The sequence below is a fragment of the Pseudomonas sp. AMR01 genome (assembly GCF_041946035.1).
Classification (GTDB): Bacteria; Pseudomonadota; Gammaproteobacteria; order Pseudomonadales; family Pseudomonadaceae; genus Aquipseudomonas; species Aquipseudomonas antarctica_B.
This window is the reverse complement of record NZ_JAUTYR010000005.1, coordinates 112,263-227,605: the sequence shown is the minus strand read 5'-3', so window position 1 is coordinate 227,605 and position 115,343 is coordinate 112,263. Positions and strand designations below refer to the sequence as shown.

The 115,343-nt window shown below is 60.6% G+C and carries 102 protein-coding genes and 1 tRNA gene (2 of these 103 cut by a window edge); 60 read left to right on the top strand and 43 right to left on the bottom strand.

Features of this window, described 5'->3' with window-relative positions:
• The 9 genes from pdxA to Q7C20_RS07540 form a co-directional block, all read left to right on the top strand.
• A protein-coding gene (gene pdxA / locus Q7C20_RS07580) for a 4-hydroxythreonine-4-phosphate dehydrogenase PdxA (protein ID WP_375066606.1) crosses the window boundary here: on the top strand, positions 1 to 605 show its 3' portion. The gene continues 385 nt to the left of window position 1, outside the view; 605 of the gene's 990 nt are visible here — the last part of the coding sequence; its start codon lies beyond the left edge, outside the window; its stop codon occupies positions 603 to 605.
• Positions 602 to 1,414: a 16S rRNA (adenine(1518)-N(6)/adenine(1519)-N(6))-dimethyltransferase RsmA gene (gene rsmA / locus Q7C20_RS07575; protein WP_375066605.1), complete on the top strand. Its 813-nt coding sequence runs from the start codon at positions 602 to 604 to the stop codon at positions 1,412 to 1,414. Before pdxA ends, rsmA begins: the two co-directional genes overlap by 4 nt.
• Before the next feature lie 238 nt (positions 1,415 to 1,652).
• A complete protein-coding gene (gene apaG / locus Q7C20_RS07570; protein WP_348056527.1) occupies positions 1,653 to 2,033 on the top strand; it encodes a Co2+/Mg2+ efflux protein ApaG in 381 nt (126 codons plus the stop codon).
• Complete coding sequence (locus Q7C20_RS07565) at positions 2,033 to 2,884, top strand: symmetrical bis(5'-nucleosyl)-tetraphosphatase (RefSeq protein WP_375066604.1); 852 nt, start codon at positions 2,033 to 2,035, stop codon at positions 2,882 to 2,884. The genes apaG and Q7C20_RS07565 overlap by 1 nt, the downstream gene beginning before the upstream one ends.
• Before the next feature lie 9 nt (positions 2,885 to 2,893).
• Positions 2,894 to 3,223, top strand: a complete 330-nt coding sequence (glpE, locus tag Q7C20_RS07560; RefSeq protein WP_375066603.1) for a thiosulfate sulfurtransferase GlpE — start codon at positions 2,894 to 2,896, stop codon at positions 3,221 to 3,223.
• A 282-nt stretch (positions 3,224 to 3,505) separates the two neighbouring features.
• Positions 3,506 to 5,428: a PrkA family serine protein kinase gene (locus Q7C20_RS07555; protein WP_348056533.1), complete on the top strand. Its 1,923-nt coding sequence runs from the start codon at positions 3,506 to 3,508 to the stop codon at positions 5,426 to 5,428.
• 113 nt (positions 5,429 to 5,541) lie between these two features.
• Positions 5,542 to 6,813, top strand: a complete 1,272-nt coding sequence (locus Q7C20_RS07550; RefSeq protein WP_078739413.1) for a YeaH/YhbH family protein — start codon at positions 5,542 to 5,544, stop codon at positions 6,811 to 6,813.
• A complete protein-coding gene (locus tag Q7C20_RS07545; RefSeq protein ID WP_348056537.1) occupies positions 6,810 to 8,375 on the top strand; it encodes a SpoVR family protein in 1,566 nt (521 codons plus the stop codon). The genes Q7C20_RS07550 and Q7C20_RS07545 overlap by 4 nt, the downstream gene beginning before the upstream one ends.
• Positions 8,376 to 8,438: 63 nt before the next feature.
• Complete coding sequence (locus Q7C20_RS07540) at positions 8,439 to 9,674, top strand: multifunctional CCA addition/repair protein (RefSeq protein ID WP_375066602.1); 1,236 nt, start codon at positions 8,439 to 8,441, stop codon at positions 9,672 to 9,674.
• 142 nt (positions 9,675 to 9,816) lie between these two features.
• Here Q7C20_RS07540 and folK read toward each other — a convergent pair whose 3' ends face one another.
• Together folK and folB are read right to left on the bottom strand one after the other, a co-directional pair.
• A complete protein-coding gene (folK, locus tag Q7C20_RS07535; protein WP_348056541.1) occupies positions 9,817 to 10,335 on the bottom strand; it encodes a 2-amino-4-hydroxy-6-hydroxymethyldihydropteridine diphosphokinase in 519 nt (172 codons plus the stop codon).
• Positions 10,326 to 10,679 (bottom strand): dihydroneopterin aldolase, encoded by a 354-nt coding sequence (gene folB, locus Q7C20_RS07530; protein WP_348056543.1) that lies wholly within the window; start codon positions 10,677 to 10,679, stop codon positions 10,326 to 10,328. Before folB ends, folK begins: the two co-directional genes overlap by 10 nt.
• Positions 10,680 to 10,753: 74 nt before the next feature.
• Between folB and plsY the strand changes: the two genes are divergently transcribed.
• Positions 10,754 to 11,323 carry a glycerol-3-phosphate 1-O-acyltransferase PlsY gene (plsY, locus tag Q7C20_RS07525; protein WP_375066601.1) on the top strand — a complete coding sequence of 190 codons (570 nt, stop codon included), beginning with the start codon at positions 10,754 to 10,756 and terminating at the stop codon, positions 11,321 to 11,323.
• A 32-nt stretch (positions 11,324 to 11,355) separates the two neighbouring features.
• Here plsY and tsaD read toward each other — a convergent pair whose 3' ends face one another.
• Complete coding sequence (gene tsaD, locus Q7C20_RS07520) at positions 11,356 to 12,381, bottom strand: tRNA (adenosine(37)-N6)-threonylcarbamoyltransferase complex transferase subunit TsaD (RefSeq protein ID WP_375066600.1); 1,026 nt, start codon at positions 12,379 to 12,381, stop codon at positions 11,356 to 11,358.
• 202 nt (positions 12,382 to 12,583) lie between these two features.
• Between tsaD and rpsU the strand changes: the two genes are divergently transcribed.
• From rpsU to pqqE, 14 genes are all read left to right on the top strand, one after another.
• On the top strand, positions 12,584 to 12,799 hold the full coding sequence (gene rpsU, locus Q7C20_RS07515; RefSeq protein WP_002551877.1) for a 30S ribosomal protein S21: 216 nt from the start codon (positions 12,584 to 12,586) through the stop codon (positions 12,797 to 12,799).
• A gap of 443 nt (positions 12,800 to 13,242) precedes the next feature.
• A complete protein-coding gene (dnaG, locus tag Q7C20_RS07510) occupies positions 13,243 to 15,213 on the top strand; it encodes a DNA primase (RefSeq protein WP_375066599.1) in 1,971 nt (656 codons plus the stop codon).
• A 67-nt stretch (positions 15,214 to 15,280) separates the two neighbouring features.
• Positions 15,281 to 17,131: an RNA polymerase sigma factor RpoD gene (rpoD, locus tag Q7C20_RS07505; protein WP_375066598.1), complete on the top strand. Its 1,851-nt coding sequence runs from the start codon at positions 15,281 to 15,283 to the stop codon at positions 17,129 to 17,131.
• A gap of 121 nt (positions 17,132 to 17,252) precedes the next feature.
• The gene (locus tag Q7C20_RS07500) at positions 17,253 to 20,996 is read left to right on the top strand and encodes an EAL domain-containing protein (RefSeq protein WP_375066597.1); all 3,744 of its coding nucleotides are present in this window, start codon (positions 17,253 to 17,255) and stop codon (positions 20,994 to 20,996) included.
• 17 nt (positions 20,997 to 21,013) lie between these two features.
• Positions 21,014 to 21,090, top strand: a tRNA-Ile gene (locus Q7C20_RS07495).
• A gap of 87 nt (positions 21,091 to 21,177) precedes the next feature.
• Positions 21,178 to 21,624 (top strand): Lrp/AsnC family transcriptional regulator, encoded by a 447-nt coding sequence (locus Q7C20_RS07490; RefSeq protein WP_375066596.1) that lies wholly within the window; start codon positions 21,178 to 21,180, stop codon positions 21,622 to 21,624.
• Positions 21,625 to 21,791: 167 nt separating this feature from the next.
• Positions 21,792 to 23,474 carry a flavin monoamine oxidase family protein gene (locus Q7C20_RS07485; protein ID WP_375066634.1) on the top strand — a complete coding sequence of 561 codons (1,683 nt, stop codon included), beginning with the start codon at positions 21,792 to 21,794 and terminating at the stop codon, positions 23,472 to 23,474.
• A 10-nt stretch (positions 23,475 to 23,484) separates the two neighbouring features.
• Entirely contained in the window at positions 23,485 to 24,279 is a 795-nt protein-coding gene (locus Q7C20_RS07480; RefSeq protein WP_375066595.1) for a carbon-nitrogen hydrolase family protein, read from the top strand.
• 48 nt (positions 24,280 to 24,327) lie between these two features.
• Positions 24,328 to 26,673: a pyrroloquinoline quinone biosynthesis protein PqqF gene (gene pqqF / locus Q7C20_RS07475; RefSeq protein WP_375066633.1), complete on the top strand. Its 2,346-nt coding sequence runs from the start codon at positions 24,328 to 24,330 to the stop codon at positions 26,671 to 26,673.
• Positions 26,674 to 26,846: 173 nt separating this feature from the next.
• Complete coding sequence (pqqA, locus tag Q7C20_RS07470; protein WP_003194766.1) at positions 26,847 to 26,921, top strand: pyrroloquinoline quinone precursor peptide PqqA; 75 nt, start codon at positions 26,847 to 26,849, stop codon at positions 26,919 to 26,921.
• 71 nt (positions 26,922 to 26,992) lie between these two features.
• Positions 26,993 to 27,904, top strand: coding sequence for a pyrroloquinoline quinone biosynthesis protein PqqB (gene pqqB / locus Q7C20_RS07465; protein ID WP_375066594.1), 912 nt, complete (start codon positions 26,993 to 26,995; stop codon positions 27,902 to 27,904).
• 11 nt (positions 27,905 to 27,915) lie between these two features.
• The gene (pqqC, locus tag Q7C20_RS07460; RefSeq protein ID WP_348059722.1) at positions 27,916 to 28,668 is read left to right on the top strand and encodes a pyrroloquinoline-quinone synthase PqqC; all 753 of its coding nucleotides are present in this window, start codon (positions 27,916 to 27,918) and stop codon (positions 28,666 to 28,668) included.
• Positions 28,665 to 28,940: a pyrroloquinoline quinone biosynthesis peptide chaperone PqqD gene (gene pqqD, locus Q7C20_RS07455; RefSeq protein WP_375066593.1), complete on the top strand. Its 276-nt coding sequence runs from the start codon at positions 28,665 to 28,667 to the stop codon at positions 28,938 to 28,940. Before pqqC ends, pqqD begins: the two co-directional genes overlap by 4 nt.
• Positions 28,933 to 30,063 (top strand): pyrroloquinoline quinone biosynthesis protein PqqE, encoded by a 1,131-nt coding sequence (gene pqqE / locus Q7C20_RS07450; RefSeq protein ID WP_375066592.1) that lies wholly within the window; start codon positions 28,933 to 28,935, stop codon positions 30,061 to 30,063. The genes pqqD and pqqE overlap by 8 nt, the downstream gene beginning before the upstream one ends.
• Positions 30,064 to 30,068: 5 nt before the next feature.
• Here the strand turns inward: pqqE and Q7C20_RS07445 are convergent, their stop codons facing one another.
• From Q7C20_RS07445 to Q7C20_RS07430, 4 genes are all read right to left on the bottom strand, one after another.
• Positions 30,069 to 30,227 (bottom strand): YqaE/Pmp3 family membrane protein, encoded by a 159-nt coding sequence (locus Q7C20_RS07445; RefSeq protein WP_010207008.1) that lies wholly within the window; start codon positions 30,225 to 30,227, stop codon positions 30,069 to 30,071.
• 94 nt (positions 30,228 to 30,321) lie between these two features.
• Positions 30,322 to 30,642 (bottom strand): helix-turn-helix domain-containing protein, encoded by a 321-nt coding sequence (locus tag Q7C20_RS07440; protein WP_375066591.1) that lies wholly within the window; start codon positions 30,640 to 30,642, stop codon positions 30,322 to 30,324.
• Positions 30,626 to 30,991, bottom strand: a complete 366-nt coding sequence (locus tag Q7C20_RS07435) for a type II toxin-antitoxin system RelE/ParE family toxin (protein ID WP_375066632.1) — start codon at positions 30,989 to 30,991, stop codon at positions 30,626 to 30,628. Before Q7C20_RS07435 ends, Q7C20_RS07440 begins: the two co-directional genes overlap by 17 nt.
• Before the next feature lie 231 nt (positions 30,992 to 31,222).
• Complete coding sequence (locus Q7C20_RS07430; protein ID WP_375066590.1) at positions 31,223 to 32,485, bottom strand: aspartate aminotransferase family protein; 1,263 nt, start codon at positions 32,483 to 32,485, stop codon at positions 31,223 to 31,225.
• A gap of 209 nt (positions 32,486 to 32,694) precedes the next feature.
• Between Q7C20_RS07430 and Q7C20_RS07425 the strand changes: the two genes are divergently transcribed.
• Positions 32,695 to 33,594 (top strand): LysR family transcriptional regulator, encoded by a 900-nt coding sequence (locus tag Q7C20_RS07425; protein ID WP_348059730.1) that lies wholly within the window; start codon positions 32,695 to 32,697, stop codon positions 33,592 to 33,594.
• A 226-nt stretch (positions 33,595 to 33,820) separates the two neighbouring features.
• Here Q7C20_RS07425 and Q7C20_RS07420 read toward each other — a convergent pair whose 3' ends face one another.
• The 10 genes from Q7C20_RS07420 to bioB all read right to left on the bottom strand — a co-directional run bounded on the left by Q7C20_RS07420 (position 33,821) and on the right by bioB (position 46,339).
• Positions 33,821 to 35,599: an acyl-CoA dehydrogenase C-terminal domain-containing protein gene (locus Q7C20_RS07420; RefSeq protein ID WP_375066589.1), complete on the bottom strand. Its 1,779-nt coding sequence runs from the start codon at positions 35,597 to 35,599 to the stop codon at positions 33,821 to 33,823.
• 247 nt (positions 35,600 to 35,846) lie between these two features.
• Entirely contained in the window at positions 35,847 to 37,616 is a 1,770-nt protein-coding gene (locus tag Q7C20_RS07415; RefSeq protein WP_375066588.1) for an acyl-CoA dehydrogenase C-terminal domain-containing protein, read from the bottom strand.
• A 90-nt stretch (positions 37,617 to 37,706) separates the two neighbouring features.
• Positions 37,707 to 38,996 (bottom strand): GGDEF domain-containing protein, encoded by a 1,290-nt coding sequence (locus Q7C20_RS07410; protein WP_348057414.1) that lies wholly within the window; start codon positions 38,994 to 38,996, stop codon positions 37,707 to 37,709.
• A gap of 201 nt (positions 38,997 to 39,197) precedes the next feature.
• Complete coding sequence (locus tag Q7C20_RS07405; protein WP_375066587.1) at positions 39,198 to 41,003, bottom strand: phenylacyl-CoA dehydrogenase; 1,806 nt, start codon at positions 41,001 to 41,003, stop codon at positions 39,198 to 39,200.
• A 334-nt stretch (positions 41,004 to 41,337) separates the two neighbouring features.
• Positions 41,338 to 41,619 (bottom strand): pyrroloquinoline quinone biosynthesis protein PqqE, encoded by a 282-nt coding sequence (locus Q7C20_RS07400; protein WP_375066586.1) that lies wholly within the window; start codon positions 41,617 to 41,619, stop codon positions 41,338 to 41,340.
• Positions 41,620 to 41,725: 106 nt separating this feature from the next.
• Complete coding sequence (bioD, locus tag Q7C20_RS07395; RefSeq protein WP_375066585.1) at positions 41,726 to 42,406, bottom strand: dethiobiotin synthase; 681 nt, start codon at positions 42,404 to 42,406, stop codon at positions 41,726 to 41,728.
• Positions 42,403 to 43,215, bottom strand: coding sequence for a malonyl-ACP O-methyltransferase BioC (gene bioC / locus Q7C20_RS07390; protein ID WP_375066584.1), 813 nt, complete (start codon positions 43,213 to 43,215; stop codon positions 42,403 to 42,405). Before bioC ends, bioD begins: the two co-directional genes overlap by 4 nt.
• Positions 43,208 to 43,939 carry an alpha/beta fold hydrolase gene (locus Q7C20_RS07385; protein ID WP_375066583.1) on the bottom strand — a complete coding sequence of 244 codons (732 nt, stop codon included), beginning with the start codon at positions 43,937 to 43,939 and terminating at the stop codon, positions 43,208 to 43,210. Before Q7C20_RS07385 ends, bioC begins: the two co-directional genes overlap by 8 nt.
• The gene (bioF, locus tag Q7C20_RS07380; protein ID WP_375066582.1) at positions 43,932 to 45,113 is read right to left on the bottom strand and encodes an 8-amino-7-oxononanoate synthase; all 1,182 of its coding nucleotides are present in this window, start codon (positions 45,111 to 45,113) and stop codon (positions 43,932 to 43,934) included. Before bioF ends, Q7C20_RS07385 begins: the two co-directional genes overlap by 8 nt.
• 170 nt (positions 45,114 to 45,283) lie before the next feature.
• Positions 45,284 to 46,339 carry a biotin synthase BioB gene (gene bioB / locus Q7C20_RS07375; RefSeq protein WP_065871819.1) on the bottom strand — a complete coding sequence of 352 codons (1,056 nt, stop codon included), beginning with the start codon at positions 46,337 to 46,339 and terminating at the stop codon, positions 45,284 to 45,286.
• Between the two features lie 92 nt (positions 46,340 to 46,431).
• Here bioB and Q7C20_RS07370 point away from each other — a divergent pair, with 92 nt between their 5' ends.
• From Q7C20_RS07370 to rarD, 5 genes are all read left to right on the top strand, one after another.
• On the top strand, positions 46,432 to 47,169 hold the full coding sequence (locus Q7C20_RS07370; protein ID WP_375066581.1) for a ComF family protein: 738 nt from the start codon (positions 46,432 to 46,434) through the stop codon (positions 47,167 to 47,169).
• A gap of 57 nt (positions 47,170 to 47,226) precedes the next feature.
• Positions 47,227 to 47,991, top strand: a complete 765-nt coding sequence (locus Q7C20_RS07365; protein ID WP_375066580.1) for a TOBE domain-containing protein — start codon at positions 47,227 to 47,229, stop codon at positions 47,989 to 47,991.
• A gap of 78 nt (positions 47,992 to 48,069) precedes the next feature.
• Positions 48,070 to 49,968 carry a PhoX family phosphatase gene (locus tag Q7C20_RS07360; RefSeq protein ID WP_375066579.1) on the top strand — a complete coding sequence of 633 codons (1,899 nt, stop codon included), beginning with the start codon at positions 48,070 to 48,072 and terminating at the stop codon, positions 49,966 to 49,968.
• Positions 49,969 to 50,136: 168 nt separating this feature from the next.
• On the top strand, positions 50,137 to 51,111 hold the full coding sequence (locus Q7C20_RS07355) for a serine/threonine protein kinase (RefSeq protein WP_179448354.1): 975 nt from the start codon (positions 50,137 to 50,139) through the stop codon (positions 51,109 to 51,111).
• 112 nt (positions 51,112 to 51,223) lie between these two features.
• Complete coding sequence (gene rarD, locus Q7C20_RS07350) at positions 51,224 to 52,108, top strand: EamA family transporter RarD (RefSeq protein WP_348057436.1); 885 nt, start codon at positions 51,224 to 51,226, stop codon at positions 52,106 to 52,108.
• 222 nt (positions 52,109 to 52,330) lie between these two features.
• On the opposite strand, the gene Q7C20_RS07345 is transcribed toward rarD, so the two are convergent.
• Complete coding sequence (locus Q7C20_RS07345; RefSeq protein WP_375066578.1) at positions 52,331 to 52,843, bottom strand: glycine cleavage system protein R; 513 nt, start codon at positions 52,841 to 52,843, stop codon at positions 52,331 to 52,333.
• 386 nt (positions 52,844 to 53,229) lie between these two features.
• Here Q7C20_RS07345 and Q7C20_RS07340 point away from each other — a divergent pair, with 386 nt between their 5' ends.
• Entirely contained in the window at positions 53,230 to 55,407 is a 2,178-nt protein-coding gene (locus Q7C20_RS07340; RefSeq protein WP_348057440.1) for a malate synthase G, read from the top strand.
• Positions 55,408 to 55,492: 85 nt separating this feature from the next.
• Here Q7C20_RS07340 and Q7C20_RS07335 read toward each other — a convergent pair whose 3' ends face one another.
• Positions 55,493 to 55,945 (bottom strand): response regulator, encoded by a 453-nt coding sequence (locus Q7C20_RS07335; RefSeq protein WP_375066577.1) that lies wholly within the window; start codon positions 55,943 to 55,945, stop codon positions 55,493 to 55,495.
• A gap of 246 nt (positions 55,946 to 56,191) precedes the next feature.
• Here Q7C20_RS07335 and Q7C20_RS07330 point away from each other — a divergent pair, with 246 nt between their 5' ends.
• The 8 genes from Q7C20_RS07330 to Q7C20_RS07295 all read left to right on the top strand — a co-directional run bounded on the left by Q7C20_RS07330 (position 56,192) and on the right by Q7C20_RS07295 (position 65,468).
• Entirely contained in the window at positions 56,192 to 58,126 is a 1,935-nt protein-coding gene (locus tag Q7C20_RS07330) for a putative nucleotidyltransferase substrate binding domain-containing protein (protein ID WP_375066576.1), read from the top strand.
• Positions 58,123 to 58,830 (top strand): PolC-type DNA polymerase III, encoded by a 708-nt coding sequence (locus tag Q7C20_RS07325; RefSeq protein ID WP_375066575.1) that lies wholly within the window; start codon positions 58,123 to 58,125, stop codon positions 58,828 to 58,830. Before Q7C20_RS07330 ends, Q7C20_RS07325 begins: the two co-directional genes overlap by 4 nt.
• Positions 58,831 to 59,190: 360 nt before the next feature.
• A complete protein-coding gene (locus tag Q7C20_RS07320) occupies positions 59,191 to 59,709 on the top strand; it encodes an RNA polymerase sigma factor (RefSeq protein WP_375066574.1) in 519 nt (172 codons plus the stop codon).
• Positions 59,706 to 60,668: a FecR domain-containing protein gene (locus Q7C20_RS07315; RefSeq protein ID WP_375066573.1), complete on the top strand. Its 963-nt coding sequence runs from the start codon at positions 59,706 to 59,708 to the stop codon at positions 60,666 to 60,668. The genes Q7C20_RS07320 and Q7C20_RS07315 overlap by 4 nt, the downstream gene beginning before the upstream one ends.
• A gap of 230 nt (positions 60,669 to 60,898) precedes the next feature.
• Positions 60,899 to 63,328, top strand: a complete 2,430-nt coding sequence (locus tag Q7C20_RS07310) for a TonB-dependent siderophore receptor (RefSeq protein ID WP_375066572.1) — start codon at positions 60,899 to 60,901, stop codon at positions 63,326 to 63,328.
• A 62-nt stretch (positions 63,329 to 63,390) separates the two neighbouring features.
• The gene (locus Q7C20_RS07305; RefSeq protein ID WP_375066571.1) at positions 63,391 to 64,494 is read left to right on the top strand and encodes a PepSY-associated TM helix domain-containing protein; all 1,104 of its coding nucleotides are present in this window, start codon (positions 63,391 to 63,393) and stop codon (positions 64,492 to 64,494) included.
• Complete coding sequence (locus tag Q7C20_RS07300; RefSeq protein WP_348057456.1) at positions 64,491 to 64,673, top strand: hypothetical protein; 183 nt, start codon at positions 64,491 to 64,493, stop codon at positions 64,671 to 64,673. The genes Q7C20_RS07305 and Q7C20_RS07300 overlap by 4 nt, the downstream gene beginning before the upstream one ends.
• A 165-nt stretch (positions 64,674 to 64,838) precedes the next feature.
• Positions 64,839 to 65,468 (top strand): glutathione S-transferase, encoded by a 630-nt coding sequence (locus Q7C20_RS07295; protein ID WP_375066570.1) that lies wholly within the window; start codon positions 64,839 to 64,841, stop codon positions 65,466 to 65,468.
• Between the two features lie 178 nt (positions 65,469 to 65,646).
• On the opposite strand, the gene creD is transcribed toward Q7C20_RS07295, so the two are convergent.
• From creD to Q7C20_RS07275, 4 genes are read right to left on the bottom strand one after another with little or no spacing between them, the layout of a single operon-like run.
• The gene (gene creD / locus Q7C20_RS07290) at positions 65,647 to 67,020 is read right to left on the bottom strand and encodes a cell envelope integrity protein CreD (protein ID WP_375066569.1); all 1,374 of its coding nucleotides are present in this window, start codon (positions 67,018 to 67,020) and stop codon (positions 65,647 to 65,649) included.
• 51 nt (positions 67,021 to 67,071) lie between these two features.
• A complete protein-coding gene (gene creC, locus Q7C20_RS07285) occupies positions 67,072 to 68,511 on the bottom strand; it encodes a two-component system sensor histidine kinase CreC (RefSeq protein WP_375066568.1) in 1,440 nt (479 codons plus the stop codon).
• Positions 68,511 to 69,179, bottom strand: a complete 669-nt coding sequence (creB, locus tag Q7C20_RS07280; RefSeq protein ID WP_375066567.1) for a two-component system response regulator CreB — start codon at positions 69,177 to 69,179, stop codon at positions 68,511 to 68,513. The genes creC and creB overlap by 1 nt, the downstream gene beginning before the upstream one ends.
• A gap of 8 nt (positions 69,180 to 69,187) precedes the next feature.
• On the bottom strand, positions 69,188 to 69,688 hold the full coding sequence (locus tag Q7C20_RS07275; protein ID WP_375066566.1) for an ATP-dependent zinc protease: 501 nt from the start codon (positions 69,686 to 69,688) through the stop codon (positions 69,188 to 69,190).
• A 169-nt stretch (positions 69,689 to 69,857) separates the two neighbouring features.
• On the opposite strand from Q7C20_RS07275, the gene Q7C20_RS07270 reads away from it, so the two are divergent.
• On the top strand, positions 69,858 to 70,745 hold the full coding sequence (locus tag Q7C20_RS07270) for an acyltransferase (RefSeq protein WP_375066565.1): 888 nt from the start codon (positions 69,858 to 69,860) through the stop codon (positions 70,743 to 70,745).
• On the opposite strand, the gene Q7C20_RS07265 is transcribed toward Q7C20_RS07270, so the two are convergent.
• Positions 70,742 to 71,314 carry a DUF2780 domain-containing protein gene (locus Q7C20_RS07265; protein WP_348057469.1) on the bottom strand — a complete coding sequence of 191 codons (573 nt, stop codon included), beginning with the start codon at positions 71,312 to 71,314 and terminating at the stop codon, positions 70,742 to 70,744. The genes Q7C20_RS07270 and Q7C20_RS07265 overlap by 4 nt on opposite strands.
• Positions 71,315 to 71,465: 151 nt before the next feature.
• On the opposite strand from Q7C20_RS07265, the gene Q7C20_RS07260 reads away from it, so the two are divergent.
• The 4 genes from Q7C20_RS07260 to Q7C20_RS07245 all read left to right on the top strand — a co-directional run bounded on the left by Q7C20_RS07260 (position 71,466) and on the right by Q7C20_RS07245 (position 74,141).
• Positions 71,466 to 72,092: a sigma-70 family RNA polymerase sigma factor gene (locus tag Q7C20_RS07260; protein ID WP_375066564.1), complete on the top strand. Its 627-nt coding sequence runs from the start codon at positions 71,466 to 71,468 to the stop codon at positions 72,090 to 72,092.
• Positions 72,089 to 72,766, top strand: a complete 678-nt coding sequence (locus Q7C20_RS07255) for an anti-sigma factor domain-containing protein (RefSeq protein WP_375066563.1) — start codon at positions 72,089 to 72,091, stop codon at positions 72,764 to 72,766. The genes Q7C20_RS07260 and Q7C20_RS07255 overlap by 4 nt, the downstream gene beginning before the upstream one ends.
• 321 nt (positions 72,767 to 73,087) lie before the next feature.
• Positions 73,088 to 73,486 (top strand): hypothetical protein, encoded by a 399-nt coding sequence (locus tag Q7C20_RS07250; RefSeq protein WP_375066562.1) that lies wholly within the window; start codon positions 73,088 to 73,090, stop codon positions 73,484 to 73,486.
• 196 nt (positions 73,487 to 73,682) lie between these two features.
• Positions 73,683 to 74,141 carry an anti-sigma factor domain-containing protein gene (locus Q7C20_RS07245; protein ID WP_375066561.1) on the top strand — a complete coding sequence of 153 codons (459 nt, stop codon included), beginning with the start codon at positions 73,683 to 73,685 and terminating at the stop codon, positions 74,139 to 74,141.
• Between the two features lie 468 nt (positions 74,142 to 74,609).
• Here Q7C20_RS07245 and fdhA read toward each other — a convergent pair whose 3' ends face one another.
• The 8 genes from fdhA to Q7C20_RS07205 form a co-directional block, all read right to left on the bottom strand.
• Positions 74,610 to 75,809, bottom strand: coding sequence for a formaldehyde dehydrogenase, glutathione-independent (gene fdhA / locus Q7C20_RS07240; protein ID WP_078739470.1), 1,200 nt, complete (start codon positions 75,807 to 75,809; stop codon positions 74,610 to 74,612).
• Positions 75,810 to 75,994: 185 nt separating this feature from the next.
• The gene (gene purU, locus Q7C20_RS07235; protein ID WP_375066560.1) at positions 75,995 to 76,852 is read right to left on the bottom strand and encodes a formyltetrahydrofolate deformylase; all 858 of its coding nucleotides are present in this window, start codon (positions 76,850 to 76,852) and stop codon (positions 75,995 to 75,997) included.
• A 107-nt stretch (positions 76,853 to 76,959) separates the two neighbouring features.
• Complete coding sequence (locus tag Q7C20_RS07230) at positions 76,960 to 77,592, bottom strand: sarcosine oxidase subunit gamma (protein ID WP_375066559.1); 633 nt, start codon at positions 77,590 to 77,592, stop codon at positions 76,960 to 76,962.
• Positions 77,593 to 77,715: 123 nt separating this feature from the next.
• Positions 77,716 to 80,733: a sarcosine oxidase subunit alpha gene (locus Q7C20_RS07225; protein WP_375066558.1), complete on the bottom strand. Its 3,018-nt coding sequence runs from the start codon at positions 80,731 to 80,733 to the stop codon at positions 77,716 to 77,718.
• The gene (locus Q7C20_RS07220; protein ID WP_010207083.1) at positions 80,730 to 81,032 is read right to left on the bottom strand and encodes a sarcosine oxidase subunit delta; all 303 of its coding nucleotides are present in this window, start codon (positions 81,030 to 81,032) and stop codon (positions 80,730 to 80,732) included. The genes Q7C20_RS07225 and Q7C20_RS07220 overlap by 4 nt, the downstream gene beginning before the upstream one ends.
• 15 nt (positions 81,033 to 81,047) lie before the next feature.
• On the bottom strand, positions 81,048 to 82,298 hold the full coding sequence (locus Q7C20_RS07215) for a sarcosine oxidase subunit beta (RefSeq protein WP_010207084.1): 1,251 nt from the start codon (positions 82,296 to 82,298) through the stop codon (positions 81,048 to 81,050).
• A gap of 22 nt (positions 82,299 to 82,320) precedes the next feature.
• Positions 82,321 to 83,574, bottom strand: a complete 1,254-nt coding sequence (gene glyA / locus Q7C20_RS07210; protein ID WP_375066557.1) for a serine hydroxymethyltransferase — start codon at positions 83,572 to 83,574, stop codon at positions 82,321 to 82,323.
• Positions 83,575 to 83,827: 253 nt separating this feature from the next.
• Entirely contained in the window at positions 83,828 to 84,556 is a 729-nt protein-coding gene (locus Q7C20_RS07205) for a TraX family protein (protein ID WP_375066556.1), read from the bottom strand.
• 90 nt (positions 84,557 to 84,646) lie between these two features.
• Here Q7C20_RS07205 and Q7C20_RS07200 point away from each other — a divergent pair, with 90 nt between their 5' ends.
• Entirely contained in the window at positions 84,647 to 85,687 is a 1,041-nt protein-coding gene (locus Q7C20_RS07200) for a threonine aldolase family protein (RefSeq protein WP_375066555.1), read from the top strand.
• Positions 85,688 to 85,870: 183 nt separating this feature from the next.
• Entirely contained in the window at positions 85,871 to 86,071 is a 201-nt protein-coding gene (locus Q7C20_RS07195; RefSeq protein ID WP_375066554.1) for a hypothetical protein, read from the top strand.
• Positions 86,072 to 86,325: 254 nt separating this feature from the next.
• Here Q7C20_RS07195 and gbcB read toward each other — a convergent pair whose 3' ends face one another.
• On the bottom strand, positions 86,326 to 87,426 hold the full coding sequence (gene gbcB / locus Q7C20_RS07190; RefSeq protein ID WP_375066553.1) for a glycine-betaine demethylase subunit GbcB: 1,101 nt from the start codon (positions 87,424 to 87,426) through the stop codon (positions 86,326 to 86,328).
• A 284-nt stretch (positions 87,427 to 87,710) separates the two neighbouring features.
• On the opposite strand from gbcB, the gene gbcA reads away from it, so the two are divergent.
• Complete coding sequence (gbcA, locus tag Q7C20_RS07185) at positions 87,711 to 89,006, top strand: glycine-betaine demethylase subunit GbcA (RefSeq protein WP_375066552.1); 1,296 nt, start codon at positions 87,711 to 87,713, stop codon at positions 89,004 to 89,006.
• Positions 89,007 to 89,851: 845 nt separating this feature from the next.
• On the opposite strand, the gene Q7C20_RS07180 is transcribed toward gbcA, so the two are convergent.
• The 6 genes from Q7C20_RS07180 to Q7C20_RS07155 form a co-directional block, all read right to left on the bottom strand.
• Positions 89,852 to 90,622, bottom strand: a complete 771-nt coding sequence (locus tag Q7C20_RS07180; protein WP_375066551.1) for an electron transfer flavoprotein subunit beta — start codon at positions 90,620 to 90,622, stop codon at positions 89,852 to 89,854.
• A 10-nt stretch (positions 90,623 to 90,632) separates the two neighbouring features.
• Positions 90,633 to 91,853: an electron transfer flavoprotein subunit alpha/FixB family protein gene (locus Q7C20_RS07175; RefSeq protein ID WP_375066550.1), complete on the bottom strand. Its 1,221-nt coding sequence runs from the start codon at positions 91,851 to 91,853 to the stop codon at positions 90,633 to 90,635.
• Positions 91,853 to 93,796 (bottom strand): dimethylglycine demethylation protein DgcB, encoded by a 1,944-nt coding sequence (gene dgcB / locus Q7C20_RS07170; protein WP_375066549.1) that lies wholly within the window; start codon positions 93,794 to 93,796, stop codon positions 91,853 to 91,855. The genes Q7C20_RS07175 and dgcB overlap by 1 nt, the downstream gene beginning before the upstream one ends.
• Positions 93,797 to 93,964: 168 nt before the next feature.
• Positions 93,965 to 96,025: a dimethylglycine demethylation protein DgcA gene (dgcA, locus tag Q7C20_RS07165; protein WP_375066548.1), complete on the bottom strand. Its 2,061-nt coding sequence runs from the start codon at positions 96,023 to 96,025 to the stop codon at positions 93,965 to 93,967.
• Positions 96,026 to 96,040: 15 nt separating this feature from the next.
• On the bottom strand, positions 96,041 to 96,571 hold the full coding sequence (locus Q7C20_RS07160) for a DUF5943 domain-containing protein (protein ID WP_201125557.1): 531 nt from the start codon (positions 96,569 to 96,571) through the stop codon (positions 96,041 to 96,043).
• A gap of 213 nt (positions 96,572 to 96,784) precedes the next feature.
• Positions 96,785 to 97,762 (bottom strand): dipeptidase, encoded by a 978-nt coding sequence (locus Q7C20_RS07155; protein ID WP_375066547.1) that lies wholly within the window; start codon positions 97,760 to 97,762, stop codon positions 96,785 to 96,787.
• Between the two features lie 220 nt (positions 97,763 to 97,982).
• Between Q7C20_RS07155 and Q7C20_RS07150 the strand changes: the two genes are divergently transcribed.
• Genes Q7C20_RS07150 through Q7C20_RS07140 form a run of 3 tightly spaced genes read left to right on the top strand, consistent with a single transcriptional unit; the run spans position 97,983 to position 99,366 of the window.
• A complete protein-coding gene (locus tag Q7C20_RS07150) occupies positions 97,983 to 98,384 on the top strand; it encodes a lysozyme inhibitor LprI family protein (protein ID WP_348062000.1) in 402 nt (133 codons plus the stop codon).
• Between the two features lie 40 nt (positions 98,385 to 98,424).
• Complete coding sequence (locus Q7C20_RS07145; RefSeq protein ID WP_375066546.1) at positions 98,425 to 98,907, top strand: hypothetical protein; 483 nt, start codon at positions 98,425 to 98,427, stop codon at positions 98,905 to 98,907.
• A gap of 42 nt (positions 98,908 to 98,949) precedes the next feature.
• Positions 98,950 to 99,366 (top strand): DUF3010 family protein, encoded by a 417-nt coding sequence (locus Q7C20_RS07140; protein ID WP_375066545.1) that lies wholly within the window; start codon positions 98,950 to 98,952, stop codon positions 99,364 to 99,366.
• A gap of 229 nt (positions 99,367 to 99,595) precedes the next feature.
• Here Q7C20_RS07140 and Q7C20_RS07135 read toward each other — a convergent pair whose 3' ends face one another.
• Positions 99,596 to 100,540 (bottom strand): GlxA family transcriptional regulator, encoded by a 945-nt coding sequence (locus tag Q7C20_RS07135; protein WP_375066544.1) that lies wholly within the window; start codon positions 100,538 to 100,540, stop codon positions 99,596 to 99,598.
• Between the two features lie 193 nt (positions 100,541 to 100,733).
• Between Q7C20_RS07135 and Q7C20_RS07130 the strand changes: the two genes are divergently transcribed.
• The 5 genes from Q7C20_RS07130 (at position 100,734) to Q7C20_RS07110 (ending at position 104,958) form a co-directional block, all read left to right on the top strand.
• Positions 100,734 to 101,678, top strand: a complete 945-nt coding sequence (locus Q7C20_RS07130; protein ID WP_375066543.1) for a choline ABC transporter substrate-binding protein — start codon at positions 100,734 to 100,736, stop codon at positions 101,676 to 101,678.
• Positions 101,679 to 101,756: 78 nt separating this feature from the next.
• Positions 101,757 to 102,644, top strand: a complete 888-nt coding sequence (locus Q7C20_RS07125) for a 3-keto-5-aminohexanoate cleavage protein (protein WP_375066542.1) — start codon at positions 101,757 to 101,759, stop codon at positions 102,642 to 102,644.
• Between the two features lie 180 nt (positions 102,645 to 102,824).
• Positions 102,825 to 103,790 (top strand): L-carnitine dehydrogenase, encoded by a 966-nt coding sequence (locus tag Q7C20_RS07120; RefSeq protein WP_375066541.1) that lies wholly within the window; start codon positions 102,825 to 102,827, stop codon positions 103,788 to 103,790.
• 118 nt (positions 103,791 to 103,908) lie between these two features.
• Complete coding sequence (locus tag Q7C20_RS07115; RefSeq protein ID WP_348061993.1) at positions 103,909 to 104,385, top strand: thioesterase family protein; 477 nt, start codon at positions 103,909 to 103,911, stop codon at positions 104,383 to 104,385.
• 309 nt (positions 104,386 to 104,694) lie between these two features.
• The gene (locus tag Q7C20_RS07110) at positions 104,695 to 104,958 is read left to right on the top strand and encodes a hypothetical protein (RefSeq protein WP_348061992.1); all 264 of its coding nucleotides are present in this window, start codon (positions 104,695 to 104,697) and stop codon (positions 104,956 to 104,958) included.
• Between the two features lie 106 nt (positions 104,959 to 105,064).
• Here Q7C20_RS07110 and Q7C20_RS07105 read toward each other — a convergent pair whose 3' ends face one another.
• Both Q7C20_RS07105 and Q7C20_RS07100 read right to left on the bottom strand, forming a co-directional pair.
• Positions 105,065 to 106,168 carry a GlxA family transcriptional regulator gene (locus Q7C20_RS07105; protein WP_003216915.1) on the bottom strand — a complete coding sequence of 368 codons (1,104 nt, stop codon included), beginning with the start codon at positions 106,166 to 106,168 and terminating at the stop codon, positions 105,065 to 105,067.
• A 521-nt stretch (positions 106,169 to 106,689) separates the two neighbouring features.
• Positions 106,690 to 108,066, bottom strand: coding sequence for an L-serine ammonia-lyase (locus tag Q7C20_RS07100; protein ID WP_375066540.1), 1,377 nt, complete (start codon positions 108,064 to 108,066; stop codon positions 106,690 to 106,692).
• Between the two features lie 408 nt (positions 108,067 to 108,474).
• Between Q7C20_RS07100 and Q7C20_RS07095 the strand changes: the two genes are divergently transcribed.
• The 3 genes from Q7C20_RS07095 to choV all read left to right on the top strand — a co-directional run bounded on the left by Q7C20_RS07095 (position 108,475) and on the right by choV (position 111,512).
• Positions 108,475 to 109,422, top strand: a complete 948-nt coding sequence (locus Q7C20_RS07095) for a choline ABC transporter substrate-binding protein (RefSeq protein ID WP_348061878.1) — start codon at positions 108,475 to 108,477, stop codon at positions 109,420 to 109,422.
• 69 nt (positions 109,423 to 109,491) lie between these two features.
• Positions 109,492 to 110,337 (top strand): choline ABC transporter permease subunit, encoded by an 846-nt coding sequence (gene choW / locus Q7C20_RS07090; protein ID WP_348061879.1) that lies wholly within the window; start codon positions 109,492 to 109,494, stop codon positions 110,335 to 110,337.
• Complete coding sequence (gene choV / locus Q7C20_RS07085; protein ID WP_348061880.1) at positions 110,334 to 111,512, top strand: choline ABC transporter ATP-binding protein; 1,179 nt, start codon at positions 110,334 to 110,336, stop codon at positions 111,510 to 111,512. Before choW ends, choV begins: the two co-directional genes overlap by 4 nt.
• A gap of 173 nt (positions 111,513 to 111,685) precedes the next feature.
• Here choV and Q7C20_RS07080 read toward each other — a convergent pair whose 3' ends face one another.
• Positions 111,686 to 113,620, bottom strand: coding sequence for a BCCT family transporter (locus Q7C20_RS07080; RefSeq protein ID WP_375066631.1), 1,935 nt, complete (start codon positions 113,618 to 113,620; stop codon positions 111,686 to 111,688).
• A 390-nt stretch (positions 113,621 to 114,010) separates the two neighbouring features.
• Between Q7C20_RS07080 and betI the strand changes: the two genes are divergently transcribed.
• Both betI and betB read left to right on the top strand, forming a co-directional pair.
• Positions 114,011 to 114,604: a transcriptional regulator BetI gene (gene betI / locus Q7C20_RS07075; protein WP_375066539.1), complete on the top strand. Its 594-nt coding sequence runs from the start codon at positions 114,011 to 114,013 to the stop codon at positions 114,602 to 114,604.
• Between the two features lie 110 nt (positions 114,605 to 114,714).
• A protein-coding gene (gene betB / locus Q7C20_RS07070; protein ID WP_375066538.1) for a betaine-aldehyde dehydrogenase crosses the window boundary here: on the top strand, positions 114,715 to 115,343 show its beginning. It continues 844 nt past the right edge of the window; only the first 629 of its 1,473 coding nucleotides appear in the window; the start codon lies at positions 114,715 to 114,717; its stop codon lies off the right edge, out of view.

The window sequence follows — 115,343 nt, the reverse complement described above, 5'->3', positions numbered from 1 at the left end:
CCGGGATCGCCTTTTCCGGCCACACCGAATTCCTTGCCGATCTGACCCACACACCCCAAGTTGTGATGATGCTGGCCACTCGCGGCTTGCGCGTCGCGCTAGTGACGACGCACCTGCCGCTGCGCGATGTCGCCGATGCCATCACCGCCGAGCGCGTTGAGCGTGTCACGCGCATTCTGTACGCCGACCTGCAACAAAAATTCGGCATCGCCCAACCGCGCATCCTGGTCTGTGGGCTCAACCCGCACGCCGGCGAAGGCGGCCACTTGGGCCATGAAGAAATCGACATCATTGAACCGACATTAGAGCGTCTGCGCCAAGAAGGCATGGACCTGCGTGGCCCACTGCCTGCGGACACTCTGTTTACCCCCAAATATCTGGAGCACTGCGACGCAGTGCTGGCGATGTACCATGACCAGGGGCTGCCTGTGCTGAAATACAAAGGCTTCGGCGCCGCAGTCAACGTCACACTGGGCCTGCCGATCATCCGCACTTCCGTCGACCATGGCACTGCCCTGGACCTCGCGGGCAGTGGCAAGATCGATACCGGCAGCCTGCACGTGGCCCTGGAAACCGCCTATCAGATGGCCGAGACCCGTATATGACTGAGCATTACCAACACCGGGCGCGCAAGCGTTTCGGGCAAAACTTCCTGCACGACGCTGGCGTGATTGATCGTATCCTGCGCTCCATCCATGCCAAACCCGAAGACCGTCTGCTGGAAATCGGCCCTGGCCAGGGCGCGCTGACCAAGGGCCTGCTTAACAGCGGCGGCCAACTGGACGTGGTTGAGTTGGACAAGGACCTGATCCCGATCCTCAACCAGCAGTTCGCCGGCCAACCCAACTTCAACCTGCACCAGGGCGATGCGCTGAAGTTCGACTTCAACAGCCTGAATGCCGCGCCGAACAGCCTGCGGGTTGTCGGCAACTTGCCTTACAACATCTCCACGCCGCTGATTTTTCACCTGCTGAACAACGCCGGGATCATCCGCGACATGCACTTCATGCTGCAAAAAGAAGTGGTTGAGCGTTTGGCGGCAGGCCCTGGCGGTGGCGACTGGGGTCGTCTGTCGATCATGGTTCAGTACCACTGCCGTGTGGAACACCTGTTCAACGTTGGTCCTGGTGCGTTCAACCCGCCGCCGAAGGTCGACTCGGCGATCGTGCGTCTGGTGCCCCACGCTGTGCTGCCGCACCCGGCCAAGGATCACAAGTTGCTGGAACGCGTGGTACGCGAGGCGTTCAACCAGCGCCGCAAGACCCTGCGCAACACGCTCAAGGCGCTGCTGAGCAACGCTGAAATCGAAGCCGCCGGCGTCGATGGCAGCCTGCGCCCCGAGCAACTGGACCTGGCCGCGTTTGTGCGCCTGGCCGACCAGTTGGCCATCCAGCCTGCGCCAACAGCGGAATAACCTGTAGGAGCTAGGCGCGATCTAATGTGGGAGCGGGCTTGCCCGCGAAGGCAGTGTGTCAGTCGCTAGATGTATAGCTGGTCCACCGCTTTCGCGAGCAAGCCCGCTCCCACACTTGCTCCGCGTTATACCGATAGCGCTAGCCAACTGGCCGACACATGTCTGGCTTAGTGCCTGCCTCATGGCCTAGACTGATCCGCATCTGCTGTCCTCCGCTTTTGCTTTTAAGGCCTCTTGCATGTCCGATCCTCGCTATCAGATCGACGTCAGCGTCGTCACCCGCTTCCTCGCGGACCAATCGCAACCTGAACATAACCGTTTCGCCTTTGCCTACACCGTCACGGTGAAGAACAACGGGCTGGTGCCGGCCAAGCTGCTGTCGCGCCATTGGGTAATCACCGACGGTGACGGTCAGGTCGAGGAAGTACGCGGCGCAGGCGTGGTGGGACAGCAACCGTTGATCGACATTGGCGCCAGCCACACCTATAGCAGCGGCACGGTCATGACCTCCAAGGTCGGCACCATGCAAGGCTCGTATCAAATGAAGGCCACCGACGGAAAACTGTTCGACGCCATCATTGCGCCCTTCCGCCTTGCCGTGCCCGGAGCCCTGCACTGATGGCGACGTACGCGGTCGGCGACCTGCAAGGCTGCCTGGAACCCCTCAAGTGTTTGTTGGAACGCGTCGCCTTCGACCCGGTAGCAGATCGCCTGTGGTTGGTCGGCGATCTGGTCAACCGTGGCCCCGCGTCCCTCGAGACCCTGCGCTACTTATATAGCCTGCGTGATTCCCTGGTGTGTGTACTGGGCAACCATGACCTTCATTTGCTGGCAGCCGGCAATAACATCGAGCGCCTGAAAAAGGGCGACACCCTGCGCGAAATTCTTGAGGCGCCCGACCGCGCCCAACTGCTCGACTGGTTGCGTCGGCAAAAACTCATGCATTACGACGAAGGCCGCAACCTGGCCATGGTCCACGCCGGCATCCCGCCGCAGTGGACACTCAAGAAAGCCCTCAAGTGCGCCGCTGAAGTAGAAACCGCACTGGCCGACGACAACCTGTACACCGCCTACCTGGATGGCATGTACGGCAACGAGCCGGTGAAGTGGGACAACGACCTCACTGGCGTGACCCGTTTGCGCGTAATCACCAACTACTTCACGCGCATGCGCTTTTGCACCGCCGAAGGCAAGCTGGACCTCAAGAGCAAGGAAGGCGCCGACAGTGCGATGCCCGGCTACAAGCCGTGGTTCGCCCATAAGGAACGCAAGACCCGTGAGACGAAGATCATCTTCGGCCACTGGGCCGCCCTGGAAGGCAAATGCGAAGAACCTGGCGTGTTCGCCCTCGACACCGGATGCGTGTGGGGCGGTAGCATGACCCTGATGAACATCGACACCGGCGAGCGCTTGAGCTGCCAGTGTGAAGCACCCCTTTCTGTCACACCGCCGGCTGCCGCCAAGCCATAGGAGCACCCCATGAGCGAATTCAAACGTATCCCTCCTGAACAAGCCCAAGCCCTGCGCAAAAAAGGCGCAGTGGTGGTGGATATCCGCGATCAGCCAACCTACGCAGCCGCCCATATCAGCGGCGCGCAGCACTTGGACAACCTCAACATCGCCGACTTCATTCGCGCCGCAGACCTCGACGCGCCGGTGATCGTGGCCTGCTACCACGGCAATTCCAGCCAGAGCGCCGCGGCCTATCTGATCAGCCAGGGCTTCTCCGACGTCTATAGCCTGGACGGTGGCTTTGAGCTGTGGCGTACGACCTATCCTGCGGAAATTACTTCCGGCGAGCCGCAATAATTTTTTTCACATGCCGCTACCCCGCGTGACGCTTGGGCTCGCGACGATTCTGACGAACGGCGCCGCCAACTAATTTCGTATACCGCCTTTACCTCCTCGATTCCGAACTATCCTTAAGCGCAGGCCATCCGAATCAGGGGAGAGCCGGTACACCGGCGCACGGGTCATCGGTAGCGTTTGAGGATGTTTGGGGGGAAACAGCCAGGGATAATCACCCATGGCTGCCAGCATCGACTGATTGATCCGGCGTCGGCTCCACGTATCGAGCGAGGTGACGACGTCATGAGTATCTTTAGCCACTTCCAAAACCGCTTCGAGTCCACACAGCAAGAAGAGCTCACGCTGCAAGAGTATCTCGACCTGTGCAAAAAGGACCGCAGCACCTACGCGTCTGCCGCCGAACGCCTGCTACTGGCCATTGGTGAGCCGCAGCTGGTGGAAACCGCCAATATCTCGCGCCTGTCGCGAATATTCTCCAACAAGGTGATCCGCCGCTACCCGGCCTTTGAAGACTTCCATGGCATGGAAGAATGCATTGATCAGATCGTCTCCTACTTTCGCCACGCCGCCCAAGGCCTGGAAGAGAAGAAACAGATTCTCTACCTGCTTGGCCCGGTCGGCGGCGGCAAGTCGTCCCTGGCTGAAAAGCTCAAACAACTGATCGAGAAGGTGCCCTTCTACGCCATCAAGGGCTCACCGGTTTTCGAGTCGCCTTTGGGCCTGTTCAACGCCACGGAAGATGGCGCGATTCTCGAAGAAGACTTCGGTATCCCACGGCGCTACCTCAACACCATCATGTCGCCCTGGGCCACCAAGCGCCTCGCCGAGTTCGGCGGTGATATCAGCCAGTTCCGGGTGGTGAAACTTTACCCGTCGATACTCAACCAGATCGGCGTGGCCAAGACCGAGCCCGGGGATGAGAACAACCAGGACATTTCAGCGCTGGTCGGCAAGGTCGATATCCGCAAACTCGAAGAATTCCCGCAGAACGACGCCGACGCCTACAGCTACTCGGGCGCACTGTGCCGCGCCAACCAGGGCCTGATGGAGTTCGTGGAAATGTTCAAGGCGCCGATCAAGGTGCTGCACCCACTGCTCACCGCCACCCAGGAAGGCAACTACAACAGTACCGAAGGCCTGGGCGCGATTCCGTTCACCGGTATTCTGCTGGCCCACTCCAACGAATCGGAATGGCACACCTTCCGCAACAACAAGAACAACGAAGCGTTCATCGACCGTATTTACATCGTCAAGGTGCCGTACTGCCTGCGGGTCAGTGATGAAATCAAGATTTACGACAAGCTGCTGTTCAACAGCTCCCTGGCCAAGGCGCATTGCGCGCCTGACACCCTGAAGATGCTCGCGCAGTTCACCGTGCTGTCGCGCCTCAAGGAGCCGGAAAACTCAAACATCTACTCGAAGATGCGCGTGTACGACGGCGAAAACCTCAAGGACACCGACCCCAAGGCTAAGTCGATCCAGGAATACCGCGACACGGCGGGCGTGGACGAAGGCATGAACGGCCTGTCGACTCGGTTTGCGTTCAAGATCCTCTCCAAAGTCTTCAACTTTGACCCGCACGAGATTGCCGCCAACCCGGTGCACCTGCTTTACGTGCTGGAACAGCAGATCGAACAGGAACAATTCCAGGCGGAAACCCGCGAGCGCTACCTGCGCTTCCTCAAGGAATACCTGGCGCCGCGCTACATCGAGTTTATCGGCAAGGAAATCCAGACCGCGTACCTGGAGTCCTACAGCGAGTACGGCCAGAACATCTTCGACCGCTACGTGCTGTACGCCGACTTCTGGATTCAGGACCAGGAATACCGCGACCCGGAAACCGGCGAAATTCTCAACCGCGTCGCCCTCAACGAGGAGCTGGAAAAGATCGAGAAACCGGCCGGCATCAGCAATCCGAAGGATTTCCGCAACGAAATCGTCAACTTCGTGCTGCGCGCCAGGGCCAACAACAACGGCAAAAACCCCACCTGGCTCAGCTACGAGAAGCTGCGGGTGGTCATCGAGAAGAAAATGTTCTCCAACACCGAGGATCTGCTGCCGGTCATCAGCTTCAACGCCAAGGCCAGCAAGGAGGATCAGCAAAAACATAACGACTTCGTCACACGAATGGTCGAGCGCGGTTACACCGACAAACAGGTACGGCTGCTGTCCGAGTGGTACCTGCGGGTTCGTAAATCACAGTAAGGCAGCGACAGGCGTGTGCTGCCGGGCCGCTGGCCTGGCAGTTCACCGCTTGTCTCTAAGCTTCCAGCTCGCGGCTTGAAGCTTGTAACGTGAAGCTGCCCGGAGGGCTCCCCATGAGCTATGTGATAGACCGACGCCTCAATGGCAAGAACAAGAGCACGGTAAACCGTCAGCGTTTCCTGCGGCGTTACCGTGACCACATCAAAAAGGCCGTTGAAGAGGCCGTCAGCCGCCGCTCCATTACCGACATGGAGCATGGCGAGCAAATCAGCATTCCCGGACGCGACATCGACGAACCGGTGCTGCACCACGGTCGGGGCGGCAAGCAAACCGTCGTGCACCCCGGCAACAAGGAGTTCACCACCGGCGAACATATCCAGCGCCCCCAGGGCGGCGGCGGTGGTAAAGGCCCGGGCAAGGCAGGGAATTCCGGCGAAGGCATGGACGAATTCGTTTTCCAGATCACCCAGGAAGAATTCCTCGAATTCATGTTCGAAGACCTGGAACTGCCCAACCTGGTCAAACGCAACCTCACCGGCACCGACACCTTCAAGACCGTGCGCGCCGGGATCAGCAACGAAGGCAACCCTTCGCGCATCAACATCATCCGCACCCTGCGTTCAGCCCATGCTCGGCGTATCGCCTTGTCAGGGAGCAGCCGCGCCAAACTCAGAGATGCCAAGGAAGAACTCGCGCGTTTGAAACGCGAAGAGCCAGACAACTTCGGCGATATCCAGGAAATCGAAGCCGAAATTGAGAAGCTCAGCGCGCGCATTCACCGCGTGCCGTTCCTTGACACCTTCGACTTGAAATACAACTTGCTGGTCAAGCAGCCCAACCCCAGTTCCAAGGCGGTGATGTTCTGCCTGATGGACGTGTCCGGCTCCATGACTCAGGCCACAAAGGACATCGCCAAGCGCTTCTTCATCCTGCTGTATCTGTTCCTGAAGCGGAACTACGACAAAATCGACGTGGTGTTCATCCGCCATCACACCAGCGCACGGGAAGTCGACGAGGAAGAGTTTTTCTACTCCCGGGAAACCGGCGGCACCATCGTCTCCAGCGCCCTGAAGCTGATGCAAGAGATCATGGCCGAGCGCTACCCGGCCAACGAGTGGAACATCTATGCCGCCCAGGCCTCCGACGGCGACAACTGGAATGACGACTCGCCAATCTGCCGCGACATCCTGATCAACCAGATCATGCCGTTTGTGCAGTACTACACCTATGTCGAAATTACCCCCCGTGAGCACCAGGCCCTGTGGTTTGAATACGAGCGTATCGGCGAAGCCTTTGCCGACACTTTCGCCCAGCAGCAACTGGTCTCGGCCGGCGATATCTACCCGGTCTTCCGTGAACTCTTCCAGCGCAGGTTAGTGTCATGACCGCCAAAAAAGAGCATAAGCGCCAACCGCTTTCCACCGGGTCCGAATGGACCTTCGAACTGATCCAGGCCTATGACCGGGAAATCAGCCGCATTGCGGCGGGTTACGCCCTGGACACCTACCCCAACCAGATCGAAGTGATCACTGCCGAACAAATGATGGATGCCTACGCTTCAGTCGGCATGCCCTTGGGCTACCACCATTGGTCCTACGGCAAACACTTCCTCAGTACCGAGAAGTCCTACACCCGTGGCCAGATGGGCCTGGCCTACGAAATCGTCATCAACTCCGACCCGTGCATCGCCTACCTGATGGAAGAAAACACCATCTGCATGCAGGCACTGGTGGTGGCGCACGCGTGCTACGGGCACAACAGCTTCTTCAAGGGCAATTACCTGTTCCGCACCTGGACAGACGCCAGTTCAATCATCGATTACCTGGTGTTCGCCAAGCAGTACATCATGCAGTGCGAGGAGCGCCACGGCATCGACGCGGTGGAGGATTTGCTCGACTCCTGCCACGCCCTGATGAACTACGGCGTCGACCGCTATAAACGCCCTTATCCGATTTCCGCCGAGGAAGAACGCCTGCGCCAGAAGGAACGCGAGGAGCACCTGCAGAAGCAGATCAACGACCTGTGGCGCACCATTCCAAAACGCGCCGGCAAGAACAGCGACAAGGACAATGCGCGCTTCCCCGTCGAACCTCAGGAAAACATTCTGTATTTCCTGGAAAAGCACGCGCCATTGCTGGAGCCGTGGCAGCGCGAAATCGTGCGCATCGTGCGCAAGATCGCCCAGTATTTTTACCCACAGCGCCAGACTCAGGTGATGAACGAAGGCTGGGCGACGTTCTGGCACTACACCCTGATGAACGACCTGTACGACGAGGGCCTGGTCACTGACGGTTTCATGATGGAGTTCCTCACGTCTCACACCAGCGTGGTGTACCAGCCAGGCTTTGACAGCCCCTACTACAGCGGCATCAACCCCTACGCACTGGGCTTTGCCATGTACCGCGACATCCGGCGCATGTGCGAACACCCAACGGATGAGGACCGTCACTGGTTCCCGGAAATCGCAGGCAGCGACTGGCTGTCGACCATCAAATTCGCCATGAGCAGCTTCAAGGACGAGAGCTTCATCCTGCAGTACCTGTCACCCCAAGTGATTCGCGACCTGAAGCTGTTCAGCATCATGGATGACGATCTCAAGGACGATTTGTTGGTGCCGGCGATCCACGACGAACCGGGTTACCGCACCATCCGCGAGACCCTGGCGGCGCAGTACAACCTGGGCAACCGCGAGCCTAACGTGCAGATATACAGCATCGATGTGCGCGGCGACCGCTCGCTGACCCTGCGTCACCAGCAGCACGACCGCAAACCCTTGGGCGAATCCACCGACGAGGTCCTCAAGCACCTGCATCGGCTGTGGGGCTTCGACATCCACTTGGAAACGCTGCAGGGCGATCAGGTCATGAAGACCCATCACGTGCCGCCACGCACCGATCACAATGACAACGACTACGGCCGCCTGGACCTGGCCGTCGTACATCTCTGATACAGCAAAGCCTCCATCGGCCCTGCGCAGGCGGTATCCTGTGCCGCTAATGGAGGCTTTTTCATGAAAATCTACAAAGTCGGCGGTGCGGTGCGTGACCGCTTGCTGGGCATCAAGGTGACCGACATTGATCGCGTCGTCGTCGGTGCCAGTGCTGAAGAAATGCTCGCCAAGGGCTACAAGCCGGTCGGCGCTGACTTCCCGGTATTCCTGGACCCGAAAAACGGCGACGAATACGCCCTCGCCCGTACTGAACGCAAGACTGGCCGGGGTTATGGCGGCTTTGTGTTTCACGCCAGCCCTGAAGTCACGCTGGAAGAAGACCTGATTCGCCGCGACCTGACTATCAATGCGATGGCGGAGGACGATGACGGCAATCTGACCGACCCTTACCTGGGCAGGCGCGATCTTGAAGCGCGCATTCTGCGCCACGTTTCGCCCGCGTTCGCCGAAGATCCGCTCCGTGTTCTGCGCGTTGCTCGGTTCGCTGCGCGTTACGCTCACCTGGGTTTTACCGTCGCGCCAGAAACGCTGGAGCTGATGCGTCAATTGAGTGAATCCGGCGAACTGGAAGCCCTGACGCCAGAGCGCAGCTGGAAAGAAATCTCCCGAGCGTTGATGGAAGATCAGCCCCAGGTGTTTATCCAGGTACTGCGCGACTGCGACGCTCTGAAAACCTTGATGCCGGAAGTGGACGCGCTGTTCGGCGTGCCACAACCCGAAACCCATCACCCTGAAATCGACACCGGCGTGCATACCCTCAGCGTGCTGAAACAGGCGGCCCTGCACCAGCAACCGCTGACCGTGCGCTGGGCCTGCCTGCTGCATGACTTGGGCAAGGGGCTGACGCCTGTGGCCAAGTGGCCGCAGCATATTGCCCATGAACATACGGGCCTCAAATTGATCAAGGCGGTCAATGAGCGTTTCAAAGTGCCGAAGGACTGTCAGGAATTGGCGCTGCTGGTTGGCCAATATCACACCCACGGCCATCGTGCGCTGGAGCTGAAAGCCTCGACGTTGCTTGAGTTGCTGCAGAGTTTTGACGTGTACCGTCGGCCTCAGCGCTTTGAGGAATTTGTGGTGGCGTGCGAGATGGATGCCCGGGGCCGCAAGGGTTTTGAACAGCGAAGTTATCCACAGGCGAATTATTTGCGTGGCGCGGCAACGGTGGCGCGCGAAGTGGCGGTGGCGCCACTCCTGGAGAAGGGTTTCAAAGGCCCGGAGCTGGGCGAAGCGCTCAAGCGCGAACGGCTCAAGGCGCTGAAGACCTACAAGGAAAACAGCTCACACAAGAAATAACCGTGCGAGCACAGTACCTGTGGCGAGCGGGCTTGCCCCGCGTTGGGCTGCGCAGCGGCCCTGAAACAGGCACTGCGATTTTTGGGGCTGCTGCGCAGCCCAACGCGGGGCAAGCCCGCTCGCCACAGGAGGCTCTTGGCGCCTAGAGGAATGCGTCGGGTGTCAGTTGCTGGCCCTGCCATTCAAAGCCGACCGGCGCCAGCACTTGATCGATCTGCGCGTCGCGCCACAACTCAGCCAGGGTTTTACCCGCTTCAGGGTGCACACGGTCCGGTGCCATCAGCGACAGCGGCCACAGCACAAATGCGTTTTTCAGGATTTCTGCTCGCGGCAGGATCAAACCGTCGAAATTACCCACCAGCTCGCCATACAGCAGCACGTCGATATCCAGTGGCAACCCTTTACGGTCCGGCGCATAACGGCCGTTATCGGCCTCAATGAATTTCAGGCGGCGATCCAGTTCCATCAACGGCAACTCGGTCCAGGCCGACACCACCAGGTTGAAGAACGGCCCGCTCTTGATGCCTACCGGCTGGCTTTCAAATACCGCCGAGCAGCGCATTTCGGTCAAAAAGCTCGCCAACGCATCCAGGCCCGCACGCAAGTGGGTCTCGCGCTCGATGTTACTGCCAAGGCCCAGGTAAACCTGTGTTAGCGACATCCGCGCTCGATCTCCACGCCCACGCCCCTGGCGGCCGGCACGGCACCTGGCTTGGTCAACTTGAGGTGCAGCCAGGGAATCTGGAATTCACTCATCAGCACTTCGGCCAGGCGCTCGGCAAAGGTTTCCACCAGTTGGTACTGGGACTGCTCGGCAAATGCCTGGATACGCGTGGACACGCTGGCGTAATCCAGCGCCAGGGTGAGGTCGTCACCGGCCGCAGCCGGGCGGTTGTCCCAGGCGAAGCTCAGGTCCAGGCGCAGGCATTGCTTGATGCCGCGCTCCCAGTCGTAGGCCCCGATCACGGTGTCGACTTCCAGGCCTTCGATAAACACTCTGTCCAAGCACTCTTCTCCGCAGCACGACAAGGGCGCGATGCCCCGTTAGAATCAGGGCGTCCTCGCCCGGAATAGTTAGCATGTTTTGGTTACTGGCGATTCTCGCCTACCTGCTCGGCTCGCTGTCCTTCGCCATTTTGCTCAGCCGCCTGACGGGAAATCCCGACCCGCGAATGAGTGGCTCAGGCAATGCCGGCGCCACCAATATGTTGCGCCTGGCCGGCAAGAAACTCGCCGTACTGACGCTGCTGGGCGACATCTGCAAGGGCCTGTTGCCCGTGCTGATCGCCAGCTTCGCCGGCCTTACCTTGCAACAGCAGGCCTGGGTAGGCGTGTGCGCCGTCCTCGGCCATCTCTTTCCGCTGTACTTTCGATTTCGGGGTGGTAAAGGCGTCGCCACGGCAGCCGGCATGTTGCTGGGGATCTACCCGCCTGCAGCGTTACTGGCCGTGCTTGCCTGGCTACTGACGTTCTACCTGACCCGCACCAGCTCATTGGCCGCGCTGATCGCCACACCCTTGACCCTGCCATTACTGGCCTGGCAAGAGCCGACCGCGCTATTGCCGATGAGCGCGCTGACGCTGTTGATCGTCTGGCGCCACCGCGGCAATTTACGCGACCTGTTTGCCGGGCGCGAACGGCATTTTTAAATACGCCGGATGCCCCCGACTCACCATGAACCTCACAACGGTGAAAGCTGCTCCATCGGCCAGCGTGCCTGCACGCTGATCGCCAGGCTTTCGTGCTGCCCGGCCCGCAGGCGCTGGCAACCGGCGTAAGCGATCATGGCGCCGTTGTCAGTGCAGAACTCAGGGCGCGCATAGAACACATCGCCCTTCATGTCGCCGAGCATTTTTTCCAGCGAAGTGCGCAGGGCCTTGTTGGCGCTGACGCCGCCTGCTATCACCAGACGCTTCATGCCGGCCTGTTTCAGGGCGCGCTTGCACTTGATCGTCAAAGTCTCCACCACAGCCTGCTGGAACGCCAGCGCGATGTCGCAACGGGCTTGATCACTGTCGTCCCCGGCGCTGACGCTGTGTTGCCAGGTATTCAACGCCGAGGTTTTCAAGCCGCTGAAGCTGAACATCAAGCCAGGGCGATCGCACATCGGGCGCGGGAAGGTGTAACGGCCGGCAACGCCCTTTTCAGCGAGACGGGCGATTTCCGGGCCGCCTGGATAATTCAGACCCATCATCTTCGCGGTCTTGTCGAATGCTTCACCGGCAGCGTCGTCCAGGGACTCGCCCAACAGGGTGTATTGGCCGATGCCATCGACCTGAACCAGCTGCGTATGGCCGCCTGAAACCAACAAAGCGACGAACGGGAACTCTGGCGGTGTTTTTTCCAGCATGGGCGCCAGTAAATGGCCTTCCATGTGGTGCACACCGAGGGCTGGAATACCCCAGGCAAATGCCAGCGCCTGGGCGCAAGAAGCCCCAACCAGCAGGGCTCCGACCAATCCTGGGCCGGCGGTGTAGGCGATGGCGTCGATCTCGGTCGGCACGCAACCGGCCTCGTCCAGCACCTGGCGAATCAAAGGCAGCATGCGTTTGACGTGATCACGGCTGGCCAGCTCCGGCACGACGCCGCCGTAGGCGCGGTGCAGGTCGATCTGACTGAACAGTGCATCGGCCAAAAGCCCGCGTTCACTGTCGTAAAGTGCGACACCGGTTTCGTCGCAGGAGGTTTCAAGTCCCAGTACTAGCATGGGTTTGCGCCTTGTAGAGGCTGAATACGAAGGCGCGCATAATAGTCGCCACTCCCCCTCCCGACTAGCGGTTTTCGATCAGAGGCTTTGCATTCCGGGCAATGAGGGGTTAACATCCGCAACCCTTAAAAACCGACGACCTCAGCCGCGAATTTTTTGCGACGAGAACGTTGATCCCGGTAATGAAAGAAGGTAGCTCTGGATGCCAGCCGTCAAAGTTAAAGAGAACGAACCCTTCGACGTAGCTCTGCGTCGTTTCAAGCGCTCCTGCGAAAAAGCCGGTGTACTGGCTGAAGTTCGTAGCCGCGAATTTTACGAGAAGCCAACTTCTGAGCGTAAGCGCAAAGCAGCAGCCGCTGTTAAGCGTCACGCCAAGAAAGTTCAGCGCGAGCAGCGCCGCGCCGTTCGTCTGTACTAATACACAGACGTTCGTAGCAAGCTTCTGCCAAGCCCGGCCCTCAGCCGGGCTATTGGCATTTGCGCAAATCGTTTGATGCTTCATCGTCGACGCCGCACACGCGACCGAGACAACTGCTTCACACGTCAGGACTGGCTCTTTTGCCAGCGGTGCACGTCTCTTCTGACGAGCCTAACAAGGCTACTGACGAGCACACTTATTTTTTATCAGGCGATCAACAGGTCGACTGCGCCCACCGATGAGCTTCCGAGGCCACTACTGGTCAAGACCGGACGCCTGGGGCAACATTTCCACGTCGAAAACTGACCTGAAATTAACGTCAGTGAACGTACGGCAGATACACTTCCTGTCAACCCATGCAGACGCTAGATGTTCGAGCACTCGGTACGCGCGCTTGAACACTTCACGGGCCCTCATTTACACGCAGTGATGACGAGAACGCCATGGCCGGGCTAATTCCCCAGAGCTTTATTGACGACCTTCTGAACCGCACCGACATCGTCGATGTTGTCAGCTCGCGCGTGCAATTGAAAAAAGCCGGCAAGAATTACACCGCCTGCTGCCCGTTCCACAAAGAAAAAACCCCGTCGTTCAGCGTCAGCCCCGACAAGCAGTTCTACTACTGCTTTGGCTGCGGCGCAGGCGGCAACGCCCTCGGCTTTCTCATGGACCACGACAACCTGGACTTCCCCCAGGCGATCGAGGACCTCGCGAAAGCCGCAGGCATGGAAATCCCCCGCGAAGAAAGTGGTCGCCCGCACAAACCCCGGCAGCCCACCGATTCGCCGCTGTACCCGCTGCTGACGGCCGCTGCTGACTTCTATCGTCAAGCGCTTAAAAGCCATCCGCAGCGCAAGGCAGCCGTCGACTACTTGAAGGGCCGCGGCCTGACCGGGGAAATCGCCCGCGACTTCGGTCTCGGCTTCGCACCGCCTGGCTGGGACAACCTGTACAAGCATTTGAGCAGCGACACGCTCCAGCAAAAAGCCATGATCGACGCCGGCCTGCTGGTGGAAAACGCCGAATCCGGCAAACGCTACGACCGCTTCCGCGACCGCGTGATGTTTCCGATCCGTGACAGCCGTGGCCGCATCATCGCGTTCGGCGGCCGGGTGCTGGGGGATGACAAGCCCAAGTACCTGAACTCCCCGGAAACGGCGGTGTTTCACAAGGGCCAGGAACTCTACGGCCTGTTTGAAGCGCGCAAGAATAATCGCAACCTTGATGAAATCATCGTGGTTGAAGGCTATATGGACGTGATCGCACTCGCCCAGCAAGGCTTGCGCAATGCGGTAGCGACCCTCGGTACGGCCACCAGCGAAGAGCATTTGAAGCGCCTGTTTCGCGTCGTGCCCAGCGTGCTGTTCTGTTTTGACGGCGACCAGGCGGGCCGCAACGCTGCCTGGCGCGCGCTCGAAGCGACGCTGTCGAGCCTGCAGGACGGGCGTCGCGCACGCTTCCTGTTTTTGCCCGAAGGCGAAGACCCCGACACCCTGGTACGCTCCGAAGGCACCGACGCGTTCCGTGCGCGCATCAACCAACATGCGCAGCCGCTGGCGGATTATTTTTTCCAGCAACTGACCGAAGAAGCCGACCCGCGCTCACTCGAAGGCAAGGCCCATATGGCCACCCTCGCGGCGCCGCTGATCGACAAGGTCCCGGGCGCGAACCTGCGCACACTGATGCGTCAGCGCTTGCTGGAAATCACCGGCTTGAGCGGCGAAGCGGTCAGCCAGCTGGTGCACAGCGCGCCGCAACACGCGCCGCCCGCCTACGACCCAGGCATGGATTACGACGCCATGCCGGATTACTCCGACTTTCACCAACCGCAGGACGCCTACGCGCCCCAGCAGGAGTGGACGCCGAAGAAACCGGGTGCCGGCGGCAAGAAATGGGACAAGAAACCCTGGAGCAAGAATGGCAAGCGCGGTGATCGCGATGAGGCTTACGCCCCGCGAACTCCTGTCGCCGTAGAAGCTCCAACGCTCATTGCCCTGCGCACGCTCATCCACCACCCGCAACTGGCGGGCAAGGTTGAGAGTGCCGACCATTTTGCCAACGCCAGCAACACGTATGCTCAGGTGCTGATCGCCTTGATCGAGGCGGTCCAGAAAAATCCTAAGCTAAACTCGATTCAGTTAATGGCGCGCTGGCACGGCACCGAACAAGGCCGGCTATTGAAAGCACTCGCGGAAAAGGAGTGGCTAATTGACGGCGACAACCTTGAACAACAGTTTTTAGACACCATAACTAGGTTATCCGCGGGTCAGCATACGCAGACCCTCGACGAGCTCATTAAAAGAGCAAGGCAGCCGGGATTGTCGGCTGAAGAGCAAATTCAGATAGCAAAACAGATGCGCGACCTCTTAAAACAGAATGTTTCCGCATCAAACCCGACCTCAGCTGGCGTGTGAGGTCATAGCTCGGGTATAATCCTCGGCTTGTTTTTTGCCCGCCAAGACCTTCAGTGGATAGGGTGTTATGTCCGGAAAAGCGCAACAGCAGTCTCGTATCAAAGAGTTGATCGTTCTCGGTCGTGAGCAGGGTTACCTGACTTACGCGGAGGTCAACGACCACCTGCCTGAGGATATTTCAGATCCAGAGCAGGTGGAAGACATCATCCGCATGATTAACGACATGGGGATCAACGTATTCGAAGCTGCGCCAGATAAGGATTCTCTTATGCTGGCGGACGCCGATACCGACGAGGCTGCCGCTGAAGAAGCGGCTGCCGCGCTGGCTGCTGTGGAGACCGATATCGGTCGTACCACCGACCCTGTGCGCATGTATATGCGTGAAATGGGTACCGTCGAGCTGCTGACACGCGAAGGCGAAATCGAAATCGCCAAGCGTATCGAAGAGGGTATTCGTGAAGTGATGGGCGCAATTGCGCACTTCCCTGGCACGGTTGACCATATTCTCTCCGAGTACACCCGCGTTACCACCGAAGGTGGTCGCCTGTCCGACGTTCTCAGTGGTTACATCGACCCGGACGACGGCATTGCGCCGCCTGCCGCCGAAGTACCGCCGCCTGTCGACCCGAAGGCCGTTAAAGCCGACGACGATTCTGAAGAAGACGATGCTGAAGCCAGCAGCGACGACGAAGATGAAGTTGAAAGCGGTCCGGACCCGGTCATTGCTGCCCAGCGTTTCGGTGCGGTTTCCGATCAAATGGAAATCACCCGCAAAGCCCTGAAAAAGCACGGTCGCGCCAACAAGTTGGTGATTGCCGAGCTGGTTGCGCTGGCTGAGCTGTTCATGCCGATCAAGCTGGTGCCGAAGCAATTCGAAGGCCTGGTTGAGCGTGTTCGCAGTGCCCTCGAGCGTCTGCGTGCACAAGAACGCGCAATCATGCAGCTGTGTGTGCGTGATGCACGCATGCCGCGCGCCGACTTCCTGCGCCAGTTCCCGGGCAATGAAGTAGACGAAAGCTGGTCCGATGGCCTCGCCAAGGGCAAAGGCAAATACGCCGAAGCCATTGGCCGCCTGCAACCGGACATCATTCGTTGCCAGCAAAAGCTGATCGCGCTGCAAACCGAAACCGGTTTGACGATTGCCGAGATCAAGGACATCAACCGTCGCATGTCGATCGGTGAGGCCAAGGCCCGCCGCGCGAAGAAAGAGATGGTTGAAGCGAACTTGCGTCTGGTGATCTCCATCGCCAAGAAGTACACCAACCGTGGCCTGCAATTCCTCGATCTGATCCAGGAAGGCAACATCGGCTTGATGAAGGCTGTGGACAAGTTCGAATACCGTCGTGGTTACAAGTTCTCGACTTATGCCACCTGGTGGATCCGTCAGGCGATCACTCGCTCAATCGCCGACCAGGCCCGCACCATCCGTATTCCGGTGCACATGATCGAGACAATCAACAAGCTCAACCGTATTTCCCGGCAGATGTTGCAGGAAATGGGTCGCGAACCGACCCCGGAAGAGTTGGGCGAACGCATGGAAATGCCTGAGGATAAAATCCGTAAGGTATTGAAGATCGCTAAAGAGCCGATCTCCATGGAAACCCCGATTGGTGATGACGAAGACTCCCACCTGGGTGACTTCATCGAAGACTCGACCATGCAGTCGCCAATCGATGTCGCCACTGTTGAGAGCCTTAAAGAAGCGACTCGCGACGTACTGTCCGGCCTCACTGCCCGTGAAGCCAAGGTACTGCGCATGCGCTTCGGCATCGACATGAATACCGACCACACCCTTGAGGAAGTCGGTAAACAGTTTGACGTGACCCGCGAGCGGATCCGTCAGATCGAAGCCAAGGCGCTGCGCAAGTTGCGCCACCCGACGCGAAGCGAGCATCTGCGCTCCTTCCTCGACGAGTGATACCAGAACCCCCGGCCCAGGCCGGGGGTTTTGCTTTTTGCAGATTAAATTCTTCGCAGCCCCCCTCCTCCGCAATGCCCGTCTACACTCGAAACATTCCCCGTGCCATAACGAGACCGTTATGCCCAGACTGCCGACCGTGTTACTGCTGTCGCTGCTGACCTGGACCGCAACGGCTGGCGCGTTGACTCTCACTGATGATGAGCGTGTCTGGCTGTCGGACCATCAGGAGCTACGCCTTGGAGTGGAAACTTCCTGGCCGCCTTTTGAATACCGTGACGAAAATGGCCGTTATCAAGGCCTGGCTGCCGATTATGTGCGCCTGATCCAGGATCGCCTGGGCGTACGGATCAAGCTGATCGAGCCGCCGAATTGGACCGCTGTGCTTGAACAGGCGAAAAACAACCAGGTCGACCTGCTGCCCGGCATCATGTCCACCCCGGAGCGCCAAAGCTTCCTGGCCTTCACGCGCCCGTATCTCGACTTCCCGATTGTTATCCTCGCCCATGAGGGCGGCGCGAAACCGCGCAATCTCAAGGACCTGTACGGACTGAAGATTGCCGTGGTGGAAAACTACGCGCCCCACGAATTGCTGCGCACGCACCACCCCGACCTCAACCTGGTCGCCATGCCCAACGTCAGTTCAACCCTGCAAGCCTTGGCCACGGATGAAGTGGACGCAGTGGTCGGCGACCTGGCCTCCAGCGTCTGGAGCCTGCGCCAGCTCAAACTCGATGGCTTGTACGTCAGTGGTGAAACGCCCTATCGCTATCAACTGGCGATGGGCGTACCACGCGATGAAAAAACGCTGATGGGCATTTTGGACAAGGTGCTCGCCGACCTCAGTTCAGACGAAACTGACGCCATTCAACAACGCTGGGTGGGCAGTTTCACCGACCACCGCACCTTTTGGGCCGACCTGTTGATGTACGGCCTGCCGGCCGTGCTGCTATTGAGCATCGTGCTCGCCATCGTCATTCGGATTAATCGTCGGCTCAGCTCAGAAATTTCCCGCCGGGTCGCCCTTGAGCAAGAACTGCGCAGCAGCGAATACCATTATCGCGGCCTGGTCGAGAGCCTGTCCGCCATCGCCTGGGAAGCCAACGTCACCGACTTCACCTACAGCTACGTGTCGCCCCATGCAGAGGATTTGCTCGGCTACCCCCGCGCCCATTGGCTGATCCCGGGTTTCTGGCGCAACATCATCCACCCGGCCGATCTGGCCCGCGTCGAGGCCTATTGCTACCGCGAAACCCGCGCCAACCGCGACCACAGCGTTGACTATCGAGTGATCACCGCCGACAGCCGCTGTTTATGGGTACGCGATATTGTCAGCCTGATCGAGCATGGGCACGAACCCGTGCTGCGCGGCTTGATGATCGACATCAGCGAAGCCAAGCGCACTGAGGAAGCGCTGCAACTGTCCGAGCAAAAATTTGCTTCGGTGTTCCAGCAATGCCCGGACATTCTGGTGATCGCGCGGCTGTCCGACGGCTGCTTGCTGGAGGTCAACAAAGCCTTTGAAGACCAGATAGGCCTGACCGCCGAGGATGTGGTGGGCAAAACCGCCACCGAGCTGAATATCTGGGGCACTCAGGGCGTCGGCCCGGACCTGCTGCGACGCGTGCAGACCACCCGCATCCGCAACCTGGAGATGCCGTTTCGACGCAGCAACGGCCAAGCCTTCACCGGGCTGATGTCGGCCCAGGCCTTCCAACTCGACACCACCGAAGCCCTGGTGGTGGTAGTGCGGGATATCACCCAGCTCAAGGAAACCCGGCAACAGTTGCAAACCTCTGAAGAGAAGTTTGCCAAGGCCTTCCATGCGTCACCGGACGGCCTGCTGTTGAGCCGACAGCGCGATGGGCTGTTGATTGAAGTGAACGAAGGCTTCAGTCGTCTCACCGGTTTCACCAGCGCTGCATCGCTTGATCAGTCGGCCTTCGAGTTGGGCATCTGGGTCGACCTCAACGAACGCAAACAGATGCTGCAACTGATGCAGCGCGATGGTTTCGTGCAGGATTTCGTTTGCCAGATCCGCCGCGCCGACGGCCAGATTCGCCTGTGCGAGCTGTCCAGCCGCCCACTGCCCATTGGCGATGACAACTGCATGCTGACCATTGCCAGGGACATCACCGAGCGCCAACTCATGCAGGAAAAGCTGCAACAGGCCGCAACGGTATTCGAGAGCACCGCCGAAGGCGTATTGATCACCGACACCGGTCAGAACATTAGCGCGGTGAACCGCGCGTTCAGTGAAATCACCGGCTACAGCGAAGCCGAAGCACTGGGTCAAACGCCTCGCCTGCTAGCCTCCGGCCTGCACGACAGCGCGTTCTACGCGGCCATGTGGCACCAGTTAGCCGCCAAGGGCCACTGGCAGGGCGAGATCTCCAACCGCCGCAAAAATGGCGAGCTGTACCCCAGTTGGCTGACCATCAGCGCCGTGCGCAACCGCGACCAATTGATCACCCACTTTGTCGCCGTATTTGCCGATATCTCCAGCCTCAAGCTGGCCCAGGCCCGCCTCGATTACCAGGCGCACCACGACCCCCTGACCGGCCTGCCCAACCGCACGCTGTTCGAAAGCCGGTTGCAAGCGGCCCTCAATGGCCATCAGGAAACCGGAAAAAAGGGCGCAGTGCTGTTTCTCGACTTGGACCGCTTCAAACACATCAACGACAGCCTCGGCCACCCGGTCGGCGACCTGCTGCTCAAAGACATCGCCGTGCGGCTCAAGGAGCAACTGCGCGACATCGACACCGTGGCGCGCCTGGGCGGGGACGAATTCATCATCCTGCTGCCAGGCCTGCAACAGGCCAGCGACGCGCAGCACCTGGCGAACAAACTACTCGCCTGCTTCACTCCACCGTTCCAGGCCGGCGAGCACGAGTTCTTTATCAGCGCCAGCATCGGCACCAGCCTCTACCCCGAGGACGGCACCGACGTCGCCACCCTGGTCAAAAACGCCGACGCCGCGATGTACCGCTCCAAGGCCAAAGGCCGTAACCGCGTCGAATGCTACACCCGCGACCTCACCGCCCAGGCCAACGAACGCGTGGCCCTGGAACACGAACTGCGCCGCGCCATCGAGCGAGATGAGCTGACCCTCTACTACCAACCCAAACTCAGTTTGCTGACCCAGGAACTGATCGGCGCCGAAGCCCTGATTCGCTGGCACCACCCCACCTTTGGCGAAGTGCCGCCAGAGCATTTCATCGCCCTGGCCGAAGAAAACGGCACAATCCTGCAAATTGGCGACTGGGTCCTGGAGCAGGCTTGCCAACAAATGCACGTGTGGAAGGAGGCCTTTGAGGATTTCGGCCCGCTGTCGGTAAACCTTGCCGGCGCGCAGTTACGTAACCCCAACTTGCTGGCACGCATCGAACAGCTCCTGCGGGACTACAAGCTCGAGCCCGGTTGCCTGCAATTGGAAATCACCGAAAACTTCATCATGAGCCAGGCCGAAGAAGCACTGGAAGTGCTGCACCAACTCAAACACCTCGGCGTACAACTGGCCATCGACGACTTCGGCACCGGCTACTCATCCCTCAGCTACCTCAAGCGCCTGCCGCTGGACTTCCTGAAGATCGACCAATCCTTCGTACGCGGCCTGCCCGACGACCCCCACGACGCCGCCATCGTGCGCGCCATCATTGCCCTCGGCCAAAGCATGCAATTCACCATCATCGCCGAAGGCGTGGAAAACCCCGCGCAACAGGCTTTCCTGGCCGCCGAAGGCTGTGAACAGATGCAAGGCTACATCGTCAGCCTCCCCCTGCCGCCGGAGCTTTTTGCCGAGGGTTTTCTTCATATGCGGGTTTCAGACTTTTCGGATGGCACAGTGGAGAAACCGTCGTTATAATCCGCGACCTGTTACAAGGGCCTATAGCTCAGTTGGTCAGAGCAGAGGACTCATAATCCTTTGGTCCACGGTTCAAGTCCGTGTGGGCCCACCAAACAAGAAAGCCGCGCATTGCGCGGCTTTTGCGTGTCTGGAAGCCTGTAACATATAGCCCTCTGCCGCCCGCACTGGAGCTCTACCCTTGCCCGTCCTCGATGAAATCGACCGCCAACTGATCGCCGCCCTGCAGATCAACGCCCGCGAAAGCGTGGCCATGCTCGCTCGTCAGTTGGGTATCGCGCGCACCACGGTAACGTCGCGCCTGGCGCGACTGGAGAAAACCCAGGTGATCACCGGTTACGGCGTGCGTCTCGGGCAGCGAGTGGTCGACGGGGGTTTGCAGGCTTATGTCGGGATCACGGTGCAAGCGCGCTCGGGCAAGGAGGTGCTGCGCCGGCTAAGTGCCATGGCGCAGGTTCAACAGCTATGTGCGGTGAGTGGCGAGTTTGATTACGTGGCGTGGCTGCGCACCGATTCCCCGGAGCAGTTGGATCAGTTGCTGGACCAGATCGGCAGCGTCGAAGGTGTGGAGAAAACCACCACGTCGATCATCCTCAGTAACAAATTGGATCGCGGACAGCCACTCTGATCAATAACATCGTCACTTTGACTAAAATCAATTCAATCCGACGACACATTGCGTCTTAATAACGAGCGCAACGCTCCCTAAACTGGCTGCAATCTTTTCCTATACTCCACGGGCCGAATCCCGCCGAGTCGCCAGTAAGGTCAGCCATGAGCATTCCGTCCAGCAGCATCAGCAAGCCCCAGCGCCACCCTGGCGACGGTAAAAAACCTATCACCATCTTTGGCCCGGATTTCCCATTTGCCTTTGATGACTGGATCGAACATCCGGCCGGCCTGGGCAGCATTCCGGTCGCCAACCATGGCGCCGAAGTGGCGATCGTTGGCGCAGGGATCGCGGGGCTGGTGGCCGCTTACGAGCTGATGAAGCTGGGCCTCAAGCCGGTGGTGTATGAAGCCTCGAAGATGGGCGGCCGCTTGCGCTCCCAGGCATTTGAAGGTGCGGAAGGCATCATCGCCGAGTTGGGCGGCATGCGTTTCCCGGTGTCGTCCACCGCGTTCTATCACTACGTGGACAAGCTCGGGCTGGAAACCAAGCCCTTCCCTAACCCGCTGACGCCGGCTTCCGGCAGCACCGTCATCGACCTCGAAGGCCAAACCCACTACGCGCAAAAACTCTCGGATTTGCCGGTGCTGTTCCAGGAAGTCGCCGATGCCTGGGCCGATGCCTTGGAAGCCGGCTCGCAGTTCGGCGATATCCAGCAAGCCATACGCGACCGTGATGTGCCGCGCCTCAAGGAACTGTGGAACAAGCTGGTGCCGCTGTGGGATGACCGCACGTTTTACGATTTTGTCGCCACCTCCAAAGCCTTCGCAAAGCTGTCGTTCCTGCACCGTGAAGTGTTCGGCCAAGTGGGCTTCGGCACCGGCGGCTGGGATTCGGACTTCCCCAACTCGATGCTGGAAATCTTCCGCGTGGTGATGACCAATTGCGACGATCACCAGCACTTGGTGGTCGGCGGCGTGGCGCAAGTGCCCATGGGCATTTGGCGCCATGTGCCGGAGCGCTGCGCGCATTGGCCGCAAGGCACCAGCCTCAGCTCGCTGCACCGGGGCGCGCCACGGGCGGGCGTGAAGCGCATTGCCCACGCTGCCGATGGCCGCTTCGCGGTGACCGACAACTACGGCGACACGCGTGAATACGCCGCCGTGCTGACCACCTGTCAGAGCTGGCTGCTGACCACCCAGATCGAATGCGACGAAACCCTGTTCTCGCAAAAGATGTGGATGGCCCTGGACCGCACGCGCTACATGCAGTCGTCGAAGACCTTTGTGATGGTCGACCGCCCGTTCTGGAAAGACAAAGACCCGGAAACCGGCCGCGACCTGATGAGCATGACCCTCACCGATCGCCTGACCCGTGGCACCTACCTGTTCGACAACGGTGACGACAAGCCCGGCGTGATTTGCCTGTCGTACTCGTGGATGAGCGACGCGTTGAAGATGCTGCCCCAGCCTATCGACAAACGCGTGAAGCTGGCCCTTGATGCACTGAAAAAGATCTACCCGAAAGTCGACATCAAGGCGCGCATCATCGGCGACCCGATCACTGTTTCGTGGGAAGCCGACCCGCACTTCCTGGGGGCCTTCAAAGGCGCATTGCCCGGCCACTATCGCTACAACCAGCGCATGTATGCGCACTTTATGCAGAAGGACATGCCTGCCGAGGAACGCGGGATTTTCATCGCCGGTGACGACGTATCCTGGACCCCGGCGTGGGTCGAAGGCGCGGTGCAAACATCGCTTAACGCGGTATGGGGCATCATGACTCACTTCGGTGGCAGCACCCACGCAGAAAACCCGGGCCCGGGTGATGTATTCGACGATATCGGGCCGATCGCCCTCGCCGATTAAGGAGCTGACCATGCGCGTCGCCTTGTACCAATGCCCTCCGCTGCCGCTGGATGTAGCGGGCAACCTCGCGCGCTTGCATACGCTGGCGCACGAGGCGTCCGATGCTGATGTACTGGTGTTGCCGGAGATGTTTCTTACTGGCTACAACATTGGGGCCGAAGCGGTCGGTGCCTTGGCCGAGGCGCCGGACGGCCCCAGCGCGCAGGTGATTGCCGAGCTGGCGAAAAGCGCCGGGCTGGCCATTCTGTACGGTTACCCGGAGCGGGCCGAGGACGGGCAGATTTACAACGCCGTGCAGTTGATCGACGCCCACGGCGAGCGCCTGTGCAACTACCGCAAGACTCATCTGTTTGGCGATCTGGATCACTCGATGTTCAGCGCCGGGGAAGATGACTTCCCATTGGTGGAACTCAACGGCTGGAAGCTGGGTTTCCTGATCTGTTACGACCTGGAGTTCCCGGAGAACGCCCGCCGCCTGGCCCTGGCCGGTGCCGAAGTAATTCTGGTGCCCACGGCCAATATGGTGCCGTTCGACTTTGTCGCCGACGTCACCGTGCGAGCAAGGGCGTTCGAAAACCAGTGCTACGTGGCCTACGCCAATTACTGCGGGCACGAAGGCGAGATTCAGTACTGCGGGCAAAGCAGTATTGCCGCGCCAAACGGCCAGCGGATTGCACAGGCGGGGCTGGATGAATCGTTGATTGTCGGCACGCTGGATCGCCAATCGATCATCGACGCTCGCGCCGCCAATCACTACCTGCAAGACCGGCGGCCCGAGCTGTACGGCGCGCTGCACAAGCCCTGATCCAGCCGGTTTGTTAACATGGCCGCATTCTACGTTTCGGAAGTGTCCATGCTTGCGCCGGCCCACCCTCACCACCTCCACCTGACCTTGGCCAATGGCCTGAGGGTTTCCCTGCGCCATGCGCCGCGCTTGAAGCGCTGCGCGGCGGTTTTGCGGGTGGCGGCCGGCAGCCATGATGTGCCCTTGGCGTGGCCGGGGCTGGCACACTTTCTGGAGCATCTGCTGTTTCTGGGTACTGAGCGGTTTCCTACCGGCGAAGGGTTGATGGCTTACGTTCAGCGCCACGGTGGACAGGTCAACGCCAGCACCCGTGAACGCACCACGGAGTTTTTCTTTGAACTGCCGGTGGCGACGTTTACCGGTGGCCTGGAGCGGCTGGCAGACATGCTGACCCATCCTCGCTTGGCGATCGACGATCAACTGCGTGAGCGCGAAGTGCTGCAGGCGGAGTATGTCGCCTGGTCCCAGGACGCTGGGGCGCAGCAGCAGGTTTCTTTGCTGGAAGGCCTGGCGTCGGACCATCCCTTGCGGGGCTTTCATGCGGGTAACCGGGACAGTCTGCCGGTGGAGCGTGAGACATTTCAGCAGGCACTGCGGGAATTCCACGCGCACTTCTACCAGAGCGGGCAGATGACCTTAAGCCTTGCCGGTCCCCAGCCATTGGATGAGCTGGAAGCGTTGGCTCAAGCGTTCAGCGAGCAGCTGACCTCGGGGCCGTCGCGCCTTCAGGCGAGCCCGCCCGCGTTGATGCCCACTCAAGCACCGAGCTATCAATACACCGCCAACAATCACCTGCACCACGTCATCACCGGTGACGCGCCGCGCGAGGCCCTGGACTTTCTCTGCACTTGGCTGAATGCCTCAGCGCCCGGCGGCTTGCTCGCAGAACTGAAAGCACAACAACTGGCCACCGCGTTGCAGGCGTCGGTGCTGTATCACTTCGCTGGGCAGGCAGTGCTGGATATTGATTTCACCCTCGGTACTGAAGGTGATTCGGCGATACGAATTGAGGCGCTTCTGCACGACTGGTTGAGCTTTTTCGCACAGAGCGATTGGGCATCACTGCGCGAAGAGTTCGCGCGGGTAAACGCTCGTCAGCAGCAGGTCTTGGGGCCGCTAGCCTTGGCTCGGCATGACCGGGATGTCCTTTCAGAACACGGCGTCGTCGCCCTCAACGGCCTGCTTGAGTCACTGCGCTTGCAACCCGCCCAGCGCACGTGGCAGTTACCTGCGAACAACCCATTTCTGCGCCCACCGGTAAAGGGTGATCGCGCGGGCTTGATTCGCGGCCAAACCAGCGCCCACCGTGGTTTGCGCACCTTTGCGCAGGACCGTTCACGGGGGCGGCGGGACGTTTCTGCAATCACATTCAGCAAGGCACTGGCGAATGACAGCGAGGAAGGCGCGCTGTATCTGCGCTGGCGGTTCGACGCCATCGCCCCTGCCGGTTTGGAAAGCACGTTGCAGCCGTTGCTCGAAAATGCCCGTCAGGCAGGCGTCGACATGGCGTTCGAACGCATTGGCAACGATTGGCTAGTGAAACTGGTGGGCCTGCATGAACCCATGCCGGCTGTGCTGGAAGCGTTGGCACAGAGCCTGAGTCAGCCACTGGAAGTACCGGCCGCCGCGACACCCATGATTGCCATTCGGGAATTGCTCAAGGCATTACCGGGTTGCTGTGCAGCTCATTCCGAGCAAAGTGAGACACCCGCTTCATGGGCCACCGCACACTGGCAAGGCCTTGGCGTGGGTTTACCTCCTGCCTGCGAAGCGGCGATCAAAACTGCTGCGGCGCGCTTGCCTGGGCTGCCAGCAGACAGTGAATACACAGCCCCCGCCATCGACGGCCAGCACATTTGGCACGAAGTGAACACCGACACCAGCGAAGCCGCATTGCTGCTGTTCTGCCCGACCCCGACCCACTCTGTGGCCGATGAAGCGGCCTGGCGCCTGCTTGGGCATTTGCTCCAGGGGCCGTTCTACCAACGCCTGCGTGTGGAACTGCAAATCGGCTACGCGGTATTCAGCGGCATCCGCCAGATCAACGGGCAAACCGGGTTGCTGTTTGGCGTGCAATCGCCCAGCGCTTCTCTGGAGGGAATCCTCGACTACCTGCAAAACTTCCTGAAGCAACTGCCGTCGTTGATCGAAAGCAGCATCGACTTGGGCAACAGCAACTTGGCGCAACAATTCAACGAGTTGCCCCTCGCCCAGGCCGCCGACCTGCTCTGGCACGCCCACTTGGCGGGCCATCCGTCGGGGTATCTGGATCAGCTTCAGCAACTGATCCAAACCTGTACCCGCGAAGCGTTAACCCACGCCGCCAGGCAACTCAACGACACCACAGGCGGCTGGCGCTGCGTGGCAAATGGCCCGCGCCCGTCGTTTTTTTGACAAACTGGCGGCTGATCATTGCCAGCCGTGCAACAGGCTTTTGCCATCAAGACAGCGCTAACTTGAAAAGAATTGAGTAATATTCCCACGCACCATCTGAACATCTCCGACTGGAGGTGGACTATATGTATTGCTTGGTAGTGAAAGTCCCATCCCTTGATAGGAGTATGAATATGACCTGGTCCAAACCTGCTTATACCGATCTGCGCATCGGCTTCGAAGTCACCATGTACTTCGCCAGCCGTTGATCGGCTGAGTACTACAACGCCTCGGTTCGCCCGGGGCGTTTTTGTTTTGAGCTTTGCGTGATGGAGCAATCATGTTTGTCCAGATTCTAGGTTCCGCCGCTGGCGGTGGCTTCCCGCAGTGGAACTGCAACTGCGTGAACTGCGCGGGTTTTCGCGACGGCAGCCTGCGGGCTCATGCGCGCACACAGTCATCCATCGCCATCTCCGACGACGGCGTGAACTGGGTACTGTGCAATGCCTCGCCGGATATTCGTGCGCAACTGCAAGGCTTTGCGCCAATGCAACCCGGCCGCGCGCTGCGTGACACCGGGATCAGCGCGATCATTCTGATGGACAGCCAGATCGACCACACCACCGGCCTGTTGAGCCTGCGCGAAGGCTGCCCGCACCAGGTGTGGTGCACCGACATGGTCCATGAGGACCTCAGCACCGGCTTTCCGCTGTTCACCATGCTCACCCACTGGAACGGCGGCCTGGCCTGGAACCGCATCGAGCTGGACGCCAGTTTCACCATCCCGGCGTGCCCGAACTTGCGTTTCACTCCGCTGCCCCTGCGCAGCGCCGCGCCGCCTTACTCGCCACATCGCTTCGACCCGCACCCGGGCGACAACATCGGCCTGATCGTCGAAGACCTGCGCACCGGCGGCAAATTGTTTTACGCCCCTGGCCTGGGCAAAGTCGACGCGCCACTGCTCGATATCATGGCCGGCAGCGACTGCCTGCTGGTGGACGGCACGATGTGGGACGACGATGAAATGCAGCGCCGTGGCGTCGGCACCCGCACCGGGCGCGAGATGGGCCACCTGGCACAGAACGGCCCCGGCGGCATGCTCGAAGTGCTAGAGCAACTGCCCGAGCAGCGCAAAGTGCTTATCCACATCAACAACACCAACCCGATCCTTGATGAAGATTCCCCCGAGCGAGCGGAACTGGTGCGGCGCAATGTCGAAGTGGCTTACGACGGCATGAGCATTGAATTGTAGGAGCGAACCACATGACTGACACGCCATTAACCCCTGTTGAGTTCGAAGCCGCCTTGCGGGCCAAAGGCGCCTTCTACCATATCCATCACCCGTACCACGTGGCGATGTATGAAGGCCGCGCCACCCGCGAGCAAATCCAGGGTTGGGTCGCGAACCGTTTTTACTATCAGGTGAACATCCCGCTGAAAGACGCGGCGATTCTGGCCAACTGCCCGGACCGCGAGATCCGTCGCGAATGGATTCAGCGCCTGCTGGACCACGACGGTGCGCCCGGTGAAGACGGCGGCATCGAAGCCTGGTTGCGTCTGGGCCAGGCGGTCGGCCTCGACCCCGACCAGTTGCGTTCCCAGGAACTGGTGCTGCCTGGCGTGCGTTTCGCCGTGGATGCCTACGTCAACTTCGCCCGCCGCGCCAGCTGGCAGGAAGCCGCCAGCAGCTCGCTGACCGAGTTGTTCGCCCCGCAGATCCACCAGTCGCGCCTCGACAGTTGGCCGCAGCATTACCCGTGGATCGACCCTACCGGCTACGAGTATTTCCGCACTCGCCTGGGCCAGGCCCGACGCGATGTGGAACACGGTTTGGCTATCACTCTGCAGCACTACACCACCCGCGAAGGCCAGGAGCGCATGCTGGAGATTCTCCAGTTCAAACTCGACATCCTGTGGAGCATGCTCGACGCCATGAGCATGGCCTATGAACTCAAACGCCCGCCGTATCACAGCGTGACCGAGCAGCGGGTCTGGCATAAAGGGATCACCCTATGAGCTTTGATCGCAGCCGAAAACCGACCTGGCGTCAGGGCTATCGCTATCAGTACGAACCGGCGCAAAAAGGCCATGTGTTGCTCTACCCCGAAGGCATGATCAAGCTCAACGACAGTGCCGCGCTGATCGGCGGCCTGATCGACGGCGAGCGTGACGTGGCTGCCATTATCGCTGAGCTGGATAAGCAGTTCCCCGGCGTGCCTGAACTCGGTGAAGACATCGAGCAATTCATGGAGGTCGCCTGTGTTGAGCACTGGATCACTCTTGCCTGAAAAACCGCCCATCGGCCTGCCGCTGTGGCTGCTCGCCGAGCTGACATACCGCTGCCCGCTGCAATGCCCGTACTGCTCGAATCCGCTGGATTTCGCCGAGCAGGGTAAAGAGCTGAGTACCGAACAGTGGATCAAGGTATTTCGCGAAGCGCGGGAGATGGGCGCCGCGCAGCTGGGCTTTTCCGGCGGTGAGCCGTTGGTGCGCCAGGACTTGGCTGAGCTGATCGCCGAGGCACGCAAGCTTGGGTTTTATACCAACTTGATTACGTCCGGTATTGGCCTGACCGAGCAGAAAATCAGCGACTTCAAAAAGGCTGGCCTGGACCATATCCAGATCAGCTTTCAGGCTAGCGATGAACAGGTGAATAATCTGCTGGCCGGCTCGAAAAAAGCCTTCGCGCAAAAGCTCGAAATGGCCCGCGCAGTGAAGGCTCACGGCTACCCGATGGTGCTGAACTTTGTGACCCATCGGCACAATATCGACAAAATCGACCGCATCATTGAGCTGTGCATCGCGCTGGAAGCAGACTTCGTCGAACTCGCCACGTGCCAGTTCTACGGTTGGGCGCAGCTCAATCGTGTGGGGTTGTTGCCGACTCAGGACCAACTGGTGCGCGCCGAACGGATCACCAACGAATACCGCGCCAAACTCGAAGCCGAAGGCCATCCGTGTAAGCTGATTTTTGTCACACCGGATTACTACGAAGAACGCCCAAAGGCCTGTATGAATGGCTGGGGCAGCATCTTTCTAACCGTCACACCGGACGGAACCGCCCTGCCCTGTCACGGCGCCCGACAAATGCCGGTGCAATTTCCCAATGTGCGCGATCACAGCATGCAGCACATCTGGTACGACTCGTTTGGCTTCAACCGCTTTCGCGGCTACGACTGGATGCCCGAGCCCTGTCGCTCATGCGACGAGAAGGAAAAGGACTTCGGCGGCTGTCGCTGCCAGGCGTTCATGCTCACCGGCGACGCCAGCAACGCCGACCCGGTGTGCAGCAAATCCGAGCAGCACGGCATCATCCTGCAAGCACGGGAAGAAGCCGAACACGCCACCCAGACCATCGAGCAGTTGGCCTTTCGCAACGAGCGCAACTCACGGCTCATCGCAAAAGGCTGACAGCCTCAGCGCTTGGCGATGATGTACACCGCGTGGATGATGCCTGGGAAATAACCGCACAAGGTCAGCAGAATATTCAACCAGAACGCGCCGGCAAAACCCACTTGCAGGAACACACCCAATGGCGGCAGCAGAATGGCGATGATGATACGAATAATATCCATGGGTCAGCTCCAAAAAGTCGGCTCGTGTGAGCCGTGTAGCTAATCGACCTTGGCGGTTCGTGAGGGTTCAGTGGGATCTGGCGTTGGGCCATCTTCAGGCCAGAATTTCCAGACCATGCTTCTGAACGATACTCAGCAACTTGAGCGCCATGCCGCTGGGTTGTTTTTCACCGGACTCCCACTTTTTTACGGTAGAGGCACTGGTGTTGAGGTAACGGGCGAATACCGGCTGGCTGACGTGGCTGTTTTCGCGAAGCTGCTTGATCTGTTCGGCCGGGATTTGTTCCGGAACGGTAGACAAGCATGCTTCGTCATATTCACGAAGCGTGGTTTTGCTGATAGCGCCAATTGAATAAAGTGCTACGGCAGATTTGTGGATCGACTCCAGCGCTCCACTTTCATATTTTTTGATCATGATGGATCTCCACAAACTCCCTTAAATCCAGTAGTTGCTGGACTTGTGTTTCGTTTAAGCATTCATAGGTTTTTGCCATCGTTCGAAACCAGATCAAATCCTTTTCACTGATATTGCTTTGATCCTGCTTGGCAAATAGATGCTGATAAACCCAGTAATGCCTGCCCTTGGCTAACACAATAGAACGATGTCGATTCTGGTTGAGGCGCTTTTTCCATACACCACCTCCCAGGTTATCCGCTTGGCCCTTGAGCATTTCGCCAAATGCCTCTCTCAACTCCGAATCACAAATCCAGGCCCGACTGGCCGCATTAGCAAAATAGCCAGTTTTGAACAACCTCAGCTTCATGGATATCCCTTCCCACAAACATACCACCCAGTGGTATAGATTAGAAATGGAGCACGATAAAATCTTCGCGCCCAACCGGCAGTCCTTGCCGACGCCCGCTACAAGGCCATTGTTTTCAGTGCCGCTCAATCAACATTTTCAATCCAAAAATTTCATCCAAAAAAACGCCCCCAGCCAAAAGAATCAGGCTGAGGGCGCCGCGTAGGTCGCGAGACGGTTCAGGAAACAGGTTTAAACCGCGATGCCCTTGCGGCATTGCAGTTGAGCGGTGCGTACACGCGCAAAGGCTCGCCCCAGGCGCTGGAGCATTTCGTCGATGTGGCTTTTGCTGACGTTCAGGGCGGGGGTAAAACGCACACAGTTGGGCTGCGGTGCGGTGAGGATCAAACCTTCGTGCAGCGCAGCCTTTACCACAGCATCCGCAGAATCGTCTGACAGGGTCAGGCCCCACATCAGCCCGTTGCCGCGCAATTGCCCATGGTCGTAACGATAGGCCACCCGCGAGAGGCCTTCGCCCATGTAGAGGCCGGATTCGCGGACGTGCTCAAGAAAGCCGCTTTCCAGCACCGCGTCGAGGACTGCGATGCCGGCGGCCGCCATCAGCGCGTTGCCGTGATGCGTACCTTCCAGCTCTCCCACTTCAAAGCAACAGGCCTTGCCTCGCGCCAAAAGTGCCGCCAACGGCACGCCACCGCCCAGGCCTTTGCCGAGGGTGATGATGTCGGCGCGTACGCCGTACTGTTCCTCCACGAGCAGGGAGCCACAGCGGCCAATGCCCGTTTGCACTTCATCGAGGATCAGCAAAATACCCAGTTCGCGGCACAGCCGTTCAACGCCTTTGAGGTACTGTTCGGTCGCGGGGATTACACCGGCTGCGCCCTGAATCGGCTCCAGCAGGATGGCGACTGTTTGTGCATCGACCGCAGCGTGCAAGGCCGTCAGGTCGTTGAAGGGAACGTGGCTGAACCCCGGCAGTTGCGGTTCGAAACGATTGTCGCGCGAGCCTGCCGACGCCGCCATCGCGGCAAGGCTGCGGCCATGGCAGCCGCCGCTGGCGGTAATGATGTGGTGAGCGCCGCCGCGATGCAGCTGGCCCCATTTGCGCGCCAGCTTGATCGCGGCTTCACAGGCCTCCGCGCCGCTATTGAGCAGGTACGCCTGGTCGCTGCCGGTGTGATGGCACAGGCGGTCGACGAGGTTGAGTTGCGCTCGGTTGTAAACGCCAATCCCGGGGTTGATCAACACGTGCATCTGCTCGGCCAAGGCGCTGAGTACTTCGGGCGAGCTGTGGCCGAGGCTATTGGCGGCGCCGCCCTGACTGAAATCCAGGTAGGCACGGTCATCGCTGTCCGACAGCCACGACCCTTCACCGCTGACGAACACGTGCGGCGGGCGCGCCACAGTGGGCATCAAGCATTCGCTGGAAAGGTCATCGCGCGGGGCATCAAGGATCAGATCGTCGAGGCTCGGCGTGGGGCGGCGAAACAGGTTCACAGTTCACCTCTTTCGGCAACCGGACCTTCGTCGTTAACCCCTGCCAACCCTGCCTGGAGGTTTGTTGCCTTGCCTATGTAAATGCCGTCAACATAAACGCTATTCATTGCCCGATCCGGCCCTGTAAGCCCTGCGAATTGGCGCTAGACTAGGCGTCCAGGGGGCCAACGGCCATTTCGATTTTCCAGCTTTTTCGATAAGTAAGTCTTATGGATTTCAAGCAACTGCGTTATTTCGTCGCGGTGTATGAGGAAGGCCACGTAGGCCGTGCCGCAGAGCGCCTTTCGATCTCTCAGCCGGCCCTGTCGCAGCAAATTCGCCAGCTGGAACAGAACCTAGATGTCGGCCTGTTTGAGCGCAGCAGCAAGCGCCTGCTGCCAACGCTGGCCGCGCATACGCTGTACAACCACGCGCTGCCGCTGATCGATGGCATGCAACAGGCCGTCGAAGCCTTGCGCAACTTCAAGGGCCAGGCGATGCGCACGCTGGCCATCGGCGTGCTGCAAACCGTGCACACCAGCCTGGTCCCGCAAATGCTGGAGCGCGTGCGCAAGGCACAGCCCCATCTGGTGGTGCAGATTTACGAATTGACCGGGCTTGAGATTGAACGGCGCCTGCTCAATGGCTCGCTGGATATCGGCATCAGCTATTTGCCGCCACGCCAGCCGGGCTTAACGGGTGTGCTGTTGTATGAGGATGAGCTGAAGGTGGTGATCCCTGAAGACCATCCGTTGCGGGCGTTCAAGAAAGTATCACTGAAACAGGCGGCCGAGTTGCCGATGCTGCTGTTGGGGGAGGAGTTTCAGGTCCGGCAAATCTGGCAAGGCCAGCTTGCAAACCTGGGGCGCCGCCCGCAAGTGCAGGCGGAGCTGAATACGATGGTGGGGATTCTCGACAGCCTGCCCCATACCAAGCTGGCAACGGTGCTGCCGGGGCGCTCCCAAGACATACACAACAGCAAGGCATTGCTGTGGAAGCCCTTGAGTGAGCCAAGGGTGCCGCTGAAGGTAGGTTTGGTGTGCCGCGATGTGCAGCGCCAGCAGGCGACGGTGGCGTTGCTGCGCACTTTGCTGGAAGACGTGATGAATGCCCCGCAGGCAACCGCCTGACTTTTTCGCAGGCAAAAGAAAACCCCGCCGAAGCGGGGCTTTGCAGACTGTTTCCCTGACATCCATTTCACTCCGCCATCCTGGCAGAATCCTACGTGTCCCTGTTGTTTCTTTGCGCTTCCTGCGCGACGTCCATGTGAAGTAGATTATCCGTGGATCCAATTTGGCGATAGAGGACGAATAGCAGCACGTCGTGTAAGAGATTGCTTACACGACCTTCACGCCCTTAAAACAGGGCCTCGTCCATCAGGAACAGCGATTCACTGCCGGCTTTTACCGACGCGCTCAGCGAATGAATACGTGGCAGCAGGCGAGCGAAGTAAAACCGCGCGGTGCCCAGCTTGCTGGCGTAGAAGTCTTCCTCGGCTTCTTTGCCAAACGCCGCCGCTGCCATGCGTGCCCACATGTAGGCGTACGCCATGTAGCCAAAGGCGTGCAGGTACTCCACCGAAGCAGCGCCAATTTCATTCGGGTTGTTTTGGGCGCGGTCCAGCACCCAGGCGGTCAACTCATCGAGGTTATCCACCGCCGCGCTCAGCGGCCGGGTGAACTCGCCCAGCTCAGCGCCTGCCGTGGCGATGAACTGGCGGATCTCGTCGGCAAACAAGGTGTAGAACTTGCCGTTACTGCCAACGATTTTGCGCCCCATCAAGTCCAGGGCCTGAATACCGTTGGTGCCTTCGTAGATCTGCGTGATGCGCACATCCCGAACAAGCTGCTCCTGGCCCCATTCGCGGATGTAGCCGTGGCCGCCAAATACTTGCTGGCCCAACAGGGTGGTTTCCAGGCCGAGGTCGCTGAGAAACGCCTTGGCGACTGGGGTCAGCAACGCCACCAGGTTGTCGGCGCGCTCGCGGGCAGCGGCATCTTCGCTGAACTTGGCGATGTCCAGTTGCGTCGCCACATAGGTGGAGAACGCCCGGCCGCCTTCGTTGGCGGCCTTCATGGTCAGCAGCATGCGCCGCACGTCCGGGTGCACGATGATCGGGTCGGCGGCTTTGTCCAAGGCCTTGGCACCGGTCGGCGAACGGCTCTGCAGGCGGTCGCGCGCGTATTCAATGGCATTCTGGTAAGAGCGCTCGCCCGACGCCAGGCCCTGAATGCCCACACCCAAACGCTCGTAGTTCATCATGGTGAACATCGCCGCCAAACCACGGTTTGGCTCGCCAACCAGATAACCCACGGCTGCGTCGAAATTCATCACGCAGGTCGCGGATGCCTGAATGCCCATCTTGTGTTCGATGGAGCCGCAGGTCACCGGGTTACGCGCGCCCAGGCTGCCGTCGGCATTGACCATGAACTTCGGCACCAGGAACAACGAAATGCCCCTGGGCCCGGCCGGTGCGTCCGGCAGCTTGGCCAGCACCAGATGGATGATGTTTTCGGTGAGGTCGTGTTCGCCGCCGGTGATGAAGATCTTGGTGCCGCTGATGGTGTAGGAACCGTCCGCCTGAGGCTCGGCCTTGGTGCGAATAATCCCCAGGTCAGTACCGGCATGCGCTTCGGTCAGGCACATGGAGCCGGCCCATTCACCGGAGTACATCTTCGGCAGGTAGGTGGCTTTGAGTTCCTCGCTGGCGTGGGTGTTAATGGACACGCAGGCGCCGGACGTCAGCATCGGGTACAGTCCGAACGCCAGGCTCGACGAGTTGATCATCTCTTCAACCTGCGCCGATACAGCCTTGGGCATGCCCATGCCGCCAAACATTGGATCACCGCCTACCCCAACCCAGCCGCCGTCGGCGTAGGTTTTGTAGGCCTGTGGATAACCATCCGGCGTGCTGACCACGCCGTCTGCCCAACGGCAACCTTGCTCATCGCCTACACGACTGATCGGCGCGATGGATTTGGCGGTGACTTTGCCGGCTTCTTCGAGGATCGCCTCAACCGTTTCGGCATCAACGGTATCTGCCAATGCCGGCAATTGGGCCCAGGTGTTGGCGACCTCAAAAACTTCGTTGAGGACGAAGCGCATATCACGCAGCGGCGCTTTGTAATCAGCCATGGCAAACCTCGTGAGAACGTAAAAATAATTCGGCAGGATCGGTTTTACAGGCTCCGAGTGTACCCGAACAACTTTTCAGACACATAGGGTCCTTTTGTGACTGCTCAGTATTTACAAGTCACGCAAGTAAAAAATGTGGGAGCGGGCTTGCTCGCGAATGCAATGAGTCAGTCACCCAATATATTGACTGACCCACCGCATTCGCGAGCAAGCCCGCTCCCACAGGTGAAACGTGTGGAGTCAGCGCCTACAGCGCAAACAACTGAGCAGGCAAGCTCATCAGGCAGTCGCTGCCCGCATCCACTGCCGCCCGGTGTGAGGCGGTGCGCGGCAATAAGCGTTTGAAGTAAAAATCGCAGGTGGCCAATTTGGCTTCGGCCAGATCAGCATCCGGTTGCTCAAGGGCCGCAATCGCCATGCGCAACCACAGGTAGGCCAGGATGATGTAACCGCTGTACATCAGGTAATCCACAGCCGCCGCGCCGACTTCATCGGGGTTTTTCATCGCCGCCATGCCGACCTTCATGGTCAACTCGCCCCATTCCCCGTTCAGTTGATCGAGCTGTGCCACATGGGCCTTGAGCTGCGGATGCTCAGCATTCGCCGCACAGAACTTATGCACGATCTTGGTGAACCCGCGCAGCAATTTGCCCTGGCTGCCCAGCACCTTGCGCCCGAGCAGGTCGAGGGCCTGAATGCCGTTGGTGCCTTCGTAGATCGGCGCAATCCGCGCATCACGTGCCAGCTGTTCCATGCCCCATTCGCGAATATAGCCGTGACCGCCAAATACCTGCATGCCGTGGTTGGTCACCTCAAGGCCGGTGTCGGTCATGAAGGCTTTGCAGATGGGCGTCAGGAATGCCAACAGGTCTTCAGCTTCCTGGCGCGCGGTGGCATCGCTGCTCAGGTGTGCGGTGTCGAGCAACTGCGCGGTGAAATAGGCCAGCGCGCGGTTGCCTTCGTTGAAGGCTTTCATGGTCAGCAGCATGCGGCGCACGTCGGCGTGCACGATGATCGGGTCGGCGGCTTTTTCCGGGGCTTTGGCGCCGGTCAGCGAGCGCATTTGCAGGCGGTCGTTGGCGTATTTGATCGCGCCCTGAAAGCTCGCCTCGCCATTGCACAGGCCTTGCATGCCAGTGCCCAGGCGGGCGTGGTTCATCATGGTGAACATGCAGTTGAGGCCTTTGTTCGCCTCGCCGATCAAAAAGCCTTTGGCACCCTCAAAATTCAGCACACAGGTAGCCGACGCCTTGATGCCCATTTTATGTTCGATGGAGCCGCAGTGCACCGCGTTGCGCTCGCCCGAATCGGCGTGGAACTTGGGCACGATAAACAGCGAGATGCCCTTGGTGCCCGCCGGCGCGTCCGGCAGTTTGGCCAGCACCAGGTGGATGATATTGGCGCTCATGTCGTGCTCGCCGGCCGAGATAAAAATCTTGCTGCCGGTGATGGCATAACTGCCGTCGGCCTGGGGCACCGCGCGGGTTTTGATCAGGCCCAGGTCGGTGCCGCAGTGGGCTTCGGTCAGGCACATGGTGCCGGTCCACTCGCCAGCGGTGAGTTTGTTCAGGTAGGTAGCTTTTTGCTCCTCGGTGCCATGGGCATGAATCGCCGACATCGCGCCATGGGTGAGCCCCGGGTACATGCCCCAGGAGATGTTGCTGGAGCCGATCATTTCGCTGAGCACCAGGCCCAGGGATTGTGGCAAACCCTGGCCTCCGTAGGCCGGGTCCGCTGCCACGCCGTGCCAGCCGCCTTCCACGTATTGGGCGAAGGCTTCCTTGAAGCCCTTGGGCGTCGTGACCACGCCATTGTCGAAATGACAGCCCTCTTCGTCACCGCTGCGGTTAAGCGGCGAGAGTACGTTTTCGCAGAACTTGGCGCCTTCTTCGAGAATCGCACTGACCATGTCCGGGCTCGCGTCGGTCGCGCCCAACGCCGCGTAATGGCCGTGGAAATCAAACACGTTGTCGATCAGAAAGCGCATGTCGCGCAAGGGAGCTTTGTATTCAGGCATGGCACTATCTCCGGCAGCAGATACTGCCAATCTACTGCTGGCCAGCGCCGTAGACAATCACTGTAGAACCGCTGAATACACCACTATCACTCAATCGGCAGCCGCCTCCATGCGCACCGCGCCGCGGCGGGTTTGCCCGGCCGCGACCACGCAATTGCGCCCGGCGCCCTTGGCGGCGTAGAGCGCCTGGTCGGCGGACTTAAGCACATCTTCCGGCGTGCGCTGCTCCGCCTGGCGCTCGGCGACGCCGATGCTGACGGTCACTGACACACTCGTCGCGCCAGCGGCTGCACGGCGCTGGCGGCCTTGATGATCGTCACGCGGGCGGTCCGGGTTACGCAGCTTGATCTCGTAGTGGGCGATGATCTCGCGGATCTCTTCCAGGTGCGGCATGCATTCATCCAGGGTTTTGCCGGCGAACACCACCGCGAACTCCTCACCGCCGTAACGGTAAGCGCGACCGCCGCCGTTAACCTTGGACAGCTTGCTGGCGACCAGGCGCAGCACTTGGTCGCCGACGTCATGGCCGTGGGTGTCATTAAAGCGTTTGAAGTGATCGACGTCAGTCATCGCCAGCACGTAGTTGCGTCCCAGGCGTTGCATGCGTTCATTCAGTGCGCGGCGCCCCGGCAAGCCCGTCAGTTCGTCGCGAAAGGCCATTTGATAAGCCTCATGCGCCACGCTGGCGGCAATCATCAGCATCACCTGGCTGCACATGATGTTCAGGGTAAACGGCAGAATGAAGGTTTGCGGCAACATCCAGAACAGCCCAAGCAGCCCGACCAATTGCGCAGCGTGCAGCGGGCGCGGCTGGTGCCAGTACTGGGCGGCCAGGGTGACAAAGCCAATCAGAAACATCGGATACGCGAGCTGGATCAGGCTCATCCAGTTGCCGTGCAATGCGGGCCAGCGAATCTCCGCCAGCCAACCCAGCAATGCCTGGGGGAAACTTTGCTCAAGGGCCAGCGCCACGCTGCCCATCGCCAGCAGCACTGCGCAGCGCGCTACAAAGTCGCGGAACAGGTGGGTTTTTTCCTGCCACAGCGCGTAAATGCTGAACAGCACCGGCAGCAGCAGGCAACACAGGTGAAACACCACGGCGGCGTCTTCACGCACCCGGCCGTGGTCGCGGTAGAAATCGGTCTGGGTGTCCAGCAGGAAGTAGACGACGTACACCGTGATCATCAGGAACAGTTCGCGCTGGCGCCGGTACACCGCGCAGTAAGAGCCGCCGAGCAGCAACAGCAGGGTTGGCAGCACGTTGAACAGTGAGGTGAAGAACACGTTGAGGTCTTTGATATACGCAGCCGAGAGCCCGGCCATTAACAGCAGCAACGAAGGGAAGAAATGACTGAAACGTACTGCGGACACGCGAGACAAAGGTAAAACTCCGACGCACCAAAAATGATGGCACTGTGCCACCATTCGGACAGTTAAACACAACTGCTCAGGCACGTATCACATTGCCATCACTGTAACGGCAGCACGTCACAATCCCTGAGCGCGATGCTGCGTTTTTTATCGTCCATAAAAAACCGCCGCTCCCAAAGGAAGCGGCGGTTTCAAGAGAACCCGGTAGGCTTAGTAAGCCAGGCCGAAGTTTTCTTCTTTCATGTCCATCAGGTTGTTCGCGCCCGACAGCATGGTTGCTTTGTGAGCCAGGGTACGCGGCAGAATGCGCTGGAAGTAGAAGCGCGCGGTCTGCAGCTTGGCGGTGTAGAACGCCTCTTCGGTGGTGCCGGCAGCCAGTTTTTCAGCGGCCACACGCGCCATGTCGGCCCAGAAGTAAGCCAGGCAGGCGTAACCGGAGTACATCAGGTAGTCCACCGAGGCGGCGCCGACTTCTTCGCGGTCTTTCATCGCGGCCATGCCGACCTTCATGGTCAACTCGCCCCACTCTTTGTTCAGTGCCGCCAGCGGTGCAACGAATTCCTGGACAGCTTCGTTGCCTTCGTTGGCCTGGCAGAACTTGTGCACGATCTTGGTGAAGCTCTTGAGCGCTTCGCCCTGGGTCATCAGCACTTTACGGCCGAGCAGGTCCAGCGCCTGAATGCCGGTGGTGCCTTCGTACAGCATCGAAATGCGGCTGTCGCGGACGTTCTGCTCCATGCCCCACTCGGCGATAAAGCCGTGGCCGCCGTAGATTTGCACGCCGTGGTTGGCCGACTCAAAACCGACTTCGGTCATGAACGCCTTGGCGATTGGAGTCATGAACGCCAGCAGCGCGTCAGCCTGTTTCTTGGCTTCGTCGTCGGTGCCGTACTTGGCGATGTCCACTTGCTTGGCGGTGAAGTACACCATCGCACGGTTACCTTCAGCGAAGGCTTTCATGGTCAGCAGCATGCGGCGCACGTCAGGGTGAACGATGATCGGGTCAGCGGCCTTTTCCGGCGATTTCGGGCCGGTCAGGGAGCGCATTTGCAGGCGATCACGCGCATATTTCAGGCCGCCCTGGAAGCCGATTTCGGCGTGGGCCAAGCCTTGCAGTGCGGTGCCCAGGCGAGCGGTGTTCATAAAGGTGAACATGCAGTTCAGGCCTTTGTTCGCCGGGCCGATCAGGAAACCGGTGGCCGCGTCGAAGTTCATCACGCAGGTGGCGTTACCGTGAATCCCCATTTTGTGTTCCAGGGAACCACAGGTCACCGCGTTGCGCTCACCTACCGAACCGTCGGCGGTTGGGATGAATTTAGGCACGATAAACAGCGAAATGCCTTTGGTGCCAGCCGGTGCGTCCGGCAGGCGGGCCAGTACGATGTGGACGATGTTGTCGGCCATGTCGTGTTCACCGGCCGAGATGAAGATTTTGGTGCCGGAGACTTTGTAGGAACCGTCGGTCTGAGGCTCGGCCTTGGTGCGCAACATGCCAAGGTCGGTGCCGCAGTGCGGCTCGGTGAGGCACATGGTGCCGGTCCATTCGCCTGACACCAGTTTGGTCAGGTAGGCCTCTTGCTGCTCAGGGGTGCCGTGTTCGGAAATGGTATTCATCGCGCCATGGGACAGGCCTGGGTACATGCCCCACGACCAGTTGGCTTCACCGACCATTTCACTGACTGCAAGGCCGAGGGATTCCGGCAGGCCTTGGCCACCGTGCTCCACGTCGTGGGCCAGGCTTGGCCAGCCGCCTTCAACGAACTGTTTGTAAGCCTCTTTGAAACCCGCAGGGGTCTTAACGCCTGACTCGCTCCAGGTGCAACCTTCGATGTCACCCACGCGGTTCAACGGTGCCAGCACCTGCTCACAGAACTTGGCGCCTTCTTCAAGAATGGCGTCAACCATGTCCGGAGTAGCGTCCTGGCAAGCCGGGAGGCTCTGATAGTGCGCTTCATAGCCGAGCAGTTCGTCACGAACGAAGCGAATATCACGCAAGGGGGCCTTGTAGTCAGGCATAGCGATAAACCTCTGCTGATGTATCTGGGATGAACAACCGCGTGGAAGTGTGGTGGCGGTCAAACAGGTGTTTGAAACATACGTTTACGACCTGGGGATGTCAAGCGTCGCTCCCATGCCGTTTGTCATGACGCGGATCAATAACGCGCACGGCAAGGCATGCGACGGGTTGTCACGTGATTCAGCAAGTGTAGAAGTTCAGCAGAGCGCCGAAGGGCAAATGTGGGAGCTGGCTTGCCTGCGATGCAGACGCCGCGGGGTATCAGGAAAACCGAGTAGACGCTATCGCAGGCGAGCCAGCCACAGAAGAGCCGGCATGCCTGAAGAGAGGGGTTTAAGCGTAGGTGTCAATCAGCGTGCCGAGCATCTCGTCCGAAGCCTTGGCAACTTTCACGCCCAGCTCCACCTGAAATTTGCCCTGAGCCATTTCCACCATATTGCTCGCCGAATTGGACGGCTGGGCGCGATCGTTGGCTTGCAGGCGGTCACTTTGTGCATCCGAGGGCTGAGTCGTCGCGGCGCTGGCGATTCTGCCAGCGGCCTGGTCGACACGGTTCTGCCCGGCCTGAATAGTGCTCAGCCCCGAATAAAACGCGCTGCTTCCGGAGATTTCCATGGCGTAAGCCTGCCTTTAGAGAATCATGAACCTGAATTGAAGCAGACATTGCGGTGAAATGCCCGTCAAAAACACTAATGGCACAATGCCCTCGCGATAGTCAAAATCAGTCAAGCAGGTCCAATTCCAGGTATTCGGCCACCGCTGCAGCCCCGGCGTGCTTGAGTTTCGGCACGCGGCCCAGGCATGGCGCGGGCAAGCGTTCAGCCAGCGTGGCGAGGTTTTCTTCCAGACGAGAGGTCTTGGGGTCGATGATATTGGCCACCCAACCCGCCAATGGCAAACCGTCCCGCGCAATGGCTTCAGCGGTGAGCAAGGCATGGCTGATGCAACCCAGGCGCACACCCACCACCAGGATCACCGGCAGCTGGAGCGCCATGGCCAGGTCCGACAGATTGTCCTGATCGGCCAACGGCACGCGCCAACCGCCCGCGCCTTCGATCAAGGTGAAATCAGCCCCGCGCGCCAGAATCTGCTGCATCGGTTTCAACAGCGACTGCACCGTCAGCGCGACGCCCGCCTCCCGCGCCGCCAAGTGAGGCGCAATGGCCGGTTCGAAGGCCAGCGGGTTGACCTCGGCATAGGTCAGCGGCAACGAACATTCCGCCAGCAACGCCAGGGCATCGCTGTTGCGCAAGCCTTTGGGCGTCACCTGGCAACCCGACGCCACCGGTTTTCCCGCAGCGGTGCTTTTGCCCGCTAGCCGCGCGGCATGCAGCAGGCCGGCGGCGATGGTGGTTTTGCCGACATCGGTGTCGGTTCCGGTGATGAAGTAAGCAGCGCTCATAGAGGTTTCTCCAGTACGGCGTACACCACTTGATACGTGGCGGGCAGGCCCTGGGCCTGACGGAACTGCTCGTAAGCGTTCACCAGTGCAACAATCCGCGCGCGGCCAGTCAACCCTCCCGGCCGACCCGGGTTGAGGTTATGCGCGCCCAGCGCTTTCAATTCGTGGGTCAGGCCGCGCACGTCCGGGTAATGCAACACATGGGGCTGACGCTCCAGGCTTACCACGCGCAAACCGCTGTCGGCGCACAGCTGTTGATAGGCCTCAAAGCTGCGGAAACGGTTGACGTGAACCAGGCCATCCGCCGCCCGCCAGCTTTCGCGCAACTCAGCCAAGGTGCCGACGCACAGGCTGGCGAATGCCAACACGCCACCGGGTTGCAACACGCGGTGAGCCTCGCTGAGCACAGCGTCGAAATTCGCACACCATTGCACCGCCAGGCTGGAAAAGATCAGCCCGCAACTGTCGCCCTGCAACGGCAGGCGTTCGGCATCCCCGGCGATAAAATGCTCGGCGCCGCCCAGTGGCCGCGCGTGGTTGAGCATGCCCTCGGCAATGTCCAGCGCCACACCCTGACTGGCGGGCAGTCGCTCGCTCAGTACGCGGCTGAAAAAACCGGTGCCGCACCCCATATCGAGCCAGCGTTGCGGTGCGATGGCAGCGGGCAAGCGGGCTAATAATTCACTGCCCACCGCGCGTTGCAGCTCGGCCACGCTGTCGTAACTGGCGGCGGCACGGGAAAAGGAGGCGGCTACCTGGCGCTTGTCCGGCAAGGCGCCTGGCAGTGGGGGCTGGGATAAATCAGTCATCAACACACTCATGCAAAAAAGCCTGGATGGCCCCCGCGACACCGTGGGGGTCTTCCAGAAGAAAAGCGTGACCGGCCCGTTCAATCAGGCCGATTTCAACGTCCGGCAACAGCGCCAGCAAGTCGCTGGCCGCTTCGGCGGGCACCAACTCATCCAGGCCGGCGAACAGATGCAACTGCGGGCCGCGATAGGCGAGCAACGCTTCGCGCGTGTCGAGTTGGGCGAGCAATTCAAGGCCAGGCATCAACACGCTGGAGGGCGCACTCGGTGCACCGCTGACCAGCAGGCGCGACAACCCGCGTGGGTCTTCGGCGCCCTTGGCACACAGCAGCCCGAAGCGTTTAAGGGTGACTTGGGAATCGGCGTGGCAACCGGCAAGGAAGGCATCGAACGTCTCGGCAGGCATCGCGCTCGGCCAGCCGTCATGGGCGACAAAGCACGGGTTGCTCGCCAAAGTCAGCAAGCCGCAGCAGCGCTCGCCACGTCGCGCCGCCAGCTCGGAGGCGAGCATGCCGCCCAAGGACCAACCGCCCAGCCAGGCGTTGTCTGGCAGTGTGGCGTCAAGTTCGTCGAGCCATTCACTCAGGTCGCTGGAGTCCAGCGCCGGCAAGGGTTCGATCTGCACCTGCAGGTGCTCGTCGAGCCCGCGCAAGGCAGCGGCCAACGGCTCCAGCGGCGAGACGCCAAGCCCCCAGCCGGGCAGCAATATCAGTCGATCACGCATGGTCGGGCTCCCTGGCGCCTAACAAGCGGAAACACTCTTCCAATGCCGTTAACAATCGCTGCACCTGCGCTTCGCTGTGGGCCGCCGTCAGCGTCACGCGCAGACGCGCGCTGCCTGCGGGCACGGTTGGCGGGCGGATCGCGGTGACCATCAGCCCGCGCTCGCGCAGCATCTGCGAGAGGCGCACGGCCCTGGCGCTGTCGCCGATCAGGATCGGCTGGATCGGCGTAAAGCTGTCCATCAAGTCCAGGCCAAGCTGCTCGGCACCCAGGCGGAATTGGCGGATCAGGCCATTGAGGTGCTCACGGCGCCAATGTTCGGTGCGCAGCAGTTCCAGGCTTTTCAGCGTGGCGCAGGCCAGCGCGGGCGGTTGGCTGGTGGTGTAGATATACGGGCGGGCAAACTGGATCAGGCTTTCGATCAGCTCTTCACTGCCCGCCACAAACGCCCCGGCGGTACCGAAGGCTTTACCCAGAGTGCCGACCAACACCGGCACATCTTCCTGGCTCAAGCCGAAATGCTCGACGATGCCACCGCCGTTCGCGCCCAGCGGGCCGAAGCCATGGGCGTCGTCGACCATCAGCCAGGCGCCTTTGGCCTTGGTCTCACGGGCCAGCGCGGGCAAATCGGCGAGGTCGCCGTCCATGCTGAACACACCGTCGGTGACCACCAATGTGTTGCCGGTGGCTTTCTCCAGGCGTTTGGCCAGGCTGTCGGCGTCGTTGTGCAGGTAACGGTTGAAACGCGCGCCGGAGAGCAAACCGGCATCCAGCAACGAGGCATGGTTGAGGCGGTCTTCCAGCACCGTATCGCCCTGCCCTACCAACGCCGTGACCGCGCCGAGGTTGGCCATATAACCGGTGGTAAACAGCAACGCGCGCGGTCGACCGGTCATGTCGGCCAGGGCTTCTTCCAGCTCGTGGTGGGGCGTGGCGTGGCCGACCACCAAATGCGAAGCGCCACCGCCCACGCCCCAACGGGACGCACCGGCGCGCCAGGCTTCAACCACCTGCGGATGATTGGCCAGGCCCAGGTAGTCGTTGTTGCAGAAAGCGAGCAAGGGTTGGCCGTCCACCACCACTTCAGGGCCTTGCGGGCTGCCCAGCAGCGGGCGTTGGCGGTAGAGGTGTTCGGCACGGCGGGCAGCGAGGCGCGCGGCGAGATCAAAAGACATGCAGGCCTCGGTAGATCAAAGAACTTGAGACTGAATGCGGTCAAATGTGGGAGCGGGCTTGCTCGCGAAGGCGGTGTGTCAGTTAACACATCCGTCACTGATACACCGCCTTCGCGAGCAAGCCCGCTCCCACATTTGGATTGCATTCCAATAAGGAGATCAGTGCAGTTTTAAACCACAGCGTTATAAAACTGCTCGCTGCTCTTCTGCTCCACCAACGCCTGCTCAATCGCCGCCTGATGCACTTCATCGGCATGCTCTTCGCGGGCTTCGGGCAAGATCCCCAGGCGCGAGAACAGTTGCATGTCCTTGTCCGCCTGCGGGTTGGCGGTGGTCAGCAGTTTGTCGCCGTAGAAAATCGAGTTGGCGCCGGCAAAGAACGCCAGGGCCTGCATCTGCTCGTTCATCGCTTCACGGCCTGCCGACAGGCGCACGTGAGACTGCGGCATCAGGATGCGCGCCACGGCCAGCATGCGGATGAAGTCGAACGGGTCGATGTCTTCGGCGTTTTCCAGCGGCGTACCGGCGACTTTCACCAGCATGTTGATGGGCACCGACTCTGGATGCTCCGGCAGGTTGGCCAGTTGGATCAGCAGGTTGGCGCGGTCGTCGAGGGACTCGCCCATGCCGAGGATGCCGCCCGAGCAGATCTTCATGCCCGAATCACGCACGTACGCCAGGGTTTGCAGGCGTTCGCCGTAAGTGCGCGTGGTGATGATGCTGCCGTAGAACTCCGGCGAGGTGTCGAGGTTGTGGTTGTAGTAGTCGAGGCCGGCCTGGGCCAGGGCTTCGGTCTGGTCCTGATCGAGACGGCCCAGGGTCATGCAGGTTTCCAGGCCCATGGCTTTCACGCCTTTGACCATTTGCAGCACGTAAGGCATGTCTTTGGCCGACGGGTGTTTCCAGGCGGCGCCCATGCAGAAACGCGTGGAGCCGATGGCCTTGGCGCGGGCGGCCTCTTCGAGGACCTTCTGCACTTCCATCAGCTTCTCTTTTTCCAGGCCGGTGTTGTAGTGGCCCGACTGCGGACAATATTTGCAATCTTCCGGGCAGGCGCCGGTTTTGATCGACAGCAGGGTCGACACCTGCACGCGGTTAGCGTCGAAATGCGCGCGGTGCACGGTCTGCGCCTGGAACAACAGGTCATTGAAAGGCTGCACGAACAGTGCTTTGACTTCGGCGAGGGACCAATCGTGACGCAGGGTTGCAGTGGTGCTGGCGCTCATGGGCGATTCCTTGATTATGCTTGGGCAGACGCTGCGGGAAGGGCAATACCCACAAGCGCGACACGGATGCTCGGCATATTTAAGGAAGATTCATGCACTGTCAACCCAGCTGCAAACACCAGGTTTACATCTGGTTAAAAAACAACCATGCGTGCTTAATCTGCGATGAGGCCACCGAATCCGCCGATTGTGTGTGCAACGTCTGCGAAACCGAACTGCCGTGGCTCATGGAGCAGTGCGAAGTGTGCGCCCTGCCCCTGCCGATGGAGGGTTTGATCTGCGGGCAATGTCAGAAATTTCCGCCTGCGTTTAACCAGGTGATCGCTCCCTGGCGCTATGGTTTCCCCGTCGACACCTTGATCAGCCGCTTCAAACACCAGTCGCGCTGGCCCTTGGGGCATATGCTCGCGCGCCTGCTGGGGCGCCATCTGCAACACCGCTTCGATAACGCTGAACTGGACCGGCCCGACCTTTTGCTGCCGGTGCCGATGGCGCGCAAACGCCTGCGCGAACGCGGCTTCAATCAGGCGCAGATGCTGGCTCGCTGGCTCAGTGAGCGCCTCGACGTGCCCTACGATGAACACTTGGTGTTACGCCCCCATGAAACCGTCGCGCAACAAGCGCTTGATGCCAAGACGCGCAAGCGCAACCTGCTCGCCGCATTTGCCCTGGCACCCGGCGCTCAAGTGCAAGGCCGCCACTTCGCACTGGTGGACGATGTGCTGACCACCGGCGCCACCGCCCACAGCCTGGCCCGCTTGCTGATGGAGGCCGGCGCGCGCCAGGTCGATGTCTACTGCCTGGCGCGCACGCCAAAACCGGGGGCATGACTTGACTCCCGCGCGCCACGCCTGCAACGTCCGCTGACCTAATAAAAGCGTATCCCCATGTCTCTGCCGACCTCACTCAGCCAACACATCATCCGTCGCCCCCAGCGCATTGCGTTGTTGGCGCATATCGCCGAGCAGGGCTCGATCACCCGCGCCGCGAAAAGCGCTGGCTTGAGTTACAAGGCCGCGTGGGACGCCATCGATGAGTTGAATAACCTGGCGCAACACCCGCTGGTGGAACGCAGCGTTGGCGGCAAAGGCGGTGGCGGCGCCAAACTCACTGCCGAAGGCGAGCGCGTGTTGCGCCTCTACCAGCGCCTGCAAATGTTGCAGGCCGAGATACTCGGCTCGGATGAGGCCGCACGCGATTTCAACCTGCTGGGCCGCCTGATGTTGCGCACCAGCGCGCGCAACCAATTGCACGGTCAGGTCGTGGCCATCGACAGCCATGGCCGTAACGATGTGATTCGCCTGCAACTGGCCGGCGGCATGACACTGGAAGCGCAAATCACCCACGACAGTACCCAGCGGTTGGAGTTGGAGACGGGTGTCGAGGTAGTTGCCTTGATCAAGGCTGGCTGGCTGGAGTTACTCGCGACCGGGCACGCTGCAACACCCGGACACAATTGCATGAGCGGCATTATCGACGCGATTCTCGACGCCGATGACGGCCCCAGCGAAGTGCGCATCACCCTGCCCAATGGCTTGGTGTTGTGTGCCCTGACGCAGCCTGCCGCGCTCACAGCGCTGAATGCGGCTGAAGGCCAGCCGATCCAGGTGCAATTCGCCCCCGGCAATGTGCTGCTCGGCACGCCGGTGTAGCCGGCGCCCTGCTTCAAACTGCAACAATTTCGTCACGCGCGCTCCTTAAGGTGTCTGCAAAAACCGCAGGGAGCCGAAATGAGCCTATTAGAAGAAAACACAGCCACCGACCTTGAACAGATGGTCGGCCTCACCCGCCGCCGTTTTATCGGCGCGGGCGCCCTGTGCGGCGCCGCGATGTTTTTGGGCGGCAACCTGCTGACTCGCAGCGCGCTGGCCGTGAATGCCGCTTCCGCCAGCCCATTGCTGGGTTTCCCGAGCATCGCCGCGGCCACCAGCGACGCCATTACCTTGCCGCCCGGCTACAGCGCTTCGGTATTGATCAGTTGGGGCCAGCCGCTGCACAAGAACGCCCCGGCCTTCGACCCGTCCGGCAACGGCACGGCCAAGGCCCAGGAGCAGCAGTTCGGTGACAACAACGACGGCATGAGCCTGTTCGCCTTCCCCGGCGACGACAACCGCGCGCTGATGGCGATCAACAACGAATACACCAATTACCGCTACCTCTTCGCCCACGGCGGCGCGCCGCAATCGGCCGAAGACGCGCACAAGGCCCAGGCCAGCGAAGGCGTGTCGGTGATCGAAGTGCGGCGCAAGGGCGACACTTGGCAGTTCGTCCAGGACTCGCGCTACAACCGGCGCATCCACGGCAACTCGCCCATCCGCCTGAGCGGCCCGGCTGCCGGCCACGAATGGCTGAAAACAGCCGCCGACAAAACCGGCAAGAAGGTCATCGGTACCTTCCAGAACTGCGCCAATGGCAAGACGCCATGGGGCACGTATCTGACCTGTGAAGAGAACTTCACCGACTGCTTCGGCAGCAGTAACCCACAACAGACCTTCGACGCTGGGCAAAAACGCTACGGCGTGGTGGCCGCCAGCAAAGACATCAACTGGCATCAACACGACCCGCGTTTCGACATGGCCAAAAACCCCAACGAACTCAACCGCCATGGCTGGGTAGTGGAAATCGACCCGTTCGATCCGCAATCCACTCCGGCCAAACGCACCGCCCTCGGCCGTTTCAAACACGAAAACGCCGCGCTGGCGGAAACCCGCGATGGCCGCGCAGTGGTGTACATGGGCGACGACGAACGCGGCGAGTTCATCTACAAGTTCGTCAGCCGCGACAAAATCAATCACAAAAACCCCAAGGCCAACAAAGACCTGCTCGACCACGGCACCTTGTTTGTGGCGATTTTCGACGCAGGCGATGGCAACGCCGACCATCCCAAGGGCAAGGGCCAATGGGTCGAGCTGACCCACGGCAAAAATGGCATCGACGCCAGCAGCGGTTTCGCCAACCAGGCCGAGGTGCTGATCCATGCACGCTTGGCCGCCAGCGTGGTGAAAGCCACGCGCATGGACCGCCCGGAGTGGATCGTGGTCAGCCCTGCCGATGGCCAGGTTTATTGCACCCTCACCAACAACGCCAAGCGCGGCGAAGACGGCCAGCCGGTGGGCGGGCCGAACCCGCGTGAGAAAAACGTCTATGGCCAGATTCTGCGCTGGAAGGCCAACGCCGACGACCACGGCGCCATGGATTTCAGTTGGGACCTGTTTCTGGTCGCCGGCAACCCGGGCGTGCATGCCGGTACGCCCAAAGGCGGCTCGTCGAACATCAACCCGCAGAACATGTTCAACAGCCCCGATGGGCTGGGCTTCGATAAAGCCGGGCGTTTGTGGATTCTGACCGACGGCGATTACAGCAACGCGGGCGATTTCGCGGGGATGGGCAATAACCAGATGCTGTGCGCTGACCCATCGACCGGGGAGATTCGCCGGTTTATGGTCGGGCCGGTGGCGTGTGAGGTTACGGGCATCAGCTTCTCGCCGGATCAGAAGACGCTGTTTGTAGGGATTCAGCATCCGGGTGAAACCGGCGGCTCGACGTGGCCGGAGCATCTGCCGAATGGCAAGCCGAGGTCGTCGGTGATGGCGATTCGACGGGATGACGGCGGCATCGTCGGCGCCTGATAAGGCCTCATCGCAGGCAAGCCAGCTCCCACATTTGACTGTATTCACAATTCAAAATGTGGGAGCTGGCTTGCCTGCGATAGCGCCAGAACAGCCACCACCTATCTCGCCCCCGGTGCGTTACCATACCCGGCCGGACGCGGCGCCCTGCTGCGCGCAGGAGTTCGCATGGCCCATCCGTTTGAAACACTCACCCCTGACCTGGTGCTCGACGCTGTCGAAAGCATCGGTTTCCTCAGCGATGCTCGCGTTCTGGCGCTCAACAGCTACGAAAACCGCGTGTATCAGGTGGGTATCGAAGACTCCGAGCCACTGATCGCCAAGTTCTACCGGCCGCAACGCTGGACCAATGACGCGATCCTCGAAGAACACCGCTTCACCTTCGAACTGGCCGAGTGCGACGTGCCCGTGGTCGCGCCGATGATCCACAACGGTGAAAGCCTGTTCGAACACGCAGGTTTCCGCTTCACCCTGTTTCCCCGCCGTGGCGGCCGTGCGCCGGAGCCGGGCAACCTCGACCAACTCTATCGCCTTGGGCAACTGCTCGGCCGTTTGCACGCGGTGGGTTCAACCCGTCCTTTCGAACACCGTGAAGCATTGGGCGTGAAAAACTTCGGTCACGATTCCCTCAACACCCTGCTCGAAGGCAACTTCATTCCAAAGAGCCTGCTGCCCGCCTATGAGTCGGTGGCGCGCGACCTGCTCAAGCGCGTGGAAGAGGTGTACAAGGCCACGCCGCACAAGAACATCCGCATGCACGGCGATTGCCACCCCGGCAACATGATGTGCCGCGACGAGATGTTCCACATCGTCGACCTGGACGACTGCCGCATGGGCCCGGCAGTGCAGGACTTGTGGATGATGCTGGCCGGCGACCGTCAGGAATGCCTTGGCCAACTGTCGGAATTGATGGACGGCTACCAAGAGTTCCACGACTTCGACCCGCGTGAACTGGCACTGATCGAACCGCTGCGCGCCTTGCGCCTGATGCACTACAGCGCCTGGCTGGCGCGGCGCTGGGATGACCCCGCGTTCCCTCACAGCTTCCCGTGGTTTGGCAGCGAGCGGTATTGGGGCGATCAGGTATTGGCGTTGCGCGAGCAATTGTCGGCGCTCAACGAAGAGCCCCTGAAACTGTTTTAAATCACTCCTCACTCCCGCTGTGGGAGCCAGCTCCCACAGAAAAGCAGATCCCATAGGCTGACAAATATCCTTACAATCGCGCTTTGTTAGTTGCCTAAGCAAGGATTCTGCAATGCAAGCCGCCAACCCCCGCAAGGGGTACATCCTGGGTCTCAGCGCGTATATCGCCTGGGGCCTGTTCCCGCTCTACTTCAAAGCCATCGCCAGCGTGCCCGCCGCCGAAATCATCGTGCACCGCGTGCTGTGGTCAGCGCTGTTTGGCGGTTTGCTGCTGTTGGTGTGGAAACATCCCGGCTGGTTCCGCGAGTTGCGCGACAACCCCAAGCGCCTGGCGATTTTGGCACTCAGCGGTTCGTTGATCGCGGCCAACTGGCTGACGTATGTGTGGTCGGTCAACAGCGGGCGCATGCTGGAAGCGAGCCTGGGTTACTACATCAACCCGCTGGTGAATGTGTTGCTGGGCATGGCGATTCTTGGCGAACGCCTGCGTCGCCTGCAATGGATCGCGGTGGGGCTGGCCGCCTTAGGCGTGGCGCAACAGGTGTGGCAAGTGGGCAGTTTGCCGTGGGTGTCGCTGGTGCTGGCGTTGACCTTCGGCTTCTACGGGCTGATCCGCAAGCAGGCACCGGTCAAGGCGCTACCGGGGCTGGTGGTGGAAACCTGGATGCTGGTGCCGATTGCCGTGGCGTGGTTGCTGTTCAACCCCACGGCCCACACTGCGCAGCTGGAATTCTGGAGTACGTCCGAAGCCTGGTGGCTGGTCGCGGCAGGCCCGATAACGTTGGTTCCACTGGTGTGTTTCAACGCCGCCGCGCGGCATTTGCCCTACACCGCGCTGGGTTTTTTACAGTACGTCGCCCCCACGCTGGTGCTGCTGGAAGCCGTGTTCCTGTTTGGTGAACACCTGGCGACGAGCACGCTGATCGCTTTTGCGTTCATCTGGGCGGGGCTGGCGATCTACAGCGTGGACGCCTGGCTGACCATGCGCAAACGCTGATCAAATAACGTACAAACCTCTGCAAGCCACATTTTTTGTGGCTTGCAGGCATCCACCCCAAGGTTATCCACACCCTGATCCCCGGCATTTGTGCACAAGCCGTTGAAACTGCTCGTTTTTTGCTCAAATAACCGAGACGCCCGGCCAGCGTGGCCTGGCGCCGGGTCTCTACAGGTTATCCACAGGCCCATGCAAGATTTCCATGCATAACCCTGTGGGCAATTACTCCTCGTTGCGCAGCTCTACCATCAAGTCGTCCGCCAGCGTTTCCAGGGATGCCTGCAAGGTTTCCAGGGATAACGTCGACGGCACCCGCAGCAAAGCCTCGGCGCTGAACAGCGGATCGCTGCTCATGGGCGCCGGGCGCACATCGGTGCTCAAACGCTCCAGGTTGACGCCCTGCTGGCTCAGCAACGCCGTGATCTCGCGCACGATGCCCGACCGATCATTGCCCACCAGCGTCATCAGGATCGCCTTGGACGCCGCCGCCTGCCCGGTACTGCCCTCGCCCACCAGCACGCGAATACCGTGTGTGGATAAATCCTCCAGAGCGCCTACCAGCGCCTGACGGTTTTCTGCCGGCACGCTGACGCGCAGTATCCCGGCAAACTGCCCGGCCATGTGCGCCATGCGGCTTTCCAGCCAGTTGCCACCGTGGGCGGCGATGTTCTGGGCGATACGTTCAACCAAGCCCGGTTTGTCGGCGGCGATAATAGTGAGTACAAGATGGTCCATGGCGAAGCCCTCTGAATTCAATCTACAAGGTGGACGCAGGCGCCCGCGAAAACAAATCGTGTACCGTTTTTATATTTATCTGGAACAATCCGATAGTTTTTTGAGAACATCCCATTCCCCACTGTGACCGGATACCACAGGTGGGTCGCTAAACGACGTATTTAGTCAAATTTTCACAACCGCAAGTCATCATGTAGTATGCCCAATCGCGCACTACATAACCTTAGGTCGATGTCTGCCAAGGCACCCACGTACCGCGACAACCGCCAGCCCAGCCGCCTTTCAGGCATGCACTGGGGGACCGGTTCGCGGTTTAAATGGCCAGAGGCTTCATTGGTAAATTGAAAAGCTGAAAAGCGCATTAGCTCCGCAGAGTGAGGCAAGAGATGACTGAACACGTTCAAGTCGGTGGCCTGCAGGTCGCCAAAGTCCTGTTCGACTTCGTGAACAACGAAGCCATTCCCGGCACCGGTATCACTGCCGAGCAGTTCTGGGCCGGCGCCGACAAGGTCATCCACGACCTGGCACCGAAGAACAAAGCCCTACTCGCCAAACGCGACGATTTCCAAGCGCGCATCGATACCTGGCACCAGACCCACGCTGGCCAGGCTCACGACGCGGTGGCCTACAAAGCCTTCCTGCAAGACATCGGATACCTGCTGCCAGAAGCCGCAGACTTCCAGGCCACAACCCAAAACGTCGATGACGAAATCGCCCGCATGGCCGGCCCACAGCTGGTCGTGCCGGTGATGAACGCCCGCTTCGCCCTCAACGCCTCCAACGCGCGCTGGGGCTCGCTGTACGACGCGCTGTATGGCACCGACGCCATCAGCGAAGCCGGCGGCGCCGAAAAAGGCAAAGGCTACAACAAGGTGCGTGGCGACAAAGTCATCGCCTTTGCTCGCGCGTTCCTCGACCAGGCCGCACCGCTCAGCGCCGGCAGCCATGTTGACTCCACCGGTTACAAGATCGTCGATGGCATCCTCATCGTCAGCCTCAAGGGCGGCAGCAACAGCGGCCTGCGTGACGACGCTCAGCTGATCGGTTTCCAGGGCCCTGCCGCCGAGCCGATCGCGATCCTGCTGAAAAATAACGGCCTGCACTTCGAAATCCAGATCGACGCCAGCACCCCGGTCGGCCAGACCGACGCCGCCGGCGTCAAAGACGTGCTGATGGAAGCCGCGCTGACCACCATCATGGACTGCGAAGACTCCGTGGCCGCCGTGGATGCCGACGACAAAGTGGTGATCTACCGCAACTGGCTCGGCCTGATGAAAGGCGACCTGGCCGAAGAAGTGGCCAAGGGCGGCAAGACCTTCACCCGCACCATGAACCCCGACCGCGTCTACACCGGCGTGGATGGCCGGGACGTGACGCTGCACGGCCGTTCGCTGTTGTTCGTGCGCAACGTTGGGCACTTGATGACCATCGACGCGATCCTCGACAAAGACGGCAACGAAGTGCCCGAAGGCATACTCGACGGCCTGCTCACCAGCCTGGCGGCGATCCACAGCCTCAACAGCAACAGCAGCCGCAAAAACAGCCGCACCGGCTCCGTCTACATCGTCAAACCAAAGATGCACGGCCCCGAAGAAGCTGCATTCACCAACGAGCTGTTCGGCCGCATCGAAGACGTGCTGAACCTGCCACGCAACACCCTCAAAGTCGGGATCATGGACGAGGAGCGCCGCACCACGGTCAACCTCAAGGCCTGCATCAAGGCGGCCAGCGAGCGCGTGGTGTTCATCAACACCGGCTTCCTCGACCGTACCGGCGACGAAATCCACACCTCCATGGAAGCCGGCGCGATGGTGCGCAAGGCCGCGATGAAGGCGGAAAAATGGATTGGCGCCTACGAGAACTGGAACGTCGATATCGGCTTGAGCACTGGCCTGCAAGGCCGTGCACAAATTGGTAAAGGCATGTGGGCGATGCCCGACCTGATGGCGGCGATGCTTGAACAGAAAATCGCTCACCCACTGGCCGGCGCCAACACCGCCTGGGTTCCTTCGCCGACCGCGGCGGCGCTGCATGCCCTGCACTATCACAAGGTCGACGTGTTTGCCCGCCAAGCCGAATTGGCCAAGCGCGAACGCGCCTCGGTGGATGACATCCTGACGATTCCTCTGGCCAGCAACACCGATTGGTCCGACGAAGAAATCCGCAACGAGCTGGACAACAACGCCCAAGGCATCCTCGGTTATGTCGTGCGCTGGATCGACCAGGGCGTGGGCTGTTCGAAAGTGCCAGACATCAACGATGTCGGCCTGATGGAAGACCGCGCAACCCTGCGCATCTCCAGCCAGCACATCGCCAACTGGTTGCGCCACGGCATCGTTAACGAAGCCCAGGTGCTGGAAAGCCTCAAGCGCATGGCGCCGGTGGTAGACCGCCAGAACGCCGGTGACGCGCTGTACCGCCCGCTGGCGCCGGACTTCGACAGCAACATCGCGTTCCAGGCAGCGGTGGAGTTGGTGATTGAAGGCACCCGGCAGCCAAACGGTTATACCGAGCCGGTGTTGCACCGTCGACGTCGTGAGTTCAAGGCTAAAAATGGCCTGTAAATGAAAAAGCCCCGATCGAAAGATCGGGGCTTTTTTTTGAGTTTCAGATGGACCGAGTGAGCCTCATCGCAGGCAAGCCCAAAAGTCAGGAAGCCATCCCCAGTTCCCGCTTGACCATCTTCGCCAACTTCACGCTATCAATCGGCTTGAGCAGGAAATCCACCACGCTCAAATGCATCGCATCAATCACATCCGGCGCTTCTGCATCCCCCGACACCACGATTATCGGCAACGCTGCGCGGGTAGAGCTGCGTACTTTGCGGATCAATTCCAACCCATTGCTCGGCGCCATGCGCAAATCAGTGATCAACAAACCGATGGAGCTGCTGGACCTCAGCAAGTCCCACGCTGACTCGCCGCTGTTTGCAGTCATGCAGGGAATACCGTCCAACCCAAGGATCTGCGCCAGCAGTTCACGCGCGTCCTTGTCGTCGTCAACAATCAATACGCGGTCTGGCTGTGAACCAGGCTCAGGCTCCAGCATCACGGCGCTCAGCGCCTCGCGCTCGGCATCACTCAAAATATCGTGGTCGGACATACGTTTCTCAGCAATTTTCGTCAATCTCGCAGCACACTCGTCAGACATCTGCGGAAGGGCAAACAATGTGCACTTCGTCGGAAAGTTTGCCTAGTGGGCGTTCTACGGGTTTTGTACGATAGTCATGTAAGGCTTTTCCCTAGTTCGGTGCGAATTTCCTCTACCTAGACTTACGTCCAATGGGCACCCGCCGCGCGGGGGTTGACGATGACGGCTGATAACGACAATAAAAATGCGGTCACTGTTATGAGTAAAGCTGATGCATTTACACAGGCGGGAAAAACCGCCGTGTTGCAGAACATTCACGGCACCCTGCAATTCCTGCAACGCTTCCCGCCGTTCAACCAGATGGAAAACGCGCACCTGGCGTTTTTGGTGGAGCAGTGCCAACTGCGCTTTTATGGCCCCGGCGACAGCATCCTCAAGCCCTCGGGCGGGCCGGTTGAGCACTTCTATATCGTCAAGCAAGGCCGGGTGGTCGGTGAACGGCCGCGGCTGAATCAGGAAGGGGCCGAAACCACCTTTGAAATCACCACCGGCGAGTGTTTCCCGCTCGCCGCGCTGTTGGGTGAGCGCGCCACCCGCACCGAACACAAGGCCGCCGAAGACACCTTCTGCCTGCAACTGAACAAGCCGGCCTTCATCAAGCTGTTTGCCCTCTCCAGCACGTTTCGCGATTTTGCCTTGCGCGGCGTCAGCAGCCTGCTCGATCAAGTCAACCAGCAGGTGCAGCAAAAAGCCGTGGAGACCCTCGGCACCCAATATTCACTGAACACCCGCCTGGGCGAATTGGCCATGCGCCATCCCGTCTCCTGCAGCCCGAACACGCCGCTGCGCGAAGCGGTGACGCTGATGCATGAACAGCAAGTGGGCAGCATCGTGATTGTTGATGAACACAAAACACCCTTGGGCATCTTCACCCTGCGCGACCTGCGCCAGGTGGTGGCCGACGGCACCCGCGATTTCGATCAGGCCATCGAACATCACATGACCCAGGCGCCGTTTTTCCTGACGCCCGACCACAGCGCCTTTGACGCCGCCATCGCCATGACCGAGCGGCACATTGCCCACGTGTGCCTGGTCAAGGATCAGCGCCTGTGCGGCGTGGTGTCGGAACGCGATCTGTTTTCCCTGCAGCGGGTGGACCTGGTGCACCTGGCCCGTACCATCAGCAATGCGCCCAGGGTAGAAAACCTGGTGGCCCTTCGCGGTGAGATCGGCCAACTGGTGGAGCGCATGTTGGCCCACGGCGCATCGTCCACCCAGATCACCCACATCATTACGCTGCTTAACGATCACACCGTGTGCCGGGTCATCGAACTGACCCTCGCCGAGAAAGGCGACCCCGGCGTGCCCTTCAGCTGGTTGTGTTTCGGCAGCGAAGGACGGCGTGAGCAGACGCTGTTTACCGACCAGGACAACGGCATCCTGTTTGAGGCCAAAGACGCCGCCCAAGCCGCCGAAATTCGCGGGCGGCTTTTGCCCTTGGCGCAGCAGATCAACCAGAGCCTGGCGCTGTGCGGCTTCAGCCTGTGCAAGGGCAACATCATGGCCGGCAACCCTGAACTGTGCCTGTCGCGGGCTGAGTGGGCGCGGCGGTTTGCGGCGTTTATCCGCGAAGCGACGCCGGAGAACCTGCTGGGGTCGAGTATCTATTTCGACCTGCGGGTGGTGTGGGGAGATGAACAGGGCTGCGAGCAATTGCGCCAGGGCATCCTTGATCAGGTCGCGGATAACCGGCTGTTCCAGCGCATGCTCGCCGAAAACGCCTTGCGCCAGCGCCCGCCCGTGGGGCGCTTCCGCGAGTTCGTGCTGACCCGTAAAGGTGGGGAAAAAGCCACGCTGGACTTGAAGGTGCAGGGCCTGACGCCCTTTGTCGACGGCGCACGCTTGCTGGCCCTGGCCAATGGCATCCACGCCAACAACACCCTGGAGCGCCTGCGCCAACTGGTGGCCAAGGAAGTCATTGAGCCGCTGGACGGCGCCGCCTATGAAGAGGCCTACCATTTCATCCAGCAAACCCGCATGCAGCAGCACCAATTGCAAACCCGCGAGAATCAGCCGTATTCCAACCGCGTCGACCCCGACAGCCTCAACCACCTGGACCGGCGCATCCTGCGAGAATCCCTGCGCCAGGCCCAGCGCCTGCAAAGCAGCCTGACATTGCGGTATCAGCTGTGAGTTTGTTCGGCTGGCTGCGTACGAAAAAGCCTGGGCTCGACGCAGTACAACAGCGGCGGCTCGAGCAATTGCCCACACCCGGCGCGCTGGGCGACGGGCCATTGCGCAGCCAGCGCTGGGTCGTCGTGGACCTGGAAACCAGCGGCCTGAACCTCAACCGTGACCAGGTGCTGTCCATCGGCGCCGTGGTCATCGACGACGGCGCGGTGGATTTTTCCCAACTGTTCGAACGCACCCTGCACCGCGCCGAAACAAAACTCAGCCCCAGCGTGTTGATTCACGGCCTGGGGCCGAGTGCGATTGCCGCCGGCAGTGACCCGGTGGAAGCGCTGCTGGATTTCATGGAGTTTGTCGGCGACAGCCCGTTGCTGGCGTTTCACGCGCCGTTCGACCAACACATGCTGTGCCGGGCGCTCAAAGACAGCCTGGGTTACCGCCTGGCTCATCCATTTCTGGATGTGGCCGACATCGCCCCGCTGCTGTGCCCCGACGCCAACATTCGTGAAGCCGGGCTCGACGACTGGATCAGCCACTTCAAACTGCAGGTCGGCGAACGCCACCACGCCAGCGCCGATGCCTTGGCCACGGCCGAGCTGATGCTCATTCTGTTCAGCCGCGCCAGCCGCCAGCACATCGACAGCCCGCAGGTACTGCAAGAACGCTTGAGCCAATGGAAACGCCGTAAACAAACGCCCACTTTCTAATGTGGCGAGCGGGTTGGCAGGGCAAGCGGGCCTCTGTGGCAAGGGGACTTGTGTGGCGAGTGGGCTTCTGTGGCGAGCGGGCTTGCCCCGCGTTGGGCTGCGCAGCAGCCCCAAAACCGGATGGCCTGATTCCGACTGATGCACCGCGGTGTACTTGCTGGGGCCGCTTCGCGCCCCAACGCGGGGCAAGCCCGCTCGCCACACAGGCTCGCTCGCCACAGAAACCCGCTCACCAGACGAGCCAGCTCACCACCCTCGGCAGTCGCTACCCGACAAACGCCAATTGCGCCCGCCATGCGCCTCTGACACAATCGCGAATAATTCTCGTTAGTTTAAACTCTCCGTTTATTTGGTGATGCCTTGTCGTCGGCCCAGACCCCACGCAGTGAGCTTGTTGGCGCGTTGTATCGCGACCATCGTGGCTGGCTGCTGGCTTGGCTGCGGCGCAACGTGGCGTGCCCGAGCCGCGCCGAAGACCTGAGCCAGGACACGTTCATCCGCCTGCTGGGCCGTGACGAGCTGCGCGAACCCCGCGAGCCGCGTGCGTTTCTGGTAGCCATCGCCAAAGGCCTGCTGTTCGACTACTTCCGTCGCGCCGCACTGGAACAGGCCTACCTCACCGAACTGATGCTGATCCCGGAAAGCGAGCATCCCTCGCCCGAAGAACAGCAACTGATCCTCGAAGACCTCAAGGCCATCGACCGCCTGCTCGGCAAGCTGTCGAGCAAGGCCCGCGCCGCCTTCCTCTATAACCGCCTCGACGGCCTGGGCCACGCAGAAATCGCCACGCGCCTCGGCGTGTCAGTGCCGCGCGTGCGCCAATACCTGGCCCAGGGCATTCGCCAGTGCTACATCGCCCTGTATGGCGAGCCGCTGTGACCGGCGCCAAACCGGTCTCGGCCCGTGTGCTCGATGCGGCGATTGCCTGGCAACTGTCCCTTGATTCGGGCGACTGCAGCGCGGTTGAGCGTGAAGAGTTCGACAAATGGCTGGCAGGCCATGAAGAACACGCCCGCGCCTGGCGCCAGCTGGGCATGCTCGATCAGCGTTTCAGCGCCGCCTCGGGCCCGGCGCGGGCGGCGTTGCTGCACTCGCGCGAAGGTATTCGCCAGCGTGTGCGCAAGCTGGGCAGCGGCCTGGCGAGTGTCGCGCTGGTAATTGGCCTGGCATTGTTTGCCGGTGAACGCTACGTGCCGATTCACTATTGGCTGGCCGACCAGCGCACCGCCACCGGCGAGCAGCGCACGCTGAAACTGGCAGACGGCACGCTGATAAATCTCAACACCCACAGCGCCATCGACGTGCGCTTTGATGAAAAGCGCCGACTGATCGTGTTGCAGGAAGGCGAAATTCTCGTCGAAACCGGCCACAACGATTCGCGGCCCTTTTATGTACAAACCCGCGACGGCAGCCTGCGGGCGCTGGGCACGCGGTTTATCGTCAAGCGCGAAGACGCCGCCACGCGCCTGAGCGTGCTGCAGTCCGCCGTGGCCGCCCAACCTGAGGCGTTGCACCAGGAACAGATCTTCAAGGCAGGCCAGCAAGTGCTGATGCGCAGCGACGGCCTCGGCCCTGCGCTGGCCGTCACCCCCGCCACCGACGCCTGGACGCGCGGCATGCTGGTGGTCGACAACGCTCGCCTGGGCGATGTGATCAACGAGCTGAGCCGTTACCGCACCGGTTATCTGGGTGTGGATAAAACCGTGGCCGACTTGCGCATCACCGGCAGCTTCCCGCTGCACGACACCACGCTGGCGCTGAATGCCCTGCTGCCGACCCTGCCAGTGCAGATCAAGCAGCACACGCCGTGGTGGGTGACGGTTAAGGGCAAGCCTTAGGGCCTGCGGTGCTTGGGTTATCGCTTTCGCGAGCAAGCCCGCTCCCACATTCGACCGCGTTTTTGCAGAGAGAACGCGGTCAGAATGTGGGAGCGGGCTTGCTCGCAAAGAGGCCCTTGAAACCCCCTCAAATACACCAGACAAGAATATTTTCACCCCGCCCTATCACTTTTCGATTCTCACTCGGCACCTAGGCAATTGAGAAATATTTCCATTCAGGAGCCTTCCCCATGTCCCGCACGCTCGACACCCTGTTGCGCCCCAGCCTGTTAACCCTGGCCATCGCCCTCAGCGTCCCGCTGGCCAGCACCTCGCTGATCGCCGCCGAACAGGCTTCCAGCATGCGCGCCTACAACCTGCCGGCTGCGCCGTTGGCCACCACACTGAACCAGATCGCCAGCCAGGCCGGCCTCGCGCTGACGCTCAACCCGTCGCTGGCCTCGGGCAAAACCTCGGCCCCGGTTAAGGGCCAGTTCGATGCACAGGGGGCACTGCGTGAAGCGTTGCGGGGCACGGGGTTGCAGCTGGAGCAGAGCAGCGCGGGGACGTTTACGCTGGTGGCGATTCCGGACGGTGTAGTGGCGCTGCCGCAAACCAGTATCACCGGCCAGGGCGACCTTGAAAGTGCATGGGGGCCCGTTCAAGGCTACCTGGCCACCCGCACCGCCGCAGGCACCAAGACCGACACCGCACTGGTCGAAGCACCGCGCTCGATCTCCGTCGCCACCCGCCAGCAGATGCAGGACCGCAACGTCCAGAATCTGGATGACGCGGTTAAATACATGCCTGGCATCGTGTCTTCCAGCTACGGCAGCGATACCCGCTACGACTGGATGCGCGTACGCGGTTTCGAACCCACGCAATTCCTCGACGGTCTGCCTCTGCCGCGCGGCGTTTACGCCAACCCGAAAGCCGAAACCTGGAACCTGGATCGCCTGGCCCTGTTGCGTGGCCCGGCGTCCTCTGTCTACGGCCAAACACCGCCAGGCGGTTTGCTGGACATGGTCAGTCGTCGTCCCAGCGCTGAATCCAGCAACGCCATCCAGGCGCAATATGGCAGCGACAACTACCGTCAAATCAACTTCGCGAGCACCGGCAAGATTGATGATGAAGGCCAGTTCCTCTATGGCCTCAGCGGCGTAGTACGCGATGCCGGCACTCAGGTCGATCACATCGACAACAAGCGCTACAACATTGCGCCGAGCCTGACCTGGAACATTGATCCCGACACGCAGTTGACCTTTCTGTCGCAGTTCACGCGCGACGATACCGGCACCACCAGCCAGTTCATGCCGATCCAGGGCACCAAGATCAAATCGCCGCTGGGCGAGGTTTCCCACCACAAAAACCTGGGCGACCCGGACTACGAATTCTACGACCGCACCTACTACGCATTGGGCTACGCGTTCGAACACCGTTTCAACGATACCTGGCAATTCAAGCAAAACCTGCGCTACACCAAATCGGAGCTGGCCTTCCAGCAACTGACCGTGGGTTCCTATGCGTTCTCCCCGGCTGATGCTGCGGGCAATATCAGTCGCTCGTCGACCAACGTGGACGAAAGCATCAGCCAGTTTGCGGTGGACAACAACTTCCAGGCTGACTTCGCCACCGGTGACGTCACCCACACCCTGCTGCTCGGCCTGGACCATCAGCGTACCGATACGTCTTATCTGTCGATCTTCGGCGGCGCCGGGACAATTAACATCTTCAACCCGGTCAACACGCAGCCGGTCGTGCGCCCTGCGCGCTCCACGGCGTTCTACGACTACAACCAGAAAACCGTGCAAACCGGCCTCTATGCCCAGGATCAAATGGCCCTGGATAAGTGGCGCTTGACCTTGGGCGGTCGTGAAGACTGGGTGCACCAAGGCACCACCTACTTCAACAAGAACGACGCGACCAACACCGACCGCAGCAAAAACTTCAGCGGCAACGCGGCGATCAGCTATGTGTTCGATTCGGGCTTTGTGCCGTATCTGTCCTACGCCGAATCCTTCCAGCCGGCGAGCAATGCCGACGTCGACCCGCTCAAGTCGTTCAAACCCACTGAGGGCAAGCAGTGGGAGCTGGGCATCAAGTACCAACCGCCCGGCTCCAACACTCTGCTGAGTGCAGCGGTCTACGACCTGACCCAGAAAAACGTGCAGGTCACCAGCTTCCAGTCCGGTGGCGTGTCGGTCACCGACCAGACCGGCGAAGTGAAGGTCAAAGGCCTGGAGTTGGAAGCCGTGTCTGACGTGACCGAGAACCTTAAGGTCATTGCCGCCTACACCCTGGCCAAATCCGAAGTGCAAAAAGGCCAATACAAAGGCAACCGCCTGCAACTGATGCCAGAGCAACAGGCCTCGCTGTGGACCGACTACACCTGGCACAGCGGCGTACTGGATGGCTTCGGCATCGGCTTCGGCGCCCGCTACACCGGCAACACCTATGGCGATCAGGCCAACACCTGGCTGGGCAAGGCCAACGCCTACACCGTATTCGACGGCGCGGTGCACTACGACCTCGGCCGCCTGGACAACAGCCTCAAAGGTGCGTCGGTCAAACTCAACGCCACCAACCTGTTCAACAAGGATTACCTGTCTACCTGCGACGGCAACTACTGCTACTTTGGCGACCAGCGCAGCGTCGTTGCCAGCGCCACTTACCAATGGTAATCGGCTGAGTTAACAGCCAGGCCGTCCTCCGGGGCGGCTTCGGCATGTCTGAAGGCTGGAAAATGAAAAGCAAAACCATCCGCCGCTGGTCCTTCGTCCACACCTGGGCCAGCCTGATCTGCACGGTATTCCTGCTGTTGCTCGCCCTCACCGGCCTGCCGCTGGTGTTTCACCACGAGATCGACCATCTGCTGGGCAACGAGCCCGAACTGGTGCAGATGCCGGCCGATACACCACAGCTCAACCTGGAACAGCTGGTAGCCAAAGCCCAGGCCCATCGACCCGGCGAGGCGCTGCAATACCTGGCCTGGGACGAGGACGACAAGAACGGCGTGATCGCGATCATGGCTGCCACCGCCGGTACCGAGCCCAACGCGTCCCACACCTTCATGCTCGATGCGCGCACCGGCGACGCCGTGGAAACACCGGCGGCCAACGGCGGGTTGACGCTGTTCCTGCTGCGCCTGCACACAGACATGTTCGTCGGCCTGCCGGGCAAATTGTTGCTGGCATTCATGGGCATTTTGTTTGTGGTGGCGATTGTCTCGGGCACGGTGCTGTACCTGCCGTTTATGCGCCGGTTGGAGTTCGCCACCGTGCGCAAGGACAAGTCCACGCGCCTGCGCTGGCTCGACCTGCACAACCTGATCGGCGTGGTCACGCTGACCTGGGCGCTGGTGGTGGGGGTGACCGGCGTGATCAGCGCCTGCGCCGACCTGATCATCGCCGCCTGGCGCCAGGACAGCCTCAGCGCCATGATCGAACCCTACAAAAACGCGCCACCGTTGACCCTGCGCGCGCCGGCCACTGACCTGCTGACCATCGCCGCCAAGGCCGCGCCCGGTATGCAACCGGACTTCATCGCCTTCCCCGGCACGCGCTTTTCCAGCGAGCACCATTACGCGGTGTTCATGAAGGGCGGCACGCATTTGACGTCCCACTTGCTCACGCCGGTACTGATCGACGCCAGCACCCTGGCCGTCACCGCCATCGCCGAACGGCCGTGGTACATGGACGCCATGGGCATGTCCCAGCCGCTGCATTTTGGCGACTATGGCGGCATGCCGATGAAGATCCTGTGGGCGGTGCTGGATGTGCTGACCATCATCGTGCTGGGCAGTGGGGTTTACCTGTGGGTTGTGCGGCGCAAGGTGGCCAGGGCATGAAGCCGCGCCAGTCGAATTTCTGGAAGGTATTTGGTGTGCCGCTGGGGATTGGCCTGCTCAGTGCAGCCGGGTTGTTTGCGGCGTTGCTGGGGGATGGGCTGTGGGATTCGCTCAGTTGGGTGGGGTTGGGGATACCGGCTGCCATCAGTGTATGGGGGTTGTTTAAGCGGCGCGGCTGATGGCGCTATCGCAGGCAAGCCAGCTCCCACCTTTTTGATCTGTAAACCTGCTCAAAGGTGGGAGCTGGCTTGCCTGCGATGAGGCCCTCTCAAACATCAAAATTCCTGCTCGCCAGCCACCGAGCAACCCTCTAGGCTAGCCACAGCCCATTTCGAGGAATGCCCATGTCCGCCCCCAGCATGACCTTGTTTCACAACCCCGCCTCACCCTTCGTGCGCAAGGTTCGCGTGTTGCTGGCCGAAACCGGTCAACAAGACCGCGTGACCCTGCAGGGCTGCATGCCAACGCCGGTCAACCCGGATGCGCAACTGGTGCAGGGCAACCCCGTGGGCAAGATCCCGGCCCTGCGCCTGGCTGATGGCAGCGTGCTGCACGACAGCCGGGTGATCCTCGACTATCTCGACCACCAGCACGTCGGAAACCCGCTCATACCCCGCGACGGCTCGGCCCGCTGGCGCCGCCTGACCCTGGCCTCGATGGCCGACGGCATCATGGATGCCGCCGTGCTGGTGCGCTACGAGACCGCCTTGCGCCCGGCGGAAAAACACTGGGACCAATGGCTGGATGAGCAACGCAACAAAATCCGCCGCAGTGTCGCCGAGCTGGAACAGGACGCCGTGGCCGAGCTGACCAGCCACTTCGATATCGCCGCGATCAGCGTGGCCTGTGCCGTGGGTTACCTCGACTTCCGCCACCCGGACCTGCAATGGCGTGATGCCAATCCCAAGCTTGCCGCCTGGTACGCCGAGGTCAGCCAGCGGCCTTCGATGCAGCAGACCCAGCCGCCCCTCTAACGCCCACCGCCATTCCCCTGTGGGAGCGGGCTTGCTCGCGAATGCGGTGTATCAGTTGATACATATTTAACTGATCCACCGCTTTCGCGAGCAAGCCCGCTCCCACAGTGAAACGTGGTGGCGTTGTTGAGGAAGTCCACTAACTGCTCCCTCATCTGCTGATCTTCGCGCAAACCGATCATTGCACCGCCTCCAGATCGAATTCCAACGGCTCGGCCACCTGACGCTTGCCCACGCCATACCAGTCCAGTTTGCGCGTCAGCACCATCACCGTGCCCAGCAGGCCGAACAGCAACAGCGAGCCCATCAACAGCGCGTAATCCTCAGCACTCAACAGCCCGTACAACAAGCCATACAGCGCCGCCAACCCCGCTGAAAACCCCAGCCCATGGCGGATACTGCGCAGCACGTGGCACACGTAAAAACCGATCAACAACACACAGGCACTCGCGGAGATGAAGTACGCCATGGCAAACCCGATGTGCTCGGACAACGACAGCAACAGCAGGTAGAAAAACGCCAGGGCAACCCCCACCAGCGCGTATTGGATCGGGTGTACCGCCAGACTCTTGAGCACCTCGAACAGGAAGAAACCGGCAAAGGTCAGGGCGATAAACAGCAGCGCGTATTTGATCGCACGGTCGCTCTTGAGGTACTGGTCCACCGGGTCGATGAAGTTCACGCCGAAGCTGCGGCTGTTGAAATCATCACAGACTTTGTCGACCGAACAGCCGCGCAATGCTTCTTCCAGGTTGGTGGAGAAAAACGAGGTCTGCCAGTTGGCGGTAAACCCCTTGTCCGTGACGTCACGTTGAGCCGGCAGGAAGTTGCCGATAAAGCTCGGGTGCGGCCAGTTCGAGGCCAGCGACACCTGGCTGGTTTTACCCACCGGCACCACTTGCAGCTGCTCGGTGCCTTGCAGGCGCAGGTCAAAAGCGAAGTCCAGCGCGGCCGGTTTTTTGCTGTCCTGTTCCGGCAACGCGACGTGCACGCCCTCCCCCAGCCAACCCACTTGGCTGCCCGGCGAAAACTCCAGGCGCTGGCTGCCCAGTTCAAGCTTCAGCGCGTTTTCGATGCCACGGATATCGCTGATGCCCACCGCCAGAAACGCCGGCTCAAACGTGTAATCGGAGAAGTCTTCCTTGATGCCCAACTGCTCAGGCAAGACAAAGCGCCCGCTGATACGGTTGTCGGCATGGAACAGCCGCGCCTGATAGATGCCGCGCGCACGCAGCTCGGTTTGCACCTGGCCGTCGAGGGCAAAATGCTCCGGCAGGAAATACAGACGACCACGCACTTCACGGGTTTCCTCGTAGCGCTTGTTGAGTTTTTCATTGAGCTTCCACTCGCGGACAACCTTGCGATACGGCACCACCATCACCGGGCCGGTGAGGCGCTGGCTGTAGCTGGAGCTGCGGGCGATATCTTCCAGCACACTGTCCCGAGCGTATTGGCGGTCGGCGATGATGCCGTTGATCATCAGCAACGGAATCAGCAACAGCAGGATCAGCAGCGCAATCGCGCCAAGTTTGAAAAGCAGGCTGCGGTTCATGGGTGTCTCCCTGTTTTGATGGGGAGAGTCTGGGCAGCCCGTGTGGGGGATTTATGTGGGGGATGTGGAGACTGTGTGGAGATGCAGCACCGCTTGCACACCGCCGGGTACGTTGCCGATTTGCAAGGCGCCGCCGTGCAGTTTCATCACTTCCTCGACAAAATTGAGGCCCAGCCCGGTGCTTTTGCGCCCGCTGGCCGGGCGTGGCAGCGAGTAGAAACGTTCGCTCAGACGCGGCAGCGCGTAATCGGGAATTGCTGCGGCCTCATTGAACAGCGTGACGCGCACGTCGTTGTGCTGCGCGAGCGCGCTGAACCTCAACGCCCCGCCGGCTGGCGTGAAATCCAGTGCGTTATCCAGCAGATTGCCCAAGGCCTGGCGCAACAGGAAGGGCTCGCCGAACACCTTCACGTGCGCGCCAATCGTCTGCTCGACCTGCAAACCGGCGCCTTCGATTCGCGCGCATTGCGCCTTGATTACCTCGTCCACCATCGCCGCCAACGGGATACTCACCTGCTCTTCCAGGCCCTGACGCTGCTCCACTTGCGCCAGGTTGAGCAGGCGCTCGATCAACTGCTGCAGGCGCGCGCTTTCGCTGTCGATATTGCCCACGAAGCGCTGCTGCTGCTCGCGGGTCATGTCGCCCTGCAACAGCTCCGCCGCGCCGCGAATCGCCGCCAGCGGGCTTTTCAATTCGTGGGTCAGGGTGTGCACGTAATGCTCGACGTAAGCCTTGCCCTCTAACTGTGTGCGCATGTGCTCCACAGCGGTGGATAACTGCTTGAGTTCACCGCCCCGGTAATGCGGCAACTCGGCACGCCGACCTTCGCTGACGGCCTCGGCGTAGGCGGTGAGGCGTCTGAGGGCAACACTCAGCCACCATGACAACAACGCGCCCAACAGCAGGCCCAGAATCACCAACCCGGCGCCGTACCACAGCAGGCGGTTCTCGGTGCGGTCCACATAAGGCTGCAACGAGCTGTTGGGTTTGGCCACGGTGACCACGCCGATAATCTGCCCGTTATCACGAATCGGCGCGCCCACGTGCATCACCGACGAGGTCGGGTCATTCAGCTCGTTGCGGGTGGAACGAGCGCCGTATTCGCCGCGCAAGGTCAGGTACACGTCGTTCCATTTGGAGTAATCCTGGCCCACCGCTTCACCCGTAGAGTCGAGCAACACGATGCCCTTGGCGTCGGTCACATAGATGCGGTGGTTAACCTGGTTTTTCGGCAAGCCCCAGATGGTCGCGCCGGGCTGGCGGTTGCCGTAAGCCTTGAGGTATTCCGGCCAATGACTTTCGCCGAGGGTGCGGTTTTTCACGTCTTCGCGCAGGATCTCGGCGAGCAGGTTGGCCGTGTCCACCAACGTTTCTTCGGTGGACTGGCGCACGCCGGGGCGGATTTCCTTCATCACGGTATTGAGCACGAAGTAACCGGTCAGGCCGATAAACAGCGCATACACCAGGAATATCCGCAGCCCCAGGCGCATCAGCTGTTGCTCGGGCTGTAGCTGTAGCCGAGGCCGCGATGGGTCTGGATCGGCTCGGCATCGGCGGCCACGCTGCGCAACTTGCTGCGCAGGCTTTTGATGTGGCTGTCGATATTGCGCTCGTACCCCGCATCGGCGGGCACGCCCACCGCGTCGAGCAATTGCTCGCGGCTGAAGACCCGCTCGGGTTGCTCCAGCAGGCTTTGCAGCAAACGAAATTCGTGGCGTGTAAGGCTTAAAGGCTGCCCGCGGTAGCTGATCTGCATGCGCTCCAGATCAACCTGAAACACAGCCTGCGCCACGCCTGGGCCGACACGCTTGAGAATCGCCCGCACCCGCGCCGCTACTTCCCGAGGGCTGAACGGCTTGACCACGTAGTCGTCGGCGCCGATCTCGAGCCCCACCACCCGGTCGATTTCGCCATCCCGGGCGCTGAGGAACATCACCGGCACTTCAGTGAAACGGCGCAGTTGTTTGCAGGTTTCAAAGCCGCTGATGTCCGGCAGGCCGATGTCCAGAATGATCAGGTCGGCCGGGGTCTGGCGTTGATAGGCCAGCGCCTCTTGGCCAAGGCTCAGCCAGGTGGTGGTAAAGCCCTCGCCTTGCAGCGCGAATATCAGCGTGTCGGCTATCGCCGCTTCGTCTTCGACAATCAGGATATGCGCCATGGGGTCCGTCAGCAGTCCGGTTTGTCAGCAGTGTAGCGACGGGCCGGGTTCACCGCCGCGCCGAATTCACGCAGTGCTTTGGCGCCGATCAACAGCGGATAGTTGAAGCTGCTGCGGTCGGTGAGGTTGACCTCGACCGTGCGCTTGACGTCGCCCAGGCACATTTCCAGGTCGATGACCGGGCGCTTGGCCACGGTGGCTTCGTCCTTGTCTTCGTCTTCGTCGGCGCGGCTTTTGATCTTGCTGATGCGCGAGACTTTGTGCTCGTAGACCTTGTCGCTCGCATCCTTGCCGCCGATGCGGAAGCGCACCCAGTCGTCGCCGTCGCGCTGGAAGGTTTCGATGTCACGGGCCGACAGCGAAGCGGTCAGCGCGCCGGTGTCCATCTTGGCCTTGAAGGTCTGGCCGATTTCCGGCAATTGAATGTATTCGTAGCGACCGTAGAGGGTCGGTTCGGCGGCCATGACGGGCAAGGCAACCAGGGCGAACGCGGCAAGGAGCAATTTCACGAAGTGATTTCCTCGAAAGAAGTAGGCGGATTCTAGACCGCAAAAGCACTGCTTAGTTAGTTTCAAGCCTACGGGGAACATTGTGAAACATTCGTCGGGCGAATTGGGATTTGGCCTCTAGACTCACCTCTCTTATCATGGCCCGCCCAACAGCTTTCAAGAGTTACTTATGCGCCGCCTGCTCACCGGCTGTTTTGTCACACTGCTGTTATTGCTCAATACGCTCGTGCTGATCGGGCCGTTGATGGTGTTTGCACTGCTCAAGCTTGTGGCCCCGGGGCGCTCACGCGACTGGGCGTCGCGGGCGGTGATGTGGATCGCCGAAACCTGGGCCGAGATCGACAAGCTGATCTTTGCGCTGTGCATCCCGACCCAATGGGACATTCGCGGCGGCGGGGATTTACGCAGCGACACCTCCTACCTCGTCATCAGCAACCACCAATCCTGGGTGGATATTCCCGCGCTGATCCAGGCGTTCAACCGGCGTACGCCGTTCTTCAAATTCTTTCTGAAAAAAGAGCTGATCTGGGTGCCCTTCCTGGGTCTGGCCTGGTGGGCGCTGGATTACCCGTTCATGAAGCGCTACACCAAGGCGTTCCTGGCCAGGCACCCGGAATTGGCCGGGCAGGACTTGAAGATCACCAAACAGGCCTGCGAGCTGTTCAAGCGCCAGCCGGTGACGGTGGTCAATTACCTGGAGGGCACGCGTTTCAACGAGGCCAAGCATTTGCAGCAGGCTTCACCGTTCAACCGTTTGCTCAAGCCCAAAGCGGGCGGCGTGGCATTTGTGCTGGCGGCAATGGGCGAGCAGCTGGACGCGATCCTCGACGTGACCGTGGTCTATCCGCAGGCAAAAATTCCGGGGTTCTGGGACTTGCTCTGCGGTTCAGTGCCGAAGGTGATCATCGACATTCGCACGCGCGAGCTGGACCCGGCGTTGTGGCAGGGGGATTACGAGAATGATCCGGCGTTTCGCCAGACCGTCCAGAACTGGGTGAACCAGCTCTGGAAGGAGAAAGATGCGCGCATCGAGCAACTGCGCGCAGAGGCGCTTTAGCTGCCAGTGCCCCAGGCCGAGGCCAGCTTGCTCAGCACCGACTGATTGGCGCCCTGGCCGCCCAAGTATTGCAGGATCACCGGCGCAAACTGGCTGACCATGCCGCTGTCCATGCCCAGCGCGCTGAACGCGGTGTTCAGGTCGTTGGTATTTTTCACGTTACCCAAAATGCTGTCCAGGCCGCTGATTTTGCTGCCGCCGGTCTGGCCGAGCAAACCGCTCAAGGCGCCGAGGCTGCCCAGGGAATTGCTCCCCGACAGCTGATCCAGGCCCGGCACGCTCTTGCTCAGTTTCGAGTAGTCAGTGTTGTTCAGTTGGTTCTTGGCCAGGCCCAGCATGGCGCCGGTGCCGCCGACAGCTTGCTCCGGGGTGATGTTCAGTTGCGAGGTCAGTGCGCTCAGCAGGCCGGCGGTCTGGGAGCTCGGCGCTGCGGCAGCCGCCTTGTCGTTGCTGCCCTGTGCGCCGGAAACGGCGTTGGCCACGTCACCCAGGCTGAAACCTGCGGCAAACACAGGGCTGGCGGCCACGGTCAACAGGCAGGACAGGGCAAAACCGCGTGAAATCTTCATCAAGACAACCTCTGAATGTAGGAGCTAAAAGCAGGCGTTTGACTGACGGTTCTGGAGGAATGTTCCCACACCAGAAATAGTTCAGAAAAAGCCGCATCCAAATCACCGGCCCGCGCGTATATCAGGCATGCACCGCCCGGAGATGGATGGAATGAATGTTCAAGCTGGACTACCCTCTGCCTACCGTGCGCCGTCCCGTCGCCCTCGATCGAGAGCCTGGAGAAGCCCCATTTCCACCCATGATGCTGACCCGTTGCGGCCTTTGCTGGCCCAATGCGCCTTGGGCAATCGCCAGGCGTTTGAAACCCTTTACCGCAGCGTGTCGCCGCGCTTGCACGGTGTTGCGTTGCGTTTCATGGGCCGCTCCGACCTCGCCGAAGAGGTGCTGCAAGAGGCCTTCGTGCGCATCTGGTACAACGCCTCGCGCTACGAAGCGCACTTGGCGGCGCCGATGACCTGGATGGTCAACATTACCCGCAACCTGGCCATCGACCAACTGCGCAAACACCGCGAGCAACCCTTGGCCGACGGCCAGCAGGACGCCCTGCTCGACGACAGCCCCGGCGCCGACGAAAGGCTCGACAGCGAGCGCGAAGCCCGCGCCCTCAACCGTTGCCTGGACACCCTCGACGGCATGCAACGCCAGTCGATCACCGTGGCTTACTTCCAGGGCCTGTCGTGCTCGGAGCTGGCCGACCACTTGGCCGCGCCGCTGGGCTCGGTCAAATCCTGGATTCGTCGCGGCATGGAGCGCCTGCGCAGGTGCCTTGAATCATGAACTATCACACCACCGCCCTGCGCCGCGCCCTCGCTGCCGACTACGCCATCGGCTTGATGCCCGCCACCGCGCGCAAGCGCTTTGAACACCTGCTGCTGGACGACGCCGCACTACGCGCAGAACTGGGCCACTGGCAGGATGCACTGGCCAGCCTGACCGCAACCTTGCCCGAGCGGCCAGTGCCCGATCACGTGTGGGCCAACATCAACGCGCGGATTGAGCCGCAGGTGCTGCACGTGCCGGCGAAGAGGCCGTTCCTGATGAGTTTCCGTTTCCTCGCGGCGGCGTGCGCCGTGGTGCTGGCGCTGTTTGTCGGCGTGTTTTACCAGCAGAGCAACACCGCGCAGTACACCGCCACCCTGGTCAACGCCAGCCAGCAACCGGCGCTGCGGGTCCAGGCATTTGCCGATTACCTGCAAGTGGAGCCGCTGACGCTGGCGGCGCTGGAGCCCACACGCGCGCTGGAACTGTGGGCGATTCCGGCAGGCGGCAAACCGATTTCACTGGGCCTGGTGCCAGCTTCGGGCAAGGGCCACATCCAGTTGAGCAAGGCACAGCAAGCGCTGCTGACTGCGCCGCTGACTCTCGCCATCACCCTGGAGCCAACCGGAGGCTCGCCCACCGGGCAGCCAACCGGACCGGTGCTCTACCAAGGCGCCCTGGCCACTCGCTGACGCGAACCCGGAACGTCGTGGCAAGCGACCTTGTCGTGGCAGCTGGCTTGTCGTGGCGAGCGGGCTTGCCCCGCGTTGGAGCAGCCCCAGTAAAATCACCACATTTTTCCAGGCAGTTCACCGTATCGGGTCTCAGGGCCGCTGCGCAGCCCAACGCGGGGCAAGCCCGCTCGCCACAGTTTCAGCGCTCGTTCGGTGCTTATCGAAATAATCAGCACCGACTACTACAAAAACGGTTCTAAAAAACTGTCACTTCTAACAGTAGCCCCCGCCCTGTATCACCCGCACCATCACTCTCCTGCATGCCACGGGAGAGCGTTCATGAAGCACGTCATACTGGCGACTGTGTCGGCAATGATCATGGCAAATGCCGTTGCGGCAACCACCACTTGCCCGCCGATCCAAAGCATCACGCAAACTCAAATGGCTACAGGCGGTTATCGCTATGAGGCGTCAGAGCCCGATGGCCGCCTGTGGAAAGACGAAAGCCCGTTGGCGTCAGCGTCCTACCTGGCTGACTCCACATTTCACAATGCGCAATACGATGTAGAGACCGAAGCCGTTATCTGTACCTACAGGGGACCAATGGGTAACGACGCAAGCTTTTCGGTCACGCTCAAACCTGTGTCGGGGTGGAACCTCACACCAGCCGCCGGCTACTGGAGGGGTACGTATTGCGAACACCCGGAAGTTTCAAAATGTGAATTCAGCCATCAGTGAATGGGCATACAGCCCCTTTTGAATGAGCGAGCCACTGACAGGATGCACTCTGCCATCAGCCTGGAGCCAACCGGGCCAGTGTTGTATCAGGGCCAATTGGCATAGCTTTAGCGACGATCGGCGGTGATGGGTTCAGGAACCCATCGCGGTTAATAGAGTCCATTTACTGACTACACAATTTTTCAGGAAAAGACCAATGACTGCGATCCAACCCCAAGTGACGGAACACACACCTTCATTCTGGAGCGGCCCTCGCCTATTCATCGGCATATGTGCGGTGGTGGTTGCCGGTGTCGGCGCCGCGCTTTACACCCAAGACAGCGTCAAATCTGCCGCTACGCTGCTGACCACCGAGCAACAGCCAGCCGCGCAAATCATGGCCCACAAGGATTACCTGGAAATAGAACCGATCGCTGCGGCGGCCGCCGCGCCCGACCAGAGCCTGGAACTGTGGGCCATTCCCGAAGACGGTACGCCGGTGTCCCTGGGCCTGTTGCCGACAGATGGCAAAGGCATCATCGGGCTCAACCCTCGCCAACAGGCGTCCATCAGCAAGCCGGTGGAGTTGATGGTGAGCGCCGAAACCAAAGGCGGATCGATCAGCAAACAGCCGACCGGGCCGACGGTTTACCAGGGCGCGCTGGCCAACCGCTAGCCACCAACCCATACAAATCCCACATTTTGATCGTCATCAGCCAGGCGACTTGCTCCTGGCGCAGGATGGCGCTTATAGTTCGGCCGTCGTCCACATGGCGACACGGGTTTGGCGACCCGATAGAAATTAGACATGCAAAAGCACCTGCTTCTTTGCAGGTTTTTTTGCACGCGTAAAGCTGCTTTATGGTGGCTGTGCGCGGGAGACCTTCGGGTCTGCCGGCTTTTGCCTTATTTCACCGGTTCGCCAACCTGCGTACAGCTGCCACCCATTCGTTTGGCGACGTGTGAGTGATAGCCCATTATCTGAAATGAGGTTGCACACATCCTCCAGGACTTCGCCCCGCTCTGCGCCATTCCGTTGCGCGACGGCTGCGACTTGCTGGATGTGATCAGCCGGCGCTTGCAGGCTTAATCTCAGGATGCAAAAAGGGCGACCCACGGGTCGCCCTTTTATTTGCCCTACGCTTTACGCCGCACTGAACAACTTATGCGGATCAATCACAAACTTCTTCGGCACGCCCGCATCGAACTCGCCATACCCACGCGGCGCGTCATCCAGGCTGATGACCTGCACACCGACGATGTCGGCAATGTTGATACGGTCCCACATGATCGCCTGCATCAACTGGCGGTTGTACTTCATCACCGGCGTTTGCCCGGTGTGGAAGCTGTGGGATTTGGCCCAGCCCAGACCAAAGCGAATGCTCAGGCTGCCCATTTTTGCGGCGGCGTCCACAGCACCTGGGTCTTCTGTGACGTAGAGGCCCGGGATACCGATCTTGCCCGCCACACGCACCACGCCCATCAGCGAGTTGAGCACGGTGGCTGGGGCTTCGGCTTTGACGCCTTCATGGCCGTGGCCACGGGCTTCGAAGCCCACCGCATCCACCGCGCAATCCACTTCCGGCTCGCCCAGCAATGCGGCAATTTGTTCGTGCAGCGGGGTGTCTGTGGACAGGTCGGCGATTTCAAACCCTTGCGCCTTGGCGTGGGCCAGACGGATCGGGTTGACGTCGCCGATGATCACCACCGCAGCGCCCAGCAGGCGGGCAGAAGCCGCAGCGGCCAGGCCGACAGGGCCGGCGCCAGCGATGTAGACCGTGCTGCCGGGGCCAACGCCTGCGGTGACGGCGCCGTGGTAGCCGGTGGGCAGGATGTCGGAGAGGCAGGTCAGGTCGCGGATTTTCTCCATGGCCTTGTCGCGGTCCGGCAACTTGAGCAGGTTGAAGTCGGCGTAGGGCACCAGCACGTATTCGGCTTGGCCGCCGGTCCAGTCGCCCATGTCGACGTAGCCGTAAGCACCGCCCGGACGGGCCGGGTTTACGCTCAGGCACACGCCGGTGTGTTGTTCCTTGCAGGAGCGGCACAGGCCGCAGGCGACGTTGAACGGTACCGACACCAGGTCGCCGATTTTCAGGTTTTCGACGCCGCTGCCCATTTCAATCACTTCGCCGGTGATTTCGTGACCGAGCACCAGGCCGGTCTGGGCGGTGGTGCGGCCGCGCACCATGTGTTGGTCGGAGCCGCAGATGTTGGTTGAGACCACGCGCAGGATGACGCCGTGTTCAATCTTCCTGCCACGGGGGTCCTGCATTTTGGGATAGTCGATTTTCTGTACTTCGACTTGGCCGTTGCCGAGATACACGACACCACGATTACCAGACATGCTTTCACCTCGCTGTTGTTTTTATGGAACCGCGTTGCCCAGGCAGGCAGCGCGTTAAAGTGCTCGGGTACAGATGCTGTTTCTTGTGTTGTTGCTGAGGGCCTCATCGGGAGCAAGCCCCCTCCCACATTTTGATTTGTGAATACTTTCAAATGTGGGAGGGGGCTTGCTCCCGATTGCGGCAGTCAGAGCACCACAGTTCTATTGGCGTTCAAAAACACCCGCCGCTCAATGTGATACCCAACCGCCCGAGCCAATGTCAGCCCTTCAATATCCCGCCCCTTGGCAATCAAGTCCTCGGGATAGTCGCTGTGATCCACCACCTCCACACCCTGCGCAATAATCGGGCCCTCGTCCAGGTCGTTGTTGATGTAATGCGCCGTGGCGCCGACCAACTTCACCCCCTTGTTGTACGCCTGGTGATACGGCTTGGCGCCCTTGAACCCCGGCAACAACGAGTGATGAATATTGATCGCCTTGCCATCCAGCTTGCGGCACAGCTCCGGCGACAGCACTTGCATGTAGCGCGCAAGGATCACCAATTCGGCGCCGGTGTCTTCCACCACTTGCCACACTTGACGCTCCTGGGACGGTTTGTCGTTAGGGTCAAGGGGGAAATGGTAGTACGGAATCTGGTGCCAGTCGGCCAAAGGTTTGAGATCGGGGTGATTGGACACCACCGCGACCACGTCCATCGACAGTTGGCCGATGCGCTGGCGGTACAGCAAGTCGTTCAGGCAGTGATCGGCCTTGGAGACCATGATCACCACTTTTGGCCGGTAGTTCGGCGCCGTCAGCTCGAAGATCATGCCAAAGGTTTCACCGCGCGTGGCCAGGCCATCGCGAAAACCCTGCTCGTCAAACCCATCGGGCTGACGAAATTCCACGCGAATAAAAAACCGGCCCGAAAGCCGGTCATCGAACGAATGGTGCTCGGTAACGTAGCAACCCTGTTCGAACAGGTAGCGGGTCACCGCGTCCACCGTGCCGAGCACGCTGGGGCAGTCGGCGGTCAAAATCCATGTATCAGGTGCGCGGCTCATACAGAAATCCTCAGGCCCTTGTGGCGAGGGGGCTTGTCCCCCGTTGGGCTGCAAAGCAGCCCCAAAACCTGCCATTCAATTATTTCAGAAAAAATGCGCCGGCTTTATCAGGCCTGGACGCTCAGGCCGAATTCGGCCGAGGCGTCCTGCAACCATAACCACCAGTAGTCCGAGAAGCTGCGACGAATCACCAGCTCCCAGGTGTCTTCTGCTGTGTGGCGAATCACCAGTTGCGACTTGGCGAACACGGTGCCCACCGCCTTGCCCACCGGGAAGTTGCTGGGGTGCACGTCGTAGCTGGTGGATTTCATCAGCACGTCGCGCACATTCGGGCCGCTGAGTTCAAGAATTTGCTGGCCGCCGCTGACGTTGACGATTTGGATGTGCAACTCACCCAGGGCCGCACGCAGGTTTTGTTCGGCGGCGAATTCTTCACCGCTGGGCACGATGAGCAACCACTCATCCGGGCCGAGCCACTGCAGGCTGGTTTCGCCTTTGACGATGACTTGCAGCGCGCCGGGCAACTCGATGCCAAGGGCCTTGTGCACGCCTGCTGCAAAGGCGGCGTCATGGCCGTCGCCACGAAGGGTCAGGTGGCCGAGGAGTTTCTTTTCACGCACGGTCACGCCGGCGTTCTTGCGGCCCTTGCCGACCAGGCTGGCGAGGTCGGCATGGTGCAGCGACGACTCGGCCTTGGCCTCGGTGGTTGGGCGTTGTTGGTACACATTGGCTGCTGTCATAAAGCACCTGTCTGAATTCTGTTGTGAAGCTACTGGCGTCATCGGGAGCAAGCCCCCTCCCACAGGGGAATGCATTCCAAAATGTGGGAGGGGGCTTGCTCCCGATGGCCTCGACTCGGTCTGTCAGATGTTCTGGCGTTCGCCTTTCGGATCAAAGAACACCGAAGACACAATCTCCGCCTCGATCACGCTGCCATCCGCTTGCGGTGAGAAGACCCGCTCGCCAATGCGCTTCAAGCCGCCCTTCACCACCGCCATCGCGAACGAATAACCGAGGGAGTTGTGGGCATAGCTCGAGGTGACGTGGCCGACCATCTTCATCGGGATCGACTGCTTCGGGTCCAGTACCAGCTGCGCGCCTTCCGGCAGCCACACGGTCGGATCAATCGGTTTGAGCCCGACCAGTTGCTTACGCTCTTCGCGCACGCAGTCTTCACGGTTCATGCCGCGCCAGCCGATCCACGAGAACGGTTTGGTCCGGCCTACGCACCAACCCATGTTCAAGTCGTCCGGGGTCATCGAGCCGTCAGTGTCCTGGCCGACGATGATGAAGCCCTTCTCGGCCCGCAGTACGTGCATGGTTTCGGTGCCGTATGGGGTCAGGTTGTATTTTTTGCCGGCTTCGACGATCTGCTCCAACACGCCCATGGCGTAGTCGGCCTGCACGTTGACTTCGTACGACAGCTCACCGGTAAACGAAATCCGGAACACCCGCGCCGGTACGCCGCCGACCAGGCCTTCCTTCCAGGTCATGAACGGGAAGCCGTCCTTGTCCAGGTCGATGTCGGTGACTTCCGCCAGCAGCTTGCGGCTGCTTGGGCCGGACAAGGTCATGGTCGCCCAGTGGTCGGTGACCGAGGTGAAGTACACCTTCAAGTCTGGCCACTCGGTCTGTTGGTAGATTTCCAGCCACTGCAACACGCGAGCGGCACCGCCAGTGGTGGTGGTCATCAGGAAGTGGTTGTCGGCGAGGCAGGCGGTCACGCCGTCGTCGAAGACCATGCCGTCTTCCTTGCACATCAGGCCGTAGCGGGCCTTGCCCACGTCGAGCTTGGTCCAGGCGTTGCTGTAGATGCGGTTGAGGAATTCGCGCGCGTCCGGGCCTTGAATGTCGATCTTGCCGAGGGTGGACGCATCGAGCAGGCCGACGCTGTCGCGCACGGCCAGGCATTCGCGCTTCACGGCGGCGTGCAGGTCTTCACCGTTGCGCGGGAAGTACCAAGGGCGTTTCCATTGGCCGACGTCTTCAAACTCGGCGCCGTTTTTCACGTGCCAGGCTTGCAGGGCGGTGTAGCGCACCGGTTCGAAAATGTGCCCACAGTGACGGCCCGCGACGGCGCCGAAGGTCACCGGCGTGTAGTTCGGGCGGAACATGGTGGTGCCCATTTGCGGGATGGTCACGTTCAGCGAACGAGCGGCAATCGCCAGGCCGTTGACGTTACCCAACTTGCCCTGGTCGGTGCCAAAACCCAGCGCGGTGTAGCGTTTGACGTGTTCGACCGACTCGAACCCTTCGCGGGTCGCCAGCTCGATAGCGGCGGCGGTCACGTCGTTTTGCAGGTCGACAAATTGCTTCGGCGCCCGTGCCGTGGCTTTTTCGTGGGGCACCTGGAACAGCGCCAGGGTCGGTTCTTCCAGACGGCTCAAGGCTTTTGGCAGCGTGCCTTCCACCGGGGCAAAACCGGCTTCGCTGGCGGCGCGCACGCCACCTTCAAACCCATCCGCCAGGGAATCCCCAAGGCCATAGACGCCGTTGATGCCGCCGACGCACACGCGTTTTTGCGGCGCTTCGCCCGGTACAAAACCGAGGATGTCTTCACGCCAGGTCGGCTTGCCGCCCAAGTGCGAAGCCAGGTGAACCACCGGGCTGTAGCCGCCGGAGCTGGCGACCAGGTCGCACTCCAGCCACTCGCCGGGGCTGGTGACTTTGTGTGCTTTCACATCAATCGCGGCCACGCGAGCGGCGGTCACGTGCTTGCTGCCACGCGCCTCGATCACGGCGCTGCCAGTGAGGATGCGAATACCTTTGGCGCGGGCTTCTTCCACCAATGCGCCCCGTGGGTTATGGCGGGCATCGGCCACGGCGACCACATTGAGGCCCGCATCGAACCAGTCCAGCGCAACGCGGTAGGCGTGGTCGTTGTTGGTCGACAGCACCAGTTTTTTACCCGGTGCTACGCCGTAGCGACGCACGTAAGTCGAAACCGCACCGGCGAGCATGTTGCCCGGCACATCGTTGTTGCCGTACACCAGCGGACGCTCGCACGCACCGGTCGCCAGCACCACGCGCTTGGCCCGCACACGGTGAATACGCTGACGCACCACGCCAATCGGCGCGCGGTCGCCAAGGTGGTCGGTGAGGCGTTCGTGAATGGTCAGGAAGTTATGATCGTGGTAGCCGTTGACGGTGGCGCGGGGCAGCAGCACCACGTCCGGCAGGGTTTTGAGTTCGGCGATCACGCCTGCCACCCATTCGGTGGCGGGCTTGCCGTCGAGGCTCTCGCGCGAATCCAGCAGCGAGCCGCCGAATTCTTCCTGCTCGTCAGCGATGATCACGCGGGCACCGCTGCGCGCAGCAGCCAGTGCAGCGGCCAGGCCAGCAGGGCCTGCGCCGACCACCAGCACGTCGCAGTGGCGGTTGAAGTTGTCGTAGGTGTCCGGGTCGTTCTCGGTCGGCGAGCGGCCAAGGCCGGCGGCCTTACGGATGTACTTCTCATACGTCATCCAGAACGATTGCGGGTACATGAAGGTTTTGTAGTAGAAACCCGGCGGCATCAGCTTGCCGCCGACCTTGCCGAGAATGCCCATCACGTCATTGTTGACGTTCGGCCAGCCGTTGGTGCTGGTGGCGACGAGGCCCTGGTACAGCGCCTGTTGCGTGGCGCGCACGTTCGGAATTTGTGTGGCTTCGGTGGCACCGATCTGCAACACCGCATTGGGCTCTTCGGCGCCGGCGGCAAAGATGCCGCGCGGGCGCGAATACTTGAAGCTGCGGCCGATGATGTCGACGCCATTGGCCAGCAGCGCTGCGGCCAAAGTATCGCCCTCAAAGCCTTTGTAGCTCTGGCCGTTGAAGGTAAACGTGAGGACTTTATTGCGGTCGATGCGGCCACCGTTGGACAGGCGATTGATCTGGCTCATACCTTCTCTCCAGAGGCCTTGGCGGTGAATTGCGGCTTCTCGCCGATCTTGTAGGTTTCAAGAATTTCGTAGGTCAGCGTATCGCGGGTGGCGTTGAAATACTGGCGGCAACCGGCGGCGTGAATCCACAGCTCGTGGTGCAGGCCACGCGGGTTATCGCGGAAGAACATGTAGTCGCCCCACTCTTCATCGGTGCAGGCGTTCGGGTCCAGCGGGCGCGGGATGTGCGCTTGGCCGGACGCGTGGAATTCCTCTTCGGAGCGCAGTTCGCCACAGTGAGGACAGAAGATATGCAACATAGGGAATTTCTCCTGTTAGTGGGCGACGGCCGCAGCGCCGTGTTCGTCGATGAGCGCACCGTTGTGGAAACGGTCGATGGAAAACGGTGCCGCCAATGGGTGCATTTCACCCTTGGCGAGGCTCGCGGCAAACACGTTGCCTGAGCCTGGGGTGGCCTTGAAGCCACCGGTGCCCCAACCGCAGTTGAAGAACATGTTCGGCACCGGGGTTTTGGAGATGATCGGGCAGGCATCCGGTGTGGTGTCGACGATGCCGCCCCACTGCCGGTTCATGCGCACGCGCGACAGCACCGGGAACATCTCGACGATGGCCTGAATGGTGTGCTCGATCACCGGGTACGAACCACGCTGGCCATAACCGTTGTAGCCGTCGATACCGGCGCCGATCACCAGGTCGCCCTTGTCGGACTGGCTGATGTAACCGTGCACGGCGTTGGACATGATCACGCTGTCGATAATTGGCTTGATCGGCTCCGACACCAACGCTTGAAGCGGGTGGGATTCGATCGGCAGGCGAAAGCCCGCCAGCGACGCCATGTGGCCGGAGTTACCGGCGGTGACCACGCCGACGCGCTTGGCGCCGATAAAGCCCTTGTTAGTTTCCACACCGATGCACACGCCGTTTTCCTTGCGAAAGCCGATCACTTCGGTCTGCTGGATCAGGTCCACACCCAGTGCGTCAGCGGCGCGGGCAAAGCCCCAGGCCACGGCATCGTGACGCGCCACGCCGCCGCGCCGTTGCACGGTGGCGCCGAGTACCGGGTAGCGAGTGTTTTTCGAGCAGTCGAGGTACGGAATCTCGTCGGCCACTTGTTTGGCATTGAGCAGTTCGCCGTCCACGCCGTTGAGGCGGTTGGCACTCACGCGGCGCTCGGAATCACGGATGTCTTGCAGGGTGTGGCACAGGTTGTAGACGCCGCGCTGGGAGAACATCACGTTGTAGTTCAGGTCCTGGGACAGGCCTTCCCAGAGTTTCATCGCGTGTTCGTACAGGTGCGCCGACTCGTCCCACAGGTAGTTGGAACGCACGATGGTGGTGTTGCGCGCGGTGTTACCGCCGCCCAGCCAGCCTTTCTCGACCACGGCCACGTTGGTGATGCCGTGCTCTTTTGCCAGGTAGTAGGCGGTCGCCAGACCATGCCCGCCGCCGCCGACGATCACCACGTCGTAGACCTTTTTAGGTGTGGGCGTGCGCCACATTTTCTGCCAGTTTTCGTGGTGGCTGAGTGAGTGCTTGAAGAGGCCGAAGCCTGAGTAGCGTTGCATAGTCATTACTCCAAAACCGCGCTCAGCGATAAACCGGGAAATCAGCGCACAGGGCAGACACGTGCTTGGCCACGTTGGCCTCGACATCGGCGTCGCCGAGGTTGTCGAGGATGTCGCAGATCCAGCCGGCCAGTTCGATGCACTGCCCCACTTTGAAACCACGCGTGGTCACCGCCGGGGTACCGATGCGCAGGCCCGAGGTCACGAACGGCGACTGCGGGTCATTCGGCACGGCGTTCTTGTTGACGGTGATATGGGCGCGACCGAGGGCGGCGTCCGCCTCTTTGCCGGTGAGGCCCTGACGGATCAGGCTGACCAGGAACAGGTGGTTGTCGGTGCCGCCGGACACCACGTCATACCCGCGTTTGATAAACACCTCGGCCATGGCCTGGGCGTTATGAATCACTTGCTGTTGATAGGCCTTGAAGCCAGGCTCCTGGGCTTCCTTGAAGCACACCGCCTTGCCGGCGATGACGTGCATCAGTGGGCCGCCCTGGGCGCCCGGGAACACGGCAGAGTTGAGTTTCTTTTCAATTTCTTCGTTGGCACGGGCCAAAATCAGGCCGCCACGCGGACCGCGCAGGGTCTTGTGGGTGGTGGTGGTGACCACGTCGGCGTACGGCAGCGGGTTCGGGTACAGGCCAGCGGCGACCAGGCCGGCGACGTGGGCCATGTCGACGAACAGCAGTGCGCCGACCTTGTCGGCGATGGCGCGAAAGCGCGGGAAATCCAGGGTTTTGGAGTAGGCAGAGAAACCGGCCACCACCATCTTCGGCTTGTGCTCGACCGCCAGGCGCTCGACTTCGTCGTAGTCGATCAAACCGGTGTCGGTGTTGATGCCGTATTGCACCGCGTTGTACAGCTTGCCCGAGGACGACACTTTGGCGCCGTGGGTCAGGTGACCGCCGTGGGCCAGGCTCATGCCGAGGATGGTGTCGCCCGCATTCAGCAGGGCTAGGTACACCGCGCTGTTGGCGGACGAGCCGGAGTGCGGCTGCACGTTGGCGTAATCGGCGCCAAAGAGCTGCTTGGCGCGCTCAATGGCCAGCACTTCAACCTTGTCCACATGCTCGCAGCCACCGTAGTAGCGCTTGCCCGGATAGCCTTCGGCGTATTTGTTGGTGAGGCCACTGCCCTGCGCTTGCATCACACGTTTGCTGGTGTAGTTCTCCGACGCGATCAGCTCGATATGGTCTTCCTGACGCTGCTCTTCGGCATTCATGGCCGCGAGCAATGCGTCGTCATATCCCTGGATCTGGTCTTTTTTGCTGAACATCGCGTCTCTCCCAGCCTTTCGTATTGTTAAGGCCCGTGCAGGGCCCTTTGATGCGATGGTAGGGCTGGCGCTGGCAGGCCAAATGCCTACGCACGCCACGCAAAGGTGCGTTTACGACATGGCGCGAACAACACCGAAACAAATGTGGAATAGGGCTTGTGTGGGAGGGGGCTTGCTCCCGATAGCGGTGGGTCAGGCTCTACCTGTACAAGCTGACACACCGTCATCGGGAGCAAGCCCCCTCCCACAGGGGTTAGGCGGTGATTTGGCGGACGAATAGCAGCAGCAGGAAATGTGCAGGATAGAGGGCATACGCCCAACGGCGCATGGCCGGTGGCGAGGCATTTCTGGCGTGTCGCAACAGAAACAGCCCGGCCAATGGCCCAATCAGACATGTAACCAACCCCATCAACGCCACAGGCGTGCCGCTATTGAGCAAAATCTGCCACTGGTTGGCGGCCAGGCACACCAAACCCGGCAACACGCTGAAATACCACGGGCGACGAAACACCAGCAGCATCGCCAGCGGCAATAACACACCGAAAAAACCGAACATCAGTTGGGTAGAAAACACCGCCGCTACCGCGACGGCAATCAGTGCCAATCCTCGATCAAAAAGCGCCTTCTGCTGCCATCCTCTGGCAACCAGCAGGCCCAGCGCCAAGGTTGGCAGCACATTCAACGTATCGGCATCCTCGATAAACAGCCGATACGGCACTTCGCTGATTACGCTGAACAGCAGCAGCCAGCCCAGATATCGCCACTGGCCCGTGACAGGGGCGTTTCGGGCCCCGTGCAGATTGGCCGCAATCGCCAGGCAAAACCACGGGAACGCCAGGCGGCCCGGTACATACAGGCCATCAAGGCTTAAACCGACATAGCGCAAGTGGTCCAGCACCATGCTCAGCAGCGCCAGCCACTTGAGCAAATCCAGAGCGCCATCGCGGACGCGTCCGACAGGCAAGGTTTGAGTACCGTGCATAATTCCCCAGTGACTTTGCATTTACAGTGCGTGCGCACCCCCAACGATCTTGGTTACAGTGCGCACCAACATCGACCACAGGAATGGGCCATGACCGACAAGAGCCAACAATTCGCCAGTGACAACTATTCCGGCATTTGCCCGGAAGCCTGGGCCGCCATGGAACAAGCCAACCAGGGCCATCAACGCGCCTATGGCGATGATGAATGGACCCACCGCGCCGCCGACGGTTTCCGCAACCTGTTCGAAACCGACTGCGAAGTGTTCTTCGCCTTCAACGGCACCGCCGCCAACTCATTGGCGCTGTCGTCCTTGTGCCAGAGCTACCATAGCGTGATTTGCTCGGAAACCGCCCACGTGGAGACCGACGAATGTGGCGCGCCGGAGTTTTTCTCCAACGGCTCCAAGCTGCTTGTGGCGCGTACCGAAAACGGCAAGCTGACCCCGGAATCGATCCGCGAGATCGCCCTCAAACGTCAGGATATCCATTACCCGAAACCGCGCGTGGTCACCCTGACCCAGGCCACGGAAGTCGGCAGCGTGTACACCCCGGAAGAAATCCGCGCCATCAGCGCCACCTGCAAGGAACTGGGCCTGAACCTGCACATGGACGGCGCGCGCTTCTCCAACGCCTGCGCGTTCCTTGGTTGCTCGCCGGCCGACCTGACCTGGAAAGCCGGCGTGGACGTGCTGTGCTTTGGAGGCACCAAAAACGGCATGGCCGTGGGCGAAGCGATTTTGTTCTTCAACCACAAGCTGGCCGAAGACTTCGATTACCGCTGCAAACAGGCAGGCCAGTTGGCGTCGAAAATGCGCTTCCTGTCTGCCCCATGGGTAGGCTTGCTGGAAAACGACGCCTGGCTCAAACACGCCCGCCACGCCAACCGCTGCGCGCAACTATTGAGCAGCCTGGTAGCGGACATTCCGGGCGTGGAACTGATGTTCCCGGTGCAGGCCAACGGCGTGTTCCTGCAACTCTCGGAAGCGGCCATCGAAGCGCTGACAGCCAAGGGCTGGCGTTTCTACACCTTCATCGGCAAAGGCGGCGCGCGGTTCATGTGTGCGTGGGATACCGAGGAAGAGCGCGTAAGAGAATTGGCCGCAGATATTCGGGAAGTGATGGGCGCTTAAGCACGACGAGTAATGGCGGATTGCCGAGACTGTTATTTGGTGTTTCCGACAGCATCCCACTTGATTTTCATCGACTAGCCTCTTGGAACCCGAAAGGAAAAGCCCGCTGCAGCGGCCCCCTTTCGGGAACAACTGCCTGCCGAATGTTCGGCCGGAAACGGAAATCCAAAAGAGGCTACACCCATGGAATATGTGAGCAGCGGCACCAGCCTGCGAAGCGAAGGCACTGACAGCACCACCATCATCGACTGGGACGAGTTCAGGAAGTACGCAAAAGTCGGTGACACCATCCGCGAGCCCTCAAGGACATTGCGGGTTTACGATAAAGTCTACGAATTGACAGCATCCGGCCAGCACTTCGTCGTTCACATCTACGCCCAATAACCCCTACCCATAACCAACTGTGGGAGCTGACTTGCCTGCGATAGCGGTGGGTCAGCTACGTACCCCGTGGCGAGCGGGCTTGCCCCGCGTTGGGCTGCGCAGCGGCCCTGGAAAGGAAGAATGCGGTGAGTCAGACAATCTCCGGCCGCTGGTTTGGGGCTGCTGCGCAGCCCAACGCGGGGCAAGCCCGCTCGCCACGGGGATAGCGTTCTCCCTATCGGAAAGATTTCCACAGACCTTGAAAGGGCTGGCGGTTAGAACTCGATGCGCACGTCGCCCTTCGGCACGCTGCAGCACGACAGGATGTAACCCTCGGCTTCGTCTTCCTCGGTGATGCCGCCGTTGTGCTCCATCTCGACCTCGCCCCCCAGCTTCATCACCTTACACGTCCCGCAAATGCCCATGCCGCAGGCTTTAGGAATCAACAAGCCCAGCTTGGCTGCCGCCGCGTGCACGGTTTCGCCGGGCGCCACGCGAATGCTTTTGCCCGAAGCAATGAACTCCACCTGGTGCAGATCCGCCAGGTCGATTTCCGGTGCATCGGCGGCTTGTTCGGCTTGCTCTACCGCATCGGCACGCGCTTCCGGCGGCGTCGCGCCGAAGGATTCTTCGTGGTAACGCGTCATGTCGAACCCGGCCGCTTCCAGCATGCGCTTCACCGCGCTCATGTACGGCGTCGGGCCGCAGCAGAACACTTCGCGCTCGAGGAAGTCGGGCACCATCAGTTCGAGCATCTTGTGGTTCAGATAACCGCGATAACCGGCCCACGGCTCGCCCAGGCCGTGCTTCTCGCAGATCAGGTGCAGGCTGAAATTGTCGATCCGCGACGCCATGTGCTCCAGCTCGCGGTGGTAAATGATGTCTTTGGGCGAACGGGCGCTGTGGATAAACGTCATGTCGACATTGGCGTTGGTGTCGTAGTACCAGCGCGCCATGGACATGACCGGCGTGATACCCACGCCGCCGCTCAAATACAGCACTTTGGGGTTGCTGAAGTCGATGGCGTTGAACAGCCCGACCGGGCCGTGCACTGCCAATTCCTGCCCTTCATGCAATGTGTCGTGCAACCAGTTGGAGACCTTGCCGCCCGGCACGCGCTTGATCGTCACCGAGAAGCTGTACGGCACCGACGGCGAGCTGGAGATGGTGTAGGAGCGCATGATCGGCTGGCCTTCGATTTCCAGCTCCAGGGTGACGAACTGCCCGGGCTTGAAAAAGAACAGGATCGGCTGGTCGGCCATGAAGCAGAAAGTGCGCACGTCCCAGGTTTCCTGGATGACTTTGACGCAACGGACGATGTGCCGACCATTGGCCCAGGTCTGGGTGGTTACCGGGTTCAGGAAATTATTGGACATGCTTGCTCTCCACTGCCGATGTTCGGCTTTATGGTGGCGATTCTGCGTAACGCCGCAACTGCCCATTTACCTATCTGCGACATTCACATACTTATCGCGACCAGCCCCCATATCACGGGGGTTGCGCGTCGGGATCAGAGTGGGCCATGTCGCTAATGGACAAGGTTCTGGTGTTCGGCGGCCCCACACTCGCTCACAACAAAGACGCTTTCTTTACGCCTTGCAAAGCGACAACCGTAGCCACTATTCGCCGGCCACGCAGAATGGCCCTGAGGACACACACGATGGACGTCACCGCAACCTTAAGCTTGGGCGATCCGCTGGAACCCGCACGCAAGGCCACCGCGCAAATGCTGCAAGAGCGCGAGCGCACCTTTTCGCTGCCGCAGCCGTTCTACTCTGATGAGCGGCTGTTCGATATCGACATGCAGGAAATTTTTCAGAAAGAGTGGTTGATCGCCGGCATGACCTGCGAGATCCCGACCAAGGGCAATTACATCACCCTGCAAATCGGCAAAAACCCGATCATCGTGATCCGTGGCGCCGACGGCGTGGTGCATGCCTTCCACAACGTCTGCCGCCACCGGGGTTCGCGTTTGTGCACCAGCGACAAGGGCAAGGTGGCCAAACTCGTCTGCCACTACCACCAGTGGACCTACGAGCTGGACGGTCGTCTGTTGTTCGCCGGCACCGAGATGGGCGCCGACTTCGACATGAAGCAATACGGCCTCAAGCCGGTAAACGTGAAAACCGCCGGCGGCTACATTTTCGTCAGCCTGGCCGAGAACCCGCCGGCCATTGATGACTTCCTGTCGACGCTGAGCCATTACATGGAACCGTACGACATGGAGAACACCAAGGTGGCGATTACCACCACCTTGTTTGAAAAAGCCAACTGGAAGCTGGTGCTGGAAAACAACCGCGAGTGCTACCACTGCAACGCGTCGCACCCGGAACTGTTGAAAACCCTGCTGGAATGGGACGACGTCACCGACCCGCGCGCCGACCAGGCCTTCAAGGACCACGTCGCCGCATCGGCCGCCGCCTGGGATGCCGAAAAAATTCCTTACGCCCACGCCAGCTTTGGCCTGCGCAACCGCATCGTGCGCATGCCGCTGCTCAAGGGCACCGTGTCGATGACCCTGGACGGCAAGCAAGGCTGCAACAAGCTGATGGGCCGCATCAAAAACCCGGACCTGGGCTCGATGCGCATCCTGCACTTGCCCCACTCGTGGAACCACTGCATGGGCGACCACATCATTGTGTTCACCGTGTGGCCGATCAGCGCCCAGGAAACCATGGTCACCACCAAGTGGATCGTGCACAAGGACGCGGTGGAAGGCGTGGACTACGACGTAGAGCGCATGCGTAAAGTGTGGGATGCCACCAACGATCAGGACCGTCGCCTGGCCGAAGAGAACCAGCGCGGGATCAACTCCACGGCTTATCAGCCTGGGCCGTACTCCAAAACCTATGAGTTTGGCGTGGTGAACTTTGTGGATTGGTACAGCGAGCGCTTGCTGAGTAATTTGGGCGCGGCGCCCGCGCCTTATCTGAAGGGCGTTGCTGTGCATGAATAACTGACACGCCACAGTTCAACACTGTGGGAGCTGGCTTGCCTGCGATAGCGGCGGTGAATTCACTGCAGTCATCGCAGGCAAGCCAGCTCCCACATTTGGATCGCCACATTGTTCAAGATTTGATCAGTTCTCCCGCAGCCCTTTATAGATAAGCCCTCCAGCCTTTACCCAACAACTTATCCACAGAGCCACCCACAGCAATTGTGGGCAAGTACGCTCCCCCCTCAAAAATTAATGAAGAAAATCCGTGACTTATTCAAGTTGACGGGTTTCTCACACCTTTGATCATTTATTGATCAATACCTTGAAAGCCACGGTATACGTGGCCTGTAGCACTACGCGAACACCTTATCCACAGAAGCACCAACAGACTTTGGGGGCAACTTTGGTCGTGCTGTGGAAAACCGCCTAAAACCTGCATAAACCGGGGCATTCAGGGTTTTAATTCGATAAATAGCCCGAATTGATCACGTTTTAACCAACTCACGCAAAGCCTCTGTTTACATGGGCTGCAGCCAGTAGCAAACATCTTATCCACAGAAGCGCCAACAGACTTTGGGGGCAAGTCTGTCCCCTGGACTAAAGTTATTCAGAGGAAAACCCTAGGAAAAACCGTTAGTTAGCCTGGTTATTTTTCGTACAGAGGGCTGCAGGGCGCTATATACAGGGGCTGTGGACAAGCGCGAACAGGTTATCCACAGGCGGATCAACAGGGATTGTGGGTAATCCCTTGGGCAATGCAAAAACAATGTGGGAGGGGGCTTGCTCCCGATAGCGGTGGCTCAGCTACAGATGAGCTGACTGACACACCGCCATCGGGAGCAAGCCCCCTCCCACATTTTTGATCAGCGCACGACTCCCTCTTCTATGAGCAGCTTGAGAATTGCCTGCGCGCCCGCTTCCGGGCTCAGGCCCTTGAGCACCTGCCCACCGCCGCCACTGGCTTTGGCGGTCGCAGCCTTCATCCGATCCGCACCGCTCTTGGCCTTGATCACCTTGAGGCGCTTGGGCCGAGGCTTGGCCGGTTGCAACAGCGCGCCTGTGAATAACTCATCTTGCTCGATCTCGACGTCATGCGCGGCCAACTCACCGCGCTGCGCCGGGCCGTAGGCGCTTTGGCGTGGTTTGGGCGCGGCGTTATCCACCGTGGCCAGAAACGGCAGCCGCACCTTAAGGCGTCGCCGCTGACCGCGCGGCAACGCTTGCAGCACGTGCGCCACGCCGCCGTCGATGGATTCAACCTGCGCCAGCCCCACGATCAGCGGCCAGCCCAGTTGCTCGGCCAGCAGGAACGGCAACATGCCCGAGCCTTCGCCGGTTTCCGCCTGGCTGCCGGCGAGCACCACTTGGGCGCCCGCCTCACGCAAATAATCGCTGAGCACCGGCAACGCATCGCTGCCCGCCGGTTGTTCCAGCACGTGCAGCTGCGGCACGCCCATGCCCAGGTAGCTGCGCAATGTCGGTTCGTGGATGTCGCCTGCGTGCAACACCTGCAACTTATCCCCAGCTAGTTGCAGGCCCAGCTCGACAGCGCGCGCGTCCTGCTCGGCGCGGCGCGGGCGCCCGGAAGTCGGGTGGGCGCCGATGGACACCAGGCTGATTACATTCGTGGTCATGGCCATATCCTTAAGCTGCATCGCGCTTGGCGCCGTTGCGGTAGGTCTCAACGGCCGCGATCAAGGCTTGCAGAATCGCGGCGCTTTCGCCGATCACCGACAGGTCGGCACGCTTGATCATGTCGCAGCCTGGGTCGAGGTTGATTGCCACCACCTTGTCGCAGGCACCGATGCCTTGCAGGTGCTGGATCGCCCCGGAAATACCCACAGCCACGTACACCCGCGCCGTGACCCAGGTGCCGCTCGCCCCGACCTGACGGTCGCGGGCCATAAAACCGTCGTCCACGGCCACCCTTGAGGCGCCTTCGGTGGCGCCGAGTGCGGCGGCGGTTTGGTGGAACAGCGCCCAGTCCTTCACGCCATTGCCGCCGGAGAAAATAAATTCGGCTTCGGCCATTGGAATGGCTGCCGGGTCCACCGCCACCGCGCCAAGGTCTTCGATACGCGGCAGGCTGCGCGCCAAGGGTGTGGATAACTCTACGGGCAACACTTCGTGACGGGTTTCGCTGACCGGTTCGGCGCATTCCGCCGCCGCCAGAATCAGGCGCGGCAGTGGCCGGGCCAAATCCTCCTGGCCCGCACCGGCGCGGCCGATGCAGTCTTCGCCCTTGATCTGCCAGACGCGTGTGGCCGGGCGTTCCTTGAGGCTTGCGGCAAAGCGCCGGCCCAATTCGCCGCCGCCACTGCGGCTGTCCGGCAGCAGCCAATGGCGCGGGCTGAACTGGTTATCCACAGCCCGCAGGCCCTGGACGCGTTGCTCCGGTGAATAACCGTCGAAGGCGTGGCCTTCCAGCACCAGCAGGCGGTCGACACCCGCCGTGGCAAAGGCACTTTCCTTGTGTTCACCAAACACCACCGCCAGCACCGCGCCGTCGCTGCCCGCCAACTGACGCGCCAGGCCGAGCAAGTCGCGGTCGTGGCTGCTCAGGCGGCCGCCGACCATGTCGGGTACCACGTTGATGTAAAACGCCGGTGCCGGCACCTGATGCAGCGGCAACTGCACTTCTACTGCCGCCGTACGCTTGGCCGCGCCGCCCTGTTGAGCGCCGCTGCGGTCGATGCGCTTGATGCCGTTGGGGCCGATGAAACCGGCGCCGTGCACGTTTTTGCGGATCACGCCGTTTGGCCCCATCCAGCTCTGTAGTACCGGCTGCATCGCCGCATGCAGCGGGTGCAGACGGTTGCGGGCGATCCATTCGGCCCTTGGGTCGCGGCGGATAATGTCGCTCATCAGTGCACCTCCGCAGGTTCACGCTGGATTGGAGCCTTGGTGGGCGCTGCATCTTCAAGCAACGCGTCAGCCACCAACTCGGCAATGTCCTTGATCAAGGGACGCGGTTCGACCACCCCTTCCAGCATCGCTGTGCACTGCGGGCAACCCACGGCCACCAGTTCGGCACCGGTCTCGCGGATGTCGTCCATGCGCATGTCCGGGATCCGTTGCTTGCCGGGAATGTCAGTGATCGGCGCGCCGCCACCGCCGCCGCAGCAGCGTGAACGCAAGCCCGAGCGTTGCATCTCCTTGACCTCAATCCCCAGCGCCCGCAGCACCTGGCGCGGTGCCTCGTATTCGCCGTTGTAGCGGCCCAGGTAACACGGGTCGTGATAGGTCACGCTGTTGCCTTTGTGCTGGCCCAGGTTCAACGCGCCGTCGCCGATCAGCTCGGCCATGAAGGTGCTGTGGTGCTGCACGAGGTAGTTGCCGTTGAAGGCGCCGTACTCGTTTTTCAGCACGTGGAAGCTGTGCGGGTCGCAGGTGACGATGCGCTTGAAGCAATACTTTTCCAGGGTCTGGATATTGCGCGTGGCCAGCAGCTGGAAGGTGGCTTCATCGCCCAGCCGCCGAGCCACGTCGCCACTGTCGCGCTCTTCGAGGCCGAGTACGGCAAAGTCGACCCTGGCCGCTTTCAGCACTTTGACGAACGCGCGCAGGGTGCGTTGGTTGCGCATGTCGAACGCGCCGTCGCCCACCCAGAACAGCACGTCGGTGGTGCCTTTTTCGCTGAGCAATGGCAGGTTCAAATCCGCCGCCCAGTTCAGCCGGCCGCCCGGTGCAAAGCCGCCGGGGTTGTCGGTGGCGATCAGGTTTTCGAGGACTTCGGCGCCCTTGTTCGGGGTCGCGCCTTTTTCCAGGGTCAGGTAGCGGCGCATGTCGACGATGGCGTCCACGTGCTCGATCATCATCGGGCACTCTTCCACGCAGGCGCGGCAGGTGGTGCACGACCATAAGGTATCGGCATCCACCAGGCCGTTGACGATTGGCTGGTGCGGGTTGCCGCCGTGTTCGCCCACGGCTTTGCCTGGGTAAGGGCTGCCGGCGAAGTTGGCATCGGTGCCGCCGGCCAGGCCGACGACCATGTCCTGAATCAGTTTTTTCGGGTTAAGCGGCTGGCCGGCGGCGAAGGCCGGGCACGCCGCTTCGCACTTGCCGCACTGCACACAGGCGTCGAAACCAAGCAGTTGGTTCCAGGTGAAATCCACCGGTTTCTGCACGCCCAGCGGCGCGGTTTTGTCGCTCAGGTCCAGCGGTTTCAAACCGGTGGAACGGCCGCCGCCGAAGCGCTCGGCGCGGCGGTGCCAGGCCAGGTGCAGGGCACCGGCGAAGGCGTGCTTCATCGGGCCGCCCCAGGTCATGCCGAAGAACATCTCGCTCACGCCCCACAGCACACCCACGCCGAGCAGCGCAGCGAGCAGCCAGCCACCGAAGTCAGCGGGCAGAATCCCGGCCACCGGTAAAGTCACCACAAAGAAGCTCACCGAGAACGCCATCAGGCTTTTCGGCAGGCGCATCCACGGACCTTTCGACAGGCGCGACGGCGGGTTGCGGCGGCGCAGGTAGACAAAGGTGGCGCCGACAAACATCAGCACCGAGGCCAGCAGCAAGGCATAGCCGAGAATGCGGTTATGCAGGCCGAAACCGTGCACCAGAATCGCCAGCAACGCCGACAGCACAAAGCCCAGTGCGGTGGCGACATGGGTGTTGGCGATGTATTTGTCGCGGGCCACCACGTGGTGCAGGTCGACCATGTAGCGCTTGGGCATGGCCAAAAGACCACCGAGCAGGTCGACCCTGGAGGCGCGGCCACGGCGCCACATGTTCGCCCGGCGCAGGGCGCCGAGGACCGCAAGGCCCAGGGCGGTGAACAAGAGAATAGGCAGCAAGGTGTTCAACATGGTGAAGCTCCCACAGACCACACAGGTCTACTGTGAAACTGGCCCTGTGTGGGAGCGGGCTTGCTCCCGATGGCGGACTGTCAGTTGATACCTCTGTAGCTGACCCACCGCTATCGGGAGCAAGCCCCCTCCCACATTTTTGACCGAGTCCACTTTGGTTCGGCGGTATCAGAAATCCTTGCACAGGCGCAGGGCGTCATAGATCGCGGCGTGGGTATTACGCTGCGCCACACAGTCACCAATGCGGAACAGCAAATACCCGTCGCCCGGCTCGCTCAAACACGGCTGCGGCTTGATCGCGAACAACGCTTCGATGTCCATCTGGCCTTTGTTGCGCGAGCCGCCTTTGAGTGCGTAGTAGATTTCTTCATCCGGGCGCACGCCGTTTTCGACAACCACCTGATCAACCACCCGCTCCTCTTTGGCGCCGGTGTATTCGTTCTCCAGCACCGCCACCAGCTTGTCGCCTTCGCGGTAGACCTTTTCCAGCATCATGTCGCCGGTCATGATCACTTCTTTGGGGTACATGCTGCGGTAGTAGGTGGGGAACGACGTACCGCCGATGGCCACGCCCGGCTTGATGTCGTCAGTGACGATCTCGACCTGGCTGCCTTTGTCAGCGAGGAAATCCGCCACCGACATGCCGGTGAATTCGCAGATGGTGTCGTACACCAGCACGTTTTTGCCCGGCGCGACTTTGCCGTCAAGCACGTCCCAGCTGCTGACGACCAGGCCTTCAGCCGCGCCCCAGTGTTCGTTCTGCTCCAGGAACGGATGGCCGCCGACGGCCAGCACCACCACGTCCGGGCGCAGGTCGAGGATGGTTGCCGCGTCTGCCGCCACGCCCAGGCGCAGGTCGACGTTCAAACGTGCCAGTTCCAGCTGGAACCAGCGCGTGATACCGGCGATCTGGTCGCGTTGTGGCGCTTTGGAGGCGGTGGTGATTTGCCCACCGATAAAGGCTTTCTTTTCGAACAGCGTGACGTCATGACCACGCTCAGCGGCAACGCGCGCGGCTTCCATGCCGGCCGGGCCGGCACCGACTACCACGACTTTGCGTTTGGGCCCGGTGGATTTTTCGATGATGTGCGGCACGCCCATGTATTCACGGGAGGTCGCGGCATTCTGGATGCACAGCACGTCCAGGCCTTGATACTGGCGGTCGATGCAGTAGTTGGCGCCGACGCACTGCTTGATCTGGTCGATCTGGCCCATCTTGATCTTGGCGATCAGGTGCGGGTCGGCGATGTGGGCGCGGGTCATGCCGACCATGTCCACGTAGCCGCCTTCGAGGATGCGCGTGGCCTGGTTCGGGTCCTTGATGTTCTGCGCATGCAGCACCGGCGCCTTGACCACTTCCTTGATACCGGCGGCCAAATGCAAAAATGGCTCCGGTGGATAACTCATGTTCGGGATCACATTGGCCAGGGTGTTGTGGGTGTCACAGCCCGAGCCGACCACACCGATAAAGTCGAGCATGCCGGTGTCGTCGTAGTACTTGGCGATCTGTTTCATGTCCTCGTGGGACAGGCCGTCCGGGTGGAATTCATCGCCGCACAGGCGGATGCCCACGCAAAAATCCGGGCCGACTTCCTTGCGCACCGCCTTCAATACTTCCAGGCCGAACCGCATGCGGTTTTCAAAACTTCCGCCCCATTCATCGGTGCGCTTGTTGACCCGCGGGCTCCAAAACTGGTCGATCATGTGCTGGTGCACCGCCGACAGTTCCACGCCGTCCAGGCCACCGGCCTTGGCGCGCGCTGCCGCCGTGGCGTAGTTGCCGATCACGCGCCAGATTTCTTCCGGCTCGATGGTTTTGCAGGTCGCACGGTGCACCGGCTCGCGGATGCCCGACGGCGACAGCAGGGTTGGCCAATGCTCGCCATCCCAGCGCGAGCGACGGCCCATGTGGGTAATCTGGATCATGATCTTGGCGCCATGCTTGTGCATGGCATCGGCCAGGTTCTGGAAGTGCGGAATGATGCGGTCATCGGCCAGGTTCACCGATTTCCACCAGCCTTGCGGGCTGTCGATGGCCACACTGGAAGAACCGCCGCAGATCGCCAGGCCGATCCCGCCCTTGGCTTTCTCTTCGTAATACTTCACATAGCGGTCGGTGGTCATGCCGCCGTCGGTGGCATACACCTCGGCGTGGGCGGTACTGAGCACGCGGTTGCGGATGGTCAGTTTGCCGATCTGGATCGGCGCAAACATTGCTTCGAAAGCCATGGCAGGGTCCTCGGCTTACAACGGCTTGACGGTGAACAGGCCGTCGTCGTGGCCCTCTTCGGAGCCTCCGTAGACTTGCTCTGCAACAGTGCGAACCTTGCTGCCACGCGCCTCGAGAATCTGGTCCATGGCACCGGCAAACCAGCCGGTGAACATGTAGTCAACCTTGCGCCCGACCTTGCCGTACACGTAAACAAATGCCGAGTGCTCGAGCTTGACGCTGGCGGTGCCTTTGTCGAGGTCGATGTCCTGAATCTTGAACAGGCCCCAGCCGCGCTGCGACAGGCGCTTCATGTAATGCTCGAACACCGCGACGCCCTCCAGGCCGTGGCATTCGGCTTCTTTTTCACACCAGTGCCAGGCAGATTTGTAGCCAGCTTTGTAGAGGATTTCGGCGTAGGCGTCGGCGCCCAGGACTTCTTCGATACCCATGTGGTTGTTGACGAAAAAGTGGCGTGGCACGTAGAGCATGGGCAGGGCGTCGGACGTCCAGACACCGGTTTCGCTGTCGACTTCGATAGGCAATTGCGGGGCGATTTTGGCCATGGAAACTTAACTCCAGAAAATTCGTTTTCAGTGCTTCGCAAAGCTTTTGCTTTGCTCTTGTAAACAAGCCGTGTGAATGACTTTGGAGCCGTAGCGAGCACGTCGAGAGCAAGGAAGGACCGGAGCGACAAGCGAGACAGTACGGGACGTACGGCGAGTTTGGCGCGAGGACCTGACGCAGCTATCGGCGAGCGGAGTAGGTTCCAGAGTTATTCACTCGCCCCAGACGTCCTTGAGGACGTTGACCCAGTTCTCGCCCATGATCTTGCGCACCACGCGCTCGCTGTGGCCGCGCTTGAGCAGGGTCTCGGTGAGGTTGGGGAACTCGCCCACGGTGCGGATGCCCAGCGGGTTGATGATCTTGCCGAAGCTGGTCAGGCGGCGGGCGTAGCCCTTGTCGTGGGTCAGCATTTCGAAGAAATCCTGGCCATGGCCCTGGGTGAAGTCGGTGCCGATGCCGATGGCGTCTTCGCCGACGATGTTCATGGTGTATTCGATGGCTTCGGCGTAGTCGTCGATGGTCGAATCGATGCCCTTGGCCAAAAACGGCGCGAACATGGTCACGCCGACAAAACCGCCGTGGTCGGCGATGAACTTGAGTTCTTCATCGGACTTGTTGCGCGGGTGCTCTTTAAGGCCGGACGGCAGGCAGTGGGAGTAGCACACCGGCTTTTTCGATTCGAGGATGACTTCTTCGCTGGTCTTGGAGCCGACGTGGGACAGGTCGCACATGATGCCGACGCGGTTCATCTCGCCCACCACCTCACGGCCAAAGCCCGACAGGCCGCCATCACGCTCGTAGCAACCGGTGCCGACCAGGTTTTGGGTGTTGTAGCACATCTGCACCACGCCAACGCCGAGCTGCTTGAAGATCTCCACGTAGCCCAGTTGGTCTTCAAACGCGTGGGCATTCTGGAAGCCGAAGATGATGCCGGTTTTGCCCAATTCCTTGGCTTTGCGGATGTCGGCGGTGGTTTTCACCGGGATCACCAGGTCGCTGTTCTCGCGGATCAGGGTCTGGCTGGCGACGATGTTGTTAATCGTGGCCTGGAAGCCTTCCCACACCGACACGGTGCAATTGGCGGCGGTGAGGCCACCTTTGCGCATGTCCTCAAACAGGTCGCGGTTCCACTTGGCAATGATCAGCCCGTCGATAACGATGCTGTCGGCGTGCAATTCGGCTGGGCTCATCAGGCGTCCCCTTATTGGCGATTCATGCGCCGAATCGTCTGCCGGCGCTTTGGGGCCAGCATATGCCCAGGGGCTGAACGAACCGGGTGCAAAAACGACAGGGGAATTGCCGAAAGCGTCAATCCGCGACAAAGGCCTGCATGACATCTCCTACTAGCGTCTGTTCTTTGTCCCACGCTTGAGCCAGAATTTGCGTCATCACCTGACATGAGACGGCGCAATGAAATCGATTTTCCTGGCTTTGGCACTCATCGCAACCGGCGTCCACGCGGCCGAAGACACCGACCACACGCCTTGCGATGGCATCGAAAACGACAAGCAAACCCTGGAATGCGCCACCTTCAACAAGACCACCGCAGACCAATTGCTTAAAGATAACTATCAAGGCCTGCTCGAACGCATGGGTTCGACCTATGGCAGCAACAAGTCGCAACTGGCCGACATTACCGCTCGTCTGAAGGATGCCCAGCAAAAATGGGAAAAATTGCGTGACGCCGATTGCGCAGTGGACACCTTCCCGACGGTGACGGGCAGCAAGGAATATGCGATTCAACAGAACGATTGTCTGGCGCGGATGAGTGATGAACGGTCGGAGTTTTTGGAGTCGATTGGGCAGGAATAATCAGGTTTCAGGCTTAACACACTGTTGAAAAGGACTTCATATGTACTACCCACGCGAGGCGCAACGCGACTTTCTGTACACGCGCGCCATCATGCTGTTTGTTGCCACGCTGGTATTGGCACTGATGCTGTTTCTGTCCAAAGGCCGGGGCGTACCTTATGCCTTGATCAAGGCGGCACCCGTGGAGACGACGGGGCAGGTCACTCAACTGGAAGCGATCGGCGACTGGGGCACCATTACCAATGTGTATTACCACTTCAAACATGACGATCTAAACGAAGAAGGCATGGTGAGCACCAGCGGCTATGCGGGCGGCCCGGTTTATGAAGTCGGCAGCCCGGTACAAGTGGTGTATTCAAAATGGTTTCCTGAAGTTCACAACTTAAAGGAGAACTTCAGATCAGGTTCGTGGAACTTCTACATCATGAGCACAAGCGCGGCCTTGATACTTTTGTGCCAGATCGGGATGTTTTGGACGTTGCGCCAGATCTATCGGCACAAGGAAGAAGATCGCCGTTACTGATAACGTTGCTCCGCCAATCTCTCTCCCTCAATAGGCTATTGCATGACCATTTGCGGCATCGAAATCAAAGGCAGCGAAGCGATCATCGCCGTTGCCTCGCTCGACAACGGGGCGCTGACGCACGTCGCCATGTCCACCAAGAAAATCGGTCTTGAAGACGACGATGAAGCGGCCAACGTCAAAGCCTTCGCCGCCCAGGTGAATGCGTTTGTTCAGGCAAACGCCATCACCCGCATTGCGATCAAGAAGCGCAGCAAAAAAGGCGAGTTCGCCGGTGGCCCGACCACGTTCAAGATTGAAGGGGTGTTTCAGCTGCTGGAAGGTGTTGAGGTGACGTTGCTGTCGCCGCAGACCATCAATGCTCAGTACAAGAAGCACGGCTTTGAGCTGCCGGGGACGCTGAACAAGTATCAGCATGAGGCGTTCAAGGCGGCGTGTTCGGCGCTGCTAAAGAAATAAACCACACCACGGTTCAATGTGGGAGCTGGCTTGCCTGCGATAGCGGTGTGTCAGTACCGAATGCATCAACTGACACATTGCATTCGCGAGCAAGTCGAATCGTCGCACCGCCGCTCCCACATTTGATGCGTGTGCACTCAACAATGTGCGCGGCGGCGGTGAATTCCCAAGCCCTGAAACTGATATTTCTACCTAATTATGGAGACCACTATAATTGGCTAAAAATCGATCAAACCACCTCCCGTCGCCGATCCTCCCTCGGGCACTTCGCAAACCGCGCTCTGTAGCTGCGCGTGAAGTACGACGGCGACTCGAACCCGCACGCAATGCTCACTTCCAAAACGCTCAAATCGCTCTGGCGCAATAACTGCCGGGCTTTTTCCAGGCGCAGGCCGAGGTAAAAATTACTCGGCGTGTCGTTCAAATGCAGACGAAACAGCCGCTCCAGCTGGCGTCGGGTGACCTTGATCGCGTCGGCCAAGGCTAACGTGCTCAGCGGCGGCTCGGTGTGCTGTTCCATCTCGCCGATCACCTGCACCAGTTTCTTGTTGTTGATGCCGTAGCGCGTGGCGATCTGCATGCGCTGGTGGTCTTTGCGCGGGCGGATGCGGCTGAGCACGAACTGTTCGGACACCTGGATCGCCAGCTCCGGGCCGTGGGACTGGGCGATCAGGTCGAGCATCAGGTCGATGGAGGCGGTGCCGCCCGCGCAGGTGATGCGGCGGCGGTCGATCTCGAACAGTTCCTGGGTCACGGTGAGCTGGGGATAGGATTCCTTGAACGCGTCGATGGCTTCCCAGTGCAGGGTCAGGCGATGGCCGTCGAGCAGGCCGGCTTCGGCCAGCACGCAGGCGCCGGTGTCGATGGCGCCGAGGGTCACGCCGTCGTGGTCGAGGCGGCGCAGCCAGTGTTCCAGCGCGGGCGAGGCGAACTTCAGGGGTTCGAAGCCTGCGACCACCATCAACGTCGCGCCTTTTTTCAGCGGCTCCAGCGCGGCGTCGGCGTTGACCGACATGCCGTTGCTCGCCAGCACTGCGCCGCCGTCGGCGCTCAATACGTGCCAGCGGTACAGCTCACCGCGAAAGCGGTTGGCCACTCGCAACGGCTCCAGCGCGGAGATAAAGCCAATCGCCGAAAACCCCGGCATCAGCAAAAAATAGAAATCCTGGGACATGGTGGCGCTCTCGTCGTACGGGCAGCGTGGCACTGTGACACTCCCGTTCACGGGCGGATTCAAGGGCCTAGGTCGCTGCAGTGCAAGAGCGGGTCGCCGCCGTGCGTTTTGTCGCCCCCAGGCTTGCGTAACTTGGCCTCACGGCGCACAAAGACGCCGGACCCCACAATAACGACCTGCCGAGGGATCCACCATGAACCGACTGATCAGCCGCTGCGTGCTTGCACTCAGCGCCAGCGCCATATTGAGCACGAACGTACTGGCCGCCGATGCGGCGTCTTGCCAGAACGTGCGCATGGGCGTGGTGAACTGGACCGATGTAATCGCCACCAGCGCCATGACCCAAGTGTTGCTCGACGGCCTCGGCTACAAGACCAAACAAACCAGCGCCTCTCAGCAAATCATCTTCGCCGGTATCCGCGACCAGCGCCTGGACCTGTTTTTGGGTTACTGGAACCCGCTGATGACCCAGACCATCACACCATTCATCGACGCCAAGCAGGTCAAGGTCCTCGACAAACCGAGCCTGGAAGATGCGCGCGCCACCCTCGCCGTACCGACTTACCTGGCGGACAAGGGCCTGAAAACCTTCGCCGACATCGCCAGGTTCGAAAAAGAACTGGGCGGCAAAATTTACGGCATCGAGCCAGGCTCGGGCGCCAACACCCAGATCAAGGCGATGATCGCCAAGAACCAGTTTGGCCTGGGCAAGTTCCAGCTGGTCGAGTCCAGTGAAGCCGGCATGCTTGCCGCCGTTGACCGCGCCGTGCGCCGCAAGGAAGCCGTGGTGTTCTTTGGCTGGGCGCCGCACCCGATGAACGTCAACGTGGCGATGACTTACCTCACCGGCAGCGACGACGCGCTGGGCCCGAACGAAGGCATGGCCACGGTGTGGACGGTCACCTCGCCGACCTACGCCGAGCAGTGCCCGAATATCCACAAACTGCTGACCAACCTGACCTTCACCGCCGCCGACGAGAGCCGCATGATGCAGCCGTTGCTGGACCACAAGGACGCCTTCGAGTCCGCCAGGCAGTGGCTCAAGGATCACCCGCAAGACCAGGCGCGCTGGCTGGACGGCGTGACCACCTTCGACGGCAAACCGGCTGCAGCCCACCTGCAACTGACCGCCAAATAACCTGATTCGACTCACCGTGTCGCAGCCGCTTCTGGCTGCGAACGGCATCACTATGCCCGCCTGTAAGGAACCTGCCTCATGAACCACGACGTCATCATCACCTGCGCACTCACCGGTGCTGGCGACACGACCGCCAGAAGCCCGCATGTGCCGGTCACGCCCAAGCAAATCGCCGCCGCCGCCGTTGAAGCTGCCAAGGCTGGCGCGACGGTTGTGCACTGCCATGTGCGTGACCCGCAAACCGGCAAGTTCAGCCGTGACGTCGCCCTGTACCGCGAAGTGATGGAGCGCATTCGTGAGGCTGACGTCGACATCATCGTCAACCTCACCGCCGGCATGGGCGGCGACCTGGAGATCGGCGGCGGCGAGAACCCGATGGAATTCGGTCCCAACACCGACCTGGTCGGCCCGCTGACCCGCCTGGCCCACGTGGAAGAGCTGCTGCCGGAAATCTGCACCCTGGATTGCGGCACGCTGAACTTCGGCGACGGCGACACCATTTACGTGTCCACCCCGGCGCAATTACGTGCGGGCGCCAAACGCATTCAAGCGCTGGGCGTGAAGGCCGAGCTGGAAATTTTCGACACCGGCCATTTGTGGTTCGCCAAGCAGATGATCAAGGAAGGCCTGCTCGACAACCCGCTGTTTCAACTGTGCCTGGGCATTCCGTGGGGCGCACCGGCTGACACCACCACCATGAAAGCCATGGTCGACAACCTGCCCGCTGACGCGGTGTGGGCCGGGTTCGGTATTGGCCGCATGCAAATGCCGATGGCCGCGCAAGCGGTGCTGCTGGGCGGCAACGTACGGGTCGGCCTGGAAGACAACCTGTGGCTGGACAAAGGCGTGCTGGCCACCAACGGCCAGTTGGTGGAACGGGCCAGTGAAATCCTCAGCCGCCTGGGCGCACGGGTCATGACCCCGGCGGAAGGCCGCGTGAAGATGGGCCTGACCAAGCGCGGTTAACTCCCACACACCACAACCCCCCTGTGGGAGCGGGCTTTGTGGCGAGGGAGCTTGCTCCCGCTGGAGTGCGAAGCGCTCCCTAGATCTTGGGGCCGCTGCGCAGCCCAGCGGGAGCAAGCTCCCTCGCCACAGCAAGCCAGCTCCCACATTGAATCACCGAACTCTTCAGGACTGTCGCCCATGAGCTTTATCACCGAAATCAAAACCTTCGCCGCCCTCGGCAGCGGTGTCATCGGCAGCGGCTGGGTCTCCCGCGCCCTAGCCCACGGCCTGGACGTAGTCGCCTGGGACCCGGCGCCCGGTGCCGAAGCCGCGTTGCGCAAACGCGTCGCCAACGCCTGGGGCGCGCTTGAAAAACAAGGCCTGACGCCCGGTGCGTCTCAAGACCGCTTGCGCTTTGTCGGCACGATTGAAGAGTGCGTCAAAGACGCCGATTTCATCCAGGAAAGCGCCCCGGAACGCCTGCAGCTGAAACTCGAATTGCACAGCAAGATCAGCGCGGCTGCCAAGCCGGATGCATTGATCGGCTCAAGTACCTCGGGCCTGTTGCCGAGCGAGTTCTACGAGGGTTCGACCCACCCGGAACGCTGCGTGGTCGGCCACCCATTCAACCCGGTTTACCTGCTGCCGTTGGTGGAAGTGGTCGGCGGCAAACACACCGCGCCCGAAGCGATTCAAGCGGCTATCAAGGTGTACGAATCCCTCGGTATGCGGCCTTTGCATGTACGCAAGGAAGTGCCCGGCTTCATCGCTGACCGCCTGCTCGAAGCGCTGTGGCGTGAGGCGCTGCACCTGGTGAATGACGGCGTGGCAACCACCGGCGAAATCGACGACGCAATCCGTTTTGGCGCCGGGCTGCGCTGGTCGTTCATGGGCACTTTCCTGACCTACACCCTGGCGGGCGGCGATGCCGGGATGCGACACTTCATGGCGCAATTCGGCCCGGCGTTGCAGTTGCCGTGGACGTACCTGCCGGCGCCGGAGCTGACCGATAAGTTGATTGATGATGTGGTGGAGGGCACCAGCGATCAGTTGGGAACCCATAGCATTTCGGCGCTGGAGCGCTATCGTGATGATTGCCTGCTGGCAGTGCTGGAAGCCGTGAAAACCACCAAGGCCAAACACGGTATGAGCTTTGCCGAGTAACCGCTGTTGATTCTCTGTGGGAGCTGGCTTGCCTGCGATGGCGGTGGTGAATCTTGCATCGTCATCGCAGGCAAGCCAGCTCCCACAGCTGACCGATTACTGATCCGGAATCCCAGACATGCCCGCACTGACTACCTACACCACCAACATTCAACCCGAATGGGTCGACTACAACGGCCACCTGCGCGACGCGTTCTACCTGCTGATCTTCAGCTACGCCACCGACGCGCTGATGGAGACTATTGGCCTCACCAGCGAAAACCGCGAAGCCAGCGGCCACTCGCTGTTCACGCTGGAACTGCACCTGAACTACCTGCACGAAGTGAAACTCGACGCCGAAGTCGAGGTACACACCCAATTGATCGCCCATGACGCCAAGCGCCTGCACCTCTATCACAGCCTGCACAGGGTGGGTCATGCGAAGGTGCTGGCAGGCAACGAACAACTGCTGACGCACGTGGACCTCGCCGGTCCGCGTTCGGTGCCGTTCACCGAGGCTACGCTGGAAAAGCTCACGGCCATCAGCGCCGAACAGGCAGACCTTTCACGCCCTGCCCTGCTCGGCCGAGTGATTGGGTTGCCGCCTAAAAAATAACCGGCAGTGGACCGAGGCTTGCCTGCGATGGGGCCAGCACATCCACCCCAAATCCCGGCCAAAAAAAGCCCCGATCAAGCCGTGACAAGATCGGGGCAGAGTGCTTTGTGTGAGCGTGACATCCCGAGGGTGACCAAACCATCAAGTTGCTTGCTGGCATTCAGTGTGCCTGTTACTTCTTTTGGTAAATGACCCGAAAACGACCTGTTCATAGCCATCCGAGCCATTCGTTGCTTGCGCGCTTGCCGACCGGCCGAGGGCCTTTCAGAATCCAACTCAGTCCCCGCTCCCTACACCAGGATGAACGTCATGATGCACGCGGATTTGCTTGACCAGGATGACCTGCTGGGCCAACTGCGCTCGCTGGGTGTTGAAGTCGCAAGCGGCGCCACCGCCGAACAGGCCTGCGAGTGTGCGGTGCGTGGTTTGAGTGCCGCGCGAGCCAAGGCACTCAAGAGTATGGTGGAGCAGATGTACGGCGGCAGCGCGACGATTCTGCCGGCGGTGAGGCAGGCGATCGATAAGCAGTTGTTGCCGGCTCTTGTGCAGTTTAAGCAGAGTTCTGGTGCCTGACGCACCGCATTCGCGAGCAAGCCCGCTCCCACATTTAACCGAGTTCCACCTTTGAAATGAGGTCGAATGTGGGAGCGGGCTTGCTCGCGAATGCAGGCGACTCGGTCTAGAGCCTTACACTGGCGAAAGTCGACTCATTCCTGGCCTGGCTCAACGCCGACAACGGCCCCGACAACGGTGACAACACCAGCGCCTGAGGGATCGGCATCATCGCCACTTGCTGGGTAGTGTTGGACCCTACGCGCTCATCCCGTGGCGGAATGCCGAAGTATTCGCGGTAGCACTTGGAGAAGTGCGGCGTGGACACAAACCCGCACACCGACGCCACTTCGATAATCGACATCGGCGTTTGCTTGAGCAACTGCCGGGCACGGATCAGGCGCAGCTTCAAGTAATAGCGCGACGGCGAGCAATGCAGGTATTTCTGGAACAGGCGCTCCAGTTGACGACGCGACACGGCGACGTACACCGCCAGCTCATCCAGGTCGATCGGCTCTTCCAGGTTGGCTTCCATCAGCGCGACAATTTCCTGCAGCTTCGGCTGGTTGGTGCCCAGCATGTGCTTGAGCGGCACGCGCTGGTGATCCTGTTCGTTGCGGATGCGTTCGTACACAAACATCTCGGAGATGGCTGCCGACAATTCACGGCCGTGGTCGCGGCTGATCAGGTGCAGCATCATGTCCAGCGGCGCGGTGCCGCCCGAACTGGTGAAGCGGTTTCGGTCGAGGGTGAACAGGCGTGTGCTCATGGCCACGCGTGGAAAAGCTTCCTGCATCGACGCCAGGCATTCCCAGTGCACGCTGCAATCAAAACCATCAAGCAGGCCGGCGCACGCCAGGGCCCAACTGCCGGTGCACACGGCGCCGAGGCGGCGGGACTGGCGCGCCTGGCTCTGCAGCCACGACACGTGTTCGCGGGTGACGGTGCGCTGGATGCCCACGCCGCCGCACACAATGACGGTGTCCAGGGCCGGGGCTTTGTGCATGGAAGCATCAGGGGTGATTTGCAGACCGTCGCTGGCCCATACCTGATTACCGTCGACACTCAGGGTGGTCCAGCGATACAGCTCGCGGCCGGACAGCTGGTTGGCCATGCGCAGCGGTTCCACGGCCGAGGCCAGTGAAATCAGCGTGAAATTGTCCAGCAGCAAAAAGCCGATGGATTGAGGCGCACGGTTCTGGGGTTGAGCCCCTGAGTTGAACGACGTCATCGCGATATCTCCTCACACAAAGCGGGTGATGGCCTCAGGCGAGGCTCTTGTTATTGCACTCGGCTCCAGCGAGGAGAGAGGCTTTGTGTTGGTAGAGCAATTGCCATGCCTAAAATTGAATGGCCATTCAATAACTCCTGAAAACGACCTGATGATGCGTCTATATAAGCCCGTGCGGGAAGTGCGGGATATGGCCCGAAACAGGCGTAGGAGCGGCCCTGCTCAAGGGGTGTGAGCAGTTCGGTAGCACTTGTGGGAAGGCGCTTTGCAGGCGTAGGAAACGTCTGTCACCACACGCACGGGAGACAGCTGATCGGGAGGGAAATCGTTCGGGCGCAACTTATCTGTTTGCGACGCGCTAAAAGGTGGCGTGATGGGATACGGGTGTTCAGTTTATGAGCAGTGGTGCCTGGACTACCGCATTCGCGAGCAAGCCCGCTTCCACAGTTGACCGTGTACAGCGTGAAGAAACGCGGTCGAATGTGGGAGCGGGCTTGCTCGCGAATGCAGGCGACTCGGTCTCAACACTCCACCGCACTCACCGCCAAGCCGCCGCGTGATGTCTCTTTGTACTTGTCGTGCATATCCGCCCCGGTATCGCGCATGGTGCGGATCACTCGGTCCAGGGAGATAAAGTGCTGGCCGTCACCGCGCAGGGCCATCTGCGCGGCATTGATCGCCTTCACCGCCGCAATCGCATTGCGCTCAATGCACGGCACTTGCACCAGGCCGCCGACCGGGTCGCAGGTCAAACCGAGGTTATGCTCCAGGCCAATTTCGGCTGCGTTGCACAGTTGCTCCGGCGTGGCGCCGAGGATTTCAGCCAGCCCGGCGGCAGCCATGGCGCAGGCTGAACCGACTTCACCCTGGCAACCGACTTCAGCACCCGAAATCGACGCATTCTTTTTACACAGAATGCCCACCGCCGCCGCGCCGAGCAGGTAGTCGACCACGTTGGCTTCGGTGACCTCTTCGCTGAACTTCATGAAGTAATGCAGCACCGCCGGAATGATCCCCGCCGCGCCATTGGTGGGCGCCGTGACCATGCGCCCGCCGGCGGCGTTTTCCTCGTTCACCGCCAACGCAAACAGATTGACCCATTCCATGGCGCTCAAGGTCGAGCCAATCACATTCGGCTTGCCCAGCTCCTGCAAGCTGCGGTGCAACCTGGCGGCGCGACGGCGTACGTTAAGCCCGCCGGGCAGGATGCCCTCGTGCTTGAGGCCCTGCTCCACGCAATCCTGCATGGCGCGCCAGAGCTTCATCAGGCCGCTGCGGATGTCCTCTTCGCTGCGCCAGGTTTTTTCGTTGGCCAGCATCAATTCGGCGACGCGCAGGTTGTGGGTCTTGCACAGCTGCAACAGCTCTACCGCGCTGGAAAATTCGTAGGGCAGCTCGGTGCGGTCCATGTCCGCCACGCCGCTCTGCGCCTGGGCCTCATCCACCACAAACCCACCCCCAACCGAGTAGTAAGTGTCGCGGTGCAATTCACCCGCCTCGCCGTACACCACCAGGGTCATGGCGTTGGGGTGGAACGGCAGGTTTTCATCGAGCAAACGCATGTCGCGTGCCCATACAAACGGCACTGGCAAACGCCCATCGAGCAACAGCGTGTCGGTCTCGCGCAGGGTGTGAATGCGCAGGCCGATTTGCGCCGGATCAATCGCGTCGGGCCACTCGCCCATCAGGCCCATAATGGTCGCGGTGTCGCTGCCGTGACCGATGCCGGTGGCCGATAAAGAGCCGTACAGCTGAACTTCAACGCGCCTTACCTGTTCCAAGAGTTCACGTTCACGTAACCGTTGGACGAACAACGCCGCGGCGCGCATGGGGCCGACGGTGTGAGAACTAGAAGGCCCGATGCCGATCTTGAACAGGTCGAAAACGCTGATAGCCATTGCCGTGAAACTCCGCAGGTGAACAGGCCAGGCATGAACAGGCTGCTACACGGCCCAGATGGCGGCATCATCAGGCTTTTACCTGTCATCACAGCGTCTCACACCGACGTAACCATGCTCACCAACGCCTCACTTGTGCGAACAGGCGTTTTGGCCGTTTTTAGCGGTGCAGATCGACAAAACCTGCGGTTTTGCCGTTTGAAAAATCTGTAAGCGACGTCACCGACACTGGATACGACCATCCCTGTACTGGATACGACGCCCCCTGTAGGCGTCAGATTTTCGCTGGTACATGATCAGTCTCGACTCGTTTGCAAGGCACCGTGCCGTCGCCCCATCGCACGCACCAACCGCAACACTTATAAAGCGCGGCGAAGGCCGCCAGAAAAAATACAGGAGTCTAGCCCCATGAAAGGTTCATCCCAGTTGTTGTTGGCCGCCATGCTGAGTCTGCCAGTCCTGGCGCACGCTGCAGAACCGGCACAATGTCAGACTGTTAACTTCTCCGATGTCGGCTGGACCGACATCACCGTCACCACCGCCACCACCAGCGAAGTCCTCAAGGGCCTGGGCTACAAGCCGCGCACCACGATGATTTCGGTACCCGTGACTTACAAGTCGCTGGCGGATGGCAAGAACATGGATATCTTCCTCGGCAACTGGATGCCGACCATGGAAAACGACATCAAGCCCTACCGTGATGCCGGCACCGTGGAAACCGTACGCGCCAACCTTGAGAACGCCAAATACACCCTCGCGGTCCCTGAAGCGCTGTACAACAAAGGCCTTAAGGACTTCGCCGACATTGCCAAATTCAAGGATGAACTGGGCGGCAAGATCTACGGCATCGAGCCGGGCAACGACGGCAATCGCACCATTCAAACCCTCATCGACAAAGACGCGTTCGGCCTGAAAACCGCTGGCTTCAAAGTGGTCGAGTCCAGCGAAGCCGGGATGCTTTCGCAGGTAGAACGTGCGACCAAACGCAACCAGGCCATTGTGTTCCTCGGCTGGGAACCGCACCCGATGAACACTCGCTTCAAGATGAAGTACCTGACCGGGGGTGACGATTCGTTCGGCCCCAACTACGGCCAGGCCACCATCTACACCAACGTACGCAAGGGCTACACCCAGGAATGCAGCAACGTCGGCCAGTTGCTGAAAAACCTGTCGTTCACCCTGAACATGGAAAGCACCCTGATGGGTAACGTCCTGGACGACAAACAAAAACCCGACGCCGCCGCCAAGGCCTGGCTCAAAGCCAACCCGCAAGTGCTCGACACCTGGCTCGCCGGTGTGACCACCGTTGATGGCAAACCAGGTCTGGAGGCCGTTAAAGCTTATCTTGCCAAATAGTAATTGCTGACCCCGGGCCGGTGCGCTGGTCCGGGATGTTTTCCCCTTCGCATGTGGACATTCACTACCATGCTGACTGAACATAAAATCCCACTAGGCCAGTACATCGCTGCCTTCGTTGAATGGTTGACCGAGCACGGTGCCAACTACTTCGACGCGATCGCATCGACCCTGGAAACGATGATCCACGGCGTGACGTTTGCGCTGACCTGGTTCAATCCGCTGGCGTTGATCGGTCTGGTTGCACTGCTGGCTCACTTTATTCAACGCAAATGGGGCCTGACGGTGTTTGTCATTGCCTCCTTCCTGCTGATCCTGAACCTTGGGTACTGGCAGGAAACCATGGAAACCCTCGCGCAGGTGTTGTTCGCCACACTGGTCTGCGTGGTCATCGGTGTGCCGCTGGGCATTGTTGCCGCACACAAACCGCTGTTCTACACCATGATGCGGCCGGTGCTCGATCTGATGCAGACCGTACCGACCTTCGTCTACCTCATCCCTACCCTGACCCTCTTCGGGCTGGGTGTGGTGCCTGGGCTGATTTCCACGGTGGTGTTCGCGATTGCCGCGCCAATCCGCCTGACCTACCTGGGCATCCGCGATGTTCCACAAGAGCTGATGGACGCCGGCAAGGCCTTTGGCTGCTCGCGCCGTCAGTTGCTCTCACGTATTGAACTGCCCCACGCCATGCCGAGCATTGCCGCCGGTATTACCCAATGCATCATGCTGTCGCTGTCGATGGTAGTGATCGCCGCTCTGGTGGGCGCTGATGGCCTCGGCAAACCGGTGGTCAACGCACTCAACACCGCCGACATCGCCCTGGGCTTTGAAGCCGGCCTGGCAATCGTATTGCTGGCCATCATGCTCGACCGCATCTGCAAACAACCCGACGCCAAAGTAGGGGGTGATGCATGAGCATTATCCGATTCGACAATGTCGACGTGATCTTCTCCAAAGACCCACGCGAAGCGCTCAAGCTGCTCGACCAAGGCCTGAGCCGTAACGAGATCCTGAAAAAAACCGGCCATATCGTCGGCGTTGAAAAAGCCAGCCTGGATGTAGAGAAAGGCGAAATCTGCGTGCTGATGGGCCTGTCCGGCTCCGGCAAGTCGAGCTTGCTGCGTTGCATCAACGGCCTCAACACCGTCAGCCGTGGCCAGCTGTTTGTGGAGCATGAAGGGCGCCAGATCGACATCGCGTCGTGCACGCCCGCCGAGCTGAAAATGATGCGCACCAAACGCATCGCCATGGTGTTCCAGAAGTTCGCCCTGATGCCCTGGCTGACGGTGCGCGAGAACATCAGCTTTGGCCTGGAGATGCAGGGCCGCCCGGAAAAAGAACGGCGCAAGCTGGTGGATGAAAAGCTCGAACTGGTGGGCCTGACCCAGTGGCGTAACAAGAAGCCCGACGAGTTGTCCGGCGGCATGCAGCAGCGCGTCGGCCTGGCCCGCGCCTTGGCGATGGACGCCGATATTTTGCTGATGGACGAACCCTTCTCAGCCCTCGACCCGTTGATTCGCCAAGGCCTGCAAGACGAACTGCTGGAGCTGCAGCGCAAGCTGAGCAAGACCATCGTGTTCGTGAGCCATGACCTGGATGAGGCGCTGAAACTCGGCAGCCGCATCGCGATCATGAAAGACGGCAAGATCATCCAGTACAGCGTGCCGGAAGAGATTGTGCTGAACCCGGCGGATGACTATGTGCGCACCTTCGTCGCCCATACCAACCCGCTGAACGTTCTGTGCGGCCGCAGCCTGATGCGCACTGTGGATAACTGCACCCACGTGAACGGCTCGATCAGCCTGGACCCGGGCGGTGATTCGTGGCTGGATTTGACCGAAGGCAATGTGATCAAGGGTGCGCGGCAGAACGGCACGCCGTTGAACCTGCAGAACTGGGCGCCGGGGCAACCGGTGGAAGGTTTGGGCCGGGTACCGACGCTGGTGGATTCGAATATCGGCATGCGCGATGCGTTGCAGATTCGGTACCACACCGGGAACAAGTTGGTGCTGCAGGACAATGACAAGGTGGTGGGGATACTCGGCGACAGTGAGCTGTACCACGCCCTGCTGGGCAAGAACCTCGGCTGAGCCAACACCGCAAAACCCGCTGTAGAAACCGGGTCAACATGTGGGAGGGGGCTTGCTCCCGATTGCAATGTGTCAGTCAGTACATCTGTTACTGATCCACCGCTATCGGGAGCAAGCCCCCTCCCACATTTTTGCCCTCAGTGGTGTCAGTGAGGACACCACAGGCTCAACTATCAGCTATAGACACGGCCAAGGAGCTGCCGATGGCTTTCAAACTGATCGAGCACATCCCGGGTGATCTGTTCCTGGGTGAAGCCCATCAGGTCGTATTCCTGAGGCCCGTTGTGCAGGTACACCTCGGCCCGGTAGTAACGGGTGCGCTCTTCTTCGGGCACATCGCTCGGCGCCGACGAGTAAGCATCCAGGCTCACCTCGTAGACAAACGGGTTGCCCTCTTCCATCTCGATCCGCACACCGATGCAGCGCTTGGATTTACCAAGCAAGGTCTGCACTTCCAGGCCCTGATCCCGCAACGCCGTCGCCGCTTCTTCCAGCGCCGGCGTGACGTGTTTATCCATAAAGCGCTGCACGGTGCCCTGGCTTGGCTGCAAGTCCAGCGCGGTCAACCGTTCGCTGAAACCACGACGGCCACGCTCGGCCAATTGCGCCTGCTCCTGTTCCATCGCCACGTCCTGGCGCATGGCCTTGTGCAAACCGAACATGAACAAAATCAGCACCACCGAGAACGGCAACCCCGCCAACACCACCATGGTTTGCATGGCTTCGAAGTTACCGGCAAACAGCAGGCCGATGGTCACCAGCGTGATCACCGCCGACCAGAAGATTCGCAGCCAGTGCGGCGCATCTTCATCCACATTGCCGCCTTTGCAGGAAAGGTTGGCCATCATCACCGCGCCGGAATCCGCCGGGGTCAGGAACAGCACAAAGCCGACAAAGATCGACACGCCGATTACGATTTTCGACGCCGGGTAATGCTCCAGCAATTGGTAGATGGCCATGGACGGTTGTTCCAGCGCCGTCTTGCCCAACTCCACCGCACCGTGGTTCAGCACCAGGTCCAGCGCCGAGTTACCGAAGATCGACAGCCACGCCAGGGTGAAGCCCAGCGGGATCAGCAGCACGCCGGCCACCAGTTCACGCACCGTGCGACCCCGAGAAATACGCGCGATGAACATGCCCACAAATGGCGCCCAGGAAATCCACCAGGCCCAGTAGAACAAGGTCCACAGGCCCATCCAGCGTTCGGTCTTGTCGGCGTCGCCTTCGTACACATAGAGGTCGAAGGTTTTCAGCACGATGCCGTTCAGGTAGTCACCCGTGTTCTGCACCAGGCCGTTAAGCAGGTGCAAGGTCGGGCCAAACAGCAGCACGAAGATCAGCAAACCGCTGAACAGCACGATGTTGAGGTTGGACAAACGACGAATGCCGTTTTCCACACCCGACACAGCAGCGATGGTCGCCACGGTGCTCATCACGATGATCACGATCAGCAGGTTGGTGTTGCTGTGCTCCATACCGAACAGGTTTTCCAGCCCGGACGACACTTGCATCGCGCCGATACCGAGGTTGGTCACCAGCCCGAGCAGGGTCACGAACATGCCGAAGCCGTCCACCGCGTGCCCGGCCGCACCTTTCACCCAACGCTCGCCCACCAGCGGGTAAAGTGCCGAGCGCAACGCCAGCGGCTGGTTATGCCTGTACGCAAAATACGCCACGGCCAGGCCGACCAGCGCATAGATCGCCCAGCCATGCAGGCCCCAGTGCAGGAAGGTCAGCTGCAGCGCCTGGCGTGCGGCGCCATTGCTGGCGGCGGCGCCTTCGGGCGGGTTGAAGTAGTGGTCCAGCGGCTCCGAGGCGCCGAAGTACAACAGCGAAATACCGATGCCCGACGAGAACAACATGCCGGCCCAGGCGCCGTAGCTGAAGTCCGGGGTGTCGTCCTTGCTGCCCAGTTTCAATTTACCGTAGGACGAAAACGCCAGGCCGACCACGAACACCAGGTAAGCGGCGATGACCACCATGTAGTACCAGCCAAAGCTTTTCGACAACCAGGCCTGCGCTACGCCAAGCATGCGCCCGGCCTCCTGCGGGGCGATGATCAGAATGGCGGTCAACAACAGAATCAGCGCGGTGGAGGTGTAAAACACCCAACCGTTGACCCGCACCTTTTCCGGCGGGGTCTTTATAAGAGAGGCAGAACTCATGGCGCAGATGCTCCAGGCAGTGCGAGAGAGAAACACAAGGCAACGGTTATCCCGGGACATCGATTTTTCGGCAGTCGACGGACGGGTGTTATAAAGGCACCGCGAAAATTCCTGAACCCCGCCGAAGCGCTGACAGGCCCTGATACGGCGTGTTTCAAGGGTTTTTGCAGGTGTCATGGGTCGCCGCAAAGAGGCAGTAAATACCCACAGGTAGCGACCATTTGTCGCAGAGCTTATTCTTTGTTGATTGAACGTTCAATCAAAACAAAATAGACTGGCCTTCAAGTCGACGAACGTTCATCGCCCGTCGGCAGGCCTAAGGAGAGGTGCTACATGCCCAAGGTCGGTATGCAACCCATACGCCGCCAGCAGTTGATCGAAGCCACCTTGACGGCCATCGATCAGGTCGGGATGGGAGACGCCAGCATTGCGCTGATCGCCCGTTTGGCCGGTGTCTCGAACGGCATCATCAGTCACTATTTTCAGGACAAGAATGGCCTGATCGCCGCAACGATGCGGTACTTGATGAATGTGCTGATCGAGAACGTTCACGAACGCAGGCTTGCGCTGAAGGACGAAAGCCCACGGGCGCACCTTCGGGTGATCATCGAAGGCAACTTCGACGCCAGCCAGGTCAACGGACCGGCAATGAAAACCTGGCTGGCCTTCTGGGCCACCAGCATGCATCACCCGTCATTGCACAGGTTGCAGCGGATCAACGATCAACGTCTGTATTCCAACCTGTGCTGCCAGTTCCGCCGAGTGCTGCCACTGCCGCATGCACGCAAAGCAGCCAGAGGCCTGGCAGCCCTGATCGACGGTTTGTGGTTGCGCGGCGCCCTGTCGGGAGACGCTTTCGACACGGAACAGGCGCAGCGGATCGCTTACGAATACATGGATTTCCAATTGGCCAAGCAGGTGAGTTAGAGCACACATAACCGCTCAACCCCTGAACTGCTGTCGCTGAGTGTTGCCACACCCATATGGCTCACTTTTCGGCGGTTAACGCCAACCACTTATGCACTTGCGAGGACTTTATGGCCCGTTTCGAACTGCAAAAACTCTACATTGACGGCGGCTACAGCGACGCTGGCAGCGATGCCACCTTCGAAGCCATCAACCCGGCTAACGGTGAAGTTCTCGCCCAAGTGCAGCGCGCTACCAAAGACGACGTTGAACGTGCCGTGGTCAGCGCTGAAAAGGGTCAGAAAATCTGGGCCGCGATGACCGCCATGGAGCGTTCGCGCATCCTGCGCCGTGCCGTCGACATCCTGCGCGAGCGCAACGACGAGTTGGCCGCCCTGGAAACCCTGGACACCGGCAAGCCGTTCTCCGAAACCCAATACGTCGACGTGGTGACGGGCGCTGACGTGCTGGAATACTACGCAGGCCTGGTGCCGGCGATTGAAGGCGAGCAGATCCCGCTGCGTGACACGTCCTTCGTCTACACCCGCCGCGAGCCGCTGGGCGTTGTGGCCGGTATTGGCGCGTGGAACTACCCGATCCAGATCGCCCTGTGGAAATCCGCACCGGCCCTGGCCGCGGGTAACGCGATGATCTTCAAGCCAAGTGAAGTCACTTCGCTGACCACCCTGAAACTGGCTGAGATCTACACCGAAGCCGGCGTTCCAGCAGGCGTGTTCAACGTTCTGACCGGCAGCGGCCG

Coding starts and splice junctions, on each gene's coding strand:
- Q7C20_RS07255 (WP_375066563.1), top strand. CDS start 72,089: ATGAACTATCACACCACCGCCCTGCGCCGCGCCCTCGCTGCCGACTAC.
- dnaG (WP_375066599.1), top strand. CDS start 13,243: ATGGCCGGGCTAATTCCCCAGAGCTTTATTGACGACCTTCTGAACCGC.
- bioB (WP_065871819.1), bottom strand. CDS start 46,339: ATGAGCGCCAGCACCACTGCAACCCTGCGTCACGATTGGTCCCTCGCC.
- apaG (WP_348056527.1), top strand. CDS start 1,653: ATGTCCGATCCTCGCTATCAGATCGACGTCAGCGTCGTCACCCGCTTC.
- Q7C20_RS07220 (WP_010207083.1), bottom strand. CDS start 81,032: ATGTTGCATATCTTCTGTCCTCACTGTGGCGAACTGCGCTCCGAAGAG.
- fdhA (WP_078739470.1), bottom strand. CDS start 75,809: ATGTCTGGTAATCGTGGTGTCGTGTATCTCGGCAACGGCCAAGTCGAA.
- gbcB (WP_375066553.1), bottom strand. CDS start 87,426: ATGTCCAATAATTTCCTGAACCCGGTAACCACCCAGACCTGGGCCAAT.
- Q7C20_RS07310 (WP_375066572.1), top strand. CDS start 60,899: ATGTCCCGCACGCTCGACACCCTGTTGCGCCCCAGCCTGTTAACCCTG.
- dgcA (WP_375066548.1), bottom strand. CDS start 96,025: ATGGCTTTCGAAGCAATGTTTGCGCCGATCCAGATCGGCAAACTGACC.
- Q7C20_RS07195 (WP_375066554.1), top strand. CDS start 85,871: ATGGAATATGTGAGCAGCGGCACCAGCCTGCGAAGCGAAGGCACTGAC.
- Q7C20_RS07180 (WP_375066551.1), bottom strand. CDS start 90,622: ATGACCACGAATGTAATCAGCCTGGTGTCCATCGGCGCCCACCCGACT.
- Q7C20_RS07550 (WP_078739413.1), top strand. CDS start 5,542: ATGAGCTATGTGATAGACCGACGCCTCAATGGCAAGAACAAGAGCACG.
- Q7C20_RS07150 (WP_348062000.1), top strand. CDS start 97,983: ATGAAATCGATTTTCCTGGCTTTGGCACTCATCGCAACCGGCGTCCAC.
- Q7C20_RS07555 (WP_348056533.1), top strand. CDS start 3,506: ATGAGTATCTTTAGCCACTTCCAAAACCGCTTCGAGTCCACACAGCAA.
- Q7C20_RS07140 (WP_375066545.1), top strand. CDS start 98,950: ATGACCATTTGCGGCATCGAAATCAAAGGCAGCGAAGCGATCATCGCC.
- Q7C20_RS07215 (WP_010207084.1), bottom strand. CDS start 82,298: ATGCAACGCTACTCAGGCTTCGGCCTCTTCAAGCACTCACTCAGCCAC.
- Q7C20_RS07500 (WP_375066597.1), top strand. CDS start 17,253: ATGCCCAGACTGCCGACCGTGTTACTGCTGTCGCTGCTGACCTGGACC.
- Q7C20_RS07345 (WP_375066578.1), bottom strand. CDS start 52,843: ATGGACCATCTTGTACTCACTATTATCGCCGCCGACAAACCGGGCTTG.
- bioF (WP_375066582.1), bottom strand. CDS start 45,113: ATGTCTTTTGATCTCGCCGCGCGCCTCGCTGCCCGCCGTGCCGAACAC.
- dgcB (WP_375066549.1), bottom strand. CDS start 93,796: ATGTTGAACACCTTGCTGCCTATTCTCTTGTTCACCGCCCTGGGCCTT.
- Q7C20_RS07340 (WP_348057440.1), top strand. CDS start 53,230: ATGACTGAACACGTTCAAGTCGGTGGCCTGCAGGTCGCCAAAGTCCTG.
- Q7C20_RS07445 (WP_010207008.1), bottom strand. CDS start 30,227: ATGGATATTATTCGTATCATCATCGCCATTCTGCTGCCGCCATTGGGT.
- Q7C20_RS07270 (WP_375066565.1), top strand. CDS start 69,858: ATGCGCCGCCTGCTCACCGGCTGTTTTGTCACACTGCTGTTATTGCTC.
- Q7C20_RS07420 (WP_375066589.1), bottom strand. CDS start 35,599: ATGGCTGATTACAAAGCGCCGCTGCGTGATATGCGCTTCGTCCTCAAC.
- Q7C20_RS07545 (WP_348056537.1), top strand. CDS start 6,810: ATGACCGCCAAAAAAGAGCATAAGCGCCAACCGCTTTCCACCGGGTCC.
- plsY (WP_375066601.1), top strand. CDS start 10,754: ATGTTTTGGTTACTGGCGATTCTCGCCTACCTGCTCGGCTCGCTGTCC.
- Q7C20_RS07200 (WP_375066555.1), top strand. CDS start 84,647: ATGACCGACAAGAGCCAACAATTCGCCAGTGACAACTATTCCGGCATT.
- bioD (WP_375066585.1), bottom strand. CDS start 42,406: ATGAGCGCTGCTTACTTCATCACCGGAACCGACACCGATGTCGGCAAA.
- Q7C20_RS07480 (WP_375066595.1), top strand. CDS start 23,485: ATGCGCGTCGCCTTGTACCAATGCCCTCCGCTGCCGCTGGATGTAGCG.
- Q7C20_RS07300 (WP_348057456.1), top strand. CDS start 64,491: ATGAAGCCGCGCCAGTCGAATTTCTGGAAGGTATTTGGTGTGCCGCTG.
- Q7C20_RS07425 (WP_348059730.1), top strand. CDS start 32,695: ATGGATTTCAAGCAACTGCGTTATTTCGTCGCGGTGTATGAGGAAGGC.
- Q7C20_RS07405 (WP_375066587.1), bottom strand. CDS start 41,003: ATGCCTGACTACAAGGCCCCCTTGCGTGATATTCGCTTCGTTCGTGAC.
- rsmA (WP_375066605.1), top strand. CDS start 602: ATGACTGAGCATTACCAACACCGGGCGCGCAAGCGTTTCGGGCAAAAC.
- betI (WP_375066539.1), top strand. CDS start 114,011: ATGCCCAAGGTCGGTATGCAACCCATACGCCGCCAGCAGTTGATCGAA.
- Q7C20_RS07160 (WP_201125557.1), bottom strand. CDS start 96,571: ATGGCCAAAATCGCCCCGCAATTGCCTATCGAAGTCGACAGCGAAACC.
- Q7C20_RS07370 (WP_375066581.1), top strand. CDS start 46,432: ATGCACTGTCAACCCAGCTGCAAACACCAGGTTTACATCTGGTTAAAA.
- Q7C20_RS07205 (WP_375066556.1), bottom strand. CDS start 84,556: ATGCACGGTACTCAAACCTTGCCTGTCGGACGCGTCCGCGATGGCGCT.
- creD (WP_375066569.1), bottom strand. CDS start 67,020: ATGAACCGCAGCCTGCTTTTCAAACTTGGCGCGATTGCGCTGCTGATC.
- Q7C20_RS07330 (WP_375066576.1), top strand. CDS start 56,192: ATGAGTAAAGCTGATGCATTTACACAGGCGGGAAAAACCGCCGTGTTG.
- pqqB (WP_375066594.1), top strand. CDS start 26,993: ATGTTTGTCCAGATTCTAGGTTCCGCCGCTGGCGGTGGCTTCCCGCAG.
- Q7C20_RS07225 (WP_375066558.1), bottom strand. CDS start 80,733: ATGAGCCAGATCAATCGCCTGTCCAACGGTGGCCGCATCGACCGCAAT.
- Q7C20_RS07110 (WP_348061992.1), top strand. CDS start 104,695: ATGATGCACGCGGATTTGCTTGACCAGGATGACCTGCTGGGCCAACTG.
- Q7C20_RS07175 (WP_375066550.1), bottom strand. CDS start 91,853: ATGAGCGACATTATCCGCCGCGACCCAAGGGCCGAATGGATCGCCCGC.
- Q7C20_RS07155 (WP_375066547.1), bottom strand. CDS start 97,762: ATGAGCCCAGCCGAATTGCACGCCGACAGCATCGTTATCGACGGGCTG.
- Q7C20_RS07295 (WP_375066570.1), top strand. CDS start 64,839: ATGTCCGCCCCCAGCATGACCTTGTTTCACAACCCCGCCTCACCCTTC.
- Q7C20_RS07250 (WP_375066562.1), top strand. CDS start 73,088: ATGAAGCACGTCATACTGGCGACTGTGTCGGCAATGATCATGGCAAAT.
- Q7C20_RS07245 (WP_375066561.1), top strand. CDS start 73,683: ATGACTGCGATCCAACCCCAAGTGACGGAACACACACCTTCATTCTGG.
- bioC (WP_375066584.1), bottom strand. CDS start 43,215: ATGACTGATTTATCCCAGCCCCCACTGCCAGGCGCCTTGCCGGACAAG.
- Q7C20_RS07565 (WP_375066604.1), top strand. CDS start 2,033: ATGGCGACGTACGCGGTCGGCGACCTGCAAGGCTGCCTGGAACCCCTC.
- Q7C20_RS07365 (WP_375066580.1), top strand. CDS start 47,227: ATGTCTCTGCCGACCTCACTCAGCCAACACATCATCCGTCGCCCCCAG.
- Q7C20_RS07360 (WP_375066579.1), top strand. CDS start 48,070: ATGAGCCTATTAGAAGAAAACACAGCCACCGACCTTGAACAGATGGTC.
- Q7C20_RS07440 (WP_375066591.1), bottom strand. CDS start 30,642: ATGATCAAAAAATATGAAAGTGGAGCGCTGGAGTCGATCCACAAATCT.
- Q7C20_RS07145 (WP_375066546.1), top strand. CDS start 98,425: ATGTACTACCCACGCGAGGCGCAACGCGACTTTCTGTACACGCGCGCC.
- Q7C20_RS07400 (WP_375066586.1), bottom strand. CDS start 41,619: ATGGAAATCTCCGGAAGCAGCGCGTTTTATTCGGGGCTGAGCACTATT.
- pqqD (WP_375066593.1), top strand. CDS start 28,665: ATGAGCTTTGATCGCAGCCGAAAACCGACCTGGCGTCAGGGCTATCGC.
- creB (WP_375066567.1), bottom strand. CDS start 69,179: ATGGCGCATATCCTGATTGTCGAAGACGAAGCGGCGATAGCCGACACG.
- Q7C20_RS07355 (WP_179448354.1), top strand. CDS start 50,137: ATGGCCCATCCGTTTGAAACACTCACCCCTGACCTGGTGCTCGACGCT.
- tsaD (WP_375066600.1), bottom strand. CDS start 12,381: ATGCTAGTACTGGGACTTGAAACCTCCTGCGACGAAACCGGTGTCGCA.
- Q7C20_RS07265 (WP_348057469.1), bottom strand. CDS start 71,314: ATGAAGATTTCACGCGGTTTTGCCCTGTCCTGCCTGTTGACCGTGGCC.
- rarD (WP_348057436.1), top strand. CDS start 51,224: ATGCAAGCCGCCAACCCCCGCAAGGGGTACATCCTGGGTCTCAGCGCG.
- glyA (WP_375066557.1), bottom strand. CDS start 83,574: ATGTTCAGCAAAAAAGACCAGATCCAGGGATATGACGACGCATTGCTC.
- glpE (WP_375066603.1), top strand. CDS start 2,894: ATGAGCGAATTCAAACGTATCCCTCCTGAACAAGCCCAAGCCCTGCGC.
- Q7C20_RS07095 (WP_348061878.1), top strand. CDS start 108,475: ATGAAAGGTTCATCCCAGTTGTTGTTGGCCGCCATGCTGAGTCTGCCA.
- Q7C20_RS07120 (WP_375066541.1), top strand. CDS start 102,825: ATGAGCTTTATCACCGAAATCAAAACCTTCGCCGCCCTCGGCAGCGGT.
- rpsU (WP_002551877.1), top strand. CDS start 12,584: ATGCCAGCCGTCAAAGTTAAAGAGAACGAACCCTTCGACGTAGCTCTG.
- Q7C20_RS07435 (WP_375066632.1), bottom strand. CDS start 30,991: ATGAAGCTGAGGTTGTTCAAAACTGGCTATTTTGCTAATGCGGCCAGT.
- purU (WP_375066560.1), bottom strand. CDS start 76,852: ATGAGCCGCGCACCTGATACATGGATTTTGACCGCCGACTGCCCCAGC.
- folK (WP_348056541.1), bottom strand. CDS start 10,335: ATGTCGCTAACACAGGTTTACCTGGGCCTTGGCAGTAACATCGAGCGC.
- pqqC (WP_348059722.1), top strand. CDS start 27,916: ATGACTGACACGCCATTAACCCCTGTTGAGTTCGAAGCCGCCTTGCGG.
- choV (WP_348061880.1), top strand. CDS start 110,334: ATGAGCATTATCCGATTCGACAATGTCGACGTGATCTTCTCCAAAGAC.
- Q7C20_RS07335 (WP_375066577.1), bottom strand. CDS start 55,945: ATGTCCGACCACGATATTTTGAGTGATGCCGAGCGCGAGGCGCTGAGC.
- rpoD (WP_375066598.1), top strand. CDS start 15,281: ATGTCCGGAAAAGCGCAACAGCAGTCTCGTATCAAAGAGTTGATCGTT.
- pqqF (WP_375066633.1), top strand. CDS start 24,328: ATGCTTGCGCCGGCCCACCCTCACCACCTCCACCTGACCTTGGCCAAT.
- Q7C20_RS07305 (WP_375066571.1), top strand. CDS start 63,391: ATGAAAAGCAAAACCATCCGCCGCTGGTCCTTCGTCCACACCTGGGCC.
- Q7C20_RS07100 (WP_375066540.1), bottom strand. CDS start 108,066: ATGGCTATCAGCGTTTTCGACCTGTTCAAGATCGGCATCGGGCCTTCT.
- Q7C20_RS07540 (WP_375066602.1), top strand. CDS start 8,439: ATGAAAATCTACAAAGTCGGCGGTGCGGTGCGTGACCGCTTGCTGGGC.
- Q7C20_RS07135 (WP_375066544.1), bottom strand. CDS start 100,540: ATGTCCCAGGATTTCTATTTTTTGCTGATGCCGGGGTTTTCGGCGATT.
- Q7C20_RS07415 (WP_375066588.1), bottom strand. CDS start 37,616: ATGCCTGAATACAAAGCTCCCTTGCGCGACATGCGCTTTCTGATCGAC.
- Q7C20_RS07105 (WP_003216915.1), bottom strand. CDS start 106,168: ATGACGTCGTTCAACTCAGGGGCTCAACCCCAGAACCGTGCGCCTCAA.
- creC (WP_375066568.1), bottom strand. CDS start 68,511: ATGCGCCTGGGGCTGCGGATATTCCTGGTGTATGCGCTGTTTATCGGC.
- choW (WP_348061879.1), top strand. CDS start 109,492: ATGCTGACTGAACATAAAATCCCACTAGGCCAGTACATCGCTGCCTTC.
- Q7C20_RS07230 (WP_375066559.1), bottom strand. CDS start 77,592: ATGACAGCAGCCAATGTGTACCAACAACGCCCAACCACCGAGGCCAAG.
- Q7C20_RS07115 (WP_348061993.1), top strand. CDS start 103,909: ATGCCCGCACTGACTACCTACACCACCAACATTCAACCCGAATGGGTC.
- Q7C20_RS07125 (WP_375066542.1), top strand. CDS start 101,757: ATGAACCACGACGTCATCATCACCTGCGCACTCACCGGTGCTGGCGAC.
- Q7C20_RS07385 (WP_375066583.1), bottom strand. CDS start 43,939: ATGCGTGATCGACTGATATTGCTGCCCGGCTGGGGGCTTGGCGTCTCG.
- Q7C20_RS07130 (WP_375066543.1), top strand. CDS start 100,734: ATGAACCGACTGATCAGCCGCTGCGTGCTTGCACTCAGCGCCAGCGCC.
- gbcA (WP_375066552.1), top strand. CDS start 87,711: ATGGACGTCACCGCAACCTTAAGCTTGGGCGATCCGCTGGAACCCGCA.
- Q7C20_RS07260 (WP_375066564.1), top strand. CDS start 71,466: ATGAATGTTCAAGCTGGACTACCCTCTGCCTACCGTGCGCCGTCCCGT.